This is a genomic window from Klebsiella africana, from assembly GCF_020526085.1.
Lineage (GTDB): Bacteria > Pseudomonadota > Gammaproteobacteria > Enterobacterales > Enterobacteriaceae > Klebsiella > Klebsiella africana.
Map to the genome: position 1 here is coordinate 3,470,044 of NZ_CP084874.1, position 113,903 is coordinate 3,583,946.

The 113,903-nt window shown below is 58.4% G+C and carries 106 protein-coding genes, 2 pseudogenes and 1 riboswitch (1 of these 109 running past the window's edge); of the genes and pseudogenes, 51 read left to right on the top strand and 57 right to left on the bottom strand.

The window, feature by feature from the left end:
- Positions 1-11 precede the first annotated feature (11 nt).
- The 4 genes from artI to artJ all read left to right on the top strand — a co-directional run bounded on the left by artI (position 12) and on the right by artJ (position 3,049).
- Positions 12-743: an arginine ABC transporter substrate-binding protein ArtI gene (gene artI, locus LGL98_RS16800; RefSeq protein WP_136029489.1), complete on the top strand. Its 732-nt coding sequence runs from the start codon at positions 12-14 to the stop codon at positions 741-743.
- A 6-nt stretch (positions 744-749) separates the two neighbouring features.
- Positions 750-1,466 carry an arginine ABC transporter permease ArtQ gene (gene artQ, locus LGL98_RS16805; protein WP_023288989.1) on the top strand — a complete coding sequence of 239 codons (717 nt, stop codon included), beginning with the start codon at positions 750-752 and terminating at the stop codon, positions 1,464-1,466.
- Positions 1,466-2,134 carry an arginine ABC transporter permease ArtM gene (gene artM, locus LGL98_RS16810; protein WP_004201338.1) on the top strand — a complete coding sequence of 223 codons (669 nt, stop codon included), beginning with the start codon at positions 1,466-1,468 and terminating at the stop codon, positions 2,132-2,134. Before artQ ends, artM begins: the two co-directional genes overlap by 1 nt.
- Positions 2,135-2,317: 183 nt before the next feature.
- A complete protein-coding gene (artJ, locus tag LGL98_RS16815; protein ID WP_136029491.1) occupies positions 2,318-3,049 on the top strand; it encodes an arginine ABC transporter substrate-binding protein ArtJ in 732 nt (243 codons plus the stop codon).
- A 94-nt stretch (positions 3,050-3,143) separates the two neighbouring features.
- Here artJ and LGL98_RS16820 read toward each other — a convergent pair whose 3' ends face one another.
- The 12 genes from LGL98_RS16820 to LGL98_RS16875 form a co-directional block, all read right to left on the bottom strand.
- A complete protein-coding gene (locus tag LGL98_RS16820; protein ID WP_136029493.1) occupies positions 3,144-4,616 on the bottom strand; it encodes a sensor histidine kinase in 1,473 nt (490 codons plus the stop codon).
- Positions 4,613-5,329 (bottom strand): winged helix-turn-helix domain-containing protein, encoded by a 717-nt coding sequence (locus tag LGL98_RS16825; RefSeq protein ID WP_136029495.1) that lies wholly within the window; start codon positions 5,327-5,329, stop codon positions 4,613-4,615. Before LGL98_RS16825 ends, LGL98_RS16820 begins: the two co-directional genes overlap by 4 nt.
- Before the next feature lie 78 nt (positions 5,330-5,407).
- Complete coding sequence (gene rlmC / locus LGL98_RS16830) at positions 5,408-6,535, bottom strand: 23S rRNA (uracil(747)-C(5))-methyltransferase RlmC (protein WP_136029498.1); 1,128 nt, start codon at positions 6,533-6,535, stop codon at positions 5,408-5,410.
- Between the two features lie 41 nt (positions 6,536-6,576).
- Entirely contained in the window at positions 6,577-7,065 is a 489-nt protein-coding gene (locus LGL98_RS16835) for a YbjO family protein (protein ID WP_136029500.1), read from the bottom strand.
- A gap of 57 nt (positions 7,066-7,122) precedes the next feature.
- Positions 7,123-7,968 carry a putrescine ABC transporter permease PotI gene (gene potI, locus LGL98_RS16840; RefSeq protein ID WP_136029502.1) on the bottom strand — a complete coding sequence of 282 codons (846 nt, stop codon included), beginning with the start codon at positions 7,966-7,968 and terminating at the stop codon, positions 7,123-7,125.
- Complete coding sequence (gene potH, locus LGL98_RS16845; protein WP_087804986.1) at positions 7,965-8,918, bottom strand: putrescine ABC transporter permease PotH; 954 nt, start codon at positions 8,916-8,918, stop codon at positions 7,965-7,967. The genes potI and potH overlap by 4 nt, the downstream gene beginning before the upstream one ends.
- A 10-nt stretch (positions 8,919-8,928) precedes the next feature.
- Positions 8,929-10,062: a putrescine ABC transporter ATP-binding subunit PotG gene (gene potG / locus LGL98_RS16850; RefSeq protein WP_002896370.1), complete on the bottom strand. Its 1,134-nt coding sequence runs from the start codon at positions 10,060-10,062 to the stop codon at positions 8,929-8,931.
- A 161-nt stretch (positions 10,063-10,223) separates the two neighbouring features.
- The gene (gene potF / locus LGL98_RS16855; RefSeq protein ID WP_136029504.1) at positions 10,224-11,336 is read right to left on the bottom strand and encodes a spermidine/putrescine ABC transporter substrate-binding protein PotF; all 1,113 of its coding nucleotides are present in this window, start codon (positions 11,334-11,336) and stop codon (positions 10,224-10,226) included.
- Positions 11,337-11,684: 348 nt separating this feature from the next.
- Positions 11,685-12,164 carry a type III secretion system chaperone family protein gene (locus tag LGL98_RS16860; protein ID WP_002896365.1) on the bottom strand — a complete coding sequence of 160 codons (480 nt, stop codon included), beginning with the start codon at positions 12,162-12,164 and terminating at the stop codon, positions 11,685-11,687.
- A gap of 88 nt (positions 12,165-12,252) precedes the next feature.
- Positions 12,253-13,155: a 30S ribosomal protein S6--L-glutamate ligase gene (gene rimK / locus LGL98_RS16865; protein WP_087804991.1), complete on the bottom strand. Its 903-nt coding sequence runs from the start codon at positions 13,153-13,155 to the stop codon at positions 12,253-12,255.
- A 118-nt stretch (positions 13,156-13,273) separates the two neighbouring features.
- Complete coding sequence (gene nfsA / locus LGL98_RS16870; RefSeq protein ID WP_136029505.1) at positions 13,274-13,996, bottom strand: nitroreductase NfsA; 723 nt, start codon at positions 13,994-13,996, stop codon at positions 13,274-13,276.
- Positions 13,980-14,267: a YbjC family protein gene (locus LGL98_RS16875; protein WP_136029507.1), complete on the bottom strand. Its 288-nt coding sequence runs from the start codon at positions 14,265-14,267 to the stop codon at positions 13,980-13,982. The genes nfsA and LGL98_RS16875 overlap by 17 nt, the downstream gene beginning before the upstream one ends.
- A 202-nt stretch (positions 14,268-14,469) precedes the next feature.
- Between LGL98_RS16875 and LGL98_RS16880 the strand changes: the two genes are divergently transcribed.
- Positions 14,470-14,733, top strand: a complete 264-nt coding sequence (locus LGL98_RS16880; RefSeq protein ID WP_002896352.1) for a GrxA family glutaredoxin — start codon at positions 14,470-14,472, stop codon at positions 14,731-14,733.
- A 6-nt stretch (positions 14,734-14,739) separates the two neighbouring features.
- Here LGL98_RS16880 and ybjM read toward each other — a convergent pair whose 3' ends face one another.
- Positions 14,740-15,123, bottom strand: coding sequence for an inner membrane protein YbjM (ybjM, locus tag LGL98_RS16885; RefSeq protein ID WP_136029509.1), 384 nt, complete (start codon positions 15,121-15,123; stop codon positions 14,740-14,742).
- A 267-nt stretch (positions 15,124-15,390) separates the two neighbouring features.
- Here ybjM and LGL98_RS16890 point away from each other — a divergent pair, with 267 nt between their 5' ends.
- A complete protein-coding gene (locus LGL98_RS16890) occupies positions 15,391-17,076 on the top strand; it encodes an aspartate:alanine antiporter (RefSeq protein ID WP_025713829.1) in 1,686 nt (561 codons plus the stop codon).
- 188 nt (positions 17,077-17,264) lie between these two features.
- Here LGL98_RS16890 and LGL98_RS16895 read toward each other — a convergent pair whose 3' ends face one another.
- The gene (locus LGL98_RS16895; RefSeq protein WP_136029511.1) at positions 17,265-17,819 is read right to left on the bottom strand and encodes a TetR/AcrR family transcriptional regulator; all 555 of its coding nucleotides are present in this window, start codon (positions 17,817-17,819) and stop codon (positions 17,265-17,267) included.
- An 82-nt stretch (positions 17,820-17,901) separates the two neighbouring features.
- Between LGL98_RS16895 and LGL98_RS16900 the strand changes: the two genes are divergently transcribed.
- Both LGL98_RS16900 and LGL98_RS16905 read left to right on the top strand, forming a co-directional pair.
- Positions 17,902-19,104, top strand: coding sequence for an MFS transporter (locus LGL98_RS16900; RefSeq protein ID WP_136029513.1), 1,203 nt, complete (start codon positions 17,902-17,904; stop codon positions 19,102-19,104).
- On the top strand, positions 19,104-19,916 hold the full coding sequence (locus tag LGL98_RS16905) for a Cof-type HAD-IIB family hydrolase (protein WP_136029515.1): 813 nt from the start codon (positions 19,104-19,106) through the stop codon (positions 19,914-19,916). Before LGL98_RS16900 ends, LGL98_RS16905 begins: the two co-directional genes overlap by 1 nt.
- A 37-nt stretch (positions 19,917-19,953) precedes the next feature.
- On the opposite strand, the gene kdeA is transcribed toward LGL98_RS16905, so the two are convergent.
- Positions 19,954-21,186 (bottom strand): multidrug efflux MFS transporter KdeA, encoded by a 1,233-nt coding sequence (kdeA, locus tag LGL98_RS16910; protein WP_136029517.1) that lies wholly within the window; start codon positions 21,184-21,186, stop codon positions 19,954-19,956.
- Between the two features lie 325 nt (positions 21,187-21,511).
- Between kdeA and ybjG the strand changes: the two genes are divergently transcribed.
- Together ybjG and deoR are read left to right on the top strand one after the other, a co-directional pair.
- The gene (gene ybjG / locus LGL98_RS16915; protein ID WP_136029519.1) at positions 21,512-22,105 is read left to right on the top strand and encodes an undecaprenyl-diphosphate phosphatase; all 594 of its coding nucleotides are present in this window, start codon (positions 21,512-21,514) and stop codon (positions 22,103-22,105) included.
- A 102-nt stretch (positions 22,106-22,207) separates the two neighbouring features.
- Positions 22,208-22,966: a DNA-binding transcriptional repressor DeoR gene (deoR, locus tag LGL98_RS16920; RefSeq protein WP_136029521.1), complete on the top strand. Its 759-nt coding sequence runs from the start codon at positions 22,208-22,210 to the stop codon at positions 22,964-22,966.
- 35 nt (positions 22,967-23,001) lie between these two features.
- Here the strand turns inward: deoR and dacC are convergent, their stop codons facing one another.
- Positions 23,002-24,204: a serine-type D-Ala-D-Ala carboxypeptidase gene (gene dacC, locus LGL98_RS16925; protein ID WP_004201290.1), complete on the bottom strand. Its 1,203-nt coding sequence runs from the start codon at positions 24,202-24,204 to the stop codon at positions 23,002-23,004.
- A gap of 255 nt (positions 24,205-24,459) precedes the next feature.
- Between dacC and LGL98_RS16930 the strand changes: the two genes are divergently transcribed.
- A complete protein-coding gene (locus LGL98_RS16930; RefSeq protein ID WP_136029523.1) occupies positions 24,460-25,086 on the top strand; it encodes a glutathione S-transferase family protein in 627 nt (208 codons plus the stop codon).
- Positions 25,087-25,088: 2 nt separating this feature from the next.
- Here the strand turns inward: LGL98_RS16930 and LGL98_RS16935 are convergent, their stop codons facing one another.
- Positions 25,089-26,198 carry a PQQ-dependent sugar dehydrogenase gene (locus LGL98_RS16935; protein WP_136029525.1) on the bottom strand — a complete coding sequence of 370 codons (1,110 nt, stop codon included), beginning with the start codon at positions 26,196-26,198 and terminating at the stop codon, positions 25,089-25,091.
- Positions 26,199-26,313: 115 nt separating this feature from the next.
- Entirely contained in the window at positions 26,314-26,697 is a 384-nt protein-coding gene (bssR, locus tag LGL98_RS16940) for a biofilm formation regulator BssR (RefSeq protein ID WP_136029682.1), read from the bottom strand.
- Between the two features lie 377 nt (positions 26,698-27,074).
- On the opposite strand from bssR, the gene LGL98_RS16945 reads away from it, so the two are divergent.
- Positions 27,075-28,316 carry an oligosaccharide MFS transporter gene (locus LGL98_RS16945; protein ID WP_136029527.1) on the top strand — a complete coding sequence of 414 codons (1,242 nt, stop codon included), beginning with the start codon at positions 27,075-27,077 and terminating at the stop codon, positions 28,314-28,316.
- A 28-nt stretch (positions 28,317-28,344) separates the two neighbouring features.
- Here the strand turns inward: LGL98_RS16945 and kdoO are convergent, their stop codons facing one another.
- Positions 28,345-29,247 carry a Kdo hydroxylase KdoO gene (gene kdoO, locus LGL98_RS16950; protein ID WP_136029529.1) on the bottom strand — a complete coding sequence of 301 codons (903 nt, stop codon included), beginning with the start codon at positions 29,245-29,247 and terminating at the stop codon, positions 28,345-28,347.
- Between the two features lie 245 nt (positions 29,248-29,492).
- Here kdoO and rimO point away from each other — a divergent pair, with 245 nt between their 5' ends.
- Positions 29,493-30,818 (top strand): 30S ribosomal protein S12 methylthiotransferase RimO, encoded by a 1,326-nt coding sequence (gene rimO / locus LGL98_RS16955; protein ID WP_004141985.1) that lies wholly within the window; start codon positions 29,493-29,495, stop codon positions 30,816-30,818.
- 524 nt (positions 30,819-31,342) lie between these two features.
- Here rimO and gsiD read toward each other — a convergent pair.
- From gsiD to iaaA, 5 genes are read right to left on the bottom strand one after another with little or no spacing between them, the layout of a single operon-like run.
- Positions 31,343-32,254 carry a glutathione ABC transporter permease GsiD gene (gsiD, locus tag LGL98_RS16960; protein WP_136029530.1) on the bottom strand — a complete coding sequence of 304 codons (912 nt, stop codon included), beginning with the start codon at positions 32,252-32,254 and terminating at the stop codon, positions 31,343-31,345.
- A gap of 1 nt (position 32,255) precedes the next feature.
- Positions 32,256-33,176, bottom strand: coding sequence for a glutathione ABC transporter permease GsiC (gsiC, locus tag LGL98_RS16965; protein ID WP_136029532.1), 921 nt, complete (start codon positions 33,174-33,176; stop codon positions 32,256-32,258).
- Between the two features lie 46 nt (positions 33,177-33,222).
- Entirely contained in the window at positions 33,223-34,764 is a 1,542-nt protein-coding gene (gsiB, locus tag LGL98_RS16970) for a glutathione ABC transporter substrate-binding protein GsiB (RefSeq protein WP_004176731.1), read from the bottom strand.
- Between the two features lie 38 nt (positions 34,765-34,802).
- Positions 34,803-36,656 carry a glutathione ABC transporter ATP-binding protein GsiA gene (gene gsiA / locus LGL98_RS16975; protein WP_136029534.1) on the bottom strand — a complete coding sequence of 618 codons (1,854 nt, stop codon included), beginning with the start codon at positions 36,654-36,656 and terminating at the stop codon, positions 34,803-34,805.
- Positions 36,657-36,673: 17 nt separating this feature from the next.
- On the bottom strand, positions 36,674-37,615 hold the full coding sequence (gene iaaA / locus LGL98_RS16980) for a beta-aspartyl-peptidase (protein WP_136029536.1): 942 nt from the start codon (positions 37,613-37,615) through the stop codon (positions 36,674-36,676).
- Positions 37,616-37,850: 235 nt separating this feature from the next.
- Between iaaA and moeA the strand changes: the two genes are divergently transcribed.
- The 6 genes from moeA to LGL98_RS17010 all read left to right on the top strand — a co-directional run bounded on the left by moeA (position 37,851) and on the right by LGL98_RS17010 (position 45,735).
- A complete protein-coding gene (gene moeA, locus LGL98_RS16985; protein ID WP_136029538.1) occupies positions 37,851-39,086 on the top strand; it encodes a molybdopterin molybdotransferase MoeA in 1,236 nt (411 codons plus the stop codon).
- The gene (moeB, locus tag LGL98_RS16990) at positions 39,086-39,841 is read left to right on the top strand and encodes a molybdopterin-synthase adenylyltransferase MoeB (protein ID WP_136029540.1); all 756 of its coding nucleotides are present in this window, start codon (positions 39,086-39,088) and stop codon (positions 39,839-39,841) included. Before moeA ends, moeB begins: the two co-directional genes overlap by 1 nt.
- Before the next feature lie 156 nt (positions 39,842-39,997).
- Positions 39,998-40,897 carry a glycyl-radical enzyme activating protein gene (locus LGL98_RS16995; protein WP_136029542.1) on the top strand — a complete coding sequence of 300 codons (900 nt, stop codon included), beginning with the start codon at positions 39,998-40,000 and terminating at the stop codon, positions 40,895-40,897.
- Positions 40,898-40,901: 4 nt separating this feature from the next.
- A complete protein-coding gene (locus LGL98_RS17000; protein ID WP_136029544.1) occupies positions 40,902-43,334 on the top strand; it encodes a formate C-acetyltransferase/glycerol dehydratase family glycyl radical enzyme in 2,433 nt (810 codons plus the stop codon).
- 179 nt (positions 43,335-43,513) lie between these two features.
- Positions 43,514-44,329, top strand: a complete 816-nt coding sequence (locus tag LGL98_RS17005) for a Cof-type HAD-IIB family hydrolase (protein WP_136029546.1) — start codon at positions 43,514-43,516, stop codon at positions 44,327-44,329.
- Between the two features lie 140 nt (positions 44,330-44,469).
- Complete coding sequence (locus LGL98_RS17010) at positions 44,470-45,735, top strand: DUF1479 domain-containing protein (protein ID WP_136029548.1); 1,266 nt, start codon at positions 44,470-44,472, stop codon at positions 45,733-45,735.
- Positions 45,736-45,812: 77 nt separating this feature from the next.
- Here the strand turns inward: LGL98_RS17010 and LGL98_RS17015 are convergent, their stop codons facing one another.
- Entirely contained in the window at positions 45,813-47,405 is a 1,593-nt protein-coding gene (locus LGL98_RS17015; RefSeq protein ID WP_025714150.1) for an ABC-F family ATPase, read from the bottom strand.
- A gap of 48 nt (positions 47,406-47,453) precedes the next feature.
- Between LGL98_RS17015 and LGL98_RS17020 the strand changes: the two are divergent.
- Positions 47,454-48,369, top strand: a pseudogene (locus LGL98_RS17020) (tyrosine-protein phosphatase).
- Positions 48,370-48,567: 198 nt separating this feature from the next.
- On the top strand, positions 48,568-49,482 hold the full coding sequence (gene ldtB, locus LGL98_RS17025) for a L,D-transpeptidase (protein ID WP_002895871.1): 915 nt from the start codon (positions 48,568-48,570) through the stop codon (positions 49,480-49,482).
- Between the two features lie 128 nt (positions 49,483-49,610).
- Here the strand turns inward: ldtB and LGL98_RS17030 are convergent, their stop codons facing one another.
- From LGL98_RS17030 to mntR, 4 genes are all read right to left on the bottom strand, one after another.
- Positions 49,611-50,327, bottom strand: a complete 717-nt coding sequence (locus tag LGL98_RS17030) for a GntR family transcriptional regulator (protein ID WP_136029552.1) — start codon at positions 50,325-50,327, stop codon at positions 49,611-49,613.
- 68 nt (positions 50,328-50,395) lie between these two features.
- Entirely contained in the window at positions 50,396-51,772 is a 1,377-nt protein-coding gene (locus tag LGL98_RS17035; RefSeq protein WP_136029555.1) for a glycoside hydrolase family 1 protein, read from the bottom strand.
- Between the two features lie 169 nt (positions 51,773-51,941).
- A complete protein-coding gene (locus LGL98_RS17040; protein ID WP_136029556.1) occupies positions 51,942-53,054 on the bottom strand; it encodes an anion transporter in 1,113 nt (370 codons plus the stop codon).
- Positions 53,051-53,524, bottom strand: a complete 474-nt coding sequence (gene mntR, locus LGL98_RS17045; RefSeq protein WP_008805779.1) for a manganese-binding transcriptional regulator MntR — start codon at positions 53,522-53,524, stop codon at positions 53,051-53,053. Before mntR ends, LGL98_RS17040 begins: the two co-directional genes overlap by 4 nt.
- 185 nt (positions 53,525-53,709) lie before the next feature.
- Between mntR and mntS the strand changes: the two genes are divergently transcribed.
- The gene (mntS, locus tag LGL98_RS17050; RefSeq protein WP_136029558.1) at positions 53,710-53,835 is read left to right on the top strand and encodes a manganase accumulation protein MntS; all 126 of its coding nucleotides are present in this window, start codon (positions 53,710-53,712) and stop codon (positions 53,833-53,835) included.
- A 268-nt stretch (positions 53,836-54,103) separates the two neighbouring features.
- On the top strand, positions 54,104-55,684 hold the full coding sequence (locus LGL98_RS17055; RefSeq protein ID WP_136029560.1) for a phosphoethanolamine transferase: 1,581 nt from the start codon (positions 54,104-54,106) through the stop codon (positions 55,682-55,684).
- A gap of 90 nt (positions 55,685-55,774) precedes the next feature.
- Here the strand turns inward: LGL98_RS17055 and ompX are convergent, their stop codons facing one another.
- Positions 55,775-56,290, bottom strand: a complete 516-nt coding sequence (gene ompX / locus LGL98_RS17060; RefSeq protein WP_008805777.1) for an outer membrane protein OmpX — start codon at positions 56,288-56,290, stop codon at positions 55,775-55,777.
- 351 nt (positions 56,291-56,641) lie between these two features.
- Between ompX and rhtA the strand changes: the two genes are divergently transcribed.
- The 6 genes from rhtA (at position 56,642) to ybiO (ending at position 63,245) form a co-directional block, all read left to right on the top strand.
- Entirely contained in the window at positions 56,642-57,529 is an 888-nt protein-coding gene (rhtA, locus tag LGL98_RS17065; protein ID WP_136029562.1) for a threonine/homoserine exporter RhtA, read from the top strand.
- Positions 57,530-57,766: 237 nt separating this feature from the next.
- Positions 57,767-58,270 carry a DNA starvation/stationary phase protection protein Dps gene (gene dps, locus LGL98_RS17070; protein ID WP_002895841.1) on the top strand — a complete coding sequence of 168 codons (504 nt, stop codon included), beginning with the start codon at positions 57,767-57,769 and terminating at the stop codon, positions 58,268-58,270.
- 417 nt (positions 58,271-58,687) lie between these two features.
- Positions 58,688-59,434: a glutamine ABC transporter substrate-binding protein GlnH gene (gene glnH, locus LGL98_RS17075; RefSeq protein WP_004886198.1), complete on the top strand. Its 747-nt coding sequence runs from the start codon at positions 58,688-58,690 to the stop codon at positions 59,432-59,434.
- Positions 59,435-59,559: 125 nt separating this feature from the next.
- Positions 59,560-60,219 carry a glutamine ABC transporter permease GlnP gene (glnP, locus tag LGL98_RS17080; RefSeq protein WP_002895837.1) on the top strand — a complete coding sequence of 220 codons (660 nt, stop codon included), beginning with the start codon at positions 59,560-59,562 and terminating at the stop codon, positions 60,217-60,219.
- Positions 60,216-60,938, top strand: a complete 723-nt coding sequence (gene glnQ / locus LGL98_RS17085; RefSeq protein WP_008805775.1) for a glutamine ABC transporter ATP-binding protein GlnQ — start codon at positions 60,216-60,218, stop codon at positions 60,936-60,938. Before glnP ends, glnQ begins: the two co-directional genes overlap by 4 nt.
- Positions 60,939-61,049: 111 nt before the next feature.
- Positions 61,050-63,245 (top strand): mechanosensitive channel protein, encoded by a 2,196-nt coding sequence (ybiO, locus tag LGL98_RS17090; protein WP_136029564.1) that lies wholly within the window; start codon positions 61,050-61,052, stop codon positions 63,243-63,245.
- Here ybiO and rlmF read toward each other — a convergent pair whose 3' ends face one another.
- Positions 63,246-64,160, bottom strand: a complete 915-nt coding sequence (gene rlmF / locus LGL98_RS17095) for a 23S rRNA (adenine(1618)-N(6))-methyltransferase RlmF (RefSeq protein ID WP_136029566.1) — start codon at positions 64,158-64,160, stop codon at positions 63,246-63,248.
- A gap of 97 nt (positions 64,161-64,257) precedes the next feature.
- Between rlmF and LGL98_RS17100 the strand changes: the two genes are divergently transcribed.
- The 4 genes from LGL98_RS17100 (at position 64,258) to ybiJ (ending at position 66,105) form a co-directional block, all read left to right on the top strand.
- Complete coding sequence (locus tag LGL98_RS17100) at positions 64,258-64,872, top strand: flavin reductase family protein (RefSeq protein WP_136029569.1); 615 nt, start codon at positions 64,258-64,260, stop codon at positions 64,870-64,872.
- Positions 64,873-65,011: 139 nt separating this feature from the next.
- Complete coding sequence (locus LGL98_RS17105) at positions 65,012-65,272, top strand: YdgH/BhsA/McbA family protein (protein ID WP_136029571.1); 261 nt, start codon at positions 65,012-65,014, stop codon at positions 65,270-65,272.
- A gap of 20 nt (positions 65,273-65,292) precedes the next feature.
- Positions 65,293-65,559: a DksA/TraR family C4-type zinc finger protein gene (locus tag LGL98_RS17110; RefSeq protein ID WP_002895824.1), complete on the top strand. Its 267-nt coding sequence runs from the start codon at positions 65,293-65,295 to the stop codon at positions 65,557-65,559.
- A gap of 285 nt (positions 65,560-65,844) precedes the next feature.
- A complete protein-coding gene (gene ybiJ / locus LGL98_RS17115) occupies positions 65,845-66,105 on the top strand; it encodes a DUF1471 family protein YbiJ (protein WP_004176772.1) in 261 nt (86 codons plus the stop codon).
- 109 nt (positions 66,106-66,214) lie between these two features.
- Here the strand turns inward: ybiJ and ybiB are convergent, their stop codons facing one another.
- From ybiB to LGL98_RS17155, 8 genes are all read right to left on the bottom strand, one after another.
- Positions 66,215-67,183 (bottom strand): DNA-binding protein YbiB, encoded by a 969-nt coding sequence (gene ybiB, locus LGL98_RS17120; RefSeq protein WP_136029572.1) that lies wholly within the window; start codon positions 67,181-67,183, stop codon positions 66,215-66,217.
- 29 nt (positions 67,184-67,212) lie between these two features.
- Positions 67,213-69,369, bottom strand: a complete 2,157-nt coding sequence (gene dinG, locus LGL98_RS17125; protein ID WP_008805767.1) for an ATP-dependent DNA helicase DinG — start codon at positions 69,367-69,369, stop codon at positions 67,213-67,215.
- A 187-nt stretch (positions 69,370-69,556) separates the two neighbouring features.
- Positions 69,557-70,912 (bottom strand): ATP-dependent RNA helicase RhlE, encoded by a 1,356-nt coding sequence (rhlE, locus tag LGL98_RS17130; RefSeq protein WP_136029574.1) that lies wholly within the window; start codon positions 70,910-70,912, stop codon positions 69,557-69,559.
- A gap of 215 nt (positions 70,913-71,127) precedes the next feature.
- Entirely contained in the window at positions 71,128-72,120 is a 993-nt protein-coding gene (locus LGL98_RS17135) for a transketolase family protein (protein WP_136029576.1), read from the bottom strand.
- Entirely contained in the window at positions 72,120-72,965 is an 846-nt protein-coding gene (locus tag LGL98_RS17140) for a transketolase (RefSeq protein WP_136029578.1), read from the bottom strand. Before LGL98_RS17140 ends, LGL98_RS17135 begins: the two co-directional genes overlap by 1 nt.
- Before the next feature lie 13 nt (positions 72,966-72,978).
- Entirely contained in the window at positions 72,979-73,728 is a 750-nt protein-coding gene (locus LGL98_RS17145; protein WP_136029580.1) for an SDR family NAD(P)-dependent oxidoreductase, read from the bottom strand.
- 50 nt (positions 73,729-73,778) lie between these two features.
- Complete coding sequence (locus LGL98_RS17150) at positions 73,779-75,110, bottom strand: MFS transporter (RefSeq protein WP_136029582.1); 1,332 nt, start codon at positions 75,108-75,110, stop codon at positions 73,779-73,781.
- A 287-nt stretch (positions 75,111-75,397) separates the two neighbouring features.
- Positions 75,398-75,502: a hypothetical protein gene (locus tag LGL98_RS17155; RefSeq protein WP_223369305.1), complete on the bottom strand. Its 105-nt coding sequence runs from the start codon at positions 75,500-75,502 to the stop codon at positions 75,398-75,400.
- 24 nt (positions 75,503-75,526) lie between these two features.
- On the opposite strand from LGL98_RS17155, the gene LGL98_RS17160 reads away from it, so the two are divergent.
- The 6 genes from LGL98_RS17160 (at position 75,527) to LGL98_RS17185 (ending at position 82,229) form a co-directional block, all read left to right on the top strand.
- A complete protein-coding gene (locus tag LGL98_RS17160) occupies positions 75,527-76,450 on the top strand; it encodes a LysR substrate-binding domain-containing protein (RefSeq protein ID WP_136029585.1) in 924 nt (307 codons plus the stop codon).
- 73 nt (positions 76,451-76,523) lie between these two features.
- A complete protein-coding gene (cecR, locus tag LGL98_RS17165) occupies positions 76,524-77,183 on the top strand; it encodes a transcriptional regulator CecR (RefSeq protein WP_376787358.1) in 660 nt (219 codons plus the stop codon).
- Entirely contained in the window at positions 77,183-78,178 is a 996-nt protein-coding gene (hlyD, locus tag LGL98_RS17170) for a secretion protein HlyD (protein ID WP_136029588.1), read from the top strand. The genes cecR and hlyD overlap by 1 nt, the downstream gene beginning before the upstream one ends.
- A complete protein-coding gene (locus LGL98_RS17175; RefSeq protein WP_136029590.1) occupies positions 78,171-79,910 on the top strand; it encodes an ATP-binding cassette domain-containing protein in 1,740 nt (579 codons plus the stop codon). The genes hlyD and LGL98_RS17175 overlap by 8 nt, the downstream gene beginning before the upstream one ends.
- Positions 79,900-81,033, top strand: a complete 1,134-nt coding sequence (locus tag LGL98_RS17180; protein WP_136029592.1) for an ABC transporter permease — start codon at positions 79,900-79,902, stop codon at positions 81,031-81,033. The genes LGL98_RS17175 and LGL98_RS17180 overlap by 11 nt, the downstream gene beginning before the upstream one ends.
- 89 nt (positions 81,034-81,122) lie before the next feature.
- On the top strand, positions 81,123-82,229 hold the full coding sequence (locus LGL98_RS17185; RefSeq protein ID WP_136029595.1) for an ABC transporter permease: 1,107 nt from the start codon (positions 81,123-81,125) through the stop codon (positions 82,227-82,229).
- Positions 82,230-82,289: 60 nt separating this feature from the next.
- Here LGL98_RS17185 and LGL98_RS17190 read toward each other — a convergent pair whose 3' ends face one another.
- The gene (locus LGL98_RS17190) at positions 82,290-82,727 is read right to left on the bottom strand and encodes a YbhQ family protein (protein WP_004176793.1); all 438 of its coding nucleotides are present in this window, start codon (positions 82,725-82,727) and stop codon (positions 82,290-82,292) included.
- Between the two features lie 131 nt (positions 82,728-82,858).
- Here LGL98_RS17190 and LGL98_RS17195 point away from each other — a divergent pair, with 131 nt between their 5' ends.
- Genes LGL98_RS17195 through LGL98_RS17205 form a run of 3 tightly spaced genes read left to right on the top strand, consistent with a single transcriptional unit; the run spans position 82,859 to position 85,823 of the window.
- Positions 82,859-83,620, top strand: a complete 762-nt coding sequence (locus LGL98_RS17195; RefSeq protein WP_136029597.1) for an endonuclease/exonuclease/phosphatase family protein — start codon at positions 82,859-82,861, stop codon at positions 83,618-83,620.
- Positions 83,617-84,861: a cardiolipin synthase ClsB gene (gene clsB / locus LGL98_RS17200; RefSeq protein WP_136029599.1), complete on the top strand. Its 1,245-nt coding sequence runs from the start codon at positions 83,617-83,619 to the stop codon at positions 84,859-84,861. The genes LGL98_RS17195 and clsB overlap by 4 nt, the downstream gene beginning before the upstream one ends.
- Entirely contained in the window at positions 84,858-85,823 is a 966-nt protein-coding gene (locus LGL98_RS17205) for a lysylphosphatidylglycerol synthase domain-containing protein (protein ID WP_025714747.1), read from the top strand. Before clsB ends, LGL98_RS17205 begins: the two co-directional genes overlap by 4 nt.
- Before the next feature lie 782 nt (positions 85,824-86,605).
- On the opposite strand, the gene LGL98_RS17210 is transcribed toward LGL98_RS17205, so the two are convergent.
- From LGL98_RS17210 to moaA, 6 genes are all read right to left on the bottom strand, one after another.
- Complete coding sequence (locus LGL98_RS17210) at positions 86,606-87,310, bottom strand: Bax inhibitor-1/YccA family protein (RefSeq protein WP_136029601.1); 705 nt, start codon at positions 87,308-87,310, stop codon at positions 86,606-86,608.
- A gap of 45 nt (positions 87,311-87,355) precedes the next feature.
- Positions 87,356-87,808: a molybdopterin synthase catalytic subunit MoaE gene (gene moaE, locus LGL98_RS17215; protein WP_136029603.1), complete on the bottom strand. Its 453-nt coding sequence runs from the start codon at positions 87,806-87,808 to the stop codon at positions 87,356-87,358.
- A 1-nt stretch (position 87,809) separates the two neighbouring features.
- Positions 87,810-88,058: a molybdopterin synthase sulfur carrier subunit gene (gene moaD / locus LGL98_RS17220; RefSeq protein ID WP_136029605.1), complete on the bottom strand. Its 249-nt coding sequence runs from the start codon at positions 88,056-88,058 to the stop codon at positions 87,810-87,812.
- Positions 88,051-88,539: a cyclic pyranopterin monophosphate synthase MoaC gene (gene moaC, locus LGL98_RS17225; protein WP_136029607.1), complete on the bottom strand. Its 489-nt coding sequence runs from the start codon at positions 88,537-88,539 to the stop codon at positions 88,051-88,053. The genes moaD and moaC overlap by 8 nt, the downstream gene beginning before the upstream one ends.
- A gap of 3 nt (positions 88,540-88,542) precedes the next feature.
- Complete coding sequence (moaB, locus tag LGL98_RS17230) at positions 88,543-89,055, bottom strand: molybdenum cofactor biosynthesis protein B (RefSeq protein WP_136029609.1); 513 nt, start codon at positions 89,053-89,055, stop codon at positions 88,543-88,545.
- A gap of 23 nt (positions 89,056-89,078) precedes the next feature.
- Positions 89,079-90,068: a GTP 3',8-cyclase MoaA gene (gene moaA / locus LGL98_RS17235; RefSeq protein ID WP_136029611.1), complete on the bottom strand. Its 990-nt coding sequence runs from the start codon at positions 90,066-90,068 to the stop codon at positions 89,079-89,081.
- A riboswitch (molybdenum cofactor riboswitch) is annotated at positions 90,056-90,194 on the bottom strand. (Overlaps the previous gene by 13 nt.)
- Positions 90,195-90,402: 208 nt before the next feature.
- Here moaA and yvcK point away from each other — a divergent pair.
- The 4 genes from yvcK (at position 90,403) to pmrB (ending at position 94,824) form a co-directional block, all read left to right on the top strand.
- Positions 90,403-91,308 (top strand): uridine diphosphate-N-acetylglucosamine-binding protein YvcK, encoded by a 906-nt coding sequence (yvcK, locus tag LGL98_RS17240; RefSeq protein ID WP_136029615.1) that lies wholly within the window; start codon positions 90,403-90,405, stop codon positions 91,306-91,308.
- Positions 91,309-91,411: 103 nt separating this feature from the next.
- On the top strand, positions 91,412-93,052 hold the full coding sequence (gene eptA, locus LGL98_RS17245) for a phosphoethanolamine transferase EptA (protein ID WP_136029617.1): 1,641 nt from the start codon (positions 91,412-91,414) through the stop codon (positions 93,050-93,052).
- The gene (pmrA, locus tag LGL98_RS17250) at positions 93,052-93,723 is read left to right on the top strand and encodes a two-component system response regulator PmrA (protein WP_136029619.1); all 672 of its coding nucleotides are present in this window, start codon (positions 93,052-93,054) and stop codon (positions 93,721-93,723) included. Before eptA ends, pmrA begins: the two co-directional genes overlap by 1 nt.
- 3 nt (positions 93,724-93,726) lie before the next feature.
- Positions 93,727-94,824, top strand: a complete 1,098-nt coding sequence (gene pmrB / locus LGL98_RS17255; protein WP_136029621.1) for a two-component system sensor histidine kinase PmrB — start codon at positions 93,727-93,729, stop codon at positions 94,822-94,824.
- A 250-nt stretch (positions 94,825-95,074) separates the two neighbouring features.
- On the opposite strand, the gene uvrB is transcribed toward pmrB, so the two are convergent.
- A complete protein-coding gene (gene uvrB, locus LGL98_RS17260; protein WP_136029624.1) occupies positions 95,075-97,096 on the bottom strand; it encodes an excinuclease ABC subunit UvrB in 2,022 nt (673 codons plus the stop codon).
- A 411-nt stretch (positions 97,097-97,507) separates the two neighbouring features.
- Between uvrB and LGL98_RS17265 the strand changes: the two are divergent.
- Both LGL98_RS17265 and LGL98_RS17270 read left to right on the top strand, forming a co-directional pair.
- A pseudogene (locus tag LGL98_RS17265) lies at positions 97,508-97,717 on the top strand (hypothetical protein); the annotation flags it as partial.
- Positions 97,718-97,806: 89 nt separating this feature from the next.
- Positions 97,807-98,529 (top strand): ABC transporter ATP-binding protein, encoded by a 723-nt coding sequence (locus LGL98_RS17270; protein WP_136029628.1) that lies wholly within the window; start codon positions 97,807-97,809, stop codon positions 98,527-98,529.
- Here LGL98_RS17270 and bioD read toward each other — a convergent pair.
- The 4 genes from bioD to bioB are packed head-to-tail and all read right to left on the bottom strand — an operon-like array spanning position 98,471 to position 102,119.
- Positions 98,471-99,193: a dethiobiotin synthase gene (gene bioD / locus LGL98_RS17275; protein ID WP_136029630.1), complete on the bottom strand. Its 723-nt coding sequence runs from the start codon at positions 99,191-99,193 to the stop codon at positions 98,471-98,473. The two genes, LGL98_RS17270 and bioD, sit on opposite strands and share 59 nt — an antisense overlap.
- Positions 99,186-99,941 carry a malonyl-ACP O-methyltransferase BioC gene (gene bioC / locus LGL98_RS17280; protein ID WP_136029632.1) on the bottom strand — a complete coding sequence of 252 codons (756 nt, stop codon included), beginning with the start codon at positions 99,939-99,941 and terminating at the stop codon, positions 99,186-99,188. Before bioC ends, bioD begins: the two co-directional genes overlap by 8 nt.
- A complete protein-coding gene (gene bioF / locus LGL98_RS17285) occupies positions 99,925-101,082 on the bottom strand; it encodes an 8-amino-7-oxononanoate synthase (RefSeq protein WP_136029634.1) in 1,158 nt (385 codons plus the stop codon). The genes bioC and bioF overlap by 17 nt, the downstream gene beginning before the upstream one ends.
- Positions 101,079-102,119, bottom strand: a complete 1,041-nt coding sequence (gene bioB / locus LGL98_RS17290) for a biotin synthase BioB (RefSeq protein ID WP_136029636.1) — start codon at positions 102,117-102,119, stop codon at positions 101,079-101,081. The genes bioF and bioB overlap by 4 nt, the downstream gene beginning before the upstream one ends.
- 212 nt (positions 102,120-102,331) lie before the next feature.
- Between bioB and bioA the strand changes: the two genes are divergently transcribed.
- On the top strand, positions 102,332-103,621 hold the full coding sequence (gene bioA, locus LGL98_RS17295; protein WP_136029685.1) for an adenosylmethionine--8-amino-7-oxononanoate transaminase: 1,290 nt from the start codon (positions 102,332-102,334) through the stop codon (positions 103,619-103,621).
- A gap of 70 nt (positions 103,622-103,691) precedes the next feature.
- A complete protein-coding gene (locus LGL98_RS17300; protein WP_136029638.1) occupies positions 103,692-104,168 on the top strand; it encodes a kinase inhibitor in 477 nt (158 codons plus the stop codon).
- A 751-nt stretch (positions 104,169-104,919) separates the two neighbouring features.
- On the opposite strand, the gene LGL98_RS17305 is transcribed toward LGL98_RS17300, so the two are convergent.
- From LGL98_RS17305 to hutI, 6 genes are all read right to left on the bottom strand, one after another.
- Positions 104,920-106,302 carry an amino acid permease gene (locus LGL98_RS17305; protein ID WP_136029640.1) on the bottom strand — a complete coding sequence of 461 codons (1,383 nt, stop codon included), beginning with the start codon at positions 106,300-106,302 and terminating at the stop codon, positions 104,920-104,922.
- 98 nt (positions 106,303-106,400) lie between these two features.
- Entirely contained in the window at positions 106,401-107,927 is a 1,527-nt protein-coding gene (hutH, locus tag LGL98_RS17310; RefSeq protein ID WP_136029642.1) for a histidine ammonia-lyase, read from the bottom strand.
- Positions 107,924-109,612, bottom strand: a complete 1,689-nt coding sequence (hutU, locus tag LGL98_RS17315) for a urocanate hydratase (protein WP_136029644.1) — start codon at positions 109,610-109,612, stop codon at positions 107,924-107,926. Before hutU ends, hutH begins: the two co-directional genes overlap by 4 nt.
- 142 nt (positions 109,613-109,754) lie before the next feature.
- Positions 109,755-110,480 carry a histidine utilization repressor gene (locus LGL98_RS17320; protein ID WP_136029646.1) on the bottom strand — a complete coding sequence of 242 codons (726 nt, stop codon included), beginning with the start codon at positions 110,478-110,480 and terminating at the stop codon, positions 109,755-109,757.
- Positions 110,481-110,537: 57 nt separating this feature from the next.
- Positions 110,538-111,494, bottom strand: coding sequence for a formimidoylglutamase (hutG, locus tag LGL98_RS17325; protein WP_136029648.1), 957 nt, complete (start codon positions 111,492-111,494; stop codon positions 110,538-110,540).
- Positions 111,491-112,810 (bottom strand): imidazolonepropionase, encoded by a 1,320-nt coding sequence (gene hutI, locus LGL98_RS17330; protein WP_168435197.1) that lies wholly within the window; start codon positions 112,808-112,810, stop codon positions 111,491-111,493. Before hutI ends, hutG begins: the two co-directional genes overlap by 4 nt.
- Positions 112,811-112,964: 154 nt before the next feature.
- On the opposite strand from hutI, the gene LGL98_RS17335 reads away from it, so the two are divergent.
- A protein-coding gene (locus LGL98_RS17335) for a putative acyl-CoA thioester hydrolase (RefSeq protein ID WP_136029652.1) crosses the window boundary here: on the top strand, positions 112,965-113,903 show its 5' portion. 345 nt of this gene lie beyond the right edge of the window; the window shows 939 of its 1,284 coding nt (coding positions 1-939); the start codon lies at positions 112,965-112,967; its stop codon lies beyond the right edge, outside the window.

Below are 113,903 nucleotides of genomic sequence, written 5' to 3' on the forward strand. Positions count from 1 at the left end.
GGGAAATGACGATGAAAAAAGTACTGATTGCCGCTCTGCTCGCAGGCATGAGCCTCTCCGCTTCCGCTGCGCAGACCATTCGTTTCGCCACCGAGGCCTCCTACCCTCCGTTTGAGCTGGTGGACGCCAACAACCAGATCGTCGGGTTCGATGTCGATCTGGCTAACGCACTGTGCAAAGAGATGGAGGCTACCTGTACCTTTACCAACCAGGCCTTCGATAGCCTGATCCCGGGACTGAAGTTCCGCCGTTTCGACGCGGTCATGGCCGGGATGGACATCACCCCTGAGCGTCAAAAACAGGTGCTGTTCTCTACCCCGTATTATGACAACTCGGCGCTGTTCGTCGGTCAGCAGGGCAAGTTCACCAGCATTGACCAGCTGAAGGGTAAAAAAGTGGGCGTGCAAAACGGCACCACCCACCAGAAATTCATCACCGATAAACATCCGGAAATCACTACCGTTCCTTACGACAGCTACCAGAACGCGAAGCTGGATCTGCAGAATGGTCGTATTGACGCGGTCTTTGGCGACACCGCGGTGGTGACCGAATGGCTGAAGAGCAATCCGAAGCTGGCGGCCGTGGGCGATAAAGTGACCGACAAAGCCTATTTCGGCACCGGGCTGGGCATTGCCGTGCGTCAGGGCAACACCGATCTGCAGCAGAAATTTAACGCTGCGCTGGAAAAAGTGAAGAAAGACGGCACTTACCAGACCATCTATAACAAATGGTTCCAGAAGTAAGACTGAATGAACGAAATTTTTCCATTAGCAAGCGCCGCCGGGATGACCGTCGGCCTTGCCGTTTGCGCGCTCGCCATCGGCCTCGTTCTGGCGATGCTCTTTGCAGTACTGGAGTCAGTAAAATGGCGCCCGGTAGCCTGGCTTGCAACCGGCATTGTGACCATCCTGCGCGGACTACCGGAAATTCTGGTGGTGCTGTTTATCTACTTCGGCTCTTCCCAGCTACTGCTGACGCTCTCTGACGGTTTCACCATCCCGCTCGGGTTCACCCAGATCCCGGTGCAAATGCAGATTGAGAACTTTGACGTCAGCCCGTTCCTCTGCGGGGCGATCGCCCTGTCGCTGCTGTATGCCGCCTATGCCTCACAAACGCTGCGCGGCGCGCTGAAAGCGGTTCCGCAAGGGCAGTGGGAGTCCGGCCAGGCGCTGGGGCTGTCGAAAGCGGCGATATTCTTCCGCCTGGTGATGCCGCAGATGTGGCGCCATGCCCTGCCCGGTCTCGGCAACCAGTGGCTGGTACTGCTGAAGGACACCGCGCTGGTGAGCCTGATCAGCGTCAACGACCTGATGCTGCAGACCAAAAGCATCGCCACCCGCACACAGGAACCTTTTAACTGGTATATCATTGCGGCGGCAATCTATCTCGTCATCACCCTGTTGAGTCAATACATCCTCAAGCGGATTGACCAGCGTGCGACGCGCTTCGAACGGAGACCAGGCTGATGCTCGACTACTTACCCGAACTGCTGAAAGGGCTGCATACCAGCCTGACGCTGACCGTGGCATCGATTATCGTGGCGCTGATCCTGTCGTTGATCTTCACCATCATCCTGACGCTGAAGACGCCGGGGCTGGTGTGGATAGTCCGCGGCTACATCACCCTGTTTACCGGTACGCCGCTGCTGGTGCAGATCTTCCTGATTTATTACGGGCCGGGACAGTTTCCTTCGCTGCAGGAGTATCCGTGGCTGTGGCATCTTATCTCCGAGCCGTGGCTGTGCGCCCTGATCGCCCTGTCGCTCAACAGCGCCGCCTACACCACTCAGCTGTTTTATGGCGCGATCCGGGCGATCCCCGACGGACAGTGGCAGTCCTGTAGCGCGCTGGGGATGAGTAAAAAGGATACCCTGGCGATCCTGCTGCCGTACGCCTTTAAGCGTGCGCTGTCGTCCTACTCCAACGAAGTGGTGCTGGTCTTCAAGAGTACCTCTCTGGCCTACACCATCACCCTGATGGAAGTGATGGGCCACGGCCAGCTATTGTACGGGCGCACCTACGACGTGATGGTATTCGGCGCCGCCGGGATTATCTATCTCATCGTCAACGGACTGCTGACGCTGCTGATGCGCCTGGTGGAACGTAAAGCGCTGGCCTTCGAGCGACGTAACTAGCGCCTGAGCATATTGCATAAAAAGCAAACAACAAGACGGACAAGTCTAACACCTGTCCGTCTTTTTTTATGTCATTAAAAATATTTAATCGATTTTATTGCATATAAATTCATTTAATGGCATTGTCACTCTATGCCGCAGACACGGCGAATAATCATAAGATTGACAGACGGGAGTTCCACGATGAAAAAGTTAGTTCTGGCTGCACTGCTCACCTCTTTCGCGTTCGGCGCCGCTGCCGCGGAAAAAATCAGCTTTGGCGTCTCCGCAACGTATCCGCCATTTGAATCGATGGATGCCAATAATCAGATTGTCGGTTTCGATCTCGACCTGGCCAAAGCGCTGTGCAAACAAATGCAGGCAGAATGTACCTTTACCAACCACGCGTTTGACAGCCTGATCCCGGCGCTGAAGTTCAAGAAATATGATGCGGTGATATCCGGAATGGATATTACGCCGGAGCGGAGCAAGCAGGTGGCCTTCACCGACCCGTACTATGCCAACTCGGCGCTGGTGATCGCCAAAAAAGACGCGTTCCATTCCTTCGATGACCTGAAAGGCAAACGGATCGGTATGGAAAACGGCACCACCCACCAGAAATATCTGCAGGATAAGCATCCTGAGGTGAAGACCGTCGCCTATGACAGCTATCAGAATGCGATTATCGACCTGAAAAATGGCCGTATCGACGGCGTGTTCGGCGACACGGCGGTGGTCAACGAGTGGCTGAAAACCAACCCGCAGCTGGGCGCAGCCACGCCGAAAGTGACGGATCCGCAATACTTTGGCACCGGTCTTGGGATTGCCGTACGCCCGAATAACAAGGCGCTGCTGGAGAAGCTGAACGCCGCGCTGAAAGCGATCAAGGCCGACGGTACCTACCAGAAAATCAGCAACCAGTGGTTCCCGGAATAACGTTATTGCCGGGTGGCGCTGCGCTTACCCGGCCTACACTCTTTCCGTAGTTCCCCGCAGGCCGGGCAAGGCATAGCCGCCACCCGGCAATTTCTCAAAGTGGCACGAAGAACCTGAACCGCGCCCCGCTTATCGACTCCATCAGTCTGATATCGCCCCCGTGCAGCTCCAGCATTCGTTTCACAATCAGTAGCCCTAACCCGCCGCGATCCTCCCGCGATGCCTGGGTAGATAACGCCGACGGCCGCTGGAACAGATCGTCGCGCAGCGCGGCATCGACGCCCGCTCCGTTGTCTGCAACTTCGACCTGGAGCTGTTGATTCTCCTGCCAGACCGCCAGACGGATCTCCCCGCCGACGGGAGTATGCCGCATCGCATTATCGAGCAGGTTGGTCACCACCCTCTCAATCATCGACACATCGGCGTTAACCAGCGGCAACGGTCCCGGCACATCAATACGCAGGTTCACCTCGCGCGTGCGGGCAGTTAATTCAAACTTCTGCGCGACGTCGGAGATCAGCTCCCCCATCGCGAAACGCTCGCGCTGGGGCTTAATGCTTCCGTGCTCCAGTCGCGCCAGCTCAAACAGCTGCTGCGAGAGATGGCGCACTTTGTTACCCTGACGCAGGGCGATGGTGAGATATTGCCTGCGCTCCTCGGCGGTCAGCCGTTCATCCTTCAGAGTTAGCGTTTCCAGATACCCCAGCAGCGAAGTCAGCGGCGTACGCAAATCATGGGAGATATTGGCCACAAATTCGCGGCGCTGGCGGTCGCTGTCGGCCAGCCGATCCCACTGGCCGGCTATCTGCTGCGCAAGGTCAATAAAGCGATTCTCAAGCACCGCCACCTCGTTACCCGGCTGTGGCTCCGGCCTGCGGGCCGCCAGGGTTTTGATGGCGCTGATGCTGTCCTGGCCGCTCGCCGCGACCTGGGCAGTGAGCAGGCGGACCGGCCGGGTGACCCAGAACCATGCCAGCCCCCCTGCCAGAAGGCCAAACAGGGCCACCAGCAGCAACGTCCACAGAACAATACTCCACAGCGTTTTTTGCCAGGCGTCAGCCGCCAGCTGATTAAACGTCTCTCCCTGCAAAATGATATACAGGTAGCCGCGCAGTTGCCCGTCGACGCGCAGCGGGGCGGCGCTGAAGACTTTTCGTCCGTCGAGACTACGCGGATCGTCGCCATACACCGGCGACGCACTGCCGGTGAGAAAAGCCTGCACTGGCGCCATGTCGATACGCTGACGCTGGATATGTCCCGGCGGCGCCGCATCGGCCAGCAGGTCACCATCCGGCGACAGCAAATAGAGCTCAACGCTGGGATTAAAGGTCATCAGGCGGTCAAACAACGACTTCAGGGTTTGCCGGTTGACCTCGCCGTGGGCGTCCAGCAGCGGCTCGCGGGCGACAATCTGTTGAGCCAGCCCGGACGACAGACGCTGCACCATGGCATTGCCATACTGCGCGCTGCTGTGTAACTGGACGGCGCATACCGCCGCCGCGCACAGTATCAGCAGGGAAACCACCACCAGCGCCAGCCGCTGGCTGAGGCTCAGGCGGCGGATCATGGGGCAGCCTCTTGCGTCACCGGGGCGAACTTATAGCCTTTTCCCCAGACGGTAAGAATGATGTCCGGCTCCGCCGGGTCACGTTCGATTTTACTGCGCAGGCGGTTGATATGGGTATTGACGGTATGCTCATAGCCCTCGTGCTGATATCCCCAGACCTGCTCCAGCAGCGCCAGCCGGGAAAACACTTCCCCGGGGTGGCGGGCAAAGTAGTACAGCAGATCGAATTCGCGCGGCGTGAGGTCCACCGATTCGCCGCGCAGCTTCACTTCGCGCGACAGCGGGTCGATAGTCAGGCCATGGCAGGACAGGCGCCCGGCGTCCATCAGCAGGTTCTGCCCCATCGCCTCCTGGCGGCGAAACAGCGCTTTAACGCGGGCGATAAGCTCCAGCAACGAAAAGGGCTTTGCCAGATAGTCGTCGGCGCCCATCTCCAGGCCCAGCACACGGTGCATTTCGCTGGTGCGAGCGCTGATGATGATCACCGGCAGATAGCGGGTCATCTGGCGGATACGCCGGCAGATCTCCAGACCATCGACGCCGGGCAGCATCAAATCGAGGATCACCGCATCCCAGACCCGCGTTTCCAGTCGGGCGAGGGCCTGGCCGCCGTCGGCTTCATGGACGATCTGATAGCCCTCATCCTGAAGATTAAGCCGCAGCAGCGTGGCTATATCTTCATCATCTTCCACCAGCAGAATGGTTTTGGCCATTAGATTCCCCCCACCAATAACAAAAAATGCTGCGTCAAGCTTACCCGATTTCAGCGGCGCAAAGCCTTCACATTTTGTTTAAACTTCGCGGACCAGCAGGGTCAGCACTTCGTAGTGGGCGGTGTGGGGGAACATATCAAACAGCTGGACCCGCTCAACGCGATAGCCGCTAAGACGAGCGATATCGGTCGCCATGGTGCGGGCGTTACAGCTGGAATAGATAATATAGGGCGGCGCCATGCGGCTTAAATAGTCGCACAGCTCAACGCCAATACCGCGGCGCGGCGGGTTGACCAGCACCAGCTGTGGGGCATCCGCTTCGTGAGTGGCGAACTGCGTCGAGTCCAGCGCCTGAAAATGCAGATTGCTGAGCCCCAGCTGCGCGGCTGACTGTCTGGCGCAGGCGATGGCTTCCGGGGCGATCTCTATACCGGTCAGGCGCATCGTCGGCGTCGCGCAGTGCAGACCAAATCCCCCGACGCCGCAAAACAGATCCCACATATGCTGGATCGGCAACGCACGCACCCAGTCGCGGGCTGTGGCGTACAGCCGACTGGCCACCGCGGGATTGGTCTGAAAGAAACTTTGCGGGCGGATCCACAGCGGCACCTCATTAAAGACCTCCCCCAGCGCCTGCTGTTCGGTGAAGAAGATCTCCTGCTCGCCTTCCATGATAGCCATATGCACCGGCTGGATATTCGCCGTGATCACGCTGAGCTGCGGAAGTTGCGCCTGCAGCCACGGCAGCGCGGCGCGCAGCTGAGCCACCTTGGTCTCTGAGCGCAGCACGAAGCGCAGCATCATCTCCCCTTGCTGGCTGGCGGTCAGCAGCAGGTACTTCAGCTCCCCACGTTTGCGCGCGACGTTATAGGGCGTTAACCCGGCGCGGGCGATAAAGGGCTTCAGGGCAGCAAACACTGGCGCAAACTCGGCGGGATAGAGTGGGCAGTCGGTGAGATCCACCGGGGTGCCGTCGCGGTGCAGCATCCCCAGCAGCGGGCGCTCAACGCTGCCGCTGACCACCATCTTGGCCTTATTACGGAAAGCCGCCTCCGGCCCGCTGACCGGCTCGCCCCAGGCGGCGACGGGGATCGCCGCCAGTAGCGTGCGCAGGTCGGCCATTTTATCGGCGAGCTGTTGCGGAACCGACCGTTCCAGCCATTGACAGGAGCGGCAGCGGCCGGCGTCGTAGAGTGCGCAATGCATAATTGACCTTCAAAATTCCAGGGGCGGGGATTGTATCACCGTTATTGCAGGCGGAAAAACCGACGGCAGTTTGTTGGCACAAACAGCAGCGTCAGGACCAGCAGATCCGGCAGTTTTTGCATCACCAGTGAGTGGAAAATCTCCCGTTTAGATTCGCCGGGAATGCTGAACAGTTCCGGATAGCCGTAACCCAGCGACGCCGCCCACAGGTAGCCGGCGGCGATAATCTGCGTCAGCAGGTAGACCCAGCGCGCCCAGTTACGTCCTTTCACCAGCGAGAAGGCGCACCAGATTTCAATAAACACCAGTGCCAGGCTGCCGAGGAAGACCAGCGTCAGGTTCCAGGTCTGGACGCTGCGGTGAATGAATTCGTTCACCCCCTGCAGACCCAACAGATTGAGGATCATCAGCAGGTCCAGAGCGCGGATCAAAATAATAGCAAAGGCCGCCACCTGCACCAGCGCAGGGACGTTAAGGCGGGCATGCGATGAGCGAGTTTTCGTAAACAATCCCAACGTAATGTCTTCCATGAAAACGGCGCCACAGGGTGGCGCCGACCGGAGGCTGCTATACCGATTTTAGGTGGTTCAGCCTTGTCTTGCACGCTGGATATCGCGCACTCGCTGCTTTTCTGCGCGGGCCATCAAATACCAGGCGATAAAACCAACAATACCGACCACGCCAAGGATGAGCGTCGCCAGGGCGTTGATCTCCGGGTTAACCCCCATGCGCACGCTGGAGAAGACCAGCATCGGCAACGTCGTGGCCCCGGGTCCGGAGACAAAGCTGGCGATCACCAGGTCATCCAGCGACAGCGTGAAGGCCAGCAGCCAGCCGGAGATCACCGCCGGCATAATCATCGGCAACGTGATGACGAAAAAGACCTTCAGCGGCGCGGCGCCAAGATCCATCGCCGCCTCTTCAATGGAGTGGTCCAGCTCGCGCAGGCGCGAGGAGATTACCACCGCCACGTAGGCGGTACAGAAGGTGACATGCGCCAGCCAGATGGTCAACATCCCGCGATCCGACGGCCAGCCAATGGCATGTCCCAGCGCCACGAACAGCAGCAGCAGCGAGAGACCGGTAATCACGTCCGGCATAACCAGCGGCGCGGTGATCATAAACGCGAAGCCATTAGATCCGCGAAAGCGTCCAAAACGCACCATCACCACCGCGGCGATAGTCCCGAGGATCGCCGCCGCCGTCGCCGCGCAGGCGGCGATGGTCAGGCTCAACCCCACCGCGCTCATCATCGCATCATCATGGAACAGCTCGCGATACCAGCGCGTCGACCATCCAGCCCAGACCGTCACCAGCTTCGAGCTGTTGAACGAGTAGATCACCAGCATCAGCATTGGGGCGTAGAGGAAGGTGAACCCGAGCACGAGGATCAGAATGCGCCACGGCGAGCGTACTACCGGCAAGTCGTTCATCCCTGCTCTCCCATCTGTTTTTGCTGGTGCTTGTGGAACCACATGATCGGCACGATCAACAGCAGCAGCATGACAATCGCCACCGCCGAGGCGACCGGCCAGTCGCGGTTGTTAAAGAACTCCTGCCATAACACGCGGCCAATCATGATGCTGTCCGGCCCGCCCAGCAGTTCCGGGATCACGAACTCCCCTACGGCCGGGATAAACACCAGCATGGAGCCGGCGATAATCCCCCCTTTGGTGAGCGGAACGATCACCTGAAAGAAGGTCTTCAGCGGCCGGGCGCCGAGGTCCAGCGAGGCCTCCACCAGCGAATAGTCGATGCGGGTCAACGCAGTGTAGATCGGCAGCACCATAAACGGCAGATAGGCATATACAATACCGATATACACCGCGAGGTTGGTGTGCAGGATCTCCAGCGGCTGATCGATAACCCCTAGCCACAGCAGAAAGTTATTCAGCACCCCGTTGCTTTTCAGCAGCCCCATCCAGGCATAGACACGGATTAAGAATGACGTCCACGACGGCAGGATCACCAGCAGCAGCAGAATATTGCGCGTCGACGGCTTGCTGTGCGCCACCGCCCAGGCCAGTGGATAGCCCAGCAGCAGGCAGCAGATCGTCGAGATGCCCGCCACCTGCAGCGACTGCAGATAAGCCTCAAAATAGAGCGGATCGTCGGTCAGTTGCAGGAAATTGGCAAAGTTGAGAGTCAGCGTCAGCTGGCCGTCCGCCCACTCCATCAGATCGGTGTAGGGAGGGATCGCCCGCGCCATTTCGGCAAGACTTATCTTGAACACGATCAGGAACGGCAGCATAAACAACAGGATCAGCCACAAATAGGGCAGCGCAATCACCAGCTTGCGGCCATGCGCCATCTGCAGGCGCGCCACCCACAGCGCGAAGCCGCCCGGTTTTTTCGCCCCTGACGGGGATTCAACGGTACTCATCGCCTTCTCCTTACACCGTCAGTACAACGCAGCTGTCCGCATCCCAGCATAAACGTACCTCGTCACCCCAGGTGGGCGTCCCTTTCCGATGGCGGTGCTCATTCTGCAGCTGGGCGCTGATCATCTGCCCGCTTTGCAGGCGCACATGATAGATAGAAAGATCCCCCAGATAAGCGATATGAATCACCTCGCCGACGGCAAAATTGTAGCCATCCGCCGGCGGCTCATCGCACAGCATGATCTTCTCCGGGCGCAGCGCCACCCAGACCGGTACGTTGTCCACCACCGAGGCGTCGGGGTCGACCTTCAGCGGATGCATCAGTCCTGGCGAGCTCAGCACCAGGCCATCTTCCAGACGCTCCTTCACCAGCCCTTCAAAGACGTTCACCGAGCCGATGAACTCGGCGCTGTAGCGGGTGGTCGGATGCTCGTAAATCTCTTCCGGTTCGCCAATCTGCACAAACTTGCCGCGATTCATAATGGCGATACGGCCCGCCATGGTCATCGCCTCTTCCTGATCGTGGGTTACCATCACGCAGGTCACGCCAACGCGCTCAAGAATATCCACCACCTCGAGCTGCATGCGATCGCGCAGCTTTTTATCCAACGCCCCCATCGGTTCATCAAGCAGCAGCAGCTTCGGCCGTTTCGCCAGGCTGCGCGCCAGCGCGACGCGCTGCCGCTGGCCGCCTGAGAGTTGGTGCGGCTTACGTTTGGCAAACTCCTGCATATGTACCAGGGCCAGCATCTCCTGCACCCGGGCGGTGATTTCCGCCTTAGGCAGGCGGTCCTGTTTCAGGCCGAAGGCGATATTCTGCTCAACGGTCATATGGGGAAACAGGGCGTAGGACTGGAACATCATATTGATAGGCCGCTGATAGGGCGGCACGCGCGCCAGATCCACGCCGTCGAGCATAATCTGCCCGGCGGTCGGTTGTTCAAAGCCCGCCAGCATGCGCAGTAGCGTCGATTTCCCGCAGCCTGACGCGCCCAGCAGAGCAAAAATTTCGCCTTTGTAGATAGTGAGACTGACGTCGTCGACCGCATGCTGGCCATCAAACGACTTGGTTAAGTTACGGATTTCCAGTAGCGGGGTCAGCGCTTTGGGGGCTTTCGCCTGTGGGCGGGGCATTACGTCGTTCAATCGGGTGCTCTCCGGCAAAAAAACGATCACCATATGGTCCGGTGCCATACTTCGTGCTTAACAGTGCATTTGCACCATCCTGGTGCGTCTGCTCGCCGGGCGCGCTGCCATTTCCCGGCGAGTATCGTTCTGATTCGGCCCGTTTACCGGGCCGTCAGAGATTATTTGCCGCTCTTCACTTTGGTCCACGCGCGGGTGCGCACGCGGTCAATCTTCGGATCCTGCACCTTCAGCGTGAACAGTTTGGCGAATACATCCGCTGGCGGATATATTGCCGGATTGTTACGAATCGTCTCGCTGACCAGCGGGGTGGAGGCCTTGTTGCCGTTGGCATAGAACACCTGGTCGCTGATCTTGGCGATCACATCCGGGCGCATCAGATAGTTAAGGAACTGATAGGCTTCATCTTTATTCTTGGCGTCGGCCGGCATGGCAAAGACGTCGAAGAATGCCAGCGCGCCTTCTTTCGGGATAAAGTAAGAGACGTTGACGCCATTTTTCGCCTCTTTCGCGCGGTTGGCCGCCTGCCAGACATCCCCTGCCCAGCCGATTGCCACGCAGATGTCGCCATTGGCAAGGTCGTTAATGTATTGCGAAGAGTGGAAGTAACGAATGTTCGGCCGCAGCTTCAGCAGCAGATCGGTCGCCGGGCCGGTATAGTCATTTGCTTTACTGCTGTTCGGATCCTTGCCAAGGTAGTTCAGCACGGTGGCGAAAATCTCTTCCGGCGCGTCGAGGAAGGAGACACCGCAGCTTTTCAGTTTTTCGAGGTTCTCCGGCTTCAGCACCAGATCCCAGCTATCCACTGGCGCATCCTTGCCCAGCACCGCTTTCACTTTATCCACGTTGTAGCCAATACCCGTCGTCGCCCACAGATAAGGCACCGCGTATTTATTCTCCGGGTCATGCTTGGCGACCAGCTTCAGCACTTCGGGGTCAAGATTCTTCCAGTTCGGCAGCTTGCTCTTATCCAGCGGCTGGAACACGCCCGCCGCCAGCTGGCGTTCAAGGAAACTTGCCGACGGCACCACGAGGTCGAAACCCGTGCTACCGGCCATTAATTTACCTTCCAGCACTTCATTGGAATCAAAAACGTCATACACGACTTTAATCCCGGTCTCTTTTTCGAAATTCGCCACCGTGTCCGGCGCAATATAATCAGACCAGTTATAAACATGCAGGGTTTTTTGTTCGGCGGCGAGCGAACCGGCAGAGACGGCCATCAGCGCACCCGTAACCAGACCTGTTAACCATTTTTTACCAAAGGCGGTCATATCTCTTTTCCTTCTCAACGCCCGTTAACATACGGGCTCAAATATACGCATTTCTACGCATGCAAAAATCATGCATATTTTTTCATTGCCTGAGAAAAGGAGAGCGGATCTCTCCCGGAGTGGTTGCTCGCAACTGGAAGCATCGCCAGAATAACTGTAGCCAGAATAAGAGGCTATAGCCCAGGCAAAAAAACGCCTTTTATCAAATTTTTATGCAATAACGGTCTATGTGATAAGCCAAAACGGCCTGTATGGCGGTGAATAATGCTTTAAGAAAAGGTTAAATGCAGAATAAAAGCGGGTAATACGCAGCCGCTGCGGTAGTGGCTGCGCTAATTTTAGGCAGGCTTAGTGAAGAAAATGGTATTGCACGTTTTCTGCTGCCGGTTCTTCTTCTTCGCCTTTATACAGGAGCTGATTGGCACCGGCTTCGAGGATCACCATCGAGATCTGCTCTTCGCTTTGGCGGAAAAACCAGGCGAACTGCTCCATGGTCACCCCAGGGCCGATAGACAGCGACTGGCAGACCACCAGCTTGGGCAAATTATCGTCCTGAATGTCGATAAACGCCTTCACGGTTAATGAGCTGGCATTGATGGCCGAGAGATCCGCCGACAGCGCCAACAGGGCAGACGGCTTCACCTCCGCCAGGGCGGAAAAGAGCACCACGTTGTCCACCAGGTCAATTTTGGCATCAAAAATACCGTCGAAATTCTGCATATGCGGCAGGTGCAATGCCTGACAGGAATCGCACTCAAAAAAGCTGATGCCGATCTCGTCCAGCCAGCGACGTAGCGTATCCAGACCTGGAACGACCAGTGAATCCATAGTGCCTGTGACCTCTTACAGTGGAAAAACGACGCCATAGCTTACGCAAAAAAAGCGCCGCATACCATGGCCGTCTTGCATCCGGCGGTTAGCCGCCTATTTTCAAACAGAATTCCGGGGTCGCCTGGCGCTCGATCCAGGCGATCATCTTGCCGGCAATATCCACGCCGGTAGTGGTTTCCACCCCTTCCAGCCCCGGTGAAGCATTGACCTCCATCACCAGCGGCCCGCGGGTAGCGCGTAAAATATCAACACCAGCGACGTCCAGCCCCAGGGTTTGGGTCGCCTTGATGGCAATGGCCCGCTCCTCATCGCTAATCTGCGCCACCGTCGCCACCCCGCCGCGGTGCAGATTTGAGCGAAAATCACCCTCTTTTGCCCGCCGCTCGATTGCCGCCACCACCTCATTGCCGACCACCAGGCAGCGAATGTCGCATCCTTTCGCTTCGGCAATGTACTCCTGCACCAGGATATGAGCGTTCAATCCGCGAAAGGCGTCGATCACGCTCTCCGCCGCCTGGCGGGTCTCCGCCAGCACCACGCCGATCCCCTGGGTGCCTTCCACCAGCTTCACCACCAGCGGCGCGCCACCCACCATCGCGATCAGGTCGCTGGTGTCATCGGGGGAGTGAGCGATGCCGGTCAGGGGTAAATCGATCCCCTGGCGCGCCAGCAGCTGCAGCGAGCGCAGCTTATCGCGAGCGCGGGTGATAGCCACGGATTCATTCAGCGGATAGCTTCCTAACAGCTCAAACTGACGCAGGGCCGCGGTGCCATAGTAGGTGATCGCCGAGCCAATCCGCGGGATCACCGCATCAAAGTGCGGCAGCTGGCGACCTTTGTAGTGGATAGACGACGCCACCGGACTGACGTTCATATAACAGGAAAGCGGATCGAGGATCTCGATCTGATGACCGCGCTTCTGCGCCGCTTCGCGCAGGCGTCGACATGAATACAGCGTTCCATCCCGGGATAATATGGCAATTTTCATCCTGCACCTCTGCAAAAAGACCCGCTCTGGCGGGCCTCAGCTATCGAACACATTTTCAACCAACTTTCCTGCGGCCGGCGGCGGATAGCACCAGGCCGGAGCAGCAGTGTACACGTAATCAGCGCGTTGCCCACCCCTGCTTATGCAGATAGTCGAGAATAAACGGGCGGCTCTCTTTCACGATAGTGCGACGAATATGATCGCTCCAGGTATCACGGCGGGCGTTGCTGCCGCGCGACAGATAATAGTGCGCCAGCTGTTCGTCATACTCCGCCAACAGCGCGTTATCCAACGGCTGATAGCGGTTCTCATGCACCAGCATGGCCGACGGCATTCGCGGCTTGATGTCCGGATTATCCGCCGGCCAACCGAGGCAGAGGCCAAACAGCGGCAGGACGTGCTGCGGCAGCTCCAGCAACTCAGTGACGGCCTCAATGCTGTTGCGCAGTCCGCCGATATAGACGCCCCCCAGTCCGAGGGACTCGGCGGCAATCAGCGCGTTTTGCGCCAGCAGCGCCGTATCGACAACGCCGATCAGCAGCTGTTCCGCCAGCCCCAGCTGCGCCTGCGGGCAAATTTGCAGGTGGCGGTTAAAGTCGGCGCAGAAAACCCAAAACTCCGCCGCCTGCGCGACGTGCTGCTGGCCGCCGGTCAGCGGGACCAGACGTTCACGCAGGGCCGGATCGGTAATACGGATAATGGAGGTGCACTGTAAAAAACTCGAGGTAGATGCCGCTTGCGCGCTGGCGATAATTGCTGCGCGCTGTTCGTCGCTCACAGGCGCATCGGTGAAGTGGCGGATGGAACGGTGGCTGCGCAGCAGCTCAATGGTCGGCGTCATTTCGTTTTTCTCTGTCAGACAATGATTCAGGCTTAGGAGAGTGCGTTAACTGCGGAGCCACGATCTGCGCCACCCGCCACATGACGGCGATGGCGGCAGGGATCATCAGCAAAATTCCGGCGAAGATCATCACCAGCGCCGCGGTCGGACTGGCAATGGGCACAGGCAACTGGACATACTGATTAAGCGAGAGCCAGGCCAGGGTTAATAACCCCATCCCGAGGATCTCAAGCAGCAGAATACTTTTCGGCAACGGGGCAGGTTTTCGCATCACGCCTCTCCGGTTGATAAACGTAGCACACCAGGCAATCCCAGTGCGCGGCCCGGTCAGTATACGGGTTTTGATAGTACGACATTTATCAAACATAGCCGTAAACCATCGAAGCAAAAGGCAGAACCTTCTTTCCCTCCCCGGCCGATGCAGGCATCATAAGCGCCATTCGCCATCCGGCTGAGGTTTAAGGAGAGAAGCAATGTTTACCGTTATTTTTGGTCGTCCAGGCTGCCCATACTGCGTTCGCGCCAAAGAGCTGGCAGAAAAACTGACCAACGAGCGCGATGACTTTAACTACCGTTACGTGGATATTCACGCCGAAGGCATCAGCAAAGCTGACCTGGAAAAAACCGTCGGCAAGCCGGTTGAAACCGTACCGCAGATTTTCGTCGACCAGAAACACATCGGCGGTTGCACTGATTTCGAAGCCTGGGCGAAAGAAAACCTTGGCCTGTTTGCCTGAGTAAAATTATTTGCTCGATGAATGACTGCGCCAGGCATCAAGCCAGGCGCAGATAAATAAAAAGCATAGCGCTCCTAGCGCACACCAGAATACCGCGCTCAGCACCCACGCCATCTCCTGCCAGAACGTTCGGTGCGTCACGAAGAACAGCCGCATCGTGACCATACAGACCGGCGCCGCCAGCATCGCGCCAAGCAAAGGACGCAGCACCCGCCGACCCGGGGAAAGACAGCTCGCCGCCGCCCCTGGAAGCAAAAAGAAGAGCAAGCCCAGCTCCGGATTACCGCTGGCGCGAAAGGCCCCTTTCATATGTAACAATAGCGATAAGCACACCACAATGAACAGAACGAAGCCGCAGATAATGCCGGCCCAACTACGCTCAGATTTCACCGTATCCTCCTGATGTTGCCTCTAACTCACGTCAACGTCGCCTGGTCAGATAAAGCATTTCGGCAATCCATGCCAATAACTCCCCTGCCAGCCTAAAAACGATTGTCACTAGCCGCCGCATCCAGGAAGGATTAAACTAGCGGATATATTTTTGCTGGTTATAACAGGGTGCCGGAATAGGTTCACGATAACGCGAACACCAGAGCAACCTTAGACCAAATAACCATTTCCTTCAACAACTTACTAGTAAACGAGAAGTTGGCTTTCGTGAATATAAACGTCGCAGATTTGTTAAACGGGAATTACATCCTGTTATTATTCGTTGTACTTGCATTAGGACTATGTCTGGGAAAACTGCGTCTTGGCTCAGTACAACTTGGTAATTCCATTGGCGTTTTAGTCGTTTCTCTATTATTAGGCCAGCAGCATTTCGCGATTAACACCGATGCCCTTAATCTCGGCTTTATGCTGTTTATTTTTTGCGTTGGCGTAGAAGCCGGCCCCAACTTTTTTTCCATTTTTTTCCGCGACGGGAAAAACTACCTGATGCTGGCGCTGGTGATGGTCGGCAGCGCAATGTTGATCGCCCTGGTGCTGGGTAAAGTCTTCGGCTGGGATATCGGGCTTACCGCCGGTATGCTGGCGGGGGCCATGACTTCCACCCCGGTGCTGGTGGGCGCGGGCGATACCCTGCGCCATTTCGGCCTGCCCAGCGACCAGCTGGCGCAGTCGCTTGACCATCTGAGCCTCGGCTATGCCCTGACCTACCTGGTCGGCCTGGTGAGCTTGATCGTCGGCGCTCGCTATATGCCCAAGCTGCAGCATCAGGATCTGCAGACCAGCGCCCAGCAAATCGCTCGTGAGCGCGGCCTCGATACCGATTCAAAACGTAAAGTGTACCTGCCGGTGATCCGTGCCTACCGCGTCGGCCCGGAGCTGGTGGCCTGGGCGGACGGTAAAAATCTGCGCGAACTGGGTATTTATCGCCAGACCGGCTGCTATATCGAACGCATCCGCCGCAACGGCATCCTGGCCAACCCGGACGGCGACGCGGTGCTGCAGATGGGTGACGATATTGCGCTGGTGGGCTATCCGGATGCGCACGCCCGTCTCGACCCGAGCTTCCGTAACGGCAAAGAGGTGTTCGACCGCGATCTGCTCGACATGCGCATCGTTACCGAAGAGATTGTGGTCAAAAACCACAACGCCGTCGGCCGCCGCCTGGCGCAGCTGAAGCTCACCGACCACGGCTGCTTTTTAAACCGGGTTATTCGCAGCCAGATCGAGATGCCTATCGACGATAACGTCGTGCTGAACAAAGGCGACGTGCTGCAGGTCAGCGGCGACGCCCGCCGCGTAAAAACCGTGGCCGACCGCATCGGCTTTATCTCTATTCACAGCCAGGTGACCGATCTGCTGGCCTTCTGCGCCTTCTTTATCGTCGGCCTGATGATCGGCATGATCACCTTCCAGTTCAGCTCCTTCAGCTTCGGCATTGGCAATGCCGCCGGCCTGCTGTTCGCCGGCATTATGCTTGGCTTCCTGCGCGCCAACCACCCAACCTTCGGCTATATCCCGCAGGGGGCACTGAACATGGTGAAAGAATTTGGTCTGATGGTGTTTATGGCCGGGGTTGGACTCAGCGCCGGTGCCGGGATCAATAACGGGCTGGGGGCTGTCGGCGGCCAGATGCTGGCGGCAGGGCTTATCGTCAGCCTGGTGCCGGTAGTGATCTGCTTCCTGTTCGGCGCCTACGTACTGCGCATGAACAGGGCAATGCTGTTCGGCGCCATGATGGGGGCCCGCACCTGCGCCCCGGCGATGGAGATCATCAGCGATACCGCGCGCAGCAACATTCCGGCGCTCGGCTATGCGGGCACCTACGCCATCGCCAACGTCTTGCTCACCCTCGCCGGGACGCTCATCGTGATCATCTGGCCAGGGCTACAATAAATTTTTTGCGAAAAAAACCGTCACAGGCAGAACTTTTTCTCAGGGCATCAGTCATAAGTAATGCCACTGCTTTTCTTTGATGTCCCCATTTTGTGGAGCCCATCAACCCCGCCACTTCGGTTCAAGGTTGATGGGTTTTTTGTTGCCTGCGTTTCACCCGCATGCACGTCTCGCATCGCATCAGTGCCCTATTCCTGCGCCTTCTCCCCTGCCAACTGCCCGACCATCATGCGGATTGCCGCCTTCGATAACGGCGCGCGGTCGGTGACAAAGTGCAAGGTCATCCCTTCAATAAAGGCGTCGAGTCCGCGGGCGGTATCGGGGGTGAACCACTGCTCCAGCGTCTGCTGGCTGCGCCGCATCCAGTTCTGCATCACCGCCTTCAGCGCCGGCTGACTGCTGCAGAACGCGTACAGCTGGTACATTAGTTTCATATTGCGCGCCGTGGTCACCTGGGCGCTGAAGATCAGTTCAGCAATAGCATCGCAGGCCTGCACCTGGTTCGTTACCCCGACGAAGCCTTGCTGGTAGTGCGCCGACATCTCGGCAGTAAACAGGCTGAACGCCTCCTCAATTAACGCCTCAATGCCGCTAAAATAGTAGGTCAGCGACCCCAGCGGCACATTCGCGCAGGTGGCGATTTTACGGTGCGTCACCGCATGGATGCCGTGCGCCGCAATGGTATCCAGCGTCGCCTGCAGGATGCGCTCACGGCGCTGCGGATCGTTCGGTCTACGGGCCATGATTTTCCTCTTCCGGTTTATGTACAAATGTACACATGCTTGCTACTGTTGTCTTCACTCTTCTCCATTAAGGCGTTTACGGATGACGACGCAATCCTCGCGCAGAGCGCTGCAGCTTCGGCTGTGGGCGCTGTTTATGTTCTTTTTCATCCCGGGCTTGTTAATGGCCTCCTGGGCCACCCGCACGCCGGCGATCCGCGATCTGCTGGCGCTATCCACGGCAGAGATGGGCGTGGTGCTGTTTGGTCTGTCGGTGGGGTCGATGAGCGGTATTCTCTGCTCAGCGTGGCTGGTGAAGCGCTTTGGTACCCGCAAGGTCATCCGCACCACCATGTCCTTCGCCGTACTTGGCATGCTGGTGCTCAGCCTGGCGCTGTGGGTCTCTTCCGCCCCGCTGTTCGCCTTCGGTCTGGCCATCTTTGGCGCCAGCTTTGGCTCGGCAGAAGTCGCTATTAACGTCGAAGGCGCGGCCATCGAGCGGGAGATGAATAAAACGGTGCTGCCGATGATGCATGGCTTTTACAGCTTCGGCACTCTGTTCGGCGCCGGGGTGGGCATGGCAGTGACCGGATTCGGCCTGCCTGCCGCCCCGCACATCCTGGCGGCTGCGCTGGTGGCTATCCTGCCCATCGCCATCGCCATCCGCGCCATTCCCGATGGCACCGGTAAAAATGCCGCTGAAGCCGCCCACGGTGAGGCGAAGGGTCTGCCGGTATGGCGCGACGCACAACTGCTGCTGATCGGCGTTATTGTCCTGGCGATGGCCTTTGCCGAAGGCTCGGCCAACGACTGGCTGCCGCTGCTGATGGTGGATGGCCACGGCTTTAGCCCCACCTCCGGCTCCCTGATCTATGCCGGTTTCACCCTCGGCATGACGCTGGGCCGCTTTACCGGCGGCTGGTTTATCGATCGCTACAGCCGGGTGGCTGTGGTCCGCGGCAGCGCAGTGATGGGCGCCCTCGGCATAGGCCTGATCATTTTCGTCGATAACCCGTGGGTGGCGGGCATCTCGGTACTGCTGTGGGGCATCGGCGCCTCGCTTGGCTTCCCATTGACCATCTCCGCCGCCAGCGATACCGGGCCGGACGCGCCCAAGCGCGTCAGCGTGGTGGCGATCACCGGCTATCTCGCTTTCCTCGTCGGGCCGCCGCTGCTGGGCTTCCTCGGCGAACACTTCGGCCTGCGCAGCGCCATGATGGTGGTGCTGGGTCTGGTGATGGTGGCGGCGCTGGTCGCCCGCGCGGTGGCTAAGCCACAATCTGAACCCGTTATGGAGAACAGCTAATGAGCATAAAACTGATTGCGGTGGATATGGACGGCACCTTTTTAAGCGATGCCAAAACTTACAACCGGCCGCGCTTCCTCGCCCAGTACCAGCGAATGCGTGAGCAAAATATTCGCTTCGTGGTCGCCAGCGGCAACCAGTATTATCAGTTGATCTCCTTTTTCCCGGAGATTGCCCATCAGATCGCCTTTGTGGCGGAAAACGGCGGCTGGGTGGTGAGCGGCAATGAAGACGTATTCAACTGCCAGCTGCCGGTTCACCATTTCAATGCCGTGGTCGATCATCTGCAGACCCTGCCGAATATCGAGATCATCGCCTGCGGGAAGCGCAGCGCCTACACTCTCAACAGTTATAACGACGCGCTGAAGACGGTGGCGGCGAAGTATTATCACCGCCTTGAACTGGTGGATGATTTTAACCATCTTGATGACACCATCCTCAAATTTGGCCTCAACGTGCCGGACAGTCTGATCCCGGAAATTCAGCCGAAGCTGCACACGGCGCTGGGGGACATGGTTACCGCGGTGGCCACCGGCTACGGCAGCATCGACTTAATTATCCCGGGTGTGCACAAAGCCAACGGGCTGCGCATTTTGCAGCAGCGCTGGGGTATTGAGGATCATGAGGTGGTGGCGTTCGGCGACAGCGGCAACGATATCGAAATGCTGCAGCACGCTGGATTTGGCTTTGCCATGGCCAACGCCCGGGAAGACGTCAAAGCCGTCGCCCGCTATCAGGCGCCGCACAACAACGAAGAAGGCGTCCTGCAGATTATTGATAAGGTATTAAATCGCGAAGCGCCGTTCGCCTGATAAGACCCGGATGCGAGCGCATCCGGGTTGAAAACAACTACCCCTGCTGCGAATTGCCGACGCTTTTATCTTTGAGAAAGTAGATCATCAGCCCCAGCCACAGTACCCCGCCCAGCAGGTTAAACAGGCTGAACAAGCCGTTGCCCCCGAACTCATAAGCATGTTTGCTGAGCTCGATGCCGACGGTGAAGATCAGCATCTGCAGCATCCCCATCGCCGCCGAGACCGTGCCTTTACTCATCTCGCTGGCGAACAGCGTTAAGCGCACCAGACCGGCGTTCGCCAGGCCAATCCCGAAGGCGTAAAAGCTCAGGCCAGCGGTCATCCACAGATAAGCGTGGGAAGAAACCACGGTCGCCGCTGCGGAGAGGATCAGACCAAACATGATCGGCCAGCCGCCCATGATAATCAGCGAGCGCACGGTCCGGCGCGAGGTCAGGCGCGCCAGCACCAGGTTACCGGCAATCAGTGCGCCGAAAATCGGCACCTGCAGCATGCCGTACTCATAGCTGGTGGCCTGTTCGCCGCTGATAATAATCACCGGCGACTGGGCAATCCACGCCAGCAGCGGCAGGCTGACAAAGCCGGTGGCCAGCGCGCCGGCGACGAAGCGCAGGTTCTTCAGCACCAGCCGATAGTCGCGGCCCAGCTCTTTGACCGACAGCTTTTCGCCCAGCCGCGTCGCGGTCTCCGGCATCGCCCGCTGCAGGCCGAAGAACGAGATGGCCGCCAGCACGGCGAACAGGACAAACATCATCTCCCACGGCAGGATATGCACCCAGGCGGCGCCCACCAGCGGCCCCAGCAGCGGGGCAATCAGCGCCACGTTAGCCATCAGAGCGGTGATTTTGATACACACCGCCTCCTCAAAAGACTCCTGGATTGCCGCATAGCCCACCGCGCCGATAAAGCACAGGCTGATCCCCTGCAGGAAGCGCAGCAGGGTAAACTGCTCAATGGTCTGCGCCAGCAGCGTCGCCAGGCAGGTAACGATAAACCATACTACGCCGGTCAACATCACCGGACGGCGGCCAATACGATCCGACAGCGGCCCCAGCAGCCACTGTAAAAACATACCGCCAGCCAGATAGGCAGTCATTGAGGTAGGCACCCATTCGTTACCCACCTGAAATTCCTGCACCACGGCTAACATGCCCGGCTGAATCATATCGTTGCCGATATAAGTGGAAAACTCGTACAGCACCAGACATAGCGGGAACAACAGCGCCTGCCTTCCGAGGCGGCGGCCTGAAAGCGAATAATTTTGCATGAAATCTCTTATCTATCAAAAATCGCGCAAAGTGTAATGAAACTCCCGGCGCGGAGATAGTGAATTGTGGGTGACACCGCACAATATTGCGCGCCCTGCGCCAGCGTGCGAACCCTCTCCGGCTATTCAGCCTGCGTATATATTCCGTTTATGTTTCAGCAATGTGACAAACGATATACTGACGCTTTTCAGGTTGTTAGCATTGAAACTTCTGTGCGAAATTCCTTAACAACCTGATTTTTAAGACAATGCTGCTTTATCTCCGCGCTGCTTTTTTTTAGAGTAAGCGGCTTATTTGCTCTCGGACCAACAAGCCTGGAAGTCTATGCTGGAAAATATTAACTATGCGCTGTTCGCTCTGCTCAACGCGACACCGGCCTCGCCGCAGTGGGCCATTGAGGTGGCGATCTTCATCGCTAAAGATTTGATTCTGATCGTGCCCCTGCTGGTGGTGGCGTTGTGGCTGTGGGGGCCTGCCCAGCGGCAGATGGTGTTTAAGCTGATGCTGGCGCTGATTCTCAGCCTGACCGTGTCGTGGGCGATCGGCCACCTCTATCCGCACGATCGGCCGTTTGTCGCCGGCGTGGGCTATAACTTCCTGCATCATGCGGCAGACGACTCCTTCCCCAGCGACCATGGCACCGTCAGCTTTACCTTTGCCCTGGCCTTCCTGTTCTGGCATCGCCTGTGGTCAGGCGCCCTGCTGATGGCCATCGCAGGCGCCATCGCCTGGTCCCGCGTCTATCTTGGCGTCCACTGGCCGCTGGATATGCTCGGCGGCCTGCTGGCCGGTATGTGCGGCTGCCTTGGCGCGGCGCTGATCTGGCATACGTTCGGCCCGGCGCTATACCGTCAGCTGCAGCGGCTGTACCGCCTCTGCTTCTCCTTGCCGATCCGTAAAGGCTGGGTGCGCGGCTAAACGCCAGCCGTCGCTGCGGCCACTGCGTGACTAACCCGCAAGCGACAGGTAAAATCTCGCTAACGCCCTGCCCCCGCAGGGCGATTTTAGCGCAGAGGGAATATGGAAACTCGCCGTGACGAACGTATTAGTCAGCTCATTCAGGCACTCAAACGCAGCGATAAGCTACATCTGAAAGAAGCCGCTTCCCTGCTTGGGGTTTCGGAAATGACCATTCGTCGCGATCTCAATGGCCATAGCGGCCCGGTTGTGCTGCTCGGCGGATACATTGTGCTGGAGCCGCGCAGCGCCACCCATTACCTCCTCAGCGATCAAAAAACCCGGCTGGTCGAGGAAAAACGCCGTGCCGCTCGCCATGCAGCCGCGCTGCTGGAGGCCCATCAGATGGCCTTCTTCGACTGCGGGACCACCACGCCGTGGATCATTGACGCCATTGACGATGCCCTGCCCTTCACCGGCGTCTGCTACTCCCTGAATACTTTTCTGGCACTGCAGGAAAAACCGCAGTGCCGCGCGGTCCTGTGCGGTGGGGAGTTTCATGCCAGCAACGCGATTTTTATGCCGCTGAGCCTTGAGGATACCCTCAGCCATCTGAGCCCCGACATCGCCTTTTACTCGGCGGCAGGCATTGACTGCGAGCAGGGGGCAACCTGCTATAACCTGGAGGAGCTGCCGGTTAAGCACTGGGCGATGCGTCATGCGCGCTACCACGTGCTGGTGGTCGACCACAGCAAGTTTGGCAAAGTGCGTCCGGCGCGCATGGGGGCGTTAGCAAAATTTGACGTGATTGCCAGCGACATCTGCCCGGATGACGAGCTGGTGGCGCTGGCGAAGACGCAACAGATCTCTCTGTTGTATTGAAGACTGCCCGTGCCCCGCAGGGCGCGGGCATGGCATCAGGAGAACCAGCTGCCGAACCAGCCGTGCAGTTTCATCAGCACGAAGTCGATCATCCGGCTGAAGAAGCCGCCCTCTTTCACCGGCTCCATGACGATCAGCGGCCGCTGCTCGATGGTTTTATCATTCAGCTTAAAGTCGATAGTCCCGACCACCTGCCCCTTCTCCAGCGGCGCGGTGAGCTGCGGCTGATTTAAGGTGTAGCTGGCTTTCAGGTTCTTCAGCTGGCCCTTCGGCAGGGTGATAGAGCCCGCCTCACCGGCCCCCAGTTTCGCTTCGCTGCTGTCGCCAAACCACACGCGCTGGGTAACGAAGGTGGCATCTGGTTTAATCGGCGTCACGGTTTCATAGAAGCGGAAGCCCCAGGTCAGTAGTTTTTCTGACTCGTTAAAGCGAATGCGGTCGGTTTTGGTCCCCAGCACCACGGCGATCAGACGCATATCGCCCTGAGTGGCCGAGGAGACGAGGTTATAGCCAGCCCCGGCGGTGGTCCCGGTTTTCACGCCATCGGCGTTGAGGTTGGTGCTCCACAGCAGACGGTTGCGGTTCGGCTGACGAATTTTATTGAAGGTGAACTCTTTTTCTTTATGTACCGCGTACTCTTCCGGTACGTCGTGGATCATCGCTTTGGTCAGCAGCGCCATATCGCGGGCGGTACTGAACTGCCCCGGCGCATCAAGGCCGTGGACGGTCATAAAGGTGGTGTTGGTCAGCCCCATTTTTTTGGCGTAGCCGTTCATCAGGCTGACGAAAGCATCCTGGCTGCCCGCCACGTAGTCAGCAATCGCAATGCTGGCGTCGTTCCCGGACTGAATGATGACCCCTTTATTCAGATCTTCTACGGAAACCTGCATGCCAGGCTTGAGGAACATCACCGATGAGCCGCGCAGCGCCGGGTTGCCGGTCGCCCAGGCATCGCGCCCAACGGTCACCATATCGGTCAGTTTGATTTTTCCCGCCTTTATCGCCTGCCCCACCACGTAGCTGGTCATAATCTTCGTCAGACTGGCCGGGTCGAGTTTTTCATCGGCATTGCCTTCGCTGAGCACCTTCCCGCTGGCATAGTCCATCAGGATCCAGGCACGAGCGTCAATTGAAGGGGCGTCGGGGAGTTGTTCTGCAGCCTGCACCGCAGGTGCGACAAGAAATAATAGCGCGCAACCTGCCGCGAGGCCGCGAAGGGAAAAAGCGTCATGCATCATAAGAGCCACCCAAGTATCCTTTCCAAACAAAATATGCCGCACCACTCTGACCGCGCCGCAGCAACCGGTGAGTAAAGCGTACAAATGACCTTAAAGAAACAGCGAGTTGGTAAAGTTTTTAAAGTTTACGCAATAACATGCCGCTGTGCTTTAATCAGAACAATTTTTTTGATCGCGATTGCCTAAATATTAACTTTATCCCAACATGATCGCCGATCGCGCTGCAACGGCAGTGAAACAAACTCAGGAGCGAAAATGATTACACTGTGGGGACGTAATAACTCGACCAACGTGAAGAAAGTACGCTGGGTGCTGGAGGAGTTGGAACTGCCTTATCAGCAGATCCTCGCCGGGCTGGAGTTTGGTCTCAATCATGACCCGGAATATCTGGCGATGAACCCGAACGGGCTGGTGCCGCTGTTAAAGGACGATGCCACCGGGGTGGTGTTGTGGGAATCAAATACCATTATTCGCTATCTTGCCGCCCAGTACGGCGTTGACCGCCTGTGGCTGGCCGCGCCGGCGCAGCGCGCGCAAGGGGAAAAGTGGATGGACTGGTCCAACGGCACGCTCTCTCCCGCCCATCGCCCGGTGTTAATGGGTCTGGTCAGGACGCCGCCGGAGCAACGTGACCCGGCGGTCATCGCCGCGGGGATCAGCGCCTGTGAATCGCTGTTCGCCATGCTTGATGACGAACTGGCCAAAATGCCGTGGCTCTCCGGCGAACAGTTCGGCCTTGGCGATATTGCTGTCGCTCCCTTCGTCTACAATCTGTTGTCGATCCTCGATAGCTGGCAACCTCGGCCCCATCTGCAGCGCTGGTATCAGCAGATTAGCCAACGCCCTGCCTGGCGCGAAGTAGTGCAGATCCCGGTGACCTGAGGTTAAGTCTCCGGACTCAACCGCAATAGCTCGCCGTTAGACTCGTCGGTTAAGACGTACAGATAGCCGTCGGGTCCCACGCGAACGTCGCGGATGCGTTTCCCGCGCGCCTCCAGCAGGCGCTCCTCCTCGCGGACCTGATTGCCGTCCACCGCCAGGACAATTAGCGATGTCTCCTTCAGCGCGCCGATAAACAGCTTATGCTGCCACTGAGGAAAGGTCTGCGCCGCGTAAAAGGCCATCCCGCTCACCCCGGGTGAGACCGGCCAGACATACAGGGGAGGCTCGGTCCCCGGTACCATTTTGCCCTTCGCCTCCGGGATCGGCTGACCGCTGTAGTTAATGCCGTGCGTCGCCAGCGGCCAGCCGTAATTTTTACCCGCCTGCGGAATATTAATTTCATCTCCGCCGCGCGGGCCATGCTCGTTCAGCCACAGCGCCCCGCTCCACGGATTCATCGCCATCCCCTGCGGGTTGCGGATGCCGTAGGCCCAGATCTCCGGCCTCACGTCGGCTCGGCCAGCAAAGGGATTATCCGGCGGAATGCCCCCGGTCTCCGTCAGGCGGACCACTTTTCCCTGCAGCTTGCCGAGATCCTGAGCGGTGGCGCGCTGATTATTTTCTCCCAGACCGATAAACAAATATCCTTTGCCGTCGAACACCAGCCTGCCGCCGAAATGATTGCCGATGGAGAGCTTCGGCTGCTGGCGAAACACTACGGTAAAGTTCGTCAGCTGCGTGGCATCCGGGTTCAACTGCCCGTAGCCCACTGCGGTGCCCGCCTTACCGCTGGCGTCCCTTTCCGCATAGCTTAGCCACACCCGCCGCGACTGGGCGAAATCCGGCGCCAGCGCAACGTCCAGTAGGCCGCCCTGGCCGTTGGCCCACACCTGCGGCACGCCGGATATCGGCGCCGACAGGCCTTTACCGGGTTGCCAGCGCTTGAGCTCGCCGCCGCGCAGGGTAATCAACATGCTCTGATCGTCAGGGAGAAACGCCAGGCCCCACGGATGGGCCAGCCGGTTTTGCAATACCTCCACCCGTACCGCAGCCTGGCTCAGGGCTGGCAGCGCTAAGGCGCTCAATATCAACAGCAGCGGGATCGGACGCATGGCATTCTCCTTTCGTCAGCTCTGCGCTAAAGGGTAGCCAGCGGGGAAATATGCGCGGGGATTTTTACATAACCTTTAACAGGGGAAGCGTCCACTTCCCCTGGGTTGCAGCCGATCAGGCATGGGTGATTGGCGCCAATTTATTCAGTTTATGAATATTTGAAGTCAATCCCGTCAGACAGCGTTCTAGCTTCTCTACGTTAACAGCGATGTATAGCGGACAATCATGATGCCCACTCATCAGGCATAGTGCAGCGGCGGCGATGGACTCGCCGGCCAGTCGAAGGGTATCCCTCTCCTCCGGTGAAATGGCATTCTGCAGACGCGGCGCCTGCGCACGCATTTCGCGGCATAGCTCAAACAAATTATCACGCAGATGGTCATTTTCGCTGACTGACATATAGCCTTTGGCCTTTCGCAGCTGCAGATAGGCATCAATATCGATATTGGCATTGATGAGCTTCTGCAAAAGGTGGCGGTATAGTCTGTCAACGGTCATCACGTTTCCTCCTCTGTCGTCCTTCACCCTTTTCATAATACGGTTATTTTTTGTTCAAAATGATGCGCCAGGTCAATAATCCCCAGGACTTTAACATCATTTACAATGCGGCAACTTCATCGCATTGTAGGGTATATAACAAGAATTATGTTATACGATCACAATTAATTTCATAAAGAAATTATTAAATGGAAAATGGTAAATAAAGACAGGAATAGTGCAACAAAGATCACAATACCTTACAAATCCTGTTGCACCATCGGCAATCCAGATGCCATAACAAATCATTAATGTAATACGTATAACATTTAAGAAAAACAGCGAACGCGCACCGTGGATCGCTGATAATCTCTCTGCTCGTTGCAAGGAACTGAACCATGACGTCCGGTAAAAGAAACTACCTGCTGTTGAGTCTTTTCGATTTCCTCTACCTGTTCGCCTGGTCGTCGACCATGGCTTTCTTTGTCATCTGGACCACCCAGCATCTTGGTATCAGCGCCACGAAGACCGGCCTGCTTTACTCGGTCAATGCTTTTATCGCCCTGCTGATGCAGCCTTTCTTCGGCTACATTTCCGATAAGTTCGGCCTGAAAAAACGCCTTATCTGGCTGCTGATCGCCCTGCTTCTGCCGATAGGTCCCTTCTTTATCTATGTTTACGCGCCGCTGTTGGTACATAACTTTTGGTTTGGCGCGCTGCTGGGGGGGATCTATCTGGGGATTATCTTTAACTCTGGCTGTGGGGTAATCGACTCTTACATCGATAAGATTTCCCGGCGCTACCAGTTCGAATATGGTCGGGTGCGGATGTGGGGCTCGTTAGGCTGGGCAGCGGCGGCCTGGATTGTGGGTAAATATATCGACAGCAATCCTAATCTGGCTTTCTGGCTCGCCAGCCTCGCCATCGTCATCGCCGCCATCTGTTTTATGCTGACCAAAATCGAATTAACCGACGCCGATGTGGCGCGAAGCGAATCGCTGAAGGTCTCCCATGCCCTTGAGCTGGCGAAGAATGGTCAGTTCTGGATGCTGCTGCTCTTTACCCTGTTCGTCACTCAGATTTACGATACCTACGATCAGCAGTTTGCCCAGTACTTCTCGCTACAGTTCCCGACGCCGGAGGAAGGCAACCGCTGGTATGGGATCCTCGCTTCTGTCCAGGTCTGTGGCGAAACCCTGTTCCTCTGCCTGATGCCATGGTTTGTTAACCGGACCGGCGCCAAATGGGCGCTGATCATCGCCGGGCTGATCATGTCAGTACGTATTGTCGGGTCAGCCGTGCCCCTCGGCCCGGTGTGGATTGGCGCGGTGAAAATGATGCATGCTCTGGAGAAACCGTTGATTCTGGTATCGGTCTTTAAATTCATCGCCGCCAACTTCGACCACAAGCTCTCTTCAACGGTCTATTTGCTGGTGCTGTTCGTCGCCTCGATCGCCACCGCCATTTACTCTCCACTAGCAGGCTATCTGTACGATACCATTGGCTTCGCCAACACCTATCTGATCCTCGGGGGGATCGCCGGGCTCTTTACCCTGATCTCTATCTTCACGCTGCAGGATAAGCGCGAACCGAAAAAACCCGGCGCCACGCCCTCCAGGGCCGTGACGACGGCGCAATAAGCCTCCCGCCCAACCGCCGCGCCGGGCGCTACACATTGCGCGCGACTAACGGCTTTTGCAGGAGCGTTTCCAGCACCCGCAGCGGCGAGAGCTGCGGGTGACTCATCGCTTTCACTGGTAACAGAAAGGTCTGCTCAAGCAGATACTGGCCGCGCATCGCGGCGTGAGGGGTCTGATCGGAAAAGCAGATCCAGGTGCTGCCGGCGGCAAAGTCGATCTCCTGCTGCGCCCCCTGTCGTTGGTACTCAGGGGCGCTTTTCATCGCATCGTGCAGGGCCAACATCAAATGATCGTAATGGCTACGCCGGGTTTTGGTGATCCCGAGCGCGGCCTGCAGCCAGGCGCCTAGCGGCGACCAACGTTTCAGCTGCGGCAGAAAGCGCGCCGCGAGGGTATCGAAATGCTCACCTGTCCGCCAGGTTCGCGGTTCACCGCGGGGGTGAATGTTGCAAAAGATGCGCAAAATACGGTCGCCATTGACCGGTCGCGACGGAAAAGCATCTACATGCAGGCGGGAGTCATCTTTGCGCCAGGAAGTCGTTTCCCGCCAGGCGGTGATGGGATGCAGGCGCAGGCTGGTTTGCGGATGGTGCAGCGCCTCGCCATAGCCTGGCAATAACGCGTCTATCAGCTGCAGCGTCATCTGGTGGTAACGCGCCATCAGCCGGGCGACGGCAGCCGTTTTCTGCTTATCCGCCACACCTCTGAGCGTGCGGGTGTCGGGTTGATAGCTGATATTCTTGCGCCGCGGCGCAACCAGCTCAGGGGTCAGCAACGCCTGCTCCGCAGCGGTTAATGAAAACGCCAGCTGCGGCAGATAGAGCACATTCCCCTGCTCAAGAGAGTGTTGGATCTGCGGCGGCTGCGGGGGGATCTCCAGATTACTGAATGGCAGGGTGGCTATCGCCACCGGGGAGCCTGTTGGTGTCATTTCCTTGCCTCTTCTCCTCGCAGTCATCGAGGTATTTAGTAAAGAAATTGTTATCATTTTGTAGATTACAACGTAAATGACGGGCGTTTTTATCAGGAATGGCGGTTTTGACCCGGCGCTGAAGCCCACGCACTCCTTATCCGAGCGCTTTTTCACCATTAACCGCGACGGAGCTATACTCTTTTTCGCAAAGATCTGTAGAATTCCTGCCCTGACCATTCCAATAATTGAACACTTTTTAAGCTATGAGCAATGTCACGCACCAGCCGAAAATCGGCTTCGTCTCCCTGGGCTGCCCGAAAAACCTCGTGGACTCAGAGCGTATCCTGACCGAACTGCGCACCGAAGGTTATGACGTCGTACCGACTTACGACAACGCCGATATGGTGATCGTTAACACCTGCGGCTTTATTGATAGCGCTGTGCAGGAATCGCTGGAAGCGATTGGCGAAGCGTTGAAAGAGAATGGCAAGGTGATCGTCACCGGCTGTCTCGGCGCGAAAGAGGATCAGATCCGCGAAGTTCACCCGAAGGTGCTGGAGATCACCGGTCCGCACAGCTATGAGCAGGTGCTGGAGCACGTCCACCACTATACGCCGAAGCCGAAGCACAACCCATTCCTGAGCCTGGTGCCGGAACAGGGCGTTAAGCTGACCCCGCGTCACTATGCCTACTTAAAAATTTCCGAAGGCTGCAACCATCGCTGTACCTTCTGCATTATTCCGTCCATGCGCGGCGATCTGGTGAGCCGTCCAATTGGCGAAGTGCTGGCGGAAGCCAAACGCCTCGCTGACGCCGGCGTGAAAGAGCTGCTGGTGATTTCGCAGGACACCTCTGCCTACGGCGTCGACGTTAAGCACCGCACCGGCTTCCACAACGGTATGCCGGTGAAGACCAGCATGGTCAGTCTGTGCGAAGAGCTGGCGAAGCTCGGCATCTGGGTGCGCCTGCACTATGTCTATCCGTACCCACACGTTGACGATGTGATCCCGCTGATGGCGGAAGGCAAAATTCTGCCGTACCTCGATATTCCGCTGCAGCACGCCAGCCCGCGTATTCTGAAGCTGATGAAGCGTCCAGGATCTGCAGACCGCCAGCTGGCACGCATTAAGCAGTGGCGTGAAATTTGCCCGGATCTGACCCTGCGCTCCACCTTTATCGTGGGCTTCCCGGGCGAAACGGAAGAAGATTTCCAGATGCTGCTCGACTTCCTGAAAGAGGCGCGTCTCGACCGCGTCGGTTGCTTCAAATACAGCCCGGTTGAAGGCGCTACCGCCAATGAGCTGGCGGATCAGGTGCCGGAAGAGGTGAAAGAAGAGCGCTGGAACCGCTTTATGCAGCTGCAGCAGCAGATCTCTGCCGAGCGCCTGCAGGAAAAAGTGGGCCGCGAAATTCTGGTGCTGGTAGATGAAGTTGATGAAGAAGGCGCGATTGGCCGCAGCATGGCCGACGCTCCGGAAATCGACGGCGCGGTGTATCTGAACGGCGAAACCCGCGTTAAGCCGGGCGACGTGGTGCGGGTGAAAGTCGAGCATGCCGACGAATACGACCTGTGGGGTACCCGGGTCTAGTCCAACTATCCGGATAGCGGCTTATCGCATTCCCCAGCCTACGGGGTCCTCCCGTAGGCTCATCCCCCCAGGCGCAGCGTCGCCAGCAAGCATTGATTACCTCCCTGGCAACCCTGTTACACCGTTATTTTGCCGGGTGGCGCTACGCTTACCCGGCCTACGAGGTCCAGACCCAATATGTGAATCGCCCCCGGACATGGGGCCGCTGAAACTGCCGGTGCTGGCCGAATCCCGGGGGTACAGAGGGCGGCGGCGACTGGCCGCTCCCTGCGCCATGAGAAGCATAACGCAGGCGATTAACCGGGAGCGCAAACTACGCTGAAGCCACAGATAACATAAACAACCACACTGCAAGTGCTCCCCCTCACCCTGGCCCTCTCCCGGAGGGAGAGGGAACCGTCCGGCAGTCGTTTCCGCCGCTCCCTGCGCCATGAGAGGCATAACGCAGGCGATTAACCGGGAGCGCAAACTACGCTGAAGCCACAAATAACATAAAGGGCCGCACGGCGGTGCTTTCCCTCGCCCTACCCCTTTAACTTCGGATCCAGCGCATCGCGCAGGCCATCGCCCAGCAGATTAAACGCCAGCACAGTCACGAATATCGCCACCGCAGGAAACAGCGCCACATGCGGGGACATCACCATATCCGCCCGCGCCTCGTTAAGCATCGCGCCCCACTCCGGGGTGGGCGGCTGCGCGCCAAGGCCGAGAAAAGACAGGCTGGCCGCCGAAATAATCGATACCCCAATGCGCATGGTGAAATAAACCACGATCGACGACACCGTCCCCGGCAGGATGTGGTTGAAGAGAATGGTGGCGTCGCTGGCGCCGATGCTGCGCGCCGATTCAATAAAGGTCTGCTGCTTCAGAACCAGCGTATTGCCGCGCACCAGACGGGCAAACGCCGGGATCGAGAAGATCGCCACGGCGATGATCACGTTGGCCATCCCGCTGCCCATGACGGCGACCACCGCAATCGCCAGCAGGATCCCCGGAAAAGCGAACAGCACGTCGCAAAGTCGCATAATGAGCCGGTCCCACCAGCCCTCATAGTACCCGGCCAGCAGCCCCAGCACCGTGCCGATGGCCGCGCCAATCAGCACCGCCAGTACCCCGGCAGCCAGCGAGATCTGCGCCCCGACCAGCACCCGGCTGAAGATATCGCGTCCCAGGGAGTCGACACCGAACCAGTGCACCAGCGAAGGCCCCTCGTTAAGCCGGTCATAGTCGAAATAATTTTCCGCATCGTACGGCGCTATCCAGGGGGCAATGACGGCTATCACAATCAGCAATAGCACGAAAATACCGGCGCCCATCGCCACCGGCTGGCGACGAAAGCGTCGCCAGAACTCATGCCATGGGGTATGGATCTCGCCGGGTTTGATACCCGGCATGGCGTTCAGCGCCGCCTGCCTTCTCCAGTTAAGCAATCGCACCTTACTTATACCTGATAGCTGGGTTTATGGCCGCGTACAGCACATCCACCACTAAATTGATAAGAATAAACTCCAGCGAAAAGAGCAATACTTCCGCCTGAATCACCGGGTAATCGCGCATCTCCACCGAATCGACCAACAGTCGGCCCAGCCCCGGCCAGTTAAACACCTTTTCCACGACGATCGACCCGCCGAGCAGAAAACCAAACTGCAGCCCCATCATGGTCACCACCGGGATCATCGCATTGCGCAGGCCATGCTTGAGCACCACCCACGTTTCGCTCACCCCTTTCGCCCGCGCGGTACGCATATAGTCTTCATGCAACACATCAACGAAAGACGCGCGGGTAAAGCGCGCCATGACCGCCGCCACCGCCGCGCCAAGGGTCAACGACGGCAAAATATAGTGCCGCCAGCTGTCGGCCCCCACCGTCGGCAGCCAGCCCAGCTCAACCGAAAACACCTGCATCAGCAGCATGCCGAGAGCAAAAGCCGGAAACGAAATGCCGCTCACCGCCAGCGCCATTCCCAGACGGTCGGGCCAGCGATTACGCCACACCGCGGCCGCGATCCCCGCCGCCATCCCGAACAGTACCGCCCAGCTCATGCTGGCCAGCGTCAGCCACAGCGTCGGCATAAAGCGGCTGGCTATCTCACTGGCAACGGGGCGCCGCGAGGCCATGGAAATGCCAAAATCACCGCGCAGTACGTTGGTGATATAGTGCCAGAACTGGACATGCAGCGGCTGGTCAAGCCCCAACTGCTGACGCACCATCGCCACCACCTGGGCATCAGCCTCCGGTCCGGCAATCAGCCGCGCCGGGTCACCGGGCAGCATATGCACAAACAAAAACACCAGCACCGCGACGATAAGCAGAGTGGGGATCAGTCCCAGCAGGCGCTTAATCACATAATTCAGCATCGCTCCCTCCCATTCCGGGAGAGAGGACGCATGAAGATGAACATGATCACGGCGTCAGGTCCGCCTGTTCGAAGCTAAAGCCGGTATCCGGCTGGATATAGAAACCGGTGAGGTTCTTGCTGTGGGCGGAGACCAGTTTCTCGACCACCAGCGGCACCCACGGCGACTCTTTCCAGATAATATCCTGTGCCTCTTTATAGAGTTTGGTTTTCTCTTGCGGGTCGGTGGTTTTCAGCGCCTCGCTCAGCGCGTTATCTACCTGCGGATTGCTGTAAAACGCGGTATTAAACAGGGTCGGCGGCCAGTTTTGCGAGGCGAACAGCGGCGACAGCGCCCAGTCGGCTTCCCCGGTGGAGGCGGACCAGCCGGTATAGAACATCCGTACCCCGCTCTCTTTCTGCCCTTTACCTTCCACTTCCGCCGCCCGCTGGCCGGCGTCCATCGCCGTCACCTGCGCCTTAATCCCCACCTGCGCCAGCTGCTGCTGGGTGAACTGCAGCACTTTCTGCGCAGTGCTGTGGTTATGAGATGACCACAGCGTGGTGCTGAAACCGTTAGGGTAGCCCGCCTCTTTCAGCAGCTGGCGCGCTTTCGCCGGATCGTAGGGCCAGGCGGTGTAGGTCTGGGCATAGGCGATCGACGGCGGCACCACTCCGGTCGCCGGGGTGGCGTATCCGGCGAACGCTACCTTCACCAGCGCCTGACGGTTAATCGCATAGTTGATAGCTTCACGCACCTTCGGATTATCGAACGGCTTCTGCGTGACGTTCATGCTAATGTAGCGCTGCATGATCGACGGGCTGGCCACCAGCTCCAGTTTGCTGTTTTTCGCCAGCAGCGGCGCCTGTTCGTAAGGGATCGGGAAAGCAAACTGCGCCTCGCCGGTCTGCAGCATCGCCGCCCGGGTATTGTTATCGACCACCGGACGCCAGGTGATGGAGTCCAGCTTCGGCAGGCCCGGCTGCCAGTAGCCATCGAACTTGCTGACCTTCACGAAATCTGTCTGGTTCCAGGTGTCGAGCTTATACGGCCCGGTACCCACCGGATGGAAGCCAATATCCTTGCCATATTTTTTCAGCGCCGCCGGCGAAATCATCGCCGTCGCCGGATGGGCGAGAATGTTTATAAACGCCGAGAAGGGTTGCTTCAGGGTAATTTTCACCGTGGTCGGATCGACCGCTTCGGTGCTGGCGATATTTTTATACAGGTTATAGCGCTTGAGATGGTTATCCGGGTTACTCGCGCGGTCGAGGTTCGCCTTGACCGCCTCGGCGTTAAAGTCGGTACCATCCTGGAATTTCACCCCGCTGTGCAGCTTGATGGTATACACCAGGCCATCTGGTGACACGGTATAGCTCTCGGCAAGCACGTTTTGCAGCTTCATCTCTTTATCAAGGCCGAACAGGCCTTGATAAAAGGACTTCGCCACCGCCTGCGACAGGGTGTCGTTGGCGTCATAGGGATCGAGCGTCGTGAAGTTAGACCCGACCGCCACCACCACATCTTTAGCGGCAAAAGCGGGGGCGCTTGCCAGGGCTGCCGCGATACTCAGCGCCAGCCACCATTTGCGCGAAACAGGTTGTGTCATCGTGTTCTCCTGAAAAGGTGCGTTATGTGTTGTTATGTTCAGCCCAGCACATCGGCGGATTCGCGGGCGACGAAATGGCCCGGCCCTACCTGCTGCAATGGCGCGCTGGCGATCTCTTCGCCCCGCTTATAGATATTCCCCGGGACATCATCAGACAGCAGGATCCGCTGCGGATGGCGATAGGTCGGGTCGGCGACCGGTACGGCAGCCATCAGCTTACGCGTATAAGGATGTTGGGGGTTTTCAAACACCGCGCGGCGCGGACCAATTTCGACAATCCGACCGCGGTACATCACCGCCACGCGGTGGCTGATGCGCTCCACCACCGCCATATCATGGGAAATAAACAGAAACGCGATGCCCATCTCGCGCTGAAGGTCGAGCATCAAATTGATAATCTGCGCCCGGATGGAGACATCCAGGGCCGATACCGACTCATCGGCTATCACCACCTTCGGATTCAGCGCCAGCGCGCGGGCAATGCAGATCCGCTGCCGCTGGCCACCGGAAAAGGCGTGAGGGTAGCGCCAGGCATGCTCCGGCTGCAGCCCCACCCGCTTCAGCAGCCAGGCAACCCGCTCCCGCGCCGCCTCGCCGTGCAGCAGGCCATGCACCCGTAGCGGCTCCATGATCGAGTCACCGACCGTCTGACGCGGATCAAGCGAGGCGTAAGGATCCTGAAAAATAAATTGAATATTACGCCGCAGAGACTGCAGCTTGCTGCCGGAGAGCGTATCAATCCGTTGGCCGTCGAAGGTAATAGTGCCTCCCTGGGTCTCGACCAGTCTCAGTAGCGCCCGGCCGGTAGTCGACTTGCCGCAGCCGGATTCGCCCACCAGCGACAGGGTTTCCCCCGGCCAGAGATCAAAACTCACCTTCTCCACCGCATGCACTTCGCGCGTCACGCGGTTGAGCAGCCCACCGCGCACCGGAAAACGGACCTCCAGGTCACGCACCTGCAGGATCGGCTCGCCGGCGACCACCGTATCTGGCGTTTCGCTCTCTGCCAGCGGCTGGCCCGGCAGCGGAAAGCGGCGCGGTAAATTCCGGCCGCGCATCTCCCCCAGCCGTGGGACCGCCGCCAACAGTGACTGAGTATAAGGGTGCTGCGGTGAACGAAAGATCTCCTCGACGCTGCCGGTCTCTACCGCCTCACCGCGATACATCACCAGCACCCGATCGGCGATATCAGCCACAACGCCCATATCGTGGGTGATAAAGATCACCCCCATCGCCATCTCCTTTTGCAGGACAGCAATAAGCTGCAGAATTTGCGCCTGAATGGTGACATCCAGCGCGGTGGTTGGCTCATCGGCAATCAACACCGCCGGCCGACAGGAGAGCGCCATGGCAATCATCACCCGCTGGCGCATGCCACCGGAGAGCTGGTGCGGATAGCGCGAGAGCATCTCTTGCGCCTGGGGGATACGCACCTGGTCGAGCATTTTTTTCGCCGCGCGCAGCGCCTCTTCGCGCCCCAACCCCTGGTGCAGGCGCAGGGATTCGGCGATTTGTTCACCGATGGTAAAGACCGGATTCAGCGAGGTCATTGGCTCCTGAAAAATCATGGCCAGATCCGCGCCGCGTACCCGGCGCATCTCGGCGTCCGTTTGCTCATTGAGCGCGATCACCTGCCGGTTACGCCGTCGCAGCCACAGCCCCTCGCTGCTCACTTCGCTGCTGGCGGCGTCAAGCAAACGCATCAGCGCCAGGGCGGTCACCGATTTTCCCGAACCGGACTCACCCACTATCGCCAGCGTCTCGCCGCGGCGCAGACTGAAGGAAAGCTGACGCACGGCCTGCACCTCGGGTGCATCCTGCTGGCGGAACGCGACGTTCAGGTTGCGCACCACCAGCACTTCGCAGGTATCCGTTTCGTGAGTTTGCGGCACTCTCCCTCTCCCTTGTTCTATTCGCGATAAATGCCAATGGTCGGCGTATCGCCGGCATAGCACCAGGCGCGGTACATGCCTTCACTGTTAAACGGTAAAACGACATTGCCTTCGCGATCGACGGCAATCAACCCGCCACTGCCGCCGAGAGCCGGCAGTTTCTCCATTACCACTCGTTCGCAAGCGGTGTAAAGACTCAGCTGACCGTACTCCATCAGAGCGGCAATGTCGTAGGCCGCCAGGGTACGCATAAAGACTTCGCCGGTGCCGGTGCAGGAGACCGCCACGCTGGCATTGTTGGCATAGCATCCCGCGCCCGGCAACGGGCTGTCGCCGACGCGTCCGGGCAGTTTGTTGGTCATGCCGCCGGTGGAGGTCGCCGCCGCCAGATTGCCGGCCAGATCGAGCGCCACCGCGCCGACGGTGCCCATTTTCTGGCGTTCGTCGAGCGGAGCGGCGTGGTGGTCGAGGATAATCTCTCCGTCCGCTTTCGCCTCCTGCAGCTGCAGCAGTCTTTCAGGAGTGGAAAAGAGATCGTTATCCACGCGCGCCATCCCGTGGGAGAAGGCAAAATTTTCTGCCCCCTCGCCGATCAGCAGCACGTGCGGGCTCTTCTCCAGCACCAGACGCGCCGCCAGCACCGGGTTACGCAAATGTTTGACCCCAGCCACTGCCCCCGCCTGCAGGCTGTAGCCATCCATTACGCAGGCATCCAGCTCGTGGGTTTGATCGCGGGTAAATACCGCGCCCATCCCGGCGTTAAACAGCGGGCACTCTTCCAGCAGCCGAACGGCCTCGGTCACGGCATCCAGCGCACTGGCGCCCGCGGCCAACATTTTCTGCCCGCTTTCGACGATAGTCGACAGCGCCGCTACGTATTCCCGCTCTCGCTCCGGCGTCATCTGCGCGCGGCAAATCGCCCCTGCGCCGCCGTGAATTGCTATAACCGCCTTGCCCATTTCGCCAGTCCTTAACGATGAAGTGGATAGCCCCTGCCCTGTCGTACCGCGTCGCGGCGCCGGTCACGTCATGAATAAGGGTATTGATATCATTATATTGCTGAATGTCTTATACAATTTTTGAATATAGAAAGAGCGGCGGGCGATGTAAAGCCTCGTACCCAGGTGGCATACTGCCCGCGCTGCTTTTCTGCCATAATAGGCGTTTTCGCTGTTTTGCCCGCAGGAGTGACCCATGGATTTTACCGCCGGACTGATGCCGCTCGACACAGCCCTCACCCAGATGCTCGATCGTATTACGCCGCTGAGCGCGACGGAAACTGTACCGCTGTTGCAGGCCTTCTCGCGCGTCACCGCCCATGACATCGTCTCCCCGCTGGATGTTCCCGGCTTTGATAACGCAGCGATGGATGGCTATGCCGTCCGGCTGAACGACCTTCGCGATGGTGCCGCGCTGCCGGTCGCTGGTAAGGCCTTTGCCGGCCAACCGTTTCACGAGACCTGGCCGGCGGGTACCTGTATCCGCATCATGACCGGCGCGCCGGTGCCTGTAGACTGCGATGCGGTGGTGATGCAGGAAGAGACCGAACAGAGTGACAGCGGCGTGCGCTTTACCGCGCCGGTAAAAGCCGGGCAGCATATTCGCCGTCGCGGAGAAGATATCGCCCACGGCGCGGTGGTCTTCCCTGCGGGAACCCCGTTGACAGTGGCCGAGCTGCCGGTGCTGGCCTCGCTGGGCATTGCCGAGGTCGAGGTGGTGCGCAAGGTTCGCGTCGCGGTCTTCTCGACCGGCGATGAGCTGCAGCTGCCGGGTCAACCGCTTGGCGACGGCCAGATTTACGATACCAACCGTCTGGCGGTGCACCTGATGCTGCAAGAGCTGGGCTGCGAAGTCATTAATCTCGGCATTATTCCTGACGACCCAGCGAAGCTTCGCGACGCCTTTATCGCCGCCGACCAGCAGGCCGACGTGGTCATCAGCTCCGGTGGCGTCTCGGTGGGCGAAGCCGACTACACCAAAACCATTCTTGAAGAACTGGGCGAAATCGGCTTCTGGAAGCTGGCAATCAAGCCGGGCAAACCCTTCGCCTTCGGCAAGCTCAGCAGCAGCTGGTTCTGCGGCCTGCCGGGCAACCCGGTTTCCGCCACCGTTACCTTCTGTCAGCTGGTGCAGCCGCTGCTGGCGAAGCTCTCTGGCAAGCACGGCCCGCTTCAGGCAACCCGCCTGCGGGTCCGCGCCGCCACGCGGCTGAAAAAGTCCCCGGGCCGCCTCGATTTTCAGCGCGGTATTTTGCAGCGCAACCCCGACGGCGAGCTGGTGGTGACCACCACCGGCCATCAGGGCTCGCACATATTTAGTTCCTTCAGCCTCGGCAATTGCTTTATCGTGCTCGAGCGTGAGCGCGGCCACGTTGAAGCAGGCGAATGGGTCGAGGTCGAAACGTTCAGTCACCTGTTTGGGGGGCTGTAATGACCGTGGAGCTGAGCGATGAAGAGATGCTGCGCTATAACCGGCAGATCGTCTTGCGCGGTTTTGACTTTGACGGCCAGGAGCGGTTAAAGGCTGCTCGCGTGCTGGTGGTCGGCCTCGGCGGGCTTGGCTGCGCCGCCGCCCAGTATCTGGCCGCCGCCGGGGTGGGTCAGCTCACCCTGCTCGATTTCGATACCGTCTCGCTGTCCAATCTCCAGCGTCAGACGCTGCACAGCAACGCCACCCTCGGCCAGCCGAAGGTGGATTCCGCCCGCGAGGCACTGGCGCGCATTAATCCGCACGTTCATCTGGTGCCGCTCAATGCCTTGCTGGATGAGACGGCGTTGGCGGTGCAGATTGCCGATCACGATCTGGTGCTCGACTGCACCGACAACGTCGACATTCGTAACCAGCTCAACGCCGGCTGTTTCCAGCACACCATCCCGCTGGTCTCCGGGGCGGCGATCCGCATGGAAGGGCAGATCAGCGTCTTCACGTATCAGGAGGGCGAACCCTGCTACCGCTGCCTGAGCCGGCTGTTCGGCGAAAATGCCCTCACCTGCGTCGAAGCCGGGGTAATGGCCCCGCTGGTGGGCACTATCGGTTCGCTGCAGGCGATGGAGGCCATTAAACTGCTGACCGGCTACGGTACCCCTGCCCGCGGAAAAATCGTGATGTACGATGCCATGACCTGTCAGTTTCGCGAAATGAAGCTGATGCGTCACCCGCAGTGCGAGGTCTGCGGCGCGCATTAACCCCCCACCACCGGCAACGAAAGTCGCCGGTGGTTTTGTGACCTCTCTCGTTATTTTCTCCCCGCTGGCTCATCCCCCTCTCGCTTGTTGATTTACGTCAATATAACTTTCATTCGAAAGTGTTTTTATATTCATACGCAAACAAGAGGGTAAACCATGATCTTCAACATCCAGCGCTATTCCACCCATGACGGCCCAGGGATCCGTACCGTCGTCTTCCTGAAAGGCTGCTCGCTGGGCTGCCGCTGGTGCCAGAACCCGGAAAGCCGCGCCCGCAGCGAAGATCTGCTGTATGACCCGCGCCTGTGTCTGGCCGGCTGCGATCTGTGCCAGCAGGCAGCGCCGGTGGTTATCACCCGCACCCTGGATGGCCTGATCATTCATCGGCAAAACGTTAACGACAAGCATATTACCGCGCTGCGCGACTGCTGCCCCACGACCGCGCTGACGGTCTGCGGCGAGGAAAAAAGCGTCGAAGCGATCATGGCGACGGTGCTGCGTGATAAACCATTCTACGATCGCAGCGGCGGCGGTATTACGCTTTCCGGCGGCGAACCCTTTATGAACCCGACGCTGGCGCAGGCGTTGTTCGAAGCAAGCCATCGGGCAGGTATTCACACCGCCGTCGAAACCTGCCTGCACGTGCCGTGGAAATACATTGAACCGTCTTTACCCTTTGTCGACCTGTTTCTCGCCGATCTGAAGCACGTCGACGAGGCCATTTTCCAGCAGTGGACCGACGGCAGCGCCCGCCGGGTACTGGATAACCTGCAGCGTCTGGCGCAGGCAGGGAAAAAAATGATTATTCGCGTGCCGTTAATCCAGGGATTCAACGCCAGCGAAGACGACATTAGCGCCATTATCAATTTTGCTGCCGACCGTTTACAGGTCAGCGAGATCCATTTCCTGCCGTACCACACGCTGGGAATGAATAAATACCAATTACTCAGTCAGCCCTATACCGCACCGGACAAACCGCTGGATGCTCCTGAGCTGCTCGCCTTTGCGCAGAATTACGCGCAAAGCAAGGGGCTAACGGCGATCTTACGAGGATAACCTTATGACTACCCTGAAACTCAACACCCTCAGCGCCCGCATCCAGGCCCATAAAATGGCGCTGGTGCATATCGTCAAGCCGCCAGTTTGTACCGAGCGCGCCCGCCACTATACGGAGATGTATCAGCAGCATCTCGATAAACCGATCCCGGTGCGCCGTGCGCTGGCGCTGGCTCACCATCTGGCGGAGCGCACCATCTGGATCAAGCACGACGAACTGATCGTCGGCAACCAGGCCAGCGAAGTGCGCGCTGCGCCGATTTTCCCGGAATACACCGTCAGCTGGATTGAGAAAGAGATCGACGATCTCGCCGACCGCCCGGGCGCCGGCTTCTCGGTCAGCGAAGAGAACAAACGCGTACTGCATGAAGTGTGTCCATGGTGGCGCGGCCAGACCGTGCAGGACCGTTGCTACGGTATGTTTACCGATGAGCAAAAAGCGCTGCTCGCCACCGGCATTATTAAGGCGGAAGGCAATATGACCTCCGGCGATGCTCACCTCGCGGTCAACTATCCCTTGCTGCTGGAGAAAGGGCTCGACGGGATGCGCGCGAAAGTCGCCGAACGCCGGTCGCGCATTAACCTGACGGTGCTGGAAGACCTGCACGGCGAGCAATTCCTGAAAGCGATTGATATCGTGCTGGAAGCCGTGAGCGATCACAGCAAACGCTTCGCCGCGCTGGCACGCGAAATGGCGGCAAAAGAGGCGCGCGAACAGCGTCGCGACGAACTGCTGACGATCGCTGAAAACTGTGAAGTCATCGCCCATGAGCCGCCGAAAACCTTCTGGCAGGCGCTGCAGTTGTGCTACTTCATTCAGCTGATCCTGCAAATTGAATCCAATGGTCACTCGGTTTCCTTTGGCCGCATGGACCAGTATCTCTATCCGTACTACCGCCGCGACGTTGAGTTGCAACAATCGCTGGATCGCGAACAGGCCATTGAGCTGCTGCACAGCTGCTGGCTGAAGCTGCTGGAGGTCAACAAGATCCGCTCCGGCTCACACTCCAAGGCCTCTGCTGGCAGCCCGCTGTACCAGAACGTCACCATTGGCGGCCAGAATCTGGTAGACGGTAAACCACAGGACGCGGTCAATCCGCTGTCGTATGCCATCCTTGAATCCTGCGGTCGCCTGCGTTCTACCCAACCGAACCTCAGCGTGCGCTACCACGCCGGGATGAGCAACGACTTCCTCGACGCCTGCGTCCAGGTGATCCGCTGCGGTTTCGGTATGCCAGCATTCAACAATGACGAGATCGTGATCCCGGAATTCATTAAGTTGGGCATCGAGCCGCAGGACGCCTACGATTACGCCGCCATCGGCTGTATCGAAACCGCGGTCGGCGGCAAATGGGGCTACCGCTGCACCGGCATGAGCTTCATTAACTTCGCGCGAGTGATGCTGGCGACGCTGGAAGGCGGCCGCGATGCCACCAGCGGCGAGGTGTTCCTGCCACAGGAGCACGCCCTGTCGAAAGGCAACTTCGCTAACTTCGATCAGGTGCTGGCCGACTGGGACCGTCAGATTCGTTACTACACCCGTAAATCAATTGAGATTGAATATGTGGTCGATACCATGCTTGAGGAGAACGTTCACGATATTCTCTGCTCGGCACTGGTCGACGACTGTATCGAACGGGCGAAGAGCATCAAGCAAGGCGGCGCGAAGTATGACTGGGTTTCCGGCCTGCAGGTGGGCATCGCCAACCTCGGCAACAGCCTGGCGGCGGTGAAAAAACTGGTCTTCGATCAGGGCGCCATCGGCCAACAGGAGCTGGCGAAGGCGCTGGCGGAAGACTTTGCCGGGCTAACTCACGAGCAGTTGCGTCAGCGGTTGATTAACGGCGCACCGAAGTACGGTAACGATGATGACAGCGTCGACGAACTGCTGGCGCGGGCCTACCAGACCTACATCGATGAGCTGAAGCAGTATCACAACCCGCGCTATGGCCGCGGCCCGATTGGCGGCAACTATTACGCCGGCACGTCGTCTATCTCCGCCAACGTTCCGTTCGGCGCGCAGACCATGGCAACACCGGATGGCCGTAAAGCGCACGCTCCGCTGGCAGAAGGAGCCAGCCCGGCCTCCGGTACCGACCATCTGGGACCGACGGCGGTCATCAGTTCAGTGGGTAAACTGCCCACCGGGGCGATCCTCGGCGGCGTGCTGCTTAACCAGAAGCTGAATCCGTCAACGCTGGAGAATGAGGCCGACAAACAGAAGCTGATGGTGCTGCTGCGTACCTTCTTCGAGGTGCATAAAGGCTGGCATATCCAGTACAACATCGTGTCGCGCGACACGCTGCTGGAGGCGAAGAAACATCCTGACCAGTACCGCGATTTAGTGGTCCGCGTCGCTGGATACTCGGCGTTCTTCACCGCCCTGTCGCCGGATACTCAGGACGATATCATCGCCCGTACCGAGCATACGCTGTAACCCTTCGTGCCCGCTGGCGCTACGCTGAGCGGGCCAACCCAGTTCAGCAGGCCGGGTAAGGCCACTCCGCCACCCGGCATTTTCTCTCTGCGTGCACTTTCATTCGAAATAAATTTGTGCTCCCCATCACATTGTAATTAGAATGTTACTGGTCGAAGTTAAGCCAGGAGCACTCTCTTATGACCGTTAAAGTTATCGTCACCGATATGGACGGAACTTTTCTCAATGACGCCAAGCAGTACGACCGCCCGCGTTTCCTCGCCCAGTTTGCGCAGCTCAAGCAGCAAGGTATTGAATTTGTTGTCGCCAGCGGCAACCAGTACTATCAGCTGATCTCATTTTTCCCGGAAATTCGCGAGCAGATTTCATTCGTCGCAGAAAACGGCGCTCTGGTTTATGAACATGGCAAGCAGCTGTTCCACGGCGAACTGACCCGCCACGAATCACAGGTGGTGATTGGCGAATTGCTCAAAGATCCACAGCTCAACTTTGTCGCCTGCGGCCTGCAGAGCGCCTACGTCAGCGATAAAGCCCCGGATGCCTTCGTCGAGCTGATGGCGAAGCACTACCATCGCCTGCAGCGGGTGAGGGACTATCACGCCATCAACGACACCCTGTTTAAATTCTCGCTTAATCTGCCAGACAGCGAGATCCCGCAGCTGATCGATAAACTCCATGTGTCGCTCGACGGGATCATGAAGCCGGTCACCAGCGGCTTTGGCTTTGTCGATTTGATTATCCCTGGCCTGCATAAAGCCAATGGCATCAGCCGCTTGCTCAAGCGCTGGAACCTTTCGCCGCAGCAGTGCGTCGCCATCGGCGACAGCGGCAATGACGCCGAAATGCTGAAACTGGTGAAATACGCCTTCGCCATGGGTAACGCCGCCGACAGCATCAAGGCTATCGCCGGATACGCTACTGACGATAATAACCATGACGGCGCGCTGAACGTCATTCAGGCCGTCCTCGACAGCTCCGCTCCCTTCAACGACTAACGCTTCACCGGGGTATAGCGCCCCGGCTATTCCATTTTGTGCGCAACAGCAAGATTTTAAACTTGCATTAACTCCATTTTAACTTAAATTAACGTTTGTAATATTTAATACTTTCGAATGAAAGATACAGCGAGGTTATTATGGCTGCTCTCCCGACCCACGAAACACTTCCCGCCGATCACAAAGCGGCGATTCGCCAGATGAAACAGGCCTTACGGGCGCAAATCGGCGACGTTCAGGCGGTATTTGATAAACTTTCCGCGCACATCACAGAGCGTCTGGAAGAGATTGAGGCCCTGAAAGCCGCAGGCCAGGAGGTCTGGCCGACAATCCCGTTCAGCGATATCGCCGAAGGAAAAGTGAGCGATGCCCAGCGCGCGGCGATTAAACGCCGCGGTTGCGCGGTGATCAAGGGGCACTTCCCGCGCGACCAGGCGCTGGCCTGGGACAACGCGATGCTGGAATACCTCGACCTGAACCACTTCGATGACGTTTACAAAGGACCTGGCGACAGCTTCTTCGGTTCGCTGGAGGCTTCGCGTCCGGAGATCTACCCGATCTACTGGTCGCCCTCACAAATGCAGGCGCGCCAGAGCGAGGAAATGGCGGCAGTGCAATCTTTCCTCAACCGCTTGTGGCGCTTTGAGCAGGACGGCACGCGTTGGTTCGAGCCGGATGTCAGCGTGATTTACCCCGACCGTATCCGCCGCCGCCCGCCGGGAACCACCTCGAAGGGGCTGGGCGCGCATACCGATTCCGGGGCGCTGGAGCGCTGGCTGCTCCCTGCCTACCAGCAGGTTTTCGCCAACGTCTTTAATGGCAATATCGACGCCTACGACCCGTGGGACGCCGCGCACCGTACCGAAGTGGAAGAGTACACCGTGGATAACACCACCAAATGCTCGGTGTTCCGCACCTTCCAGGGCTGGACCGCGCTGTCGGACATGATCCCGGGACAGGGGCTGCTGCACGTGGTGCCGATCCCCGAGGCGATGGCTTATGTGCTGCTGCGCCCGCTGCTTGACGATGTGCCAGAGGATGAGCTGTGCGGCGTCGCGCCGGGCAGAGTGCTGCCGATCTCAGCGCAATGGCACCCGCTCTTAATTAAAGCGTTAAGTTCGATTCCGGCGCTGAATGCCGGTGATTCGGTCTGGTGGCACTGCGACGTCATTCACTCGGTGGCGCCGGTGGAAAATCAACAAGGCTGGGGCAATGTCATGTATATCCCCGCCGCGCCGATGTGCGAAAAGAACCTGGCCTATGCGCAGAAAGTAAAAATCGCCCTGGAAAAAGGCGCCTCGCCGGGGGATTTCCCGCGTGAGGACTATGAAGCCAGCTGGCAGGGCCGCTTTACCCTGGAGGATCTGAATATTCACGGCAAACGGGCGCTGGGTATGCCGGTCTAATCGTCATACGGCCCCGGCGTTTCATGTCGTTAGTCACCCGGGTAAGGCGTAGCCGCCACCCGGGTCACGGACAGGGATTACTCAATACCTTTGCTGCGCAGGTAATCTTCGTAGTTGCCGCTGAAATCGATTACGCGTTCTGGGGTTATCTCCAGTACGCGAGTCGCCAGCGAGCTAACGAACTCACGGTCATGGGAGACGAAGATCAGGGTGCCCTGATACATCTCCAGCGCCATGTTCAGCGATTCAATGGATTCCATATCCAGGTGGTTGGTCGGTTCGTCCATCACCAGGATGTTTGGCTTCTGCATCATCAGCTTACCGAACAGCATGCGCCCTTTCTCGCCACCGGAAAGTACTTTTGCCGGCTTTTTGATATCGTCCTGGCTAAACAGCAGACGGCCGAGGATGCTGCGTACCGCCTGCTCGTCGTCGCTTTCCTGCTTCCACTGGCTCATCCACTCGAAGACCGTCAGGTCATTTTCGAACTCGTACTCATGATCCTGCGCGTAGTAGCCAATTTGCGCGTTTTCAGACCATTTCACGCTGCCGTTATCCGGCTGCAGTTCGCCTACCAGGGTTTTCAGCATGGTGGATTTACCCACGCCGTTGGCGCCCAGAATGGCAATCTTCTCACCCACTTCCAGCAGCAGGTTAACGTTTTTGAACAGCGGACCTTCATCAAAGCCTTTGGTAAGGGCTTCCACTTCCAGCGCGTTACGGAACAGTTTCTTGTCCTGCTCGAAGCGGATAAACGGGTTCTGACGGCTGGAGGCTTTAACTTCTTCCAGCTTGATTTTGTCAATCTGGCGCGCGCGCGAGGTGGCCTGACGCGATTTAGAGGCGTTGGCGCTGAAGCGGCTAACGAAGGACTGCAGGTCCGCAATCTGTGCTTTTTTCTTGGCGTTGTCCGCCAGCAGGCGCTCCCGCGCCTGAGTAGCCGCGGTCATGTATTCGTCGTAGTTGCCGGGATACACGCGCAGCTCGCCGTAGTCGAGGTCCGCCATGTGAGTGCAGACCATGTTCAGGAAGTGACGGTCGTGCGAAATGATAATCATGGTGCTGTCGCGATCGTTCAGCGTCTGCTCCAGCCAGCGAATGGTATCGATGTCCAGGTTGTTCGTCGGTTCATCGAGCAGCAGGATATCCGGATTGGAAAACAGCGCCTGCGCCAGCAGGACGCGGAGCTTCCAGCCCGGCGCAACTTCGCTCATCGGGCCGTAATGCTGTTCAACCGGAATGCCGACGCCGAGCAGCAGTTCGCCGGCGCGCGCTTCCGCCGAGTAGCCATCCATTTCGCCATATTTGACTTCCAGGTCGGCCACTTTGTAGCCATCTTCTTCGCTCATCTCCGCAAGGGCGTAGATGCGATCGCGCTCCTGCTTCACTTCCCACAGCTCGCCGTGGCCCATGATGACCGTATCCAGCACGGTGAACGCTTCAAAGGCAAACTGATCCTGACGCAGCTTACCGATGCGCTCGTTCGGGTCGAGAGAAACGTTGCCCAGCGTCGGTTCGAGATCGCCGCCGAGGATCTTCATAAAGGTCGATTTACCGCTGCCGTTGGCGCCGATCAGACCATAACGGTTGCCGCCGCCAAATTTAACGGAGATATTTTCGAACAGCGGCTTACTGCCAAACTGCATGGTAACGTTGCTGGATACTAGCACGGGGATATCCTGAAAAAAGAGTATGAGGGGTGTGATACAGCAGACATTATGCCAGCAAATGACACACTTTTCACGGCCTGCGGTAAATTCCACCGCGGCGCTTGTGCTAAGGTCTTTGTCAGACGAGCCTGCGCCCCGCGCTCAAACGGTTATTCTGTACGTCATTATGAGGAGCCCTATGACCACCAGCCTACCGCGACATCCGGCCTTTTTATCACTGCAGGGCGGCATTAATTTTCGCGACCTGGGCGGCCAGCGTGCCGCCGACGGACGCCGTGTACGCAGCGGCAAGCTGCTGCGTTCCGGCGCGCTAAACCGGTTAACGGCAGAGGATCTCAACCACCTGGACACCCTGCCGCTCAGCCGGGTACTCGACTATCGCGACCCCGGCGAGGTGGCCCGTACCCCGGACAAACTTAGCCCGCTCACACACTATCTTAACGCGCCGGCCAATCCACCGGTTAGCGAGGTCAACGCGAAGGTTACCGAGCTGAATGCCGCCACCCTCAACGCGCTGAACGGCGAACAGTTTATGCTGCAACTCTATCGCCAGCTGCCCTTTAACAACCCGGCCTATCGCCAGCTCGCCGCGTGGCTCACCACCCCTTTTGACGGTGCCTTACTGCAACATTGCGCGGTCGGCAAAGATCGCACCGGCGTCGGCTGCGCGTTAACCCTGTTCGCCGTCGGCTGCGACAGCGAAACGGTGATGGAGGAGTACCTGCTTACCCACGGCATGTTGACGCAGGTGGAGGCCTGGATGCTGGATATGCTCGGCAACGACCTGACGGCCCAGGGGCGCCAGAGTCTGGCGGATATCCTGACGGTGAAAGAGTCCTATCTTGCTGCCGCGCTGTCGGCCATTCAGCAGCGCTATGGCACCATCGACGCCTGGCTGGCAGAAGAGTACCAGCTCACCGGCCCGGTTCGCGCCGCCCTGCAGACCCGTCTGCTGGAAGAATAACGGTTTTTTTCACCCGGTGGGGGGGCTTGCATCGCCCGCCGGCGTGCGGCAGCCGAAGCGATAGGGAAAAAAATGTGATTTCGTACACATCTGATTTACCTGTTCAGCGGAATGCACATATAATGCGCTCCCATCTACTGTCTGAATCATTTAACAAAGGCCTGTGTGGCGTTGATTTCGCACACGACATTAAAGACTATGAAATTATCTACACTCTTAGCGGCAGCCTTCGCCATCGTAGGCTTTTGCAATACAGCGTCTGCTGTCACCTATCCTTTGCCAACCGATGGCAGCCGTTTGGTTGGTCAGAACCAGGTCATCACCATTCCGGATGATAACAAGCAGCCGCTGGAATACTTCGCGGCGAAATATCAGATGGGGCTATCCAACATGCTGGAAGCCAACCCGGGGGTGGACACCTATCTGCCGAAAGGCGGTAGCGTACTGAACATTCCTCAGCAGCTGATCCTGCCGGATACGGTGCATGAAGGGATCATTATCAACAGCGCGGAAATGCGTCTGTACTACTACCCGAAAGGCACCAACACCGTCATCGTTCTGCCGATCGGCATCGGCCAGTTGGGTAAAGATACGCCGATCAACTGGACTACTAAAGTCGAACGTAAGAAGGCCGGCCCGACCTGGACGCCGACCGCCAAGATGCATGCGGAATACGCTGCCGCCGGCAACCCGCTGCCTGCCGTCGTACCGGCTGGTCCGGATAACCCGATGGGCCTGTACGCGCTGTATATCGGTCGTCTGTACGCCATCCACGGCACCAACGCTAACTTCGGTATCGGCCTGCGCGTAAGCCACGGCTGCGTACGTCTGCGCAACGATGACATCAAATTCCTGTTTGAGAACGTGCCGGTCGGCACCCGCGTACAGTTTATCGATGAGCCGGTAAAAGCGACCACCGAACCGGATGGCAGCCGTTATATCGAGGTGCACAACCCGCTGTCGACCACCGAAGCGCAGTTCCAGGGCGGCGAGATCGTGCCGATCACCCTGACCCAGCCGGTACAGGCAGTTACCAGCCAGTCTGATGTTGATCAGAATGTGGTTGAGCAGGCTATCCAGAACCGCTCCGGTATGCCGGTGCGTCTGAACTAAGTTCAGTATGACAAGAAAAACGGCGGGCCTGATGCCCGCCGTTTTTTTATCGGCATTTTCCCGGACGACCAAACCTGCCAACACCCTGGCCCTGCTAAGCACTATGCAAACAGGCGACCTCCCCCGATCTAGCCGTTATTCACCAGAATAATCCCGCCGTGATCGTAGCGATAATGGCAGTGGGCATACTCCAGCGGCGTGCCGTCTTCGAGATAGATAACCTGCTCCACCTCCAGCACCGGATCGGTCGGCTCGCAGTGAAGATGCTGCCTGTCCAGCTCGTCCGGTTTCATCGCCCGCACCACACGGTAAGAGCCCATTAGCTTCAGCCCCAGCGTCTCCTGTACGTAGCGAAACACGGAACCTTCCAGATGGCTTTTGGTTAACCCCGGCACCAGCCCCACCGGCATGACCGTCAGATCCAGCGATACCGGCTCGCCGTTAAGCAGCCGCAGGCGAACAAAGTCATACACCGGGGCATCGGCGTCGATAAGCAGCGAACTTTGCTCCTTGTCGCTGGGAAAGCGCACCGCAAAGCGCACCACTTCGCTTTGTACCTCGCCAAGATGCTCCCAGGTTTTGGTGGCGCCGAAATAGTCGCTGCCGGGCAGCTCCCACTGCGACAGCTGAAGGAAATTTTTCCGCACAAAGGTGCCCTGCCCTTTACGGGTATAGATCAGCCCTTCGACGATTAACTGGCGCATCGCCTGCTGGATGGTCATCCGGCTGGTACTGAACTCTGCCGCCAGCGCAAACTGGTCGGGTAGCGGCGCGCTGGCAGGATACTGCTGGCTGATGATGCGTTTTTTTATCTCCCGCGCGATTTGCAGATACTTCGCCGTCATTTCCCGGTCCTTATCCATTCAGTGAGTGGCTGGCGGGCAGGATACACCATCTGACCGCCAGGGCAGCGTTACATCGCTTCGCCGTTGCTGCGGATCACCTGCTTCAGCCATGCATAGCTCTTCTTCGGCACCCGCCGCAGGTCCTTGAGGTCATGGTTCTCACGATTGACGTACACCACGCCGTAACGCTTACGCATATCGCCCTGTGAGCTCAGGATGTCGATTAATCCCCAGCCGAGATAGCCAATCACCTGCGCCCCATCCTCAAAGATGGCCGCTTTCATGGCGTTGATATGGTCGCGATGGTAGGCGATACGATAATCGTCGGCAATGGGATGTTCACCGTCCCAGGATTCGATCACCCCGATGCCGTTTTCAATCGGGAACACCGGCAGGCGCCAGTCGTTATAGTAGCGAGTAATGATCGCCCGGAAACCCAGCGGATCAATCTGCCAGTTCCATTCCGTCGCTTTCAGGAACGGGTTATCCTGGTTACCAAATAACATATAGTTATTGACCGCGGTTCCCGGCGGGATGGCGTCGCTATTCAATGTGCGGCTGGCGTAATAGCTGAACGCCAGATAATCGACCTTCACCGTCGCCATCAGCGCAAGATCCTCCGGACGATAGATATCGTCAAAGCCCTCGCGGGCGACAACGTGCATCACCTCCGGGCTGTAACCTTCGCCGGCATAGGCTCGCAGCAGGTTCTGGTTTAAAAACTCATCCAGTTGCTGGGCGCAGAAAATATCCCGCGGCTTACAGGTGGCTGGATAGACCAGCGCGTGAGCCAGCATCCCGCCCATCAGACATTGCGGCTTCGTCTGGTGCAGATAGTGAGTCAGATGGACATGCGCCATCATGACATGATGCTGGATCAGATATAGCTCGCGCAGGGTCTTCTCTCCCTGCAGGTAGCCGGAAATCAGAAACGCTTCCGGTGAATGGTAGAGGTTCTGTTCATTGAAGGTCAGCCAGTACTTCACCTTATCCCCATAGCAGGCGATCATCTTTTGGCCATAGCGGATAAAGGCGTCCATGACCCGACGGTCGGTAAAACCGTTGTAGCGTTCCGCCAGAGAGAGCGGCATATCAAAATGATACAGACAGATCATCGGCTCGATGCCGCGGGCAATAAGCTCATCGATAAACTGATGATAGAAAGCGATCCCCTCTTCATTAAATGCGCCATCCCCCTCCGGGCACACCCGGCTCCAGGCGATCTGAAAGCGGTAGCAGTTCATGCCCAGATCCTGCATCAAATCGAAATCTTCACGAAAGCGATGATAAGCGTCGGTCGCCACCTTCCAGTCGGAGGCGAATTCGGCCGGTTGACGAATATCGTACACCGACATCCCCTTGCCACCCTCGTTCCATGCGCCTTCCGTCTGCATGCTGGAGACGGAATTACCCCATAAAAAATCTGCCGGTAGTGTGTTCTTCATGCTGCACCTCGGTATATGACTAGTCATTTAAATTTCATGACTAGTCATATACCGAAAAGTGAAAAGGTAAGCAAAGCCCGGGATCGGTTTCTGTGAGCCGGACAAAAAAAGATCGCCACGGGGGGCGATCCTGGCGATCGATGTGACTGATGGCGCGATTCTGTTGAGATCAGGCGCTGAGTTTGAAGAGCCAATAACCGCTGAGCGCCGCCCACAGCAGCATGGGGATGGAGTACAGATGAAAGCGCCACCAGATGCGCCGATCGCCGGCCATGCGCAGGGCGATAATATTAGCCAGCGAACCCGGCAGCAGGCCAAAGCCGCCCACGTTAACCGCCCAGGCGAGCAGGATCGACGGCGGAACATAGTTGAGCAGCAGAATGGTCGAGGGCACATTACTGATCACTTGCGACAGGCCGATGGCGGTCAGCCACAGTCCCCCGCCGGAAAGCGTTCCTACCCCGTTAAGCACCTGATGCAGGGCCGGAAGCTGGGTCAGCAGATGGACATCAATAAACATCACCATAAACACCAGCAGCAGCGACCAGTCGACATGGACGATCACCGCCCGAGCCAGCACCAGGAAGCCCAGCAGCACCAGCGCCAGTCCCCACAGGGCCTGATTCATCTCCAGCGCCGTGAGGAATACCACATACAGTCCCAAACAGCTCCAGACGAGCTTAGGCTGCCACGACGGCGCCCTGTCGCTGCTCTGGTAGCTTAGCCGCTTGGCCGGGAAACAGAACCAGCACAGCACCAGCAAGGTCAGCATCATCGCCGCCGCCAGGGGCAGCATCTGGCCGATAAACCCAAGGAAAGAGAGGCCGGAGCGCCCCCACAGTAAGATATTTTGCGGGTTGCCGATTGGCGTCAGCAGCGACCCGGCGTTCACCGCCAGCGCTTCGAAAATAATCAGTCGGTTCACCGGAATAGCGCACCACTTTTTCAGCGTCAGCGTCAACGGCACCACAATAAATAGTGCGACGTCGTTAGTGAGAAAGGTGGACAGCAGCGCCGCCGCCAGCACCATAAAGATGGCCAGCTGGCGCTCAGTCACAAAGCGGCGGGCCATTTTACGCCCCAGGACGTCAAAATAGCCGCTCAGTTCGATCCCCTTAGTCAACAACATCAGGCCGCTGAGCGTGACGATGGTATGCCAGTCAATGGCCGCCGGCCAGCTTGCCGGTACAAACGGCACGATGGCGCTGAGCACGCAGGCGATAATCAGCAGCAGGTGTAAAAACCGGTCGCGCAGCAGCGACTGGACGAAGGGAAGAGTCATGCTTCCTGGGATCCCTGTTTTTGGGTAAATTTCAGGAACATCGCCAGCGTCTCTTCGCTCACATGATGCTCCATCCCTTCCGCATCGCGGCGGGCAATCTCCGGACTAACGCCAATCGCCAGCAGAAAATTTTCCACAATCTGATGGCGCTCGCGGCTTTCCTGGGCCAGCTTCTCCCCTTCCGGGGTTAAGAAGATCCCGCGCCAGGGGATCTGTTCAATAAGACCGACGCTGGCCAGGCGTTTGAGCATCTTAGCGACTGTGGGCTGTGAAACACCGAGACGCGCCGCCATATCCACCTGGCGCGCCTCGCCCACTTCGTTGATCAGATCGGAGATCAGCTCCACGTAGTCATCGATCAGCTCGCGGCGATGCGCTTCCCGTACCTGGCGGAATCCTTCCACGTGTTCTTCAACATTCACTAACTGCGTCACTTTTTTTGTTATTGGCTTACCTGCGCGACGGTTCATTGTGCTTCCTCATTCGTGTGACGCGTCAAGCATCATATAAAAAGATCCACATTGTAATGGATTGCGCCAATAGCACAAAAAATTAACGTTTTAGCCATAGCTATAAAATATAGCCTGTGCTATATCTGTATGTAATGCAAACAGCCATCAAGGATTGACGGCGTGAACAGGCAGGAGGAGAGCAGATGAGCGAATTCAAGAGGTGCTTAAACGTGTTTAGCCATTCACCCTTTAAAGTACGATTAATGCTGATCGGTATGCTGTGCGAGATGATCAACGGTAAACCGCAGCAGGGCAAACCCAATTCCTAAGGCGGCGTCGCGGTACGCCGCTTCATTTTTCTGTCATCTTTTGCCGGTAAAATGGCCGGTTCCCCCCGTTTCCCTGACCTTTTTTCAAGTTTTGTAAGCGCCCTCGCAAAACAATCTGTTATGTCTGGTTGACCTTACCATTTACAAGCCCTATCTTTGCACAGCCCTGCCACATTCGCGGCGCGCAGAGACCCTCTTCACGCACTGTCCAGCAGGTTTTACCCCTTGACGCCAGGGGATGCGCATGGCCTCTTTTTGATTGTTTACTATGAATGTCACCACCCTGAAAGATACGCTGGTTGCCCGCCGACTGGCACCGAACCCATGGACAGGATTCTACTTTTTACAATCGCTGTTGATTAACCTGGCGCTGGGCTATGAATTTAGCCTGCTCTATACCGTGGCATTTACCTGCGTGTTACATCTTTTATGGCGCGCTTTTCCGCGCGTGCAGAAAGGGGTAGTCGGCGTCTATTCCCTGCTGGCGGCCCTCTACTACCCGTTTGGCCAGGCCTACGGCGCGCCCAACTTCAACACCCTGCTGGCGCTGCACGCCACCAACGTGGAAGAATCCACGGAAATTCTCACCATCTTCCCGTGGTACAACTATCTGCTGGCGGTCTTCATCTTCGCTCTCGGGGTCATTGCGGTTCGCCGCAGGATCGTCGAGCAAACCCGCTGGGGAAAAATGGAGACGCTGGGCCTGCTGTTCAGCATCGGGATTTTCTTTCTCCAGCCGGTGCAAAACCTCGCCTGGGGCGGGGTATTCAAGGTGATCGACACCGGTTACCCAGCCTTCCGTTTTGTCAAAGATGTGGTGGTTAATAACAACGAGGTGCTGGACGAACAGGCGCGGATGGCGCAGCTGGCCGGCATGAAAGACAGCTGGCACGTGCTGTCAGTGAAGCCAAAGTACCATCTCTATGTGGTGGTGATCGGTGAAAGCGCGCGCCGCGACGCCCTGGGCGCCTTCGGTGGCCACTGGGACAACACGCCGTTTGCCAGTTCGGTAAACGGGTATCTGTTTAACAACTATGTCGCTGCCAGCGGCTCGACGCAGAAATCACTCGGCCTGACGCTTAACCGGGTGGTCGACGGCAAACCGCAGTTTCAGGATAACTTTGTCACCCTCGCTAACCGCGCGGGTTTCCAGACCTGGTGGTTCTCCAACCAGGGGCAGATTGGCGAGTACGACACCGCTATCGCCAGCATTGCCAAACGTGCGGATGAAGTCCAGTTTCTGAAAAACGGCGATTTCGAAGCCAATAAAAATACCCAGGACGAGCAGTTATTAAAGCTGACCGAGCAGGTGCTCTCCACCCAGCGCACCCAGCCGCAGCTGATTGTCCTGCATCTGATGGGCTCTCATCCGCAGGCCTGCGACCGCACCAAAGGCAAATACACGGTGTTCGTCCAGTCAAAAGAAACTTCCTGCTATCTCTACAGCATGACGCAAACCGATACCCTGCTGGCTAAGCTCTATAGCCAGTTGCAAAACTCCGGCAATACCTTTTCACTGACCTATTTTTCCGATCATGGCCTGGCGTTCAAGGAGCGGGGAAAAGAGGTGCAGTATCTAGCACATGACGATAAGTTCCAGCAGAACTTCCAGGTACCGTTTATGGTGCTGTCCAGCGATGACAAAGCGCATAAAGTGATTAAGGCGCAGCGTTCGGCGAATGATTTTCTCAGCTTCTTTTCCCAGTGGACAGGGATTCAGGCGGCAGAGATCACCCCGCGCTACCGGTTTATCTCCGAGCAAAAGGCCGGTCCGGTGTATATCACCAACTTCCAGCTGCAGAAGGTCGATTATTCCCACCTCGGCACCGATGAGTTCACGGTCAACTAATCGTTCATTCCCGGCCAACCGGCCGGGCCGCCTGCCAGCAGGCAAAAAAAATCCGCCCCGAGAGGCGGATTTTTCATATCACCGGAGTGATTAGAAGCGGTAACCCACGCCAGCAATCCAGGTGCCGACGTCAACGTTACGAATACGAGACTGCTCGTAGGAGAAGTCCAGGGCAACGTTTTCGATCGGGTTGAACTGCAGACCAGCACCGTAGGAGAAACCGTAGTCGCTCATATCGGATTTCTGGTTCGGGAAGTTGTTGTTCTGGAATTTACCGTAACCAACACCCACAACACCGTAGATGCTTGCCCAGTCGTTCAGACGGTAAGCCGGACCAGCGGTGATGCCGTAGTACTGACCTTTGTTGTAAGTACCGTTGCTGGTGTTATCCTTTTCGGTGTAGGTGAAGGAACCGATAACGCCCAGCGGGTTGTTATCTTGCTCGTAACGGTATTTCAGGTTGAAACCGCCAGCTTTGTTCGCTTTACCCTGCATGTCGCTCTGTGCGTAACCGCCGGTTACGGTAGAAGTTGCAGCAAATGCAGTGGTACCTACGGATGCAGCCAGAACAACGGCCAGTGCTGAAAGACGTGCAATTTTATTCATAACCACCTCAAATGTGTTTCTAATAAGTCCTAAGCCTTAAATATATCAAAAATTTTTGGGAAACTCTTTGGAGTTTACATTGTCTAACATACTTTTTCATGTAACCAAAAGTTTCCATATTTCTATAACAATATGGAAAACAACAGTTTTTGTCGTTAACCTACATCTTAACGCTCATTAAGAAATTCGCAAGCATCCAGATTAATCCTAATCGACGAGCGCATTTCTCAGCCATATTCGCCATTGTACTGTTTTTAGCCCCGTTTTTTTCAACATTAGCTCAACCGCTACCCGCTAATTCCAGTACACTGGAACTTTTACGACTTTTGACAAAACCTGACAGGAGAAAGGATGCCCGGTCCATCCCGAAAAACTGCGGCATGGTTGCCGATAGTAGTGATTTTAGTCGCGATGACCTCAATTCAAAGCGGCGCCTCGCTCGCCAAATCGCTATTCCCGGTGGTCGGTGCCCCGGGCGTCACCGCCCTGCGCCTGGCGCTCGGGACGTTGATTCTGGTGGTGGTCTTCAAGCCATGGCGGCTACGTTTCTCGCCAGCGCAGCGCGTGCCGCTGCTGCTGTACGGTCTGGCGCTTGGGGCGATGAACTATCTGTTTTATTTATCCCTGCAGCGCATTCCGCTCGGCATCGCGGTAGCTCTGGAGTTTACCGGCCCGCTGGCGGTGGCGCTGTTCGGTTCACGCCGCCCGCTGGATTTCGTCTGGGTGGCGCTGGCTATCCTCGGATTGTGGTATCTCCTGCCGCTGGGACAGAACGTGGCGCAGGTGGATTTAACCGGCGCGCTGTTCGCCCTCGGCGCTGGGGCGTGCTGGGCGGTCTATATCCTGACCGGACAGCGTGCCGGTGAAGAGCATGGGCCCGCCACGGTGGCGATGGGGTCGCTTATCGCCTCGCTGGTGTTTGTGCCGTTAGGCATGGTGCAGGCCACCGATACGCTGTGGCAGTGGTCGCTGCTGCCGCTGGGTCTGGGGATCGCTATTCTCTCCACCGCGCTGCCCTACTCCCTGGAGATGATGGCCCTGACGCGCTTGCCGACGCGCACCTTCGGCACGCTAATGAGCCTTGAACCAGCGTTAGCTGCCCTCTCCGGTATGATCTTCCTCGGTGAAACCCTGAAGCTCTCCCAGACCCTGGCGCTCGGCGCGATTATCATCGCCTCAATGGGCGCCACGCTGACCATGCAGCGGCAGAGTAAAATTAAGCAAGTCGATATCAATTAACATTCTGTTACGGCGGCAGCCTGCAGCAGATGCGGGCCCGCCTTTATCATCTAACACACTGATATAACAATTATTTTTAAATAACCAACCACTTTGCACTATCGGAGTGATATAGCCTGCCGATGCCTCATACTTAAAATCCCTTGCTATACTTAGTCCCGAAGTTACTTGGGACAACGCTCCACATCATTCCGATTTGAAGTGTGACGAGCATCATTATCAAGAGGATATGAAACGATGAGTACCGCAAAACTGGTTAAATCAAAAGCGTCTAATCTGGTCTATACCCGCAACGATGTCGCCGACAGCGAAAAGAAAGCGACCATTGAGCTGTTGAATCGCCAGGTGATCCAGTTCATTGACCTGTCACTTATCACCAAGCAGGCACACTGGAATATGCGCGGTGCGAACTTTATCGCCGTGCACGAAATGCTGGATGGCTTCCGTACCGCGCTGACCGAGCACCTGGACACCATGGCCGAGCGCGCCGTGCAGCTGGGCGGTGTCGCACTGGGTACCACCCAGGTCATTAACAGCAAAACCCCGCTGCAGAGCTACCCGCTGGACATCCATCACGTTCAGGATCACCTGAAAGCCCTGGCTGACCGCTACGCGGTAGTGGCGAACGATGTACGTAAGGCGATCGACGAAGCGAAAGACGAAGACACTGCGGATATCTTCACCGCAGCTTCTCGCGACCTGGATAAATTCCTGTGGTTCATTGAAGCCAACATCGAGTAAGGCTTTGCCGCTGACCGCATCCCGGTCGGCGGCGTCTTCTGCTTCCCCTACCGCTCGTCCTGTCTCTATTCTTCTCAAGCCATTCATCAACAGCGGTTCGTGCACCTTTTTAGGGCAGCATATTGATGAAAATGCGCGCAAAAGTAAAACATTTGTAATAATCACCTCACACAATCGTTACATCAAGATTGTTTTCCCGTCAGGGTTTGCGCTAAAAATGGGCTCGTTATTCAGCTACCTGCTGATGCACCAAAATAACGCCCCTTTATGGTGCAGGCGCTGCATGAAATGATCGATATTGTGCAACCCCTACCGCTTCGTTTGTTGAAAAACAACAGGTTGTAAAAGTGGCACGATTTTTTCATAAGGCTAGTCGTTCTCGCAGGGGATCGTCCCGTGGATATAAAAGGAAATGCTATGAAGTCTGTATTTAAAGTTTCACTGGCTGCACTGACCCTGGCTTTTGCGGTTTCTTCCCATGCCGCCAATAAGACGCTGGTTGTCGCCACCGATACGGCGTTCGTCCCGTTCGAATTCAAGCAAGGCGATAAGTATGTGGGTTTCGACGTTGACCTGTGGGCAGCCATCGCCAAAGAGCTGAAGCTCGACTACACCCTGAAGCCGATGGACTTCAGCGGCATTATCCCGGCGCTGCAAACCAAAAATATCGATCTGGCGCTGGCGGGGATCACCATTACCGACGAGCGTAAAAAAGCGATCGACTTCTCCGACGGCTACTACAAAAGCGGCCTGCTGGTGATGGTCAACGCCAATAATAACGACATCAAAGATGTCAAAGATCTGAACGGTAAAGTGGTCGCGGTGAAGAGCGGTACCGGCTCCGTGGACTACGCGAAAGCCAATATCAAAACCAAAGATCTGCGTCAGTTCCCGAACATCGATAACGCTTACATGGAGCTGGGTACCGGCCGCGCTGATGCCGTGCTGCACGATACGCCGAATATTCTTTACTTCATTAAAACCGCGGGCAACGGCAAGTTCAAAGCGGTAGGGGAATCACTGGAAGCGCAAAACTACGGTATCGCCTTCCCGAAAGGCAGCGACGAGCTGCGTGAGAAAGTGAACGGTGCGCTGAAAACATTGCGCGAGAACGGTACTTACAACGAAATTTATAAAAAATGGTTCGGCACTGAACCAAAATAATAAGAATCCACTTCGCCGGACTTGCGTCCGGCGACACCACAACAGTCCTCCGGCACAGAATCGCTGGAAGACAGTATTTTGGCGGAGGCTTTCCTCTGCTCTCGACACGGTAACAGGAACGTATTATGCAGTTTGACTGGAGTGCCATCTGGCCTGCCATTCCGATTTTGCTGGAAGGCGCCAAAATGACGCTGTGGATTTCCGTCCTCGGCCTGGCCGGCGGTCTGATCATCGGTCTGGTGGCCGGTTTCGCCCGCTGCTTCGGCGGCTGGATCGCCAACCACATCGCGCTGGTGTTTATTGAAATCATTCGCGGCACCCCGATTGTGGTGCAGGTTATGTTCATCTACTTTGCGCTGCCGATGGCCTTTAGCGACCTGCGCATCGACCCCTTCTCCGCAGCGGTAGTGACCATCATGATAAACTCGGGCGCCTATATCGCGGAAATTACCCGCGGCGCGGTGCTCTCCATTCATAAAGGCTTCCGCGAAGCGGGTCTGGCGCTTGGTCTGTCGCGTCGGGAAACCATTCGCCACGTGATCCTGCCGCTGGCGCTGCGCCGTATGCTGCCGCCGCTGGGCAACCAGTGGATCATCAGCATCAAGGACACGTCACTGTTCATCGTCATCGGCGTCGCCGAACTGACCCGTCAGGGACAGGAGATCATCGCCGGCAACTTCCGCGCGCTGGAAATCTGGAGCGCCGTTGCCGTGATCTACCTGATTATCACCCTGGTCCTGAGCTTTATTCTGCGTCGTCTTGAAAGAAGGATGAAAATCCTGTGATTGAATTTAAAAACGTTTCCAAGCACTTTGGCCCGACCCAGGTGCTGCACGATATCTCCCTGAAGATTAATCAGGGTGAGGTGGTGGTCATTATCGGCCCTTCCGGATCCGGTAAATCAACGATGCTGCGCTGCATCAATAAACTGGAAGAGATCACCAGCGGCGATCTGATTGTCGATGGCCTGAAGGTCAACGACCCGAAGGTGGACGAACGTCTGATCCGTCAGGAAGCCGGGATGGTATTTCAGCAGTTTTATCTGTTCCCGCATCTCACGGCGCTGGAAAATGTGATGTTTGGCCCGCTGCGGGTCCGCGGCGCCAGCAAGCAGGCGGCAGAGAAGCAGGCGAAAGATCTGCTGGCGAAAGTCGGTCTGGCTGAGCGCGCGCATCACTATCCGTCTGAACTCTCCGGCGGCCAGCAGCAGCGTGTAGCCATCGCCCGCGCGCTGGCGGTGAAGCCAAAGATGATGCTGTTTGATGAGCCGACCTCCGCGCTCGACCCGGAACTGCGCCATGAAGTACTCAAGGTGATGCAGGATCTGGCGGAAGAAGGCATGACGATGGTGATTGTGACCCACGAAATCGGCTTTGCCGAAAAAGTGGCCTCACGACTGATCTTTATCGATAAAGGACGCATTGCTGAAGACGGCAATCCCCAGGAGCTGGTGAAAAACCCGCCCAGCCCGCGCCTGCGTGAATTTCTGCAGCACGTCGCCTGATCCACAACGGCTCTCTCCCCCGCGGAGAGAGCCGCTTTTCCGGAATCCTCTTCCCTCCCCTTCCGCCAGCGGCTTCTATACTTACCCGTTTACGTTGCAACGGAGGTGCCCATGCCGTGGATCCTGCTTTTGCTCGCTGCACTGTTTACTGCCCCGCTTTCCGCCGCCACCCTGCCCGGCGTGCCGACGGCAAACACTGATAAAAACAGCGCCAGCGAACCCGATGTGGAACAGAAAAGAGCGGCTTATGCCGCACTGGCTGACGTGCTGGCTAACGATAGCGCCCGTCAGGAGCTCATTGACCAGTTGCGGAAAGCGGCCGCCACGCCGCCGCCCGACAGCACCCCGACGCTGACGCCACCGGCGGTGAAAGAAGAGACCACGGTACTGGAGAACGTCACCCAGATCAGTCGGGAATATGGCGAACAGCTCTCATCACGCTTTTCCCAGCTGTGGCGCAATATCACCGGCTCACCGCATAAGCCATTTAATCCGCAAACCTTTACCAGCGCAGCCTGGCATTTTTTACTGCTGGCCGGGCTGGTGTTTGCCTTTTGGTGGCTGGTGCGCCTCGCGGCGCTGCCGCTGTATCGCAAAATGGGCGAATGGGGACGGCATAAAAATCGCGATCGTAGTAACTGGCTTCAGCTGCCTCTGACCATCGCCGGGGCGTTTATCATTGACCTGCTGCTGCTGGCGCTGACCTTGTTTGTCGGTCAGCTGTTAAGCGATCGCCTGAATGGTAATAACCCCACCATCGCCTTCCAGCAGAGTCTTTTCCTCAATGCCTTCGCGCTGATTGAGTTCTTTAAAGCCATTCTGCGACTCATTTTCTGCCCACGCATCCCGCCCCTGCGTCCCTTTAATCTCAGCGACGAGGCCGCGTCATACTGGAGTCTGCGCCTGAGCGCACTCAGCAGCCTGATCGGCTACGGCCTGATCGTCGCCGTACCGATTATTTCCAACCAGATGAATGTGCAGATTGGCGCCCTGGCTAACGTCGTGATTATGCTGTGCATCACGCTGTGGGCGCTGTATCTGATCTTTCATAACAAAGCGGTGATTACTCAGGGGCTGATCCATCTGGCCGACCACTCACTTGCCTTCTTTAGCCTGTTTATCCGCGCCTTCGCGCTGGTCTGGCACTGGCTGGCCTGCGCCTACTTTGTGGTGCTCTTTTTCTTTTCCCTGTTCGATCCGGGTAACAGTCTGAAGTTCATGATGGGCGCCACCCTGCAAAGCCTGGCGATTATCGGCGGCGCGGCGCTGGTGTCTGGCATCCTGTCGCGCTGGATAGCCAAAACCATCACCCTGTCGCCCGCGACCCAGCGCAACTATCCTGAACTACAAAAGCGGCTCAATGGCTGGATCTCCGCCTCGCTGAAGGCGGCGCGCATTCTCACCGTCTGCGTCGCCATCATGCTGCTGTTGAGCGCCTGGGGCCTGTTTGACTTCCGGGAATGGCTGCACAACGATGCCGGGCAAAAAACGGTGGATGTGCTGATCCGCATCGCCCTGATCCTCTTCTTCTCCGCCATCGGCTGGACGGTTCTGGCCAGCCTGATTGAAAACCGGCTGGCATCGGATATTCATGGCCGTCCGCTGCCCAGCGCGCGGGCCCGGACGCTGCTGACGCTGTTTCGCAACGCACTGGCGGTGGTGATCAGCACCATCACGGTAATGATCCTGCTCTCGGAAATTGGGGTAAACATTGCGCCGCTGCTGGCGGGCGCCGGGGCGTTAGGGCTGGCGATTTCGTTTGGCGCGCAAACCCTGGTCAAAGACATTATCACCGGCATATTTATCCAGTTTGAAAACGGGATGAACACCGGCGATCTGGTCACCATCGGCCCTTTGACCGGTACCGTGGAACGCATGTCGATTCGCTCCGTGGGGGTGCGCCAGGATACCGGCGCCTATCACATTATCCCCTGGTCCTCGATCACCACTTTTGCCAACTTCGTGCGCGGCATTGGCTCGGTGGTCGCCAACTATGATGTCGACCGTCATGAGGATCTGGATAAAGCTAGCCAGGCGCTGAAGGCGGCGGTGGACGATCTGCTGGCCCAGGAGGAGATCCGCGGGCTGATCATTGGTGAACCGTCGTTCGCCGGGCTGGTGGGGCTGAGTAATACCGCTTTCACGCTGCGCGTCAGCTTCACCACCCTGCCGCTGAAGCAGTGGACGGTGCGCTTTGCTCTCGACACCCAGGTGAAACAGCACTTCGACCGCGCCGGGGTTCGCGCGCCGGTACAGACCTGGCAGCAGCTGCCGATGCCGGGCGCCGACAGCCCGGCCGCAGAGTAGTTAGAGCGGACGACGGCGTTTGGCGTCGTCCATAAAGCTCCAGGCGATAAAGCGACTTTGCTTTTGCCCCTGGGCCATCTCTTTTTTCACTACTTTCACTGCCCCAACCTCGGTCAGCAGGCGGTAGAGCGGCGGCAGATTGTCGCCGCGCGATACCAGCGAGGTAAACCATTTCACCTGGCGGGCGAAGGCCTGACTTTCGCGGATCATCTGTGAGATAAAGGCCACTTCACCCCCTTCACACCACAGCTCCTGCTGCTGACCGCCAAAGTTAAGCCCGCTGTCGGCGCCGAGTCCGAGGTTGCGACGCTTGCGCTCCCCGCCCGCCCGCGCGCTCTCTGCGGAGTCATGGAACGGCGGATTACACAGCGTGGCGTCATAGGTCTCGTTTTTATGGATCACCCCATGGAAGATAGCCTGGCTTTCTTTTTGCCGACGCAGACGGATCTGCCGGGTCAAGCCGGGGTTGCCATTGACAATAGCCTGCGCGCTGGCGAAAGCCTGCGGACTGATTTCGCTGCCGGTGAAGCGCCAGCCATACTCGTGAACGCCGATCAAGGGATAGATGAGGTTGGCGCCGGTGCCAATATCAAGGATCGTGGCTTGCTTCGGCACCTCGCCGCTGTCTCCGGCCAGGAGATCCGCCAGATGATGAATATAATCGGCCCGCCCGGGCACCGGCGGACAGAGAAAGCCGTCAGGAATGTCCCAGTGTTTAACCGCGTAGAAATGCGCCAACAGCGCTTTATTCAACGCCTTGACCGCCTGCGGATTGGCAAAATCAATAGTCTGCTCACCCAGCGGATTGAGCGTAATGTATCCCTGCAGATCAGGATGTGCCTGGCACAGCGCGGGCAGGTCGTAGCGTTGATGGTGGCGGTTACGCGGGTGTAACCCCGGTTTCTGGGCTTTCATGGGCAATCTCCTTTGAACAGCCGCGTAAGATACCCGTTGACGGCGGCGCGGTAAATAAGGGAGTCTGGATATCTCTATTATCCGTGACAGGTGCAGCATGTACTTTTATCAACCTTCGCAGGGCCACGGCCTGCCGCATGACCCGCTGAACGCGATTATCGGACCTCGTCCGATCGGCTGGATCGCCTCACAGGACGCTGAGGGTCAGCGTAATCTGGCGCCATACAGCTTTTTTAACTGCTTTAACTATCGGCCGCCGATCATTGGTTTCGCCAGCAGCGGCTGGAAAGACAGCGTGCGAAATATCATCGAAACGAAAGAGTTCGTCTGGAACCTGGCGACGCGCCCGCTAGCCGCCGCGATGAACGAAACCTCCGCCTCGATCCCGCACGATGAGGATGAATTCGTGCGCGCCGGTCTCACCGCCGCCGCCAGCCGCCTGGTCAGCGCCCCTCGGGTCGCGGAGAGCCCGGTGAACTTTGAGTGCCGGCTGTCGCAGTGTATTCAGCTCACCACCGCCGAAGGCAACCCTGTCGATACGTGGCTGGTGCTCGGCGAAGTGGTCGCCGTGCATATTGATGAATCTCTGCTGGACAACGGTATCTATCAAACCGCCCGGGCCCAGCCTATCCTGCGCGCCGGTGGCCCGAGCGCCTATTACGGTATTGCTGACAGTCTGCGCTTTGACATGATCCGCCCTGACGCCCGCTAAATAATCTACCGGCCAGAGTAGCCCTCCCCTGCGCCGGTAGCATGCAAAACGCCTTGTTTTGCATTAAAAACTCCCTATCGTCCGGTCTGGAAAGGCCTACACTTAAGCTATGTCCCATGCTGTTTATGAGGATATGCTGATGAAAATCACCTCGCTGCTGTTCGCTGCGGCGCTCACCGCTCATGTCACCGCGGCCTCTCCCCTGCCATCGCCACCCGTACTGCCCTATGAGGGGCCGCTCCGCCCTGTCGGCACCGTCTCCGCCTCCGGCGCCAGCACCCTGGACGATCTGGCGGCTGCCCTCGCGGATAAGGCCCACCGTCAGGGGGCGATAGCCTGGCGGATCAATGCCGCCAGCAGCGGTAACCGGCTGTACGGTTCAGCTATAATTTATCAATAACCTTTTACAGGAGGCAGACGATGGCATCAGGTTGGGCAGGCGACGGCGCCGTTCAGGATCAGATCGACAGCACCATTGACGATGCGGTGGCTCGCGCCCGCCGCGAGCTTCCACGCGGCGAAAGCAACAAATTTTGTGATGAATGCGGAGAGCCGATTCCGGAGGCCCGTCGACAGGCCATCCCCGGGGTCAGATACTGCGTGAAGTGCCAGCAGGAGAAAGATTTACATAACAATACATTTTCAGGATATAATCGCCGTGGTTCCAAGGATAGCCAGTTACGCTGACTTTCCTTTACCGTTCATGACAGCCATTCGCATTATCTTTTCGCGCACATTTTTTGGCGGAAAAAGTCGCAATATGTGCCCTTAAGCGCGCCGGTGTTCCTCGCTTCGCCGTCAGACGAACAGAATGAGAAATAATTTATTAATAATCAGTAAATTATTAATCATTCAAAAAAATCGATGAAGACTGTTAATTTCATTCGATTTTATCTCCCGCAGAAAAGCGTGATACTTATCACATCGACGGAACATCGTCCCCTGAACAGAACAACCTGCGAGAGATTAACTATGAAAAACATCAAATATGCTGCCGCTGCCATCGCTCTGACTGCTCTTTCCTTCGGCGCCTTTGCCGCCGAACCGGTTACCCCCGCTCAGGCTGAAAGCATGAATAAAATTGGCGTGGTGTCTGCGCAAGGCGCAACCACTTTAGATGGTCTGGAAGCAAAACTGGCTGCTAAAGCCGAAGCCGCTGGCGCGACCGGCTACAGCATCACGTCCGCTAACACCAACAACAAACTGAGCGGTACTGCGGTTATCTATAAATAATCGCTGTATCCCTCTGTAAGCCACTGAATTAACCCTGAAAAGACCTTTAATACCCTTGCCTTGCCCGTCCGAGCCACCGGACGGGCTTTTTTTTATCCTGTAGATCCGATCACCAGCAGTCGTCGACGCGGCTTAGCCCTTGCGCCAGCGACGTCACTTCTCCGCTGGCCAGCAGACAGCAGGCAAGCTGGATCTTCAACGAGTTGGGCACCGGTTCTACGCCTGCGACGCAGCGCTCGATCCAGCGTGCGGTGACCTCGGGATCTTTCGAGGCCGGCAGAACCACCGCCTCCGCTACCGTCGCAGTCTGGCGTTCATACAACACCCGCACGCCCTGCTCATCGATCAGACTGATCTGCGGGCAGCGCTGCGGGTTGGCGTACACTTCGCCCTCGGTACCGTGCATCAACAGCGCGCGGCCACCGGTCTCACGAAAGAAGTTCGCCACCCGCGGCACATATTCCGGATGCGACACGCTGGAGAGACGCAACGCCTCCCCTTCGCCAAACGGCGTGGCCAGCTTGGCCAGGGTGTGGGCGCTGTTGCGCACGCCCATCCGCCAGCGCATCGCCAGCTGTTTCTCCAGCGGCGGACAGAAGGCGCCCACCGGGATATACACCGGCTCATGCCCCTCCAGCTGCGCCTGTGCCTGTCCGGCATGCCGGGTGGCCGGAATGTCCAGCAGTGTAAAAATGGTTTCGGTCAGCACCCGGGTGGGATCGTGACTGACGCCGTGAACCACCACCGGAAATCCCAGCTTGTGCAGGAGCATCGCCAGCAGCGGCGTGAGGTTCGCCTGCTTGCGCGCGCCGTTGTAGCTGGGGATAACGATCGGCATCGGCTTGCCGGCCGGCGGGGTCAGGCGCAGCGTATGCTGCTGCATCGCCGCGTAAAAACCTTTCATCTCCGCTTCGCCTTCGCCTTTAATGCGCAGGGCGATTAATATTCCCCCCAGCTCCAGCTCCGGCACCTCGCCGTTCAGCATCCGCGCGTAGAGCGCACGGGCGGTCTCTTCATCGAGATCGCGGGCATGATTCTTACCGCGACCCACCTCTTTTATAATTTTGCTGTACTCCATGGCTCCCCCTGGCGCATCACGCGCTGGCGTCAGCGACGTTTGCGGCCTGACTGTTTTGCTGTCTGTTTTGCTTTCCGTTTTACTATAACCTCCGGAACGCCCGGCTGCTCTATGGGAAAAACAGGTAACGCGTTCAGTAGACGCGCGCCATAGTTTTTGGTCAACAGACGCTTATCGTAAATCACCACCTCTCCCCAGCAGTGATGACTGCGGATCAGACGCCCCACCTGCTGAATAAGATTAAAGGAGGCGCTAGGCAAACTCTGTACCTCGAAGGGATAACGATTGAGGCTTTTCAGCCATTCGCCTTCGGTGATCACCACCGGGCTGTCGATGGGCGGAAAGGCGATTTTATGGATATGCACCTGGCTTAGCAGATCGCCCTTTAAATCGAGACCTTCGGCAAAGGACTGCAGACCCACCAGCACGCTGCGCTCGCCGCTTTCCACTCGTTTGCGATGCAGCTCCACCAGCCGGTAGCGCGGCTGGTCGCCCTGCACCAGCAGCATCAGGCGCAGATCGGTCACATGCTCGAGGAAGCGGTTCATCGCCCGCCCGCTGGCAAACAGCACCAGCATCCCGAGATGTTTTTTGCTTTCCACCTGCTGGCGAAAATAGGCCGCCATCTCGGCAATGTGCTGCTCTTCGTTATCCATCAGCGGTTCATAGCGCATTTGAGGAATAATAATTTTTCCTTGCTCAACATGGTTGAACGGCGAATCCAGCGCCACGAAGCGGTCCCCCGCTTTCTCCTTCAGACCGCTCATCTCCTGCAGGCGCGAGAAGCTGTTTAGCGAGCGTAGCGTCGCTGACGTCACCACGATGTGCGGCACGCTGCGCCACAGCAGCCGTTCAAGCTGATCGCTGACGCGGATGCCGACGCAGTGGAACCAGACGTGGATCTGGCCGTCGCGCACTACCCGCGTCGCCCATTTGGTTACCGGCGCGCCTGAGGACTGCGCCAGCGACGCCAGGCGCCACAGCTTGCTTTGGCTTTCAAACATGCCAAGGGCGCGGTTCATCTGCAGCAGCACCCGATGCAGACGCACCACGTCATGGCTGCCGGTCTTTTCACTGAGATCGTTCAGGAACAGCTCCGCCAGGCCGCGCAGCATCTCGGTGAGCTTCGCCAGCCGCTGGCAGATCTCCATCACCTCCTGCGGCAGCTCGCCCATCGGGAAACGATGCTCCGCTTCCTGACCGGCGGGCATGTAGAGATTGAGAATATTATTCAACGAGGCAATCAGCTCGAACAGCTCTTCGCAATGGCCGGTGAGCCGCTCCGGATTGGCCAGCGGCGGCGTGGTTTTCGGGCGGAACTGCTCCATGCAGGTGGCCACCAGCTTGCAGAACAGATCCAGCTGCAGGCGAAACCAGGGGGCGGTGATCTCGGCGCTCATCTCCAGCGCGTCGCGGGCGACGTCCGGCAGATGATGACCTTCATCGAGGACCAACAGCAGGTTTTTCGGCTCCGGTAGCACCGCCTCGCTCTCCATCGCCGCCATCACCAACGCATGGTTGGCCACCACCACTTCCGCCTCCTGAATTTCCCGCCGCGCCACAAAGAACGGGCACTCGCGATAGTAGTGGCAGTTACGGTTCAGGCAGCTGGCCTTGTCGGTGCTCAGCCGGCTCCACAGCGCATCGTCGATGGCTTTGTCGGTATGGTCGCGCAGGCCGTCCCAGCGGTAGCTGTCGAGATCCTGCTTCAGGGTCGCACACAGCTTCTGCTCCGCCTGATTATTCGGCGTGAGATCGTCATCGAGAAAGGCCAGCAGATCCTGCTGCGACGGCTCGGTGCTAGCCAGCGCCGTCAGGTTGCGCGGGCAGACGTAGCGCCCGCGGCCAAAGGCGGCGGTGAAGCGCAGGTCGGGAATGATTTTGCGCAGCAGCGGCAGGTCTTTACTGTAGATTTGATCCTGCAGGGCGACGTTGGCGGTGCTAACCACCAGCGTTTTTTGTTCCTCCCGGGCGATGGCTATACCCGGGATCAGGTATGACAGCGTTTTACCGACGCCGGTCGGTGCTTCGATAGCCAGATGCCTGCCCTCTTCCCCGGCGAGGGTTTTCGCCACATCGGCGATCATCTGCCGCTGCGGGGGGCGGGGAATAAAGTCCGGGATCTGTTCCTGAAGCGCCTTATACCAGGCGGCGATTTGCGCTTTCAGCGCAGCGGTCAAAGCCATGAGAAAACCTGAATACTGTATAAACAGCCACTATTGTGCCATTTTTGCCTGCCCGGAGGTATTGCTTTCTGCTGAGAGTGGAAGCGTGCTCGACAAATAGTGTAATGGAAAGAAAAAGGCCCGCCGCCGCGTAGCGGACAGACGGGCCTGAGCCGGGCCGCGTTATCGCGGCCGGGGCATCAGCATATTATTCGCCAGCCGGTTTACGCGGGCGACGGCGGCGCGGCGGTTTGCCGTCCTGAGTGCGCGCTTTCGGTGCCTCGCCGTCCTGACGACGCGGGGCGCTGCTCTGGCTGCGCGGCTGTCCGCTGCGTCCCTGACTCTGGCCGCCGCGTCCCTGACCCTGACCACGACCGCCGCCGCGCTGCTGGCGACCGTTCTGGATAGGTTCGGCTTTAATGGACGGATCCGGCTCATAGCCGGCAATTGCGATGCGTGGGATCTCTTTTTTCAGCAGGCGCTCGATATCGCGCAGCAGCTTATGCTCATCCACGCAGACCAGCGACAAGGCTTCGCCGGTGGCCGCCGCGCGACCGGTACGCCCAATGCGGTGGACATAATCTTCCGGCACGTTCGGCAGCTCGTAGTTCACCACGTGCGGCAGCTCTTCGATATCCAGACCGCGGGCGGCGATATCGGTCGCCACCAGCACGCGAATGCCGCCGGATTTAAAGTCGGCCAGGGCGCGAGTACGCGCTCCCTGGCTCTTGTTGCCATGGATTGCCGCGCTGCGGATGCCGTCTTTGTTCAGCTGTTCCGCGAGGTGGTTGGCGCCATGCTTGGTACGGGTAAACACCAGCACCTGCTGCCAGTTGCCTTCGCCGATAAGCTGCGACAGCAGTTCGCGCTTGCGGTTCTTATCAACGAAATGGACGTGCTGGGTGATCTGCTCGGAGGCGGTGTTACGACGTGCCACTTCCACTTCCAGCGGGTTGTGCAGCAGTTTCTCGGCCAGACCCTTGATCTCGTCGGAGAAGGTCGCCGAGAACAGCAGGTTCTGTCGACGCGCCGGCAGTTTGGCCAGTACGCGACGGATGTCATGGATAAAGCCCATATCCAGCATGCGGTCCGCTTCGTCCAGCACGAGGATTTCAACTTTATCAAGACTGACGGCATTCTGATGTTCGAGGTCCAGCAGACGACCCGGGGTGGCGACGAGGATGTCGACACCGCCGCGCAGTTTCATCATCTGCGGGTTGATGCTCACGCCGCCGAAGACCACCAGCGAGCGAATATTCAGGTATTTACTGTAATCGCGGACGTTCTCGCCCACCTGCGCCGCCAGCTCACGGGTCGGGGTCAGGATCAGCGCGCGTACCGGACGACGCCCCTTTGCATGCGGCTCATTCTGGATCAGGCGCTGCAGCAGCGGCAGGGTAAAGCCCGCCGTTTTTCCGGTGCCGGTCTGGGCGCTGGCCATCAGATCGCGGCCCTGCAGTACCGCCGGGATCGCCTGCTGCTGGATAGGGGTCGGCTCAACGTAGCCCTGCTCAGCGACAGCGCGCAGGATATCGGGATTCAGGCCAAGGGAATCAAAAGACATAACAACTCCGAACCGCCCCGGCCCGGTGAAGGGCGTAGTTTTCAGGGAGATTATTGCGATAAGAGATGGCAAAAACCACAATGCCATGAAGGGGCGCAGTCTAGCAGATTTTGTGACAGGCCGCATAAAATCTGCAAAAGAATGCCGCGCCTGGCAGGCGGGCATGAGAAGGCCGCTGAGCGCGCTCAGCGGCCAGGTGGGTCATTGCAGCGCGGTTAACGCAGACGATACTTAATTTTTTCAACAATCTTCGCGGTGGAGATGCCGTAGCGATCGTGAAGGGTCGGCAGCGCGCCGGCTAACAGGAACGCGTCGGGCAGCCCCACGCTATCCAGCTCACAGCGCACACCCTTACGCATCAACAGCGCGGCCACCGCCTCCCCTAACCCGCCGACCGCGGTGTGATTCTCGGCGGTCACCACCAGACGGCCCGGCTTCGACGCCTGTTCAATAATCGCTTTCTCATCCAGCGGTTTGATGGTCGGCACGTGCAGGACCGCCACGCTAATGTTATCGGCCCGCAGCTTTTCAACCGCCTCCAGCGCGCGCATGGTCATCAGCCCGGAGGAGATAATCAGCACATCGTTGCCCTCCTCCAGCAGCTTAGCCTTACCCAGTTCGAACTGATAGCCATATTTATCCAGCACCAGCGGCACCTTACCGCGCAGCAGACGCATATACACCGGCCCCTGGTGATCGGCAATGGCCGGTACCGCCTGCTCTATCTCCAGCGCATCGCAAGGATCGACGATAACCATGCCAGGGATACCGCGCATAATCGCCAGATCTTCAGTGGCCTGATGGCTCGGCCCGTAGCCGGTCGTCAGTCCCGGCAGCGCCGCGCAGATCTTCACGTTCAGATGCTCTTCGGCAATGACCTGGTGAATAAAATCATAGGCGCGACGGGTTGCAAAGGCGGCATAGGTGGTGGCGAATGGAATAAATCCCTCCTTCGCCATCCCCCCTGCCGCCGCCATCAGCAGCTGCTCGGCCATTCCCATCTGGAAGAAACGATCCGGAAAGGCCTGGGCGAAAATATGCAGGTCGGTATATTTTGACAGGTCCGCAGTCATGCCGACGATTTCCGGGCGCTGCGCCGCCAGTTTTGACAGCGCGACGCCGAAGGGCGCAGGGGCGGTCGCCTGGCCTTCATCAGCAATCGAGGCGATCATCGCCGACGTTTTTAAACGGGGTTGACTCTGGCTCATTACAGCACTCCTTCCGGTTTGTTAGCGTCCAGCATCGCGATCGCTTTTTGCCATTCGTCGGCATCGACGCGAATAAAATGGTTCTTATCGCGGGTTTCGAGGAACGGCACCCCTTTGCCCATCAGCGTGTCGCATAAAATGACCCGCGGCTGGTTGCCGGAATAACTTTTCGCGTTGTCAAAGGCGGCCATTACCGCCGCCAGATCGTTACCGTCCACGCGCTGTACGTACCAGCCGAAGGCGGCCCATTTATCCTGCAGCGGCTCAAAGCCGAGGATTTTGCGTGAATCGCCGTCAGCCTGCTGTTTGTTGACGTCGACAAGGTTAATCAGGTTGCTCAGGCCATAGTGAGCCGCCGACATCGCCGCCTCCCAGGTCGACCCTTCGTCCAGCTCCCCATCGGACATGGAGTTGTAGACCCAGGCCGTGCTCTGTTTCTGCCGCAGCCCGAGCGCCATGCCGACGGCAATGGATAGCCCCTGCCCCAGCGAACCGCCGGACATCTCCATCCCCGGGGTGTAGGTCGCCATACCGGACATCGGCAGGCGGCTATCGTCGGAGCCGTAGGTTTCCAGCTCGGCTTCCGGGATAATGCCCGCCTCCAGCAGTGCGGCATAATAAGCGATAGCGTAATGGCCGTGAGAGAGCAGAAAGCGATCGCGCCCCTCCCACTCGGGATCTTCCGGGCGATAGGTCATGGCGTGGCTGAAAGCGGTCGCCAGTACATCGGCATAGCCCAGCGCCTGGCCGATATAGCCCTGCCCCTGAACTTCCCCCATTTGCAAGGCGTAGCGACGAATACGCCACGCCGCCGCGGCGACTTTTTGTGATTCGGTGATCTTCATCTGTTTGCCTCGCTTAGTGGATTAACATGCCGCCGTTAACGTCCAGAGTGATGCCGGTGGAGTAGGAGGAAAGGTCGCTGCCGAGGAACAGCGCAGCGCGCGCAATATCTACCGCGTCGCCGAGGCGGTTCATTGGAATGCCGGCAAGAATGTTGGCCGTCATGGCGTCGGTCAGCTTGCCGGCGGTAATGTCGGTCTGAATCAGCCCCGGGGTGATACAGTTAACGCGGACGTTATCTGGGCCAAGCTCGCGCGCCATCGCCCGCGCCAGCCCCAGCACTCCGGCTTTTGCCGCGCTGTAGTGCGGGCCGCCAAAGATACCGCCGCCGCGCTGGGCGGAAACGGACGAGATGCAGACGATGCTGCCGGATTTTTGCGCCCGCATGGTGGGAATTACCGCCTGCGACATCAGCAGCGTGCCGCGCAGGCTGACATCAAGCACCGCGTCATAATTGGCGCGCTTGATATCCATCAGCTTCAGCGGTTGGGTAATCCCGGCGTTATTGACCAGCACATCAACCCGGCCATATTTCGCCAGAATTTGTTCGATGGCCGCCTGCACCTGCACTTCATCAGCGACGTTCGCCGCCAGGCCCAGATGGCCTTCGCCTAATGCCGCTGCGGCGGTTTTACTGGCTTCGCCATTGAGGTCGATAATGACCACTTTCGCGCCATTTTCGGCGAATAATTTCGCAGTCGCGAAGCCTAAACCGCGTGCGGAGGCCGCGCCAGTAATAATGGCGACTTTATCTTTTAATAACATAGTTTCACTCCATGACATTACGTCATATTAATTAACAGGATATATTTCCGTTATTGTGGTTCATCGAGGAAAAGAATCACCACCAAACCAATGGCGGCACAGATACCAAAATAGGTAAATACAGAATTAAAACTCCCGGTTTTATCAAGCAAGAAACCAGCCGCCATCGGCGCTACAAATCCACCGAGGTTGCCGCCGCTATTAATAATGGAAGAGGCGATTGGATAGGTTTTGCTATCCGAAACGGCCATACCGTACGCGGTAAAGGCTGGCCAGCCGATATTTAAACAAAAGCCGACAAAGAATAATCCAATACAAACTGCCAGGGTGCTGGCCGGGATATTCAGCATAATTAGCATCATGACCACCGTTGACACCGCAGTGAACATCATGGTGGGTTTACGCCGGCGGCCTAATAGTTTATCCGAAATCCATCCGCCGCCGATCGCGCCAATAAAGCCGCCGATGCACGGCATACTGGCCACGAAGCCCATACTCATCACATCGAAACCACGCTCTTTCACTAAATACAGCGGGATCCAGGTTAATAAGCCGTACAGCACGCTAACCATCATAAAATACGCCAGGCAGTCACCGAGGATGTTTTTTGAGGTAAATAAGCCTTTCGCCGTATCAATTGGCGCCATCTTTTTCACCCGAATAATTTTATCCAGCCAGGTGAAGCGATCGGCAATTAAGATATTTTCGCGTACGCTATTATTATGACTTTCACGCCCGGCATTAATCTCTGCCAGTTCGCTTTGGGAAACAAATCCGCTCTCAGAAGGTTTAGATTTGACCAGCAAATACCATGCGATAGCCGCCACAATCCCGGGTATCGCAAAAGAGAAAAAGACCCACCGCCACCCCCAGGTCACCGCAATCCACACCGCCAGCGGCGGCACAATAATCGGCGCAAACATGGTCGCCGCGATGTAAACGCCGGTTGCCGTGGCTTTCTCTTTTGGTGGAAACCAGTTATTTATCGTCGAGGCCAGCCCCACCGGGCAAGGTCCTTCGCTCAGCCCCAGTCCCAGCCGCACCAGCTTCAGGCCAAACACGGAGCTCACCGTACCCATCAGCCAGGTAAAAGCGGAGAAGCCGAAAATGGAGAGCGATACCAGCCCCCGGGTACCGCGTTTGGCGATGAAAAAGCCGGCCGGAATCTGGCTTATCGCATAGCCGAGGAAAAACATACTGGCGATGGCCCCGGCTTCAAAGTTATTGATATGAAACTCATCAATGATGAAAGGCAGTACCGCGCCAATATTCGTTCGGTCGGCGTAATTGATGGCATACACCAGAAAAATCATCGTCAAAACCACGAAACGATATTTCGTTTTCCTGGCGTCAGTACAGACCAGCGTATCTATACGTGACATAGGGTTTCCTCGTTTTATACCTCATCTACTTCGCTGTAAGCTGCCGCTTCGGATCACCGCGTTTTACTATCCATACAGGAGCAAGAGATAAATACTTTTCGCCAGCGAAACAGGTGGTTAGGTGTTTTATAATTGCAATGCAAGCACATCGCAGTTTGTTATCAGGCCTGTGAGAGGAATATAACAACCCCAAAATGAAACGGTATTCAAAAAACCTCAATTATGATTGAGAAAAATTGAGTTAGTGACTTCCCGCAAATTTTTAGCGTTTACTGACTCGCGCACCTTTAACAAGATAAATTGTTAAGCCCATCACAAATTAACGTTGTTTTTTCGCTTTTCCCTATGCTGTACATCCCAGCTGCGCCACGCTGTTGGCTATTTTCTTTTATTCACGCCCCGCGCAGGATGCTGCCATGAGCCAACCGCTGCCCAATAAAAATTTGCCGATGCCCTCTTTACGCAATATCCAGGCGTTTATTGAAGTGGCCGCTACCGGCAGCCTTAACCTGGCCGCAGAGAATCTCAATATTACCGCCTCGGCGGTCAGCCATCAGATAGCCAGCCTGGAGCACTTTCTGGGGAAAAAACTGTTCTCCCGCAGCAGCAAAGGCGTCACGTTAACGGCGGTGGGAGAAAAATATCTCAAAGAGGTCTCCGGGGCGCTGAATATGATTGGCCAGGCCACCAGCCAGGTGATCAACGATATCCATCAGGATTATTTACGTATCCACTCGGCGCCGAGCTTCGGCCTGCTATGGCTGATGCCTCGTCTGGATAAATTCCGCCAGGCGTGGCCGGCGTTAAAAATCAGCCTGACCTGTTCCTACGAAAGCATCCAGTTTTCGCGAGATAATATTGATATCGATATTCGCCACGGGCTGTCACAGTGGCCGACGCTGCTGGTCAGAACCATTAAAAATGAGCGCGTCCTGCCCTACAGCGCAGCGTCTTATTTAGCCAGCCATCCTGTGCAGGCTGTGGAAGATCTGCTGGCCTGCGATCTGATCCACTCCGACAGCACCTTGATTAACTGGAGCAACTGGCTGTCGTGGCACAAGGTCCGCGGCTGGCATAAAAACTTCATTTTTAATTTCGACCGGTCATATATGAGCATCGAGGCGGCCAGAATCGGGATGGGCGTGATCCTTGAGAGCAATCTGCTGGCCGGCGGCCATGTGCGCCAGGGGCAGCTGACGCCGGTATTTGCCGACGAGCGGAGCATGCCGGTCGGCGCGCACCACTTCGTTCTCCCTCATGCCAATGAACAGAAGGAGAAGGTTCAGCGCTTTTTCACCTGGGTCGCCGGGGAGCTACAGGAAGACGGCTTTCATATTTAGTCCTGGCGGGTGGACAAACCGCCAGCCTGCGCCTAAAGTTAATCAATCGATTGATTAATTTTTGCGGAACGCGATGACCACTAAAGGCGAACAGGCGAAAAGTCAGCTTATCGCGGCCGCTATCGCCCAGTTTGGCGAGTACGGCCAGCATGCCACCACCCGCGATATCGCCGCCCAGGCCGGGCAGAATATCGCCGCAATCACCTATTATTTTGGCTCGAAAGACGATCTGTATCTTGCCTGCGCCCAGTGGATCGCCGATTTTATCGGCGACAATTTTCGTCCGCACGCCGAAGCGGCGGAGCATCTGCTTGCCGGGGCAGCGCCGGATCGCCAGGCGATCCGCGACCTCATCCTTAGCGCCTGCCACAACATGATCCTGCTGCTCACCCAGGACGATACGGTTAACTTAAGCAAATTCATTTCCCGCGAACAGCTGGCGCCGACTGCCGCCTACCATCTAATCCACCAGCAGGTGATTGCCCCCCTGCACCACTATCTCACCCGGCTGATTGCCGCCTGGACCGGCCGCGAAGCCAGTGATACGCAAATGATCCTCCATACCCACGCCCTGCTGGGCGAGGTGCTCGCTTTCCGTCTCGGGCGTGAAACTATCCTGCTGCGCACCGGCTGGACGCAGTTTGACGCGCAAAAAACGGAACAGATTTTCGCAGTCATTACCTGTCATATCGATTTCATCCTGCATGGGTTATCGCAAAGGAGTTTGGGCTGATGAAAAAACCCGTCGTCGTCATTCTGCTGATCGTGATTCTTCTCGCCGCGCTGGGCGGCGGCTGGTGGTGGTACCAGAACAGCCGGCAGCAGCCGCTGACCCTGTATGGCAATGTCGATATCCGCACCGTCAACATGAGCTTCCGCGTTGGCGGTAGGCTGGCCTCGCTGACCGTCGACGAAGGCGACAGCATCCGCGCCGGGCAAACTCTCGGCGAGCTTGACCGCGCGCCGTATGAAAATGCCCTGCTGCAGGCCCAGGCCAATGTCTCCACCGCCCAGGCGCAGTATGACCTGATGATGGCCGGCTACCGCGCGGAAGAGATTGCCCAGGCCGCGGCGGCGGTGAAACAGGCGCAGGCCGCTTACGACTATGCGCAAAACTTTTATCAGCGCCAGCTCGGGCTGCGCGCCAGCAGCGCCATTTCCGCCAACGATCTGGAGAATGCCCGCTCCTCGCGCGATCAGGCGCAGGCAACGCTCAAATCGGCGCAGGATAAGCTGCGTCAGTATCGCGCCGGTAACCGCCCGCAGGAGATTGCCCAGGCCAAAGCCAGTCTGGAACAGGCGCAAGCCGCGCTGGCCCAGGCCAAACTGGACCTGCACGATACCGTGCTCACCGCCCCTTCTGACGGTACGCTAATGACCCGCGCCGTTGAGCCCGGCACCATGCTGAGCGCTGGCGGCACCGTACTGACGCTGTCGTTAACCCATCCGGTGTGGGTTCGCGCCTACGTTGACGAGAAAAACCTCGGCCAGGCGCAGCCGGGACAAGAAGTGCTGCTCTATACCGACAGCCGGCCGGATAAGCCCTATCACGGCAAAATCGGCTTTGTCTCGCCGAGCGCCGAATTCACGCCGAAGACCGTCGAGACTCCCGATCTGCGCACCGATCTGGTCTACCGTCTGCGCATTGTGGTGACCGATGCCGACGGCGCGCTGCGCCAGGGAATGCCGGTGACCGTCTCCTTTAACAACGGGAACGGACATGAGTGAGGCCGTCATCGCCTTAAACGGCCTGAGCCGCCGTTTTCCCGGTATGGACAGACCGGCGGTGGCGCCGCTCACCTGCACGATCCGCGCCGGCTACGTCACCGGTCTGGTGGGCCCCGACGGCGCGGGGAAAACCACCCTGATGCGAATGCTGGCCGGGTTGCTCAAGCCCGATGAGGGCAGCGCCAGCGTGATCGGCTTCGACCCGCTAAAAGACGACAGCGCCCTGCACGCAGTGCTCGGCTATATGCCGCAGAAATTCGGCCTGTATGAAGATCTGACGGTAATGGAAAACCTGACCCTTTACGCCGACCTGCGCAGCGTCACCGGCGAGGCGCGGAAGAAAATTTTCGACCGCCTGCTGGAGTTTACCTCCCTTGGTCCATTCACCGACCGGCTGGCAGGCAAGCTTTCCGGCGGCATGAAGCAAAAGCTGGGGCTCGCCTGTACCCTGGTGGGCGACCCGAAAGTACTGCTGCTCGATGAGCCCGGCGTCGGCGTCGACCCTATCTCGCGCCGCGAGCTGTGGCAGATGGTGCACGAGCTGGCCGGCGACGGCATGCTGATCCTGTGGAGTACCTCCTATCTCGATGAAGCGGAACAATGCCGCGACGTGTTGCTGATGAACGAAGGCAAACTACTCTACCAGGGAGAGCCGACGGCGCTGACGCAAACCATGGCCGGGCGCAGCTTTCTGGTTTCCAGCCCGCAGGAAAACAATCGCCGTCTGCTGCAGCGGGCGCTAAAGCTGCCGCAGGTTAGCGACGGGGTGATCCAGGGCAAATCGGTACGCCTGATCCTGAAAAAGGACGCCCGCATTGAGGAAGTCCAGCAGCATGGCGACATGCCGCCGCTGCAGGTGGCCGACACCGCGCCGCGCTTTGAAGATGCGTTTATCGATCTGCTCGGCGGCGCCGGGACCGCCGAATCGCCGTTGGGAGCGATAATCCATCGCGTTGACGGCAGCAAAGACGAAACGGTCATTGAAGCCCAGTCGTTAACGAAAAAGTTTGGCGATTTCGCCGCTACCGACCACGTCGATTTCCAGGTTAAGCGCGGCGAGATCTTCGGCCTGCTCGGCCCCAACGGCGCCGGGAAATCCACCACTTTCAAAATGATGTGCGGCCTGCTGGTGCCCACCTCCGGCAAAGCGCTGGTGCTGGGGATGGATCTCAAGGTCAGCTCTGGCAAGGCACGCCAGCATCTGGGCTATATGGCGCAAAAATTTTCGCTGTACGGCAACCTCAGCGTCGAGCAGAACCTGCGCTTTTTCTCCGGCGTCTATGGCCTGCGGGGCCGGGCGCAAAATGAAAAAATCGCCCGGATGAGCGATGCCTTTGGCCTGAAAAGTATCGCCCGTCACGCCGCCGACGAACTGCCGCTCGGCTACAAGCAGCGGCTGGCGCTGGCCTGCTCGCTGATGCATGAACCCGATATTCTGTTTCTCGATGAACCAACCTCCGGCGTCGACCCCCTCACCCGCCGCGAGTTCTGGCTACATATCAACAGCATGGTCGATAAAGGCGTGACGGTGATGGTGACCACCCACTTTATGGATGAAGCGGAATACTGCGACCGCATCGGGCTGGTTTACCACGGTAAGCTTATCGCCAGCGGCACCCCGGACGCGCTGAAGGCGCAGGCGGCGGATGACAGCCAGACGGACCCGACCATGGAGCAGGCGTTCATTACCCTGATTAACCGCTGGGATAAGGAGAATAGCCATGAGCAATAGCATTCTCTCCTGGCGGCGGGTCCGCGCCCTGTGCGTCAAAGAGACCCGGCAGATTGTGCGCGATCCCAGCAGCTGGCTGATTGCGGTGGTGATCCCCCTGCTGCTGCTGTTTATCTTCGGCTACGGTATTAACCTCGACTCCAGCAGACTGCGGGTCGGCGTATTGCTGGAGCAGCAGAGCGAAGAGGCGCTGGATTTCGTCCATACCATGACCGGCTCGCCCTATATCGACGCCACCGTCAGCGACAACCGCAGGCAGCTGATTGAGATGATGCAGGCCGGGCGCATCCGCGCCATGGTGGTCATTCCGGTGGACTTCGACCGCCAGATGGCTCGCCCCGGCGCCGACGCACCGCTGCAGCTCATCACCGACGGCAGCGAGCCCAATACCGCCAACTTCGCTCAGGGCTATGTGGAAGGTATCTGGCAAATCTGGCAGCAGCAGCGGGCGGAAGACCGCGGCGAAACCTTTGAACCGCTGATCGACGTGCAGATGCGCTACTGGTTTAACCCGGCGGCCATCAGCCAGTACTTTATTATCCCCGGCGCGGTGACCATAATTATGACCGTGGTCGGCGCCATACTAACCTCGCTGGTGGTGGCCCGCGAGTGGGAACGCGGCACTATGGAAGCGCTGTTGTCGACGGAGATCACCCGCGCCGAACTGCTGCTGTGCAAGCTCATTCCCTACTATTTCCTCGGCATGCTGGCGATGTTGCTGTGTATGCTGGTGTCGGTATTTATTCTCGGCGTGCCCTACCGTGGTTCGCTGCCGATCCTGTTTGTTATCACCAGCCTGTTTTTGCTCAGCACCCTGGGGATGGGGCTGCTTATCTCAACCATCACCCGCAATCAGTTTAACGCCGCCCAGGTGGCGCTGAATGCCGCCTTTTTACCGTCGATTATGCTGTCCGGGTTCATTTTCCAGATAGACAGTATGCCAGCGGTGATCCGCGCGGTGACCTACGTGATCCCGGCGCGCTATTTCGTTAGTACTCTGCAAAGCCTGTTTCTGGCGGGCAATATTCCGGTGGTGCTGCTGGTCAACGTGCTGTTTTTGATTGCGTCGGCGGTGATGTTTATCGGCCTGACGTGGCTGAAAACCAAACGGCGTCTGGATTAACCCTGGCGCTCGAATTTTGCCCGGTGGCGCTACGCTTACCGGGCCTACGGTAGGTTTCGGTCGCCCGGGTCCGACATGAGGAAGGTTCTATGTTTCATCGTTTATGGACATTAATCCGCAAAGAGTTGCAGTCGCTGCTGCGCGAACCGCAGACGCGGGCGATTTTAATCATGCCGGTGCTTATTCAGGTACTGCTGTTTCCTTTTGCCGCGACGCTGGAGGTGACCAACGCCACCATCGCCATCTATAGCGAGGACAGCGGCCGCCATGCGATAGAGCTGACCCAGCGTTTCGCTCGCGCCAAAGCCTTTACCCACGTCCTGCTGCTGAAAAGCCCGCAGGCGATCCAGCCGACCATCGATGAACAAAAAGCGCTGCTGGTGGTGCGCTTCCCGGCGGATTTCTCACGCAACCTCGACAACTATCAAACTGCCCCGCTGCAGCTCCTGCTCGACGGGCGCAACTCTAACAGCGCGCAAATCGCCGCCAACTACCTGCAGCAGATCGTGAAAGACTATCAGCAGGAACTGCTGGAGGGGAAAGCGAAGCCGAATAACAGCGAACTGGTGGTGCGCAACTGGTATAACCCGAATCTCGACTACAAGTGGTTCGTGGTGCCATCGCTTATCGCCATGATCACCACTATCGGAGTGATGATCGTCACATCGCTGTCGGTCGCCCGCGAGCGCGAACAGGGCACTCTTGACCAGCTGTTAGTCTCACCCCTCGCCACCTGGCAAATCTTCGTTGGCAAAGCGGTGCCGGCGCTGATCGTCGCCACCCTGCAGGCGACTATCGTGCTGGCGATTGGTATCTGGGCCTATCAGATCCCGTTTGCCGGCTCGCTACTGCTGTTCTATTTCACGATGGTAATTTACGGCCTATCGCTGGTGGGCTTTGGCTTATTGATTTCGTCACTGTGCGCCACCCAGCAGCAGGCGTTTATCGGCGTGTTCGTCTTTATGATGCCGGCTATTCTCCTTTCTGGGTACGTCTCACCGGTGGAAAATATGCCGCAGTGGCTGCAGGATCTGACGTGGATAAACCCGATCCGCCACTTTACCGATATCACTAAGCAAATTTATCTGAAGGATGCGAGTCTGAAGATAGTGTGGGGGAGTTTGTGGCCGCTACTGGTCATAGCGGCCACCACCGGCTCAGCGGCGTATGCGATGTTCCGAAGGAAGATTGCGTAATACCCGTCATCGTTCAAACTACAACGGCGTTGGCTTTCCTTACTCACCCCAGTCGCATAGTTATCTATGCTTCTGGGGATTCGCTGCGTTGCCGCCTTGTTGTAGCCCGAACGCTTTAGGGTAACGGCTCTTATCTTTCGCCAGCAGCGAGACCACCGCCGGGCCTGCCAGTATCACCAGCCCGGCGAGGGCCAGCAGCAGGTTGTTGTGCAGCACGCGCGACAGCAGCCACAGCGCTATCATGGCCGCGCCGAAGTACCAGGTCGTGGTGAGCTCCTCAAGGAAGTCTCCCACATCGCGCCAGCGCGCCTCATGGTGACGCTGTAAAAACAGCATCGCCAGCAACGTGACGCTGTAGAGGACGCACAGTCCCAATCCGACGCGCACCAGCGCGCCGCTCATCCAACCCATCACCAGTACTGCCACGACCAGTAGATGCAACATAATCTGCCAGCAACTAAGACCCGTTGCGACGCGTACACGTTGTTGCCACTTCATGGCTTCTCTCCTGAAGGATTTTTCTCTGCTACTCAGAGTACCGCACTTTACGGAAAATTCCGTATCACCGCATCTTTTTGTGACGTCTACTACACTATTTTATTCAGGAAAGTGACATTTACTGGAGAATTATGGCTGAGCCAACGTCGGGATTTTCGTTGAACGTGCTGACAATTAACACCCATAAAGGCTTTACGGCGTTTAATCGGCGTTTTATTTTGCCTGAACTACGCGAAGCCGTGCGCAGCGTCAGCGCTGACATCGTTTGCCTGCAGGAAGTGATGGGCGCTCACGAAGTTCACCCCCTGCATATCGAAAACTGGCCGGATACGACGCATTACGAATTTCTCGCCGACACCATGTGGAGCGATTACGCCTACGGGCGCAACGCGGTCTATCCGGAAGGCCACCACGGAAACGCCGTGCTGTCACGCTTCCCGATTGAATACTATGAAAATCGCGATATCTCGGTCGGCAACGGGGAGAAGCGCGGACTATTGTACTGCCGCATCGTGCCGCCGCAGAGCGGGGTGACCCTACACGTGATTTGCGTGCATCTCGGTTTACGCGCCGACCAGCGGCAGGCACAGCTGGCAATGCTGGCGGAGTGGGTCAATACCCTGCCCGCCGGCGAGCCGGTGGTGGTGGCTGGCGATTTTAACGACTGGCGCCAGCAGGCTAATCAGCCATTAAAAACCCAGGCCGGGCTGGAAGAGATCTTTACCCGCGCCCGCGGACGGCCGGCACGCACGTTTCCGGTCAGTTTTCCGCTACTGCGCCTCGATCGTATTTACGTCAAGAACGCCCATGCCAGCCGCCCGAAGGCGCTGGCGCTCAAACAATGGCGGCATCTGTCCGATCATGCACCCCTTAGCGTGGAGATACATTTGTGAAATGTCGTTGGCAGGAAGGCAACCGCATTACGCTACTGGAGAACGGCGACCAGTATTATCCGGCGCTGTTTGCGGCCATCGGTCGCGCCAGCCGGCGGGTGATCCTCGAATCCTTTATCTGGTTTGAAGATGAGGTCGGTCGGCGGCTACACGCGGTCCTGCTGAAGGCCGCCCGCCGCGGTATTCAGGTGGAGGTGCTGCTCGACGGCTACGGCTCACCGGATCTCAGCGATGAATTTGTCGGCGAACTCACCGCCGCCGGGGTGATTTTTCGCTACTACGATCCAGGCCCTAAACTGCTGGGGATGCGCACAAACCTGTTCCGCCGTATGCACCGTAAAATTGTGGTCATCGACGACACCACCGCCTTTGTTGGCGGCATTAACTACTCTGCCGAGCATATGAGCGACTACGGCCCAGAGTCAAAGCAGGATTACGCGGTACAGGTCGAGGGACCGGTGGTGCTCGACATTCTGCAGTTCGAACTGGAAAATCTGCCCACTAGTGAAAACACCCGCCGCTGGTGGCGCCGCCGCCGTCACCAGCCGGAGATCAACCAGACGCCCGGCGAGGCGCAAGCGCTGTTTGTCTGGCGCGACAACCACGATCATCGGGACGATATTGAACGCCACTATCTGAAAATGCTGACCAGCGCCCGTCGGGAGGTGATCATTGCCAACGCCTATTTTTTCCCTGGCTATCGCCTGCTGCATGCGATGCGCAATGCCGCGCGGCGCGGGGTACGGGTCAAGCTGATCGTTCAGGGCGAGCCGGATATTCCGATTGTGAAATTTGGCGCCCACCTGCTCTATCACTACCTCGTAAAGGGCGGGGTGCAAATCTACGAGTATCGCCGTCGCCCGCTGCATGGCAAGGTCGCTCTGGCAGACGATCACTGGGCCACCGTCGGGTCGAGCAACCTGGATCCCCTGAGTCTGTCGCTGAATCTGGAAGCGAATCTGATCATCCACGATCGGGTGTTTAATCAGACGCTGCGCGATAACCTCAACGGGCTTATCGCCAGGGATTGCCAGCGCATTGATAAATCAATGCTGCCGAAACGCAGCTGGTGGCGTCTGGGCGTCAGCGTGATGACCTTCCACTTTCTGCGCCATTTCCCGGCGTGGGTCGGCTGGCTGCCGGCCCATACCCCACGACTGGCGAGGGTTAGCCCGCCGGTGCAACCGGAAATTGAAACCCAGGATCGCGTCGAATCACAAACCAGGGATAATCCGCTATGAGCAAATCGCATCCCCGCTGGCGATTGGCAAAAAGAGTATTGACCGGGCTCTTTTTTATCGCCGTCATCGTCCTGCTGGTGATTTACGCGCAGAAGGTCGACTGGCAGGACGTGTGGAAGGTGATCCGCGGCTACGACCGGCTGGCGCTGGGCAGCGCCATTGCGCTGGTTATCGTCAGCTATCTGATCTATGGCTGCTACGATCTACTTGGCCGCGCCTATTGCGGGCACAAGCTGGCGAAACGCCAGGTGATGCTGGTGTCGTTTATCTGTTATGCCTTTAACCTGACACTCAGCACCTGGGTCGGCGGGATCGGTATGCGCTACCGGCTGTACTCGCGACTGGGGCTGAACGGCAGCACCATTACGCGTATTTTTTCCTTAAGCATTACCACCAACTGGCTGGGCTATATCCTGCTCGGTGGCGTGATATTTACGGCGGATCTGGTGAAGCTGCCGCCGCACTGGTACATCAGCCAAACCACTCTGCGCATTATCGGTGGGGTGATGTTGGTTCTCACGCTTTGCTATCTGTTCGGCTGCGCGTTCGCCAAACGCCGTCACCTGACGATTAAAGGCCAGCGGCTGGTGCTGCCCTCCTGGCGCTTCGCGCTGCTGCAGATGGGACTCTCTGCGGCAAACTGGATGGCGATGGGGGCGATAATCTGGCTGCTGTTGGGCAGCGAGATTAACTATTTTCTGGTATTAGGGGTGCTGCTGGTCAGCAGTATCGCCGGGGTGATTATCCACATTCCGGCCGGGATCGGCGTGCTGGAGGCAGTGTTTATCGCCATGCTCTCCGGGGAAGAGATTACGAAGGGCGCGATCATCGCCGCCCTGCTCGCCTGGCGCGCACTCTATTATTTCCTGCCGCTGCTGCTGGCGACGGTGGCTTATCTGCTGCTGGAGAGCCGGGCGAAAAAGCTGCGGCAAAAGAACGAGCGCAAGCTGGCCCGCGAATGAAACGGCCAGGTCGCGCAGCGCTAGCCGGGCCTGCGGGGTGTGAGCCTGTGAGAGGATCCTGTAGGCCGGGCAAGGCGCCAGCCGCCGCCCGGCAACATCACGGGTACTGTGCCTGATATCTCGCCCGGCGGCGCTGCGCTTGCGCGGGCCTACGGGGTGTGAGCCTGTGAGAGGATCTTGTAGGCCGGGCAAGGTGCCAGCCGCCGCCCGGCAACCTCACGGGTATCGTGCCTGATATCTCGCCCGGCGGCGCTGCGCTTGCGCGGGCCTACGGGGTGTGAGCCTGTGAGAGGATCCTGTAGGCCGGGTAAGGCGCAGCCGCCACCCGGCAATACCACGGGTACCGTGCCTGCTATCTTGCCCGGCGGCGCTGCGCTTGCACGGGCCTACGGGGTGTGAGCCTGTGAGAGGATCCTGTAGGCCGGGTAAGGCGCAGCCGCCACCCGGCAATACCACGGGTACCGTGCCTGATATCTCGCCCGGCGGCGCTGCGCTTGCACGAGCCTGCGGGGTGTGAGCCTGTGAGAGGATCCTGTAGGCCGGGTAAGGCGCAGCCGTTACCCGGCAACATCACGGGTACCGTGCCTGCTATCTTGCCCGGCGGCGCTGCGCTTGCCGGGCGTAAGGAAATGTAACACTGTGATAAAAAGAGGTTAGATCCTGTAGGCCGGGTAAGGCGCAGCCGCCACCCGGCAACATCACGGGTACTGTGCCTGACGCCATCGCCCGGCGGCGCTGCGCTTGCCGGGCGTAAGGAAATGTAACACTGTGATAAAAAGAGGTTAGCGGCGGTTGCCCATAATACGCAGCAGCATCAGGAACAGGTTGATGAAGTCCAGATACAGCGTTAAGGCGCCGAGGATCGAGTATTTACGCAGATTGGCGCTGTCGCGGGTATCAATCTGCTCGCCGATGTTTTTCAGCTTCTGGGTGTCATACGCCGTCAGGCCGACAAACAGCACCACCCCAATATAGGTCACAGCCCACATCAGCGCCTCGCTCTTCAGCCACAGGTTGACCAGCGACGCCAGCACGATGCCAATCAGCCCCATAAACAGCATGCTGCCGAAGCCGCTCAGATCGCGCTTCGTGGTGTAACCATACAGGCTCATCGCCCCGAACATCCCGCCGGTGACCACAAAGGTGCTGGCGATCGATGAGTAGGTATAGGCGATAAAAATGCTCGACAGCGTCAGTCCGGTCAGCGCCGAATAGAGCATAAACAGCGTGGTGGCCATCCCGGCGCTCAGCCGCTGCACCATTCCCGACAGCACAAACACCAGCGCCAGCTGGGCAATAATCAGCCCGAAGAAAGTGATTTTGCTCGAAAAAACGAACATCATCACCGCCGGAGTATTCGCTGCGAACCACGCGATAAACGCCGTCAGCAGCAGGCCGACCGTCATCCAGCCGTAGACTTGCGCCATGTAAGTCTGCAGGCCGGTACGGCCCTGCACTATTGAATCGGAACGCGGATATCTGTCCATGACTCTCTCCTGATTAACAAAGTTTCACCCTGTAAGCGTATCACACTACCAGCGCTCTGCCGCCTGACGATCGCTATCGCGGGCATCGACCCAGCGTTCGCCTTCCGGCGTCGCCTCGCGCTTCCAGAATGGCGCGCGGGTTTTCAGGTAATCCATAATAAACTCGCCGGCGGCGAAGGCGCTGCCGCGGTGGGCGCTGGTGACGCCGACAAACACAATTTCTTCCCCCGGCCACATTTCGCCGATGCGGTGGATAACCGTCACCCGGCCCAACGGCCAGCGCTCGCGCGCCAGGTCGACAATTTCCGCCAGTGATTTCTCGGTCATCCCCGGATATTGTTCGAGGGTTAAGGCTTTCACGCTGTCGCCGAGGTTGTGATTGCGTACTTTACCGGTGAAGGTGACCACCGCGCCGTCTTCATCGCGTTCGGCCAGCCAGGGATATTCCTCGCCGACGCTAAAGCGCGCCGGGCTGACCACGATACGGGTTTGCGTCATGTCAGCCCCCCGTTACCGGTGGAAAGAACGCCACTTCGTCACCGTTGACGACAGGATGGTCAAACGCGGTCAGCGTCTGGTTGACTGCCGCCAGCAGCTTGCCCTCCTCCAGGGCCAGCGCCCAGCGGTCGCCGCGAGCGGCAAGCTGCTGACGCACCGCCTCAACGGTCGCCAGGTCGCTGGCATCGAGGGTTAGCGCATCGGTACCCACCAGCTCGCGCACCTGGGCAAAAAACAGAACCTTAATCATGGCGTTCACCCGCCTTAAAATCGCCGGACTTGCCGCCGCTTTTCGCCAGCAGGCGCACCGGGCCAATCACCATATCTTTCTGTACCGCTTTGCACATATCGTAAATGGTCAGCGCGGCAACCGAGGCGGCGGTCAATGCTTCCATTTCGACGCCGGTTTTCCCGGTGAGCCGGCAGAGCGATTCAATGCGCACCCGGTTATGTTCCGGCTGCGCCTGCAAATTAACTTCCACTTTGCTCAGCATCAGCGGATGACACAGCGGGATCAGCTCCCAGGTGCGTTTGGCCGCCTGGATCCCGGCGATACGCGCAGTGGCAAACACGTCGCCTTTATGGTGGCTGCCGTCGATAATCATCTCCAGGGTCGTCGCCTGCATTTCGACATAAGCCTCGGCGCGCGCTTCGCGCACCGTTTCCGCTTTGCCGGAGACATCCACCATATGGGCTTCGCCCGCGGCGTTAATATGGGTCAGTTGTGACATAGATTATTTCTTCAGGTGAGGAATAAAGTTACACGGACGAGTGCGGGCATCCAGCTGCGGAGCAATGATGTTGTCCCACGCTGTGCGGCAGGCTTTGGTCGAGCCCGGCATGGCGAAAATCAGCGTGCGATTGGCGACACCGGCCACGGCCCGGGACTGCAGCGTCGAGGTGCCGATCTCTTCGAACGACAGCATGCGAAACACTTCGCCAAACCCTTCAACCTCGCGGTCAAACAACGGCAGCAGCGCTTCCGGCGCCTGATCGCCGTCGGTAAAACCGGTGCCGCCGGTGATCAGCACCACCTGCACATCATCGCTGGCGATCCACGCCGACACCTGGGCGCGAATCGCGTAGCGGTTCTCTTTGACGATCGCCTTATCGACGACATGGTGCCCCGCCTCCTGCGCCGCCTCGCGCAGCCAGTGGCCGGAGGTATCATCCTCTTCGCCGCGGCGGCTGGAAACGGTAAGAATAGCAATACGGGTCGGGATAAACTCAGCGCTAGCCTGGCTCATCTGAATGCTCCTTTCGAAAACGATTAACCGCCAATATACGACAGGTTCTGCGTAATACCGGTGTTGCCCTGATGCAGGAAATGGGTCTGCTTTTTATGGGTCAAGGCTTCGGCGATCCGCGCCTCCAGCGCGGCCTGCTGCTGGTCCTCAGCCATCAGATCGCGCAGGTCGACACCGCCTTCGCCAAACAGGCACAGGTGCAGTTTGCCAACGGACGAGACGCGCAGCCGGTTGCAGGTCGCGCAGAAGTCTTTTTCATACGGCATGATGAGGCCGATTTCGCCGGCGTAGTCCGGGTGACAAAAGACCTGCGCCGGGCCATCGCTGCGCTGGCGGATCTGATGGATCCAGCCGCGACGCAGCAGTTCGTCGCGCAGCACCATGCCGGAGAGATGATGACGGCGGAACAGGTCGCTGCCCTCGCCGGTCTCCATCAGCTCAATAAAACGCAGCTGAATACGCCGGTGTTGGATCCACGCGAGAAAGGTATCGAGCTGGTGATGGTTAACATCGCGCATCAGCACGGTGTTGACCTTCACCTTGTCAAAGCCGGCGGCAAAAGCGGCGTCAATCCCGTCCATCACCTGGTGAAATTTATCCTGGCCGGTGATGGCGTGGAACTGACGGGCGTCGAGGCTATCTACGCTGACGTTGATCGCCGTCAGGCCAGCATCGCGCCAGCGCGCCACATCGCGCGCCAGGCGGTAACCGTTGGTGGTGACCGCAATCTGACGGATTGCCGGGTTTTCACGCACGGCGGCAATGATCTCAGTGAAGTCGCGGCGCAGGGAGGGTTCCCCACCGGTAAGGCGAACTTTTTCGGTGCCCAGCGCGGAGAAAGCGCGCGTGACCCGGCGTACTTCGTCTACGCTGAGAAAGCCATTGTTGTTGACGGCGCCGGGCTTGTAACCGTTCGGCAAGCAGTAGGTGCAACGGAAGTTGCACACATCGGTAATCGACAGACGCAGGTAATAAAACTTACGCGCGAATGCATCGGTAAGCTGTGAGGCCATATACACCTTTCCAAATACGGGAGACGCGGTCATTTCTTCCCACGCCCTGGCGACAACCGGAGGCGTCGCGGCCAAACCGCCATATCTTTTGACACAGGCGAAGAGGCTAGAGTGTTAACAGGTTATGCCGATAGTAGCGCGTTATGCGCGGTTTCGCCATTTGCGTTTTCGCTATATAAGCTTGTATATATCGCTAACTTCGTGCATTTTCGCTACAGAATAGCCATAAATCATTTTTTTGCCTTGATATCGGTCAGTTTGTCGGGCTCCTCCCATCGTCTTTTAGGGGTAGATCGGGTAGTGTGTGGCCGTTTATATGAAATAAGGAATTTCTATGCGCAATCGTACATTCGCTGACCTTGATCGGGTGGTCGCACTTGGCGGCGGGCATGGCCTGGGCCGGGTGATGTCCTCCCTTTCCTCGCTCGGCTCGCGGCTGACCGGCATTGTCACCACCACTGACAACGGAGGATCCACCGGACGGATCCGCCGCTCAGAAGGCGGCATTGCCTGGGGCGATATGCGCAACTGCATCAATCAGTTAATCGCCGAGCCGAGCGTGGCGTCGGCGATGTTTGAGTACCGTTTTAGCGGTAATGGTGAACTTTCCGGACATAACCTCGGAAATCTGATGTTAAAGGCCCTCGATCACCTGAGCGTGCGGCCTTTAGAAGCCATCAATTTGATCAGAAACCTGCTGAAAGTCGACGCTTTTCTGATCCCGATGTCGGAACAACCGGTGGATTTGATGGCGCTCGATCATGAAGGCCATGAAGTTTATGGCGAAGTGAATATCGATCAGCTTGATAACATACCGCAGGAGCTAATGCTCACCCCGCCGGTACCGGCCACCCGCGAAGCGGTGGAGGCTATCGCCGAAGCCGATCTGATCCTCATTGGGCCGGGCAGTTTCTACACCAGCCTGCTGCCAATCCTGTTGCTCGACGAGATGGCCCAGGCGTTGCGCCGCACGCCGGCGCCGATGGTGTTTATCGATAACCTCGGCAAAGAGCATAGCCCGGCTGCCCGACTGTCGCTGGCGGAGCGCATTGCGATTATGGAGCGCTACGTAGGCAAGCGGGTGGTGGATGCGGTGATCGCTGGCCCAAAAGCCGATATCCACGGCATCGACGATCGGCTGGTGATCCAGACGCCGCTGGAGGCCAGCGACGTGCCCTATCGCCATGACCGGGCGCTGCTCCGCGGGGCGCTGGAAAAAACGATCCAGCTGCCGGGCTAATCCCGCGCGCCGGAGGAACAACCTTCGGTGCACCTTAAAATCTTAAGGTTGTCTTAAAATAGGGCTGGCACTCTATACTTATCTCTTACTGTGGGTAGGTATTATGTCGTTATTGCCTCTGCGTCGGCCAGTCTTCAGCCGCACGACTTATCTGATTCTCTTTGCTTGCTATATTGGTATCTTTCTCAACCTGGCATTTTATCGCCAGGTTTTCCCGTTGCTACCGGTCAACAGCCTGCATAACTGGCTGGTATTCCTCAGTATGCCGATCGTGGCCATTAGCGTGATGAATATCATCACCACCCTCGCTTCGTTCCTGAAGCTGGACCGGCTGGTGATTAGCCTGTTTATTCTGCTCAGCGCGTCGGCGCAATACTTCATCTGGAACTTCGGCGTGGTGATCGACCGCAGCATGATCACCAATATCCTCGACACCACGCCGGCGGAAAGCTTTGCTCTGCTCTCCGGCGAAATGATTGCCGTCCTCGGACTCTCCGGGGTATTAGCAGTACTGATTGCCTGGTGGGTGAAAATCCGGAAACCGGCCACACTGTGGCGCGGCGTGGCCTGGCGTCTGGTCAATATCGTGGCCTCTGCGCTGCTGATCGTCCTGATTGCCGCTCTGTTTTATAAAGACTACGCCTCGCTGTTCCGTAACAACAAGGAGCTGGTGAAATCCCTGAGCCCCTCCAACAGCATTGTGGCAGTAAACTCCTGGTATGCTCACCACCGCATGGACAACCTGCCGCTGGTGAAGATTGGCGAAGATGCCACGCAGAAAGCGGTGATGCATAACGGTCCGCGCAAGAATCTGACAATTGTCGTGCTGGGCGAAACCTCGCGGGCAGACAACTTCTCACTGGGCGGCTACGATCGGGAGACTAACCCGCGCCTGCAACAGGACGACGTGGTGTACTTCCCGAAAACCACCTCCTGCGGCACAGCAACGGCGGTTTCCGTTCCCTGCATGTTCTCTAATATGCCGCGCGCACATTACGATGAAGAACTGGCCCACCATCAGGAAGGCGTCCTGGATATTCTGCAGCGCGCGGGTGTTCAGGTGCTGTGGAACGACAATGACGGTGGCTGTAAAGGCGCCTGTGACCGCGTACCGCACCAAAACGTCACCGATCTGAACCTCAGCGGTCAGTGCATCGACGGCGAGTGCTACGATGACGTCCTGTTCCATAATCTCGACAGCTACATCGACAACCTGAAACAGGATGGCATTATCGTACTGCATACCATCGGCAGCCACGGCCCGACCTATTACAACCGCTATCCGGCTGAATTTAAAAAATTCACCCCGACCTGCGATACCAATGAAATCCAAAGTTGTACGCAACAACAGTTGACCAATACCTACGACAACACCATTCTGTATGTCGACTATGTCGTTGATAAAGCGATAAAACTATTGCAATCTAAACAAGACAAATTTACCACTAGCCTGGTTTATTTGTCCGACCACGGCGAATCGCTGGGCGAAAATGGCGTTTATTTGCATGGTCTGCCGTACTCCATTGCGCCGGATACGCAAAAACACGTGCCCATGCTGCTGTGGCTGTCGCCGGATTACCAGCAACGTTACGGTGTTTCCAGCCAGTGTTTGCAACAACAGGCTAAGTCGAAGGATTATTCACAAGATAATCTGTTCTCCACCCTGCTCGGCCTGCTCGGCGTCAGCACCCACGAGTACCAGGCGGCAGATGATATTTTAACGCCATGTAGAGAGGCTGGTTGATGAAAATCTTAGTCATTGAAGACGATGCGCTGCTGTTGCAGGGGTTGATTCTGGCGATGCAAAGTGAAGGATACGTGTGCGACGGCGTCTCCACGGCGCACGAAGCGGCGCTATCGCTGGCCAGCAATCACTACAGCCTGATCGTGCTGGATCTCGGCCTGCCGGATGAAGACGGCCTGCATTTTCTCACCCGTATGCGACGGGAGAAAATGACCCAGCCGGTGCTGATCCTCACCGCCCGCGATACGCTTGAGGATCGCATTAGCGGTCTCGATACTGGCGCGGATGACTACCTGGTGAAACCCTTTGCCCTGGAGGAGCTCAATGCGCGCATTCGCGCCCTGCTCCGTCGGCATAACAACCAGGGCGATAACGAAATCAGCGTCGGCAATCTGCGCCTCAACGTCACTCGCCGCCTGGTGTGGCTGGGTGAGACCGCGCTGGAATTGACGCCGAAAGAGTATGCCCTGCTGTCACGGCTGATGATGAAAGCCGGTAGCCCGGTACATCGTGAGATCCTGTACAACGATATCTACAGCTGGGACAACGAGCCGGCGACCAATACCCTGGAAGTGCATATTCACAACCTGCGCGATAAGATTGGCAAATCGCGGATCCGCACCGTCCGGGGCTTTGGCTATATGCTGGCTAACAACATCGACACGGAATAGACCATGGCCCTGTTTGCAACCGAAACCTGGACCATGCGCCACCGGCTGCTGCTGACCATCGGCGCCATTCTGGTAGTCTGCCAGCTAATCAGCGTCTTCTGGCTATGGCATGAGAGCAAAGAGCAGATCCAGCTGCTGGTGGCCAGCGCCATCGAAGGACACAACAACCAGAAACATGTGGAGCATGAGGTTCGGGAAGCGGTCGCCAGCCTGCTGGTGCCTAGCCTGCTGATCGTCGGCCTGGCGCTGTATATCAGCATGCTGGCGGTGCGCAAGATCACCCGCCCGCTTTCACGACTGCAAAGCGAACTGGAGAACCGCACGCCGGACAATCTCACCCCTATCGTACTCAGCGAATCGGTGCCCGAGGTCACGGCAGTGACCACCGCCCTGAATCAGCTGGTTTCCCGCCTCAATCTGACCCTCGACCGCGAGCGGCTGTTTACCGCCGACGTGGCGCATGAGCTACGCACCCCGCTGGCCGGGCTGCGGCTGCACCTTGAGCTGCTGGCGAAAGTGCATGGCGTCGGCGTCGACCCGCTGATCCAGCGTCTCGATCAGATGACCAACAGCATTTCCCAGCTGCTGCAGCTGGCGCGCGTTGGCCAGTCCTTCTCCGCCGGCAGCTATCAGCAGGTGTTATTGCTGGATGACGTGGTGAAACCGTTGCAGGAAGAACTGGAAACCATGCTGGCGCAGCGTCAGCAGCGGCTGCTGCTGACGGATACCGAAAACGAGGCCGTTGTGTCGGGCGACGCAACGTTAATCCGCGTGATCCTGCGCAATCTGGTGGAGAATGCTCACCGCTACAGCCCGGAAGGGTCGACGATCCGTGTGTCGGTGAAAGCGGGCCTGATGCCGGTGATGGCAGTGGAAGATGAAGGGCCGGGGATCGATGAGGCGAAGAGCGGTGAACTCAGTAAAGCCTTTGTGCGTATGGACAGTCGCTACGGCGGCATAGGCCTCGGACTGAGCATCGTCACGCGCATCGCTCAGCTGCATGACGCCCAGTTCTTTTTGCATAACCGCCAGCCGGGGCCAGGGGTCCGCGCGTGGGTATTATTCCCGCGGCGCGCGGGTCAGAACGTCAGCACCCACTGATGGAAAAAGGCAACAAGAATGACCAGGGCGGTAGCAACCGCCAGATATTCACGGAAGTTAATTTTTTGCATGGACACTATCCTCATCAGGTTGAGGATAGTGTCGCCTGGCGAGATTAAGCGAACATTAAGAAGGCCGCAACGCGGCCTTTTTTCTTCTCAGATGTGTGTCATCTGACAAAGGGGACGATAAGAGAAGCGCGCGCCTTTACTCTACCCCGCACCTCCACGCCACCAATATAGGCCCAGATTCAGGAGGCAGCGATAAACAGCTCGCGCAGCTGATGCAACTGGTCGCGAATTTGCGCCGCCTCTTCAAACTCAAGGTTCTGAGCGTGCTGCATCATCTGCCCTTCCAGTTCATGGATTTTCTGCTGCAGCGCTTTTGGCGTCATATCCACTCCGCTAAGCCCGGCAGGCTCGGCGGTCTTCGCTTTACCGCGCCCTTTGGCTTTGGTTTTCGCCAGGCTCTGACCCAGCTGCAGGATATCCACAACTTTCTTGTTGAGCCCCTGTGGCACGATGCCGTGCTCTTCGTTATAGCGCTGCTGTTTCTCCCGCCGCCGTTCCGTTTCACCAATGGCTTTAGCCATCGAGGGGGTGATCTTATCGCCGTAGAGGATGGCTTTGCCGTTGACGTTGCGCGCCGCACGGCCGATGGTCTGGATCAGCGAGCGCTCGGAGCGCAGGAAGCCCTCTTTGTCCGCATCCAGGATCGCCACCAGCGATACCTCCGGCATATCGAGCCCCTCACGCAGCAGGTTGATCCCCACCAGCACGTCAAACTCGCCAAGGCGCAGGTCGCGGATAATCTCCATACGTTCGACGGTGTCGATATCCGAGTGCAGATAGCGCACGCGCTCGCCGTGCTCCTCAAGGTACTCGGTTAAGTCTTCCGCCATCCGCTTGGTAAGAGTAGTGACCAGCACACGCTCGTTGATGGCCGTGCGCAGGCGGATCTCCGACAGCAGATCGTCGACCTGGGTCGCCACCGGCCGCACTTCGATCAGCGGGTCAAGCAGACCGGTCGGCCGCACCACCTGATCCACTACCTCGCCGCCGGATTTATCCAGCTCGTAGGCGCCGGGTGTCGCCGACACGTAGATGGTTTGCGGCGCCAGCGCTTCGAATTCTTCAAACTTCATCGGCCGGTTATCCAGCGCCGACGGCAGGCGGAAGCCGTACTCCACCAGCGTCTCTTTACGCGCCCGGTCGCCGCGGTACATGCCGCCGATCTGCGGCACCGTGACGTGGGATTCGTCGATCACCAGCAGGCCGTCCGCCGGAAGATAGTCAAACAGGGTGGGCGGCGGCTCGCCAGGCCCGCGCCCGGAGAGGTAGCGCGAGTAGTTTTCAATACCCGAGCAGTAGCCCAGCTCGTTCATCATTTCGAGGTCAAACTGGGTGCGCTGGGTTAAGCGCTGCTCTTCCAGCAGCTTGTTATTTGCCAGCAGCACCTTGCGCCGCTCCGCCAGCTCCAGCTTGATCTCTTCCATCGCCTGGACGATGCGCTCCCGCGGCGTCACGTAGTGCGTCTTGGGATAAATAGTGTAGCGCGGCACCGTGGATTCCACGTGGCCGGTAAGCGGATCAAACAGCGACAGGCGCTCGACCTCTTCGTCAAACAGCTCAATGCGCAGGGCGATATCGTCGGATTCCGCCGGGAAGACGTCGATCACCTCACCGCGCACCCGGAAGGTGCCGCGCTGGAAGGCCTGATCGTTGCGGGTATACTGCAGCTCGGCCAGGCGGCGCAGGATAGCGCGCTGGTCGATAAGCATCCCCACCGTCAGGTGCAGCATCATCTTTAGATACAGGTCCGGGTCGCCGAGGCCGTAGATCGCCGAGACCGAGGCCACCACCACCACATCGCGCCGCTCAAGCAGCGCTTTGGTCGCCGACAAACGCATCTGCTCGATATGTTCGTTTACCGAGGCGTCCTTCTCAATAAAAGTATCTGAGCTGGGGACGTAGGCTTCCGGCTGGTAGTAATCGTAATAGGAGACGAAATACTCGACGGCATTCTCGGGGAAAAACTCTTTCATCTCGCCGTAGAGCTGGGCCGCCAGGGTTTTGTTTGGCGCCAGCACCATCGTCGGCCGCTGCAGATCGGCAATGACGTTGGCGATGGTGAAGGTTTTCCCTGAACCGGTGACCCCCAGCAGCGTCTGATGCGCAAGTCCATCCTCCAGCCCCTCTTCCAGGCGACGGATGGCTTCCGGTTGGTCTCCGGAGGGACGAAAGGCAGAATGCAGTACAAACGATTTACTCATCGATCAGAACCTGAAGAAAGATTTAGCGGCCGGTGTTTAATTCTACCCTTCGGGCCGTTTTTTGCCAACCAAATATACTGGATATTTAACCAGTACGCATTTATGATAGCGCCAGAAGGCGGCCTTTTTAGCCAGCAAGTGGGGTACAAAACGCCCGCCGGGCGAAATAATCGTCCAACTGTCAGGGTTATCCCCAGAAATTTTACCCTTTTAACATTTGTCAAGCGGACGGGTGAAAGTTTTATGGCAGTAGATGACGCTTTTCTTACACCCATTGATTTTATTTAACTAACTGATATTTAATAAATTTAAAGAAAAGACGTCTTTCGCGCCAATTCAGCCGCAGGCCGCGTACGCTCTAGCTTACCGCAGGTTTTCTAACTCTAATACACAAGGTTATCCACAGGAATAGTGGATAACTGTCTGCAGCCCAAGACCGCCGCCGCCCGGCGCTTATCGTCTTTCGCCGTAAACCGTGCGGCGAAAAATTTTTATCGAACTATTTTTGATAACTATCCGTTTAAAGCCGCTCGATTTTTGCTGCTTTTTGCACCACTCTTTAGCGTCGGGCACCGGAAAAGTGCAGCCCTGGCGCTGACGGTGCCCGATGGTATCGGCGTTCCGCGCTTTTTTCCGAGCGTTCTTTTTCCTGGCAAGAGTTTTGCAGCATCTTTCTGTCGCCCTGACGCCAGGATAAGGAGAAAACGTCCATGTTGAATTTACAGGCAGTAAATCATTTTTACGGTAACCAGCACTCACTGTGGAATGTCGATCTTGAACTACGCCCGGGAGAGTGCATTGGCGTACTGGGACGCGAAGGCATGGGAAAAACCACACTGGTTAACTGCATTGCCGGCCACCTGCCGGTCACCAGCGGTCGGATGACCTGGCATGACATTGGCGCCCCGCCGCGGGATCTCACTCCCCTGTCCGCTCAGTCGCGCAGCGCCATCGGTATCGGCTATGTGCCACAGGATAAACGCATCTTTTCCCAGCTCAGCGTGGAAGAGAATCTGCACATTGCCCTCGCGGCCGGGAACCCCGGGGTAAACGCCAGCGGCGGCGAAATCTATGAGTACTTTCCCGAGCTCTATGCCCTACGCCAGCGCAAAGGCGCCTCGCTGAGCGACGACGATCAGTTCCAGTTGGCGCTGGCCAGGGCGCTGATCGTCCAGCCGCGGTTGCTGATCCTTGATGAACCCTCGCGCGGCAGAGGGCCGCGCTGCCTGCAAAAGCTGGCGGACCTGCTGCTGCGGTTAAATCGCGATATCGGCCTGACGGTGCTGCTCGCCGAGCAGCACCTGCCCTTTATCCGCCGGGTGGCGGATCGCTTCTGTGTCTTGCACCGGGGGCGTAACGTCGCCGAAGGCGATATTATGGCGCTGGATGAGCCGCTGCTGGCGCAGTGGATGACGCTGGATCCAGCGCCCTGAGGTCCAGATACTGGCCGAGATCGTCGCGCTGCGCGATATCGGCAAGCCATGGTATTTCGCCGAGGAACGGCGCGGCCAGTCGGTTTTTCAGCGTCGCCAGATATTCGGCGTGGCGCTTACCCGGCGGCTGCACGTCATTGGCGATCCACCCTGCCAGCGGCAGCCCCGCCTGGCGTACCGCCTGGGCGGTAAGCATCGCATGGTTGATACAGCCGAGCTTAACCCCCACCACCAGAATGACCGGCAGCTGTTCGGTTTGCACCCAGTCGGCAAAGGTCAGGGTGTCCGACAGCGGCGTGAACCAGCCACCGGCACCTTCCACTAGCACCCAGTCGGCGAGACTTTCCAGCTCACGCAGCCCGCTGGAGAGCCTGGCCGCGGCGATCGGCCGCCCTTCATCGGCGCTGATAATGTGCGGCGAGGTCGGCTCGGCGAAGGTGTAAGGGTTCACCTGGTCGTAGCGCAGCGCGACCCGGCTATGGCGCTGCAGGGCCAGCGCATCTTCATTACGCAGCCCATCGCCGGTAAGCTCGCTACCGGAGGCCACCGGCTTATAGCCGGCAGTGTGAAAACCCAACAGATTCGCCGCCTGCAGCAGGGCGCTGCTGGCGATGGTTTTACCGACTTCAGTATCGGTCCCGGTGACAAAAAAATGTTTAGTCACGCTCAATGACTCCTGTAAAAAGAGAATACGTCAGCGGGCAGATGCCCTGCCGCTGCGGCCAAGCCAGCTGCAGCTCGCGCAGTTTGCCGCGGCCAAGCGGGGCGGCTGTCCGCCCCTGGTGCAAATGGGTGGCGCCGATGCCCTTCAGCGAGCGCATAGCGCTCAGCGCATCGGCGAACGGCAGGCTAATCTGATGCACCTCGCCGGTCGCGCGCAGGCCGCTAAGCGCCGCGCGCACCGCCGCTTCGCTAAGGAAACGGTTGGCATGCGGCTGGTCGTCGATGGCCCGCCACGCCTGATTGAGCTCCGGCAGCGAGTCGGCGAGCAGCGTGCTAAACGCCACCCTGCCGCCGGGGCGCACCACCCGGTACAGCTCGCCAAGGGCTGCGCGCAGATCGTTGCACCACTGCACCGCCAGATTGCTCCACGCCAGATCGACGCAGGCGTCCGGCAGCGGCAACGCCTCAATATCGCCCAGCAGGTAATGCTGGGCGGCGTCGTTACGCTGCGCCTGGGCCAGCATGCCGGCGGAGAGATCCAGCGCGGTCACCACGCTGCCCGCCTCACGCCAGTAGCGGCTTATGCTACCGGGGCCGCAGCCGGCATCCAGCACCTGCGCAAAATCGCGGCGCGCCAGCTGGCGCAGCAGCAGATCGGCGCTGCGCCGCTGCAGTTCATCATGTTGCGAATAGCCGCTGGCCGCCCGACCAAACGCCGCGGCCACCGCCTGCTTATTCACCGTGGCCATGCAGCGTCTCCAGTAAACGGTTAATGTCTTCAGCATGATGGGCGGCGGTCAGGGTCAGGCGCAAACGCGCGCTGCCGACCGGCACCGTCGGTGGACGGATCGCCGTTGCCCAGCAGCCCGCGTCGCGCAGACGGCAGGCCAGGGCCAGCGCCCGGGCGTTATCTCCGACGATCAGCGGCTGGATCGCGCTGACGGAATCGGTCAACCCCAGCGACGTCTCGCCCATCCCCTCGCGGAACTGACGGATGCGGGCGGCTAAGGTTTCCCGCCGCTGCTGGCCCTCATCGCTGCGAATGACCCGCAGGGCAGCGCTCAGCGCCACCGCCTGGGCGGGTGGCATCGCGGTGCTGTAGATCAGGTGACGAGCAAACTGCAGCAGATAATCGGCCATCGATTCACTGCACAGTACCGCCGCACCGCTCACCCCAAACGCCTTGCCGAAAGTAACCACCAGCAGCTCAGGACGCACCGCCTGCGCGGCGCAGCTTCCACGCCCTTCGTCACCGATTACGCCGATGCCGTGGGCGTCATCCACCAGCAATAACGCCCCGGCGGTATGCGCTGCAGCGTGAATGGCCGATAGCGGCGCGCTGTCGCCATCCATACTGAAGATCCCTTCCGTCACAACTAGCTGCTGACCGTCCAGCGGTTTCGCCAGCCGTTGCGCGAGCTGTTGCGGGTCATTGTGGGCAAAGCGGCGCAGCTGCGCCGGGCTGAGGCTCGCCGCCTCCAGCAGGGAGGCATGGCTCAGGCGGTCGGCGATAATCCGATCCTCTTTTTCCGCCAGGGCGGCAATCAGCGCCTGATTCGCGGCGAAACCGGAGATAAACAGCAACGCACGCGGAAAGCCCAGCCAGTCGGCAAGTTCCTCTTCCAGCACGCGGTGGGCTTCGCTATAGCCACTCACGTGGCCCGAGCCGCCGGCGCCGACGCCGTAGCGCGTGGCCCCCTGTTGCCAGGCGGCGATAATCGCCGGATGCTGACTCAGGCCCAGATAGTCATTGCTGGAGAAGTTAAGCCAGCGCTCCCCTTCCCGCTCCAGCCAGCGCCCGGCGCCGTGCGTCACCGGCAGGCGGCGGCGAAACGCCTCCGCCGCCCGCCGCTCGTCCAGCGCCCGATCGATTCGTTGCTGCCAGCTCATAGCGCCGCCGCGTTGTAGTATTCCTCAGTGTCCGGGGTGAGTAAGGCCTGCTCCAGGCGCTGCTGCTGCTCATTGTCGCCTTCCAGCACCGCCGTCTGCTGCGGGTTGATCCCCAGCTTGCGGAACAGCTGCAGGTCTTTGTCCTCTTCCGGGTTCGGCGTGGTCAGTAGCTTGCAACCGTAGAAAATCGAGTTCGCCCCGGCCATAAAGCACATCGCCTGGGTCTGCTCGTTCATCTGCTCGCGGCCGGCGGAGAGACGCACGTAAGAGGTGGGCATCATGATGCGCGCGATGGCGATCGTGCGGATGAAATCGAAAGCGTCGACGTCGTCGTTATCCGCCAGCGGCGTGCCCTTGACCTTCACCAACATGTTGATCGGCACGCTCTCCGGCGGCGTCGGCAGATTAGCCAGTTGCAGCAGCAGTCCGGCGCGATCTTTTACGGTCTCTCCCAGCCCGACAATGCCGCCGGAGCAGACTTTGATCCCGGCACCACGCACTTTGTCCAGCGTATCCAGGCGCTCCTGGTAGGTGCGGGTGGTGATGATGTTGCCGTAAAATTCCGGCGAGGTATCGAGGTTATGGTTGTAGTAATCGAGGCCCGCCTCGGCCAGGCGCTGCGCCTGGCTATCGGTGAGCGTACCGAGCGTCATACAGGACTCCAGCCCCAGCGCCTTGACGCCTTTCACCATCTGTTCCAGATAGGGCATATCGCGGTCATTGGGGTTTTTCCACGCCGCGCCCATGCAGAAGCGGGTGGAGCCGGCGTTTTTCGCCTGGCGCGCTGATTCCAGCACCTGCTCAACCTCCATCAGGCGCTCGGCTTCGAGGCCGGTTTTGTAGCGTGCGCTTTGCGGGCAATATTTACAGTCTTCCGGGCAGGCGCCGGTTTTGATCGACAGCAACGTACTGACCTGCACCTGACGCGGGTCAAAATGCTGGCGGTGGATTTGCTGCGCTTCGAATAGCAGATCGATGAGCGGTTTATTAAATAACTCAGTTACTTGTGACATTGTCCAACGTGCACGGTGAGCCATTGGTCTCTCCAAAGGTCGTACACTTCCTATTTCACACAGCCTCTTTGTTGGCTGCACTCGCGCCCCCCAGTCACATAGTGAACTATGCTCCTGGGGATGTTCTCGCTTGCCGCCTCGATGCTGCGCGAAATATTTTGTGTACGTTTCATTGTAAGTAAGTTCAGTGTAGACTTGTAAACCTAAATGTTTTCAAAATGGTTTACAAGTCGATTATGACACTGGACGATCTCGCCTTCGATCGGCGCCACATCTGGCACCCCTACACCTCTATGACTTCCCCCTTGCCGGTCTACCCGGTGGTTTCCGCCCACGGTTGCGAGCTGTCCCTCGCCGGCGGTGAACAGCTGATTGACGGCATGTCCTCCTGGTGGGCGGCGATCCACGGTTACAATCACCCGCGCCTCAATGCGGCGCTGAAGGGGCAAATTGACCAAATGTCGCACGTGATGTTCGGCGGGATCACCCATCCGCCGGCGGTGGCGCTGTGCCGTCAGCTGGTGGCGATGACCCCGTCCTCGCTGGAGTGCGTTTTCCTCGCTGATTCCGGTTCGGTGGCGGTAGAGGTGGCGATGAAAATGGCGCTGCAGTACTGGCAGGCCAAAGGCGAACCACGTCGTCGTTTTCTGACCTTCCGCAACGGCTATCACGGGGATACTTTCGGTGCGATGTCGGTCTGCGATCCGCAGAACTCGATGCACAGCCTGTGGCAGGGCTACCTGCCGGATAACCTGTTCGCCCCCGCGCCGCAAAGCCGCTTCGACGGCGAGTGGGATGAGATGGATATGGTGCCGTTTGCCCGCCTGATGGCCGCGCATCGTCACGACATCGCCGCGGTGATCCTCGAACCGATCGTCCAGGGCGCGGGCGGTATGCGGATGTACCATCCGGAGTGGCTGAAGCGGGTGCGTAAAATGTGCGACCGGGAAGGAATACTGCTGATCGCCGATGAGATTGCCACCGGCTTTGGCCGCACCGGCAAGCTGTTCGCCTGTGAACATGCCGGGATTACCGCCGACATTCTGTGTCTGGGTAAAGCGCTGACCGGCGGCACCATGACCCTTTCCGCCGCCATCACCACCCGAACGGTGGCAGAAACCATCAGCAATGGCGAAGCCGGCTGCTTTATGCACGGCCCCACGTTCATGGGCAATCCACTGGCCTGCGCGGTGGCCAGCGAAAGCCTGCGCCTGCTGGAGAGCGGCGAATGGCAGCCGCAGGTGGCGGCGATTGAAGCCCAGCTGCAAGCCGAGCTGGCCCCGGCGCGGGGATCCGCGCTGGTCACCGACGTCCGTGTGCTGGGTGCCATTGGCGTGGTTGAAACCCGGCGTCCGGTCAATATGGCCGCCCTGCAGCGCTTTTTCGTCGAACAGGGAGTATGGATCCGCCCGTTTGGCCGCCTGATTTATCTGATGCCGCCTTACATCATCACGCCCGAGCAACTGACCCGCCTGACCCGTGCGGTCAACCAGGCCGTGCAGGACGAAACATTTTTTAGCGAATAAATAGCGGAATTGCGTCGTCGGGAAGGCTACACTTCTTTGTTAATCAGCGCATTATCAATGAGGATGAAGCATGAAACTGATCAGTCACGATCTCCAGGACGGCGGCAAGCTGCCTAATCGTCACGTCTTCAACGGCATGGGCTACGATGGCGATAATATTTCGCCGCACCTGATGTGGGATGATGTGCCCGCGGGGACCAAAAGCTTTGTGGTGACCTGCTACGATCCAGATGCGCCGACCGGTTCCGGCTGGTGGCATTGGGTGGTGGCTAACCTGCCTGCGGATACCCGCGTGTTGCCGCAAGGGGCCGGTTCCGGTCAGGCAGAGCTGCCGGAAGAGGCCGTTCAAACCCGTACCGATTTTGGTAAGGCAGGTTACGGCGGCGCGGCGCCGCCGAAGGGCGAAACCCACCGCTACATTTTTACCGTCCACGCCCTGGACGTCGAGAGAATTGAGGTGGATGCTGAGGCCAGCGGCGCGATGGTCGGCTTTAATGTCCATTTCCATTCCCTCGCCAGCGCTTCCATCACCGCCCTGTTCAGTTAATTATCCCCCGGATAGCGGCTTGCGCCTTATCCGGGCAACCCGCGGTGCCGGTATATTGTCGGGTGGCGCTTCGCTTACCCGACCTACAATCCCCCCAGGCCCACGCAAGAGAAGCGCCGCCGGGCAAGCGTTGATTACCTTCCAGGCAGCCCTGTTGCGCGGTTATTTTGCCGGGCGGCGGCTGACGCCTTACCCGGCCTACGGGGTCCAGACCCAGTATGTGAATCGCCGCCGAACATGGGGCCGCTGAAACTGCCGGGGCTGGCGGCCTCAACATCGCTGAGACGTTCCCGGAAGGCCGGGGCAGCCCGCATGGATGCGGGCTGAGGGCCGTGTTTTGCAAGGACGCTGCCTCGGCCCGACCCGAAGCCTGCAGGGATAAGTCGAAGGCACCACGCAGTGGCGATGTTGCTGGCCGAAGCCCGGGGGTACAGGGGGCGGCGGCGACTGGCCGCCCCCTGTGCGCTCCCTGCGCCATGAGTGACATAACGTAGAAGACATTTCGGGAGCGCAATGTGCTCGGAATTAATACAAAACAACTGTTTTTACCGGATTAAAACCGTTACAAGCCGATAGCAGTATCTACAATACCCCCAGGCCCGCGCAAGCGCAGCGCCGCCGGGCGATTGCCGCGGGCACGGAGCCGCTTTTATGCCGGGCGGCGGCTGACGCCTTGCCCGGCCTACAGGGGCCTCTCCCAAGCTCACACCTCGTAGCCCCGGCAAGCGTAGCGCCACTGGGGAGATTGACCTTACTGTTCAGTGGCCACCTGCAGCGCGGTTTTACGCACCCGCGCGTACCACACCAACGTCAGCAGCCCCAGCCAGACCAGGCCGGCGATCAGCGCCATCCGCGTCTCGGCAAACATCCCCAGCACGGCGATGACCAGCCCCATAAACAGCAGCGTCAACAGCGGCGCAACCGGCCAGAACGGAATGGGAAAGGCAATCTGGCTGCGCTCTTCGGCAGACAAACCGCGGCGCATGGCGAAATGGGATAGCAGAATCATCAGCCACACCCATACCGTGGCGAATGCCGCCAGCGAGGCAATTAGCACAAATACCTGCTCGGGGATCAGATAGTTCAGCACCACCGCCGCCAGCAGCGCGCCGCCCATGACCACCACCGTCATCCAGGGTACGCCGTTGCTGGCGATGCGCTGGAAGCTTTTTGGCGCCAGCCCCTCTTTCGACATGCCGTACATCATGCGTCCGGCGCCAAAAATATCGCTGTTAATCGCCGAGATGCTGGCGCTGATCACGATGATGTTAAGGATGGTCGCCGCCGCCGGGATCCCCAGACCGTCGAAAATAAGCACAAACGGACTCCCCTGTTCGCCAAAGCTATTCCACGGGAAAATGGCCATCAGCACCGCCAGGGTGCAGACGTAGAACAGGATAATGCGCAGCGGAATGGTATTGATGGCCTGCGGGATCACCTTCTTCGGATCCTTCGCTTCCGCGGCGGTGACGCCGATAATCTCCACCCCGCCGAAGGCGAACATCACGATACCGAGCGAGGCGATGACGCCCTGCCAGCCGTTAGGGGCAAAGCCGCCGTGGCTCCAGAGGTTTTCCAGCCCGGTGGCCGGGAAGCTGTGGCCAAAGCCAAAGAAGATGATCCCCGCCCCCGCCAGCATCATGGCGATAATCGCCACCACCTTCACCAGCGACAGCCAGAACTCCATCTCGCCAAATACCCGCACGTTGCACAGGTTCATCGCACCGATAAAGAAGATGATGCTGAGGATCCAGATCCAGCGCGGCACATCGGGGTACCACAATCCCATATAGATGCCGAAGGCGGTGACGTCGGCCAGGGCGACGATCACCATTTCAAAGGTGTAGGTCCAGCCGGTAATAAACCCGGCCAGCGGCCCGAGATACTGACGGGCGTAGCTGCCAAAGGAGCCGGAAACCGGATTGCGCACCGCCATCTCGCCTAGCGCGCGCATGACGATAAACACCGCCGCGCCGCCAATCAGATAGGCCAGCAGCACCGCCGGGCCCGCCGCTTTGATGGCGGAGGCCGAGCCATAGAACAGCCCGGTGCCGATAGCGGAGCCGAGCGCAATAAACCGAATGTGTCGGGCATTGAGCCCGCGCAGCAGATGTGGCTTGTGTTGTTGTTGCATATACAGGTGTCCTGATTTTTTTATATGACGACAAATATGCGATGTAGGGCGGTCGGGGGAATGACGTCCCCCGACGCGGGTACAGAGAACAACGGTGATTAATGCAGTACGGCAGGCAGCAGACGCGTCAGGTGACGGGCCGCCAGAAGCGCAATGGCGTTATCGATATCCGGGGCGAAGTAGCGATCCTGCGAATAGTGCGGCACGCGTTCGCGCAGCAAGTGACGCGCTTCTTCCAGCAGCGGACTGGTGGTCAGTCCTTCGCGCATATCCAGCCCCTGCGCTGCCGCCAGCCACTCAACGGCCAGTACGCCGCGGGTGTTCTCAGCCATCGCCCACAGGCGGCGACCGGCGGCCGGCGCCATCGAGACGTGGTCTTCCTGGTTGGCGGAGGTGGGCAGACTGTCAACGCTATGCGGGTGCGACAGCGCTTTGTTTTCACTGGCTAACGCCGCCGCCGTGACCTGGGCAATCATAAAACCGGAGTTGACGCCGCCATTTTTCACAAGGAACGGCGGCAGCTGCGACATATGGCTGTCCATCATCAGCGCGATGCGACGCTCGGAAAGCGAGCCGATTTCGGCGATCGCCAGCGCGATATTATCCGCCGCCATCGCCACCGGTTCGGCATGGAAGTTACCGCCGGAGATGACGTCATTTTCGGCGGCAAAGACCAGCGGGTTATCGGAGACCGCGTTGGCTTCAGACAGCAGCACCTCAGCCGCCTGGCGGATCTGCGTCAGGCACGCGCCCATCACCTGCGGCTGGCAGCGCAGGGAGTACGGGTCCTGCACCTTGCTGCAGTTATGGTGCGACTGCGAGATCGCGCTATCGTCGGTCAACAGGTGGCGATACAGCGCCGCCGCATCAATCTGCCCGCGCTGGCCGCGCACTTCATGGATGCGCGCATCAAACGGACGACGTGAGCCCAGCGCCGCTTCGGTGGTTAACGCCCCGCAAACGACCGCGGAGGCGAACAGATCCTCGGCTTCGAACAGGCCGCGCAGCGCAAAGGCCGTCGACGCCTGGGTGCCGTTCAGCAGCGCCAGACCTTCTTTCGCCGCGAGGGTAATCGGCTCCAGCCCCACCTGACGCAGCGCTTCGGTGGCCGGCAGCCATTCGCCGCCGCGTACCCGCGCTTTGCCTTCGCCAAGCAGGGTCAGCGACATATGCGCCAGCGGCGCGAGGTCGCCGGAAGCGCCGACGGAGCCTTTCGCCGGGATCCACGGCGTCACGCCGGCATTCACCAGGCCAATCAGCGCCTGGATCACGCTCAGGCGGATCCCGGAGAAACCGCGGGACAGACTGTTAATCTTCAGCACCATAATCAAGCGCGCCAGGTCATCATCCAGCGGCTCGCCAACGCCCGCCGCATGGGACAGAACCAGCGAACGCTGCAGGTTCTCCAGATCTTCCGTCGAGATACGGGTCTGCGCCAGCAGGCCAAAACCGGTATTGATACCGTAGGCGGTCCGCCCTTCGGCGAGGATGGCGTTAACGCAGGCCACGCTCTCATCAATCGCGGCAAACGCGCTGCTATCGAGGGTGATGTTCAGCGGGTGGCTGTAAACATCGCGGAGCTGCGACAGGCTCAGTTGCCCCGGAATTAGCGTTAAAGATTTCATTTCACGTTCCCCTGCGTTGCCGCCACCATCGGAAGATTCAGACCTTGTTCCACCGCGCATTCAATGGCGATATCGTAACCCGCGTCAGCATGTCGCATCACGCCGGTCGCCGGGTCGTTATGCAGGACGCGAGCAATACGCGCCGCCGCTTCATCGGTACCGTCACAGACGATAACCATCCCGGAGTGCTGCGAGAAGCCCATGCCTACCCCGCCGCCGTGGTGCAGCGACACCCAGGTCGCGCCGCTGGCGGTGTTAAGCAGGGCGTTGAGCAGCGGCCAGTCGGATACCGCATCCGAGCCGTCGCGCATGGCTTCGGTTTCGCGGTTCGGGCTGGCGACGGAGCCGGAATCAAGGTGATCGCGGCCAATGACGATCGGCGCGGAGACTTCGCCGCTGCGCACCATTTCGTTAAACGCCAGACCGAGCTTTTGCCGCCACTCCAGACCGACCCAGCAGATACGCGCCGGCAGTCCCTGGAAGCTGATGCGCTCGCGCGCCATATCCAGCCAGTGGTGCAGATGGTGATCATCTTTAATGATCTCTTTCACTTTTGCGTCGGTTTTGTAGATATCCTGCGGATCGCCGGACAGCGCTACCCAACGGAACGGGCCGATACCGCGGCAGAACAGCGGGCGAATATACGCCGGCACGAAGCCCGGGAAATCGAAGGCGTTGCTGACACCCATTTCCTGCGCCATCTGGCGGATGTTGTTGCCGTAGTCGAAGGTCGGTACGCCCATTTCATTAAAGGCCAGCATCGCCTGCACGTGGTCGGCCATCGAGCGTTTCGCCGCCAGAATGGTGCCCTGCGGGTCGGATTCGGCTTTCTGCTGATACTCTTCCCAGTTCCAGCCTTTCGGCAGATAGCCGTGCAGCGGGTCGTGGGCACTGGTCTGGTCGGTGACCATATCCGGGCGCACGCCGCGCTTCACCAGCTCCGGCACAATCTCCGCGGCGTTGCCGCACAGCGCGATGGAGATGGCGCGGCCTTCGGCGGTGTATTTCTTGATGCGTGCCAGGGCGTCATCCAGCGAGGTGGCTTGTTCATCCACGTAGCGGGTACGCAGACGGAAATCGATGCGGCTCTGCTGGCATTCAATGTTCAGCGAGCAGGCGCCCGCCAGCGTCGCGGCCAGCGGCTGCGCGCCGCCCATTCCGCCCAGACCGGCGGTTAACACCCAGCGGCCTTTCAGGCTGCCCTGATAGTGCTGGCGACCGGCTTCGACGAAAGTTTCGTAGGTGCCCTGCACGATGCCCTGGCTACCGATATAGATCCAGCTGCCGGCGGTCATCTGGCCGTACATCGCCAGCCCTTTGGCATCCAGCTCGTTAAAGTGTTCCCAGGTGGCCCAGTGCGGGACCAGGTTGGAGTTGGCGATCAGCACGCGCGGTGAGTTTTCATGCGTTTTAAAGACGCCGACCGGTTTACCGGACTGCACCAGCAGGGTTTCGTCGCCTTCCAGGTTTTTCAGCGCCTTCACGATAGCGTCATAGCATTCCCAGTTGCGCGCAGCGCGACCAATACCGCCATAGACCACCAGCTCATGCGGGTTTTCGGCGACATCGGGATCGAGGTTATTCATTAACATACGCAGCGGCGCTTCGGTCAACCAGCTCTTGGCGGTAAGCGTCGTGCCTCTTGGCGCACGGACGTCCAGCTGGCGATATTTGCTTTGCGACATCGGGGTTTCTCCTGACAATGAACGTTGTGTACGTAGATACATATACTTGTCTATACAAGCATGCGCAAGCCAGGATTTAACAGAAATGATACAATTTTGTTATATTGCGTCAGCAATCACGTTTTGCTGACGCCAGCGTGGATCAGGAACCAAAGCGCCCCTGCAGACGATAACGGCTACCGGGGAACAGCAGGCGCGCGTGAGAGACAATGTGGGTTGTAGACCAGGTGCGGCGGCGGATCAGCAGGCATGGGTCGTGGGCGTGAATATGCAGCAGGGCACACTCTTCCGCCGTGGCCTGCACCGCTTCAACAATATGTTCACCTTCGGTTAACGGCGCAATCAGCGACAGGTAATCATGCGGCGTGGTGGCGGTGTAATCCTGATGCAGATAGTCCGGTACCACCGCGGCATTCACGCAGCGATCTTCGATTTGCACCGGCACCTCGTTTTCGTAATGGACCATCAGCGAGTGAAAGATGCGGGTGCCTTCCGGGACGCTGAGCGCCGTCGCCTGAATATGATCCGCCCGGGTCTCCTCCAGCAGGAGCACCTCACAGCGGTGCTGATGATGACGGGCAACAATTTCCGCCGCAATGCTGCGCACTTCAAACAGCGCCGACTGCCCTTTCGGCTCGGCGACAAAGGTTCCCACCCCTTGCAACCTGACCAGCAGGCCTTCGTCCGTCAGCTCGCGCAGCGCGCGGTTGATAGTCATCCGGCTGAAGCCGAACTGGGCTACCAACTCGGCTTCCGAAGGGATACGGTCATGTGGTCGCCAGACGCCGCTGTGGATCTTTTCACCGATAGCCTGCTTCACCTTCTCATAAAAAGGCGCGGGCGCGGAACGGGGTTGTTGTGAAAACATAGCCTGGCTTTCCTTTTGCAAAATGGGCGGCGAAGCCCCCAGAATATACCGGAATGGCTACTGCCACCAATGGGCGATTTGCCATGCCAGACGGGCCGCCGCGCGGGCGCCCTGTCCGTCGATGTCAAATTGCGGATTAAACTCGACCAAATCCACCGCCTGTAGCTTGCCGCTGCGGCACAACGGCTCAACGATGCGCAGCAGCGTGGCCAGCGGCACGCCCAGCGCCGCCGGGGCCGACACCGCCGGCATTTCTCGCGCCGGCAGCACATCGAGATCGATAGTCAGATATAGACGATCGTATTGCGCGATATTGCGCTCAAGCTCCGCCAGCACGCGAGTTTCGAAGGCTGTCAGCACCTCCAGATCCTCAACGATAGTCACCTGGCGGCGCGCCGCTTCATCCCACAGCGCCTGGGTGTTCGCCGCCCGGCTCACGCCGATGCAGGTATAGTGAAAACCGCGCTGCTGCGCGTCACACTCCAGCGCCAGCTGGCGGAACGGCGTCCCGGAGCTGGCGCAGTCGGCAAAGCGCAGATCCAGATGCGCATCGAGATTAATAATGCCCACCTTTTCGCCCGGGAAGGCATCCAGTACCCCGGCGCCGTGGCCGAAGGCCGTCTCGTGGCCGCCGCCCAGGACCAGCGTGCGTTTACCCGCCCGCTGACAGTCGGCCACCGCCTCGCGCAGCGCCTGATGCGCGGCTTCTAACTGCTCGCCGTCGACGCTGATGGTGCCCATATCCACGCAGCGGTCATGGCCCTGATGGCTGGCCATGTTGGCCAACGCGCGGCGCAGCGTTTCCGGGCCATGCGCGGCGCCGGTGCGCCCTTTGTTACGCCGGACCCCTTCGTCGCAGGCGAAGCCAAGCAGTGCGATATCGCCAGGCATCTCCTGCGGGGCGAAGTGTTCCGCGCGGGCGATGGTCTGGAACAGGCGTAGCGCATTGGGCGCTTCCGCGCTATCGTCGCGCCCCTGCCAGAGACTGGCGGGCGTAGCTTGCCACAGCATCATTGCAGTTCTCCTCGTACCACACGCCCCCAGAGCGGACTGCGCCCCGGCTCATACACCATTTCGACCGGATGCTCAGCATCCCAGATAGCAAAGTTAGCGACAAAGCCCGCCGCCAGCTGACCGTGACTCTCCTGTCGCCCCAGCGCCCGCGCAGCATGGCGTGTGACGCCGGCCCACGCCTCTTCCGGCGTCAGGCCAAACTTAACGCAGGCCATATTCATCGCCAGATGCAGACTGGCGAAGGGGCTGGTGCCCGGGTTGAAATCGGTCGCCACCGCCATCGGCACCTGGTACTTGCGCAGCAGTTCCACCGGCGGTTTGCGGGTTTCATTAAGGAAGTAGAACGCGCCGGGGAGCAGGGCTGCCACGGTGCCGCTTTCGCGCATCGCCGCCACGCCCTCTTCCGTCAGATACTCGATATGGTCGGCGGAAAGCCCATGATAGCGGCTCACCAGTTGAGCGCCGCCCAGCGACGAGAGCTGCTCAACGTGGCCTTTTACCGGAATGCCCAGCGCCTGCGCCGCCTGAAAGACGCGCTCAGTTTGCTGCGGGCTGAAGCCGACGTTTTCACAGAAGACGTCAACGCTTTCAAACAATCCCTCCTGCCACAGCGTCGGCAGTATGGTCTCGCAGACCAGCGAGATATAGCCATCGGCGTCGCCATGATATTCCGGCGGAGTGGCGTGGGCGGAGAGCAGCGTCGCCGACAGTTCCACGCCATTATGATCGGCCAGTTGTCGAGCGACCCGCAGCATTTTGCGTTCGTTTGGCAGGTCCAGGCCGTAGCCGGATTTGATCTCCAGGGTGGTCACCCCTTCACGCAGCAGACGGGCCAGCCGCGGCTGGGCCAGCGCCAGTAGTTCAGCTTCGCTGCTGTCGCGCGTGGCGCGCACGGTGGAGTTAATTCCGCCGCCGCTGGCGCTGATGGTTTGATAGGAGACGCCGTTCAGTCGCTGCTCCCACTCCTGCGCCCGGCTGCCGCCGAAGACGAGATGGGTATGGCAGTCGATTAATCCCGGCGTGACCAGCCGGCCTTTAAGATCGATACTGCGCCCGCTGGGAACGTCATCTTCGGGAACAATCGCCGCAATGCGACCGTCACGCACCAGCAGCGCATGGTGCTCCAGCAGGCCGTACGGTTGAGCGTAATCGGGGTTCAGGGTGGCGAGACGCACGTTTCGCCAGATAACGCGTTCAGAGGTGGCTTGAGTCATAGCGCTTAACTTGTCATGGGTTGTATAGACATTTATTTTCATAACGCCGATAAAGTCAACAATAGCGCGGGGAAATGTTATTTTTTTGTGACTAAAGACCATCCAGCAGGACTGCACGTTGCGTAAAGACGGTAAGTTTTTCCGCCCATGTCTTCCCGTTTCGTTCAAGTTAGTATAAAACAGCAGGTTTTAAAGGACTTATACCCTGGCGTCTCAGCCGGGGTATTTCACTACGCTTAATTTTGCCCGGAGCAACATGAACACATATTCCGTTTCCCGTCTGGCGCTGGCGCTGGCCTTCGGCGTGACGCTGTCCGCCTGTAGCTCGACGCCTGCCGATCAACAGCCCTCAACGCAGACTGCACCGGGCACTACCGCGCGTCCCATACTCAACGCCGAAGAAGCGAAAAACTTCACGCCGGCGGCCTATTTCCAGTCGCTGGCTCCCAATACCGCCGCCTGGACGCCGTCTGCTATCAGCCTGCCGGCGCAGCCTGACTTTATCGTCGGTCCTGCGGGAACCCAGGGCGTAACCCATACCACCATTCAGGCGGCGGTGGATGCGGCGATTGCTCGTCACTCTAACCGTCGTCTGTATATCGCGATTATGCCAGGCGAGTACCCGGGAACCGTCTACGTTCCGGCGGCGCCGGGCGCCCTGACCCTGTATGGTACCGGCGATAAGCCAATTGACGTGAAAATCAGCGAAGCCATTGATTCCGAGATGGATCGCAACACCTGGCGTCGTCTGGTCAATCCAGGCGGTAAATATATGCCGGGTAAACCGGCGTGGTATATGTTCGACAGTTGCCAAAGCAAATCCACGGCGACCGTCGGCGTGATGTGTTCCGCAGTCTTCTGGTCACAGAATAATGGTCTGCAGCTGCAGAACCTGACCATCGCCAACAACCTCGGCGACAGCGTTGACGCCGGTACCCACCAGGCGGTGGCCTTGCGCAGCGATGGCGACCAGGTGCAGATCAATAAGGTCAATATTCTTGGCCGTCAGAACACCTTCTTCGTGACCAACAGCGGCGTGCAGAACCGTCTGCAGGACAACCGTCAGACCCGCACGCTGGTGACCAACAGCTACATTGAAGGCGATGTGGATATCGTTTCCGGTCGCGGTGCAGTGGTATTTGATAACACCGACTTCCGCGTGGTGAACTCGCGCACCCAGAAAGAGGCCTATGTC

What these genes read in the sequence shown, in the direction of transcription:
- artI (WP_136029489.1), top strand. Translation starts at nt 12, where the DNA reads ATGAAAAAAGTACTGATTGCCGCTCTGCTCGCAGGCATGAGCCTCTCC.
- artQ (WP_023288989.1), top strand. Translation starts at nt 750, where the DNA reads ATGAACGAAATTTTTCCATTAGCAAGCGCCGCCGGGATGACCGTCGGC.
- artM (WP_004201338.1), top strand. Translation starts at nt 1,466, where the DNA reads ATGCTCGACTACTTACCCGAACTGCTGAAAGGGCTGCATACCAGCCTG.
- artJ (WP_136029491.1), top strand. Translation starts at nt 2,318, where the DNA reads ATGAAAAAGTTAGTTCTGGCTGCACTGCTCACCTCTTTCGCGTTCGGC.
- LGL98_RS16820 (WP_136029493.1), bottom strand. Translation starts at nt 4,616, where the DNA reads ATGATCCGCCGCCTGAGCCTCAGCCAGCGGCTGGCGCTGGTGGTGGTT.
- LGL98_RS16825 (WP_136029495.1), bottom strand. Translation starts at nt 5,329, where the DNA reads ATGGCCAAAACCATTCTGCTGGTGGAAGATGATGAAGATATAGCCACG.
- rlmC (WP_136029498.1), bottom strand. Translation starts at nt 6,535, where the DNA reads ATGCATTGCGCACTCTACGACGCCGGCCGCTGCCGCTCCTGTCAATGG.
- LGL98_RS16835 (WP_136029500.1), bottom strand. Translation starts at nt 7,065, where the DNA reads ATGGAAGACATTACGTTGGGATTGTTTACGAAAACTCGCTCATCGCAT.
- potI (WP_136029502.1), bottom strand. Translation starts at nt 7,968, where the DNA reads ATGAACGACTTGCCGGTAGTACGCTCGCCGTGGCGCATTCTGATCCTC.
- potH (WP_087804986.1), bottom strand. Translation starts at nt 8,918, where the DNA reads ATGAGTACCGTTGAATCCCCGTCAGGGGCGAAAAAACCGGGCGGCTTC.
- potF (WP_136029504.1), bottom strand. Translation starts at nt 11,336, where the DNA reads ATGACCGCCTTTGGTAAAAAATGGTTAACAGGTCTGGTTACGGGTGCG.
- LGL98_RS16860 (WP_002896365.1), bottom strand. Translation starts at nt 12,164, where the DNA reads ATGGATTCACTGGTCGTTCCAGGTCTGGATACGCTACGTCGCTGGCTG.
- rimK (WP_087804991.1), bottom strand. Translation starts at nt 13,155, where the DNA reads ATGAAAATTGCCATATTATCCCGGGATGGAACGCTGTATTCATGTCGA.
- nfsA (WP_136029505.1), bottom strand. Translation starts at nt 13,996, where the DNA reads ATGACGCCGACCATTGAGCTGCTGCGCAGCCACCGTTCCATCCGCCAC.
- LGL98_RS16875 (WP_136029507.1), bottom strand. Translation starts at nt 14,267, where the DNA reads ATGCGAAAACCTGCCCCGTTGCCGAAAAGTATTCTGCTGCTTGAGATC.
- LGL98_RS16880 (WP_002896352.1), top strand. Translation starts at nt 14,470, where the DNA reads ATGTTTACCGTTATTTTTGGTCGTCCAGGCTGCCCATACTGCGTTCGC.
- LGL98_RS16895 (WP_136029511.1), bottom strand. Translation starts at nt 17,819, where the DNA reads ATGGCCCGTAGACCGAACGATCCGCAGCGCCGTGAGCGCATCCTGCAG.
- LGL98_RS16900 (WP_136029513.1), top strand. Translation starts at nt 17,902, where the DNA reads ATGACGACGCAATCCTCGCGCAGAGCGCTGCAGCTTCGGCTGTGGGCG.
- LGL98_RS16905 (WP_136029515.1), top strand. Translation starts at nt 19,104, where the DNA reads ATGAGCATAAAACTGATTGCGGTGGATATGGACGGCACCTTTTTAAGC.
- kdeA (WP_136029517.1), bottom strand. Translation starts at nt 21,186, where the DNA reads ATGCAAAATTATTCGCTTTCAGGCCGCCGCCTCGGAAGGCAGGCGCTG.
- ybjG (WP_136029519.1), top strand. Translation starts at nt 21,512, where the DNA reads ATGCTGGAAAATATTAACTATGCGCTGTTCGCTCTGCTCAACGCGACA.
- deoR (WP_136029521.1), top strand. Translation starts at nt 22,208, where the DNA reads ATGGAAACTCGCCGTGACGAACGTATTAGTCAGCTCATTCAGGCACTC.
- dacC (WP_004201290.1), bottom strand. Translation starts at nt 24,204, where the DNA reads ATGATGCATGACGCTTTTTCCCTTCGCGGCCTCGCGGCAGGTTGCGCG.
- LGL98_RS16930 (WP_136029523.1), top strand. Translation starts at nt 24,460, where the DNA reads ATGATTACACTGTGGGGACGTAATAACTCGACCAACGTGAAGAAAGTA.
- LGL98_RS16935 (WP_136029525.1), bottom strand. Translation starts at nt 26,198, where the DNA reads ATGCGTCCGATCCCGCTGCTGTTGATATTGAGCGCCTTAGCGCTGCCA.
- bssR (WP_136029682.1), bottom strand. Translation starts at nt 26,697, where the DNA reads ATGACCGTTGACAGACTATACCGCCACCTTTTGCAGAAGCTCATCAAT.
- LGL98_RS16945 (WP_136029527.1), top strand. Translation starts at nt 27,075, where the DNA reads ATGACGTCCGGTAAAAGAAACTACCTGCTGTTGAGTCTTTTCGATTTC.
- kdoO (WP_136029529.1), bottom strand. Translation starts at nt 29,247, where the DNA reads ATGACACCAACAGGCTCCCCGGTGGCGATAGCCACCCTGCCATTCAGT.
- rimO (WP_004141985.1), top strand. Translation starts at nt 29,493, where the DNA reads ATGAGCAATGTCACGCACCAGCCGAAAATCGGCTTCGTCTCCCTGGGC.
- gsiC (WP_136029532.1), bottom strand. Translation starts at nt 33,176, where the DNA reads ATGCTGAATTATGTGATTAAGCGCCTGCTGGGACTGATCCCCACTCTG.
- gsiB (WP_004176731.1), bottom strand. Translation starts at nt 34,764, where the DNA reads ATGACACAACCTGTTTCGCGCAAATGGTGGCTGGCGCTGAGTATCGCG.
- iaaA (WP_136029536.1), bottom strand. Translation starts at nt 37,615, where the DNA reads ATGGGCAAGGCGGTTATAGCAATTCACGGCGGCGCAGGGGCGATTTGC.
- moeA (WP_136029538.1), top strand. Translation starts at nt 37,851, where the DNA reads ATGGATTTTACCGCCGGACTGATGCCGCTCGACACAGCCCTCACCCAG.
- moeB (WP_136029540.1), top strand. Translation starts at nt 39,086, where the DNA reads ATGACCGTGGAGCTGAGCGATGAAGAGATGCTGCGCTATAACCGGCAG.
- LGL98_RS16995 (WP_136029542.1), top strand. Translation starts at nt 39,998, where the DNA reads ATGATCTTCAACATCCAGCGCTATTCCACCCATGACGGCCCAGGGATC.
- LGL98_RS17000 (WP_136029544.1), top strand. Translation starts at nt 40,902, where the DNA reads ATGACTACCCTGAAACTCAACACCCTCAGCGCCCGCATCCAGGCCCAT.
- LGL98_RS17005 (WP_136029546.1), top strand. Translation starts at nt 43,514, where the DNA reads ATGACCGTTAAAGTTATCGTCACCGATATGGACGGAACTTTTCTCAAT.
- LGL98_RS17010 (WP_136029548.1), top strand. Translation starts at nt 44,470, where the DNA reads ATGGCTGCTCTCCCGACCCACGAAACACTTCCCGCCGATCACAAAGCG.
- ldtB (WP_002895871.1), top strand. Translation starts at nt 48,568, where the DNA reads ATGAAATTATCTACACTCTTAGCGGCAGCCTTCGCCATCGTAGGCTTT.
- LGL98_RS17030 (WP_136029552.1), bottom strand. Translation starts at nt 50,327, where the DNA reads ATGACGGCGAAGTATCTGCAAATCGCGCGGGAGATAAAAAAACGCATC.
- LGL98_RS17035 (WP_136029555.1), bottom strand. Translation starts at nt 51,772, where the DNA reads ATGAAGAACACACTACCGGCAGATTTTTTATGGGGTAATTCCGTCTCC.
- LGL98_RS17040 (WP_136029556.1), bottom strand. Translation starts at nt 53,054, where the DNA reads ATGACTCTTCCCTTCGTCCAGTCGCTGCTGCGCGACCGGTTTTTACAC.
- mntR (WP_008805779.1), bottom strand. Translation starts at nt 53,524, where the DNA reads ATGAACCGTCGCGCAGGTAAGCCAATAACAAAAAAAGTGACGCAGTTA.
- mntS (WP_136029558.1), top strand. Translation starts at nt 53,710, where the DNA reads ATGAGCGAATTCAAGAGGTGCTTAAACGTGTTTAGCCATTCACCCTTT.
- LGL98_RS17055 (WP_136029560.1), top strand. Translation starts at nt 54,104, where the DNA reads ATGAATGTCACCACCCTGAAAGATACGCTGGTTGCCCGCCGACTGGCA.
- ompX (WP_008805777.1), bottom strand. Translation starts at nt 56,290, where the DNA reads ATGAATAAAATTGCACGTCTTTCAGCACTGGCCGTTGTTCTGGCTGCA.
- rhtA (WP_136029562.1), top strand. Translation starts at nt 56,642, where the DNA reads ATGCCCGGTCCATCCCGAAAAACTGCGGCATGGTTGCCGATAGTAGTG.
- dps (WP_002895841.1), top strand. Translation starts at nt 57,767, where the DNA reads ATGAGTACCGCAAAACTGGTTAAATCAAAAGCGTCTAATCTGGTCTAT.
- glnH (WP_004886198.1), top strand. Translation starts at nt 58,688, where the DNA reads ATGAAGTCTGTATTTAAAGTTTCACTGGCTGCACTGACCCTGGCTTTT.
- glnP (WP_002895837.1), top strand. Translation starts at nt 59,560, where the DNA reads ATGCAGTTTGACTGGAGTGCCATCTGGCCTGCCATTCCGATTTTGCTG.
- ybiO (WP_136029564.1), top strand. Translation starts at nt 61,050, where the DNA reads ATGCCGTGGATCCTGCTTTTGCTCGCTGCACTGTTTACTGCCCCGCTT.
- rlmF (WP_136029566.1), bottom strand. Translation starts at nt 64,160, where the DNA reads ATGAAAGCCCAGAAACCGGGGTTACACCCGCGTAACCGCCACCATCAA.
- LGL98_RS17100 (WP_136029569.1), top strand. Translation starts at nt 64,258, where the DNA reads ATGTACTTTTATCAACCTTCGCAGGGCCACGGCCTGCCGCATGACCCG.
- LGL98_RS17105 (WP_136029571.1), top strand. Translation starts at nt 65,012, where the DNA reads ATGAAAATCACCTCGCTGCTGTTCGCTGCGGCGCTCACCGCTCATGTC.
- LGL98_RS17110 (WP_002895824.1), top strand. Translation starts at nt 65,293, where the DNA reads ATGGCATCAGGTTGGGCAGGCGACGGCGCCGTTCAGGATCAGATCGAC.
- ybiJ (WP_004176772.1), top strand. Translation starts at nt 65,845, where the DNA reads ATGAAAAACATCAAATATGCTGCCGCTGCCATCGCTCTGACTGCTCTT.
- ybiB (WP_136029572.1), bottom strand. Translation starts at nt 67,183, where the DNA reads ATGGAGTACAGCAAAATTATAAAAGAGGTGGGTCGCGGTAAGAATCAT.
- dinG (WP_008805767.1), bottom strand. Translation starts at nt 69,369, where the DNA reads ATGGCTTTGACCGCTGCGCTGAAAGCGCAAATCGCCGCCTGGTATAAG.
- rhlE (WP_136029574.1), bottom strand. Translation starts at nt 70,912, where the DNA reads ATGTCTTTTGATTCCCTTGGCCTGAATCCCGATATCCTGCGCGCTGTC.
- LGL98_RS17135 (WP_136029576.1), bottom strand. Translation starts at nt 72,120, where the DNA reads ATGAGCCAGAGTCAACCCCGTTTAAAAACGTCGGCGATGATCGCCTCG.
- LGL98_RS17140 (WP_136029578.1), bottom strand. Translation starts at nt 72,965, where the DNA reads ATGAAGATCACCGAATCACAAAAAGTCGCCGCGGCGGCGTGGCGTATT.
- LGL98_RS17145 (WP_136029580.1), bottom strand. Translation starts at nt 73,728, where the DNA reads ATGTTATTAAAAGATAAAGTCGCCATTATTACTGGCGCGGCCTCCGCA.
- LGL98_RS17150 (WP_136029582.1), bottom strand. Translation starts at nt 75,110, where the DNA reads ATGTCACGTATAGATACGCTGGTCTGTACTGACGCCAGGAAAACGAAA.
- LGL98_RS17160 (WP_136029585.1), top strand. Translation starts at nt 75,527, where the DNA reads ATGAGCCAACCGCTGCCCAATAAAAATTTGCCGATGCCCTCTTTACGC.
- cecR (WP_376787358.1), top strand. Translation starts at nt 76,524, where the DNA reads ATGACCACTAAAGGCGAACAGGCGAAAAGTCAGCTTATCGCGGCCGCT.
- hlyD (WP_136029588.1), top strand. Translation starts at nt 77,183, where the DNA reads ATGAAAAAACCCGTCGTCGTCATTCTGCTGATCGTGATTCTTCTCGCC.
- LGL98_RS17175 (WP_136029590.1), top strand. Translation starts at nt 78,171, where the DNA reads ATGAGTGAGGCCGTCATCGCCTTAAACGGCCTGAGCCGCCGTTTTCCC.
- LGL98_RS17180 (WP_136029592.1), top strand. Translation starts at nt 79,900, where the DNA reads ATGAGCAATAGCATTCTCTCCTGGCGGCGGGTCCGCGCCCTGTGCGTC.
- LGL98_RS17185 (WP_136029595.1), top strand. Translation starts at nt 81,123, where the DNA reads ATGTTTCATCGTTTATGGACATTAATCCGCAAAGAGTTGCAGTCGCTG.
- LGL98_RS17190 (WP_004176793.1), bottom strand. Translation starts at nt 82,727, where the DNA reads ATGAAGTGGCAACAACGTGTACGCGTCGCAACGGGTCTTAGTTGCTGG.
- LGL98_RS17195 (WP_136029597.1), top strand. Translation starts at nt 82,859, where the DNA reads ATGGCTGAGCCAACGTCGGGATTTTCGTTGAACGTGCTGACAATTAAC.
- LGL98_RS17205 (WP_025714747.1), top strand. Translation starts at nt 84,858, where the DNA reads ATGAGCAAATCGCATCCCCGCTGGCGATTGGCAAAAAGAGTATTGACC.
- LGL98_RS17210 (WP_136029601.1), bottom strand. Translation starts at nt 87,310, where the DNA reads ATGGACAGATATCCGCGTTCCGATTCAATAGTGCAGGGCCGTACCGGC.
- moaE (WP_136029603.1), bottom strand. Translation starts at nt 87,808, where the DNA reads ATGACGCAAACCCGTATCGTGGTCAGCCCGGCGCGCTTTAGCGTCGGC.
- moaD (WP_136029605.1), bottom strand. Translation starts at nt 88,058, where the DNA reads ATGATTAAGGTTCTGTTTTTTGCCCAGGTGCGCGAGCTGGTGGGTACC.
- moaC (WP_136029607.1), bottom strand. Translation starts at nt 88,539, where the DNA reads ATGTCACAACTGACCCATATTAACGCCGCGGGCGAAGCCCATATGGTG.
- moaB (WP_136029609.1), bottom strand. Translation starts at nt 89,055, where the DNA reads ATGAGCCAGGCTAGCGCTGAGTTTATCCCGACCCGTATTGCTATTCTT.
- moaA (WP_136029611.1), bottom strand. Translation starts at nt 90,068, where the DNA reads ATGGCCTCACAGCTTACCGATGCATTCGCGCGTAAGTTTTATTACCTG.
- yvcK (WP_136029615.1), top strand. Translation starts at nt 90,403, where the DNA reads ATGCGCAATCGTACATTCGCTGACCTTGATCGGGTGGTCGCACTTGGC.
- eptA (WP_136029617.1), top strand. Translation starts at nt 91,412, where the DNA reads ATGTCGTTATTGCCTCTGCGTCGGCCAGTCTTCAGCCGCACGACTTAT.
- pmrA (WP_136029619.1), top strand. Translation starts at nt 93,052, where the DNA reads ATGAAAATCTTAGTCATTGAAGACGATGCGCTGCTGTTGCAGGGGTTG.
- pmrB (WP_136029621.1), top strand. Translation starts at nt 93,727, where the DNA reads ATGGCCCTGTTTGCAACCGAAACCTGGACCATGCGCCACCGGCTGCTG.
- uvrB (WP_136029624.1), bottom strand. Translation starts at nt 97,096, where the DNA reads ATGAGTAAATCGTTTGTACTGCATTCTGCCTTTCGTCCCTCCGGAGAC.
- LGL98_RS17270 (WP_136029628.1), top strand. Translation starts at nt 97,807, where the DNA reads ATGTTGAATTTACAGGCAGTAAATCATTTTTACGGTAACCAGCACTCA.
- bioC (WP_136029632.1), bottom strand. Translation starts at nt 99,941, where the DNA reads ATGGCCACGGTGAATAAGCAGGCGGTGGCCGCGGCGTTTGGTCGGGCG.
- bioF (WP_136029634.1), bottom strand. Translation starts at nt 101,082, where the DNA reads ATGAGCTGGCAGCAACGAATCGATCGGGCGCTGGACGAGCGGCGGGCG.
- bioB (WP_136029636.1), bottom strand. Translation starts at nt 102,119, where the DNA reads ATGGCTCACCGTGCACGTTGGACAATGTCACAAGTAACTGAGTTATTT.
- bioA (WP_136029685.1), top strand. Translation starts at nt 102,332, where the DNA reads ATGACACTGGACGATCTCGCCTTCGATCGGCGCCACATCTGGCACCCC.
- LGL98_RS17300 (WP_136029638.1), top strand. Translation starts at nt 103,692, where the DNA reads ATGAAACTGATCAGTCACGATCTCCAGGACGGCGGCAAGCTGCCTAAT.
- LGL98_RS17305 (WP_136029640.1), bottom strand. Translation starts at nt 106,302, where the DNA reads ATGCAACAACAACACAAGCCACATCTGCTGCGCGGGCTCAATGCCCGA.
- hutH (WP_136029642.1), bottom strand. Translation starts at nt 107,927, where the DNA reads ATGAAATCTTTAACGCTAATTCCGGGGCAACTGAGCCTGTCGCAGCTC.
- hutU (WP_136029644.1), bottom strand. Translation starts at nt 109,612, where the DNA reads ATGTCGCAAAGCAAATATCGCCAGCTGGACGTCCGTGCGCCAAGAGGC.
- LGL98_RS17320 (WP_136029646.1), bottom strand. Translation starts at nt 110,480, where the DNA reads ATGTTTTCACAACAACCCCGTTCCGCGCCCGCGCCTTTTTATGAGAAG.
- hutG (WP_136029648.1), bottom strand. Translation starts at nt 111,494, where the DNA reads ATGATGCTGTGGCAAGCTACGCCCGCCAGTCTCTGGCAGGGGCGCGAC.
- hutI (WP_168435197.1), bottom strand. Translation starts at nt 112,810, where the DNA reads ATGGTCTTTAGTCACAAAAAAATAACATTTCCCCGCGCTATTGTTGAC.